Origin of the sequence: Pseudomonas sp. FSL R10-1350 (genome assembly GCF_009600525.1) — a bacterium.
GTDB classification, from domain to species: Bacteria; Pseudomonadota; Gammaproteobacteria; order Pseudomonadales; family Pseudomonadaceae; genus Aquipseudomonas; species Aquipseudomonas helleri.
In genome coordinates this window covers 1-89,927 of record NZ_WIVR01000016.1, presented here as the reverse complement: position 1 = coordinate 89,927, position 89,927 = coordinate 1, and the positions used below count along the sequence as shown (strand labels likewise).

General features: G+C 59.4%; 80 protein-coding genes, 1 tRNA gene and 2 pseudogenes. 46 read left to right on the top strand and 37 right to left on the bottom strand.

The window, feature by feature from the left end; all coding sequences use genetic code 11:
• Nucleotides 1–113: pseudogene (locus GHO25_RS26515) on the top strand (heme-binding protein); the annotation flags it as partial.
• A gap of 15 nt (nucleotides 114–128) precedes the next feature.
• Nucleotides 129–539: a hydroxyisourate hydrolase gene (uraH, locus tag GHO25_RS10255; protein ID WP_153390724.1), complete on the top strand. Its 411-nt coding sequence runs from the start codon at nucleotides 129–131 to the stop codon at nucleotides 537–539.
• 123 nt (nucleotides 540–662) lie between these two features.
• On the opposite strand, the gene GHO25_RS10250 is transcribed toward uraH, so the two are convergent.
• Genes GHO25_RS10250 through GHO25_RS10230 form a run of 5 tightly spaced genes read right to left on the bottom strand, consistent with a single transcriptional unit; the run spans nucleotide 663 to nucleotide 4,843 of the window.
• Nucleotides 663–1,877 carry a methyltransferase gene (locus GHO25_RS10250; RefSeq protein WP_153390723.1) on the bottom strand — a complete coding sequence of 405 codons (1,215 nt, stop codon included), beginning with the start codon at nucleotides 1,875–1,877 and terminating at the stop codon, nucleotides 663–665.
• The gene (locus tag GHO25_RS10245; protein WP_048366818.1) at nucleotides 1,858–2,550 is read right to left on the bottom strand and encodes an ABC transporter permease; all 693 of its coding nucleotides are present in this window, start codon (nucleotides 2,548–2,550) and stop codon (nucleotides 1,858–1,860) included. Before GHO25_RS10245 ends, GHO25_RS10250 begins: the two co-directional genes overlap by 20 nt.
• Nucleotides 2,550–3,242: an ABC transporter permease gene (locus GHO25_RS10240; protein WP_048366817.1), complete on the bottom strand. Its 693-nt coding sequence runs from the start codon at nucleotides 3,240–3,242 to the stop codon at nucleotides 2,550–2,552. The genes GHO25_RS10245 and GHO25_RS10240 overlap by 1 nt, the downstream gene beginning before the upstream one ends.
• A 58-nt stretch (nucleotides 3,243–3,300) precedes the next feature.
• A complete protein-coding gene (locus GHO25_RS10235; RefSeq protein WP_153390722.1) occupies nucleotides 3,301–4,056 on the bottom strand; it encodes an ABC transporter substrate-binding protein in 756 nt (251 codons plus the stop codon).
• Nucleotides 4,057–4,069: 13 nt separating this feature from the next.
• Nucleotides 4,070–4,843, bottom strand: coding sequence for an ABC transporter ATP-binding protein (locus tag GHO25_RS10230; RefSeq protein WP_048366815.1), 774 nt, complete (start codon nucleotides 4,841–4,843; stop codon nucleotides 4,070–4,072).
• Between the two features lie 551 nt (nucleotides 4,844–5,394).
• Between GHO25_RS10230 and gabP the strand changes: the two genes are divergently transcribed.
• Nucleotides 5,395–6,786 (top strand): GABA permease, encoded by a 1,392-nt coding sequence (gene gabP / locus GHO25_RS10225; RefSeq protein ID WP_153390721.1) that lies wholly within the window; start codon nucleotides 5,395–5,397, stop codon nucleotides 6,784–6,786.
• A 90-nt stretch (nucleotides 6,787–6,876) separates the two neighbouring features.
• Here gabP and GHO25_RS10220 read toward each other — a convergent pair whose 3' ends face one another.
• Together GHO25_RS10220 and GHO25_RS10215 are read right to left on the bottom strand one after the other, a co-directional pair.
• Complete coding sequence (locus tag GHO25_RS10220; RefSeq protein ID WP_153390720.1) at nucleotides 6,877–9,114, bottom strand: ATP-binding protein; 2,238 nt, start codon at nucleotides 9,112–9,114, stop codon at nucleotides 6,877–6,879.
• Nucleotides 9,111–9,716 carry a biliverdin-producing heme oxygenase gene (locus GHO25_RS10215; protein ID WP_048366812.1) on the bottom strand — a complete coding sequence of 202 codons (606 nt, stop codon included), beginning with the start codon at nucleotides 9,714–9,716 and terminating at the stop codon, nucleotides 9,111–9,113. The genes GHO25_RS10220 and GHO25_RS10215 overlap by 4 nt, the downstream gene beginning before the upstream one ends.
• A gap of 170 nt (nucleotides 9,717–9,886) precedes the next feature.
• Between GHO25_RS10215 and GHO25_RS10210 the strand changes: the two genes are divergently transcribed.
• A complete protein-coding gene (locus GHO25_RS10210) occupies nucleotides 9,887–10,132 on the top strand; it encodes a DUF1272 domain-containing protein (protein WP_153390719.1) in 246 nt (81 codons plus the stop codon).
• Nucleotides 10,133–10,347: 215 nt separating this feature from the next.
• Here the strand turns inward: GHO25_RS10210 and GHO25_RS10205 are convergent.
• The 8 genes and pseudogenes from GHO25_RS10205 to GHO25_RS10170 all read right to left on the bottom strand — a co-directional run.
• Nucleotides 10,348–10,636: pseudogene (locus GHO25_RS10205) on the bottom strand (DUF1016 N-terminal domain-containing protein); the annotation flags it as partial.
• 189 nt (nucleotides 10,637–10,825) lie between these two features.
• The gene (locus GHO25_RS10200; RefSeq protein WP_153330526.1) at nucleotides 10,826–11,077 is read right to left on the bottom strand and encodes a DUF3077 domain-containing protein; all 252 of its coding nucleotides are present in this window, start codon (nucleotides 11,075–11,077) and stop codon (nucleotides 10,826–10,828) included.
• A 416-nt stretch (nucleotides 11,078–11,493) separates the two neighbouring features.
• Entirely contained in the window at nucleotides 11,494–12,363 is an 870-nt protein-coding gene (locus tag GHO25_RS10195) for an alpha/beta fold hydrolase (RefSeq protein WP_178110051.1), read from the bottom strand.
• Nucleotides 12,364–12,422: 59 nt separating this feature from the next.
• Entirely contained in the window at nucleotides 12,423–12,893 is a 471-nt protein-coding gene (locus GHO25_RS10190; RefSeq protein ID WP_153328034.1) for a hypothetical protein, read from the bottom strand.
• Nucleotides 12,894–13,060: 167 nt separating this feature from the next.
• Nucleotides 13,061–13,136, bottom strand: a tRNA-Phe gene (locus GHO25_RS10185).
• A gap of 104 nt (nucleotides 13,137–13,240) precedes the next feature.
• On the bottom strand, nucleotides 13,241–13,513 hold the full coding sequence (locus tag GHO25_RS10180) for an oxidative damage protection protein (RefSeq protein ID WP_048366799.1): 273 nt from the start codon (nucleotides 13,511–13,513) through the stop codon (nucleotides 13,241–13,243).
• Nucleotides 13,510–14,577, bottom strand: coding sequence for an A/G-specific adenine glycosylase (mutY, locus tag GHO25_RS10175; protein ID WP_153390718.1), 1,068 nt, complete (start codon nucleotides 14,575–14,577; stop codon nucleotides 13,510–13,512). The genes GHO25_RS10180 and mutY overlap by 4 nt, the downstream gene beginning before the upstream one ends.
• Nucleotides 14,574–16,787: an AsmA family protein gene (locus GHO25_RS10170; RefSeq protein WP_153390717.1), complete on the bottom strand. Its 2,214-nt coding sequence runs from the start codon at nucleotides 16,785–16,787 to the stop codon at nucleotides 14,574–14,576. The genes mutY and GHO25_RS10170 overlap by 4 nt, the downstream gene beginning before the upstream one ends.
• A gap of 295 nt (nucleotides 16,788–17,082) precedes the next feature.
• Between GHO25_RS10170 and GHO25_RS10165 the strand changes: the two genes are divergently transcribed.
• From GHO25_RS10165 to GHO25_RS10135, 7 genes are all read left to right on the top strand, one after another.
• Complete coding sequence (locus tag GHO25_RS10165; protein WP_153333317.1) at nucleotides 17,083–18,744, top strand: OFA family MFS transporter; 1,662 nt, start codon at nucleotides 17,083–17,085, stop codon at nucleotides 18,742–18,744.
• A 278-nt stretch (nucleotides 18,745–19,022) separates the two neighbouring features.
• Entirely contained in the window at nucleotides 19,023–19,616 is a 594-nt protein-coding gene (hisB, locus tag GHO25_RS10160) for an imidazoleglycerol-phosphate dehydratase HisB (RefSeq protein ID WP_048366795.1), read from the top strand.
• Nucleotides 19,616–20,254 (top strand): imidazole glycerol phosphate synthase subunit HisH, encoded by a 639-nt coding sequence (gene hisH, locus GHO25_RS10155; protein WP_048366794.1) that lies wholly within the window; start codon nucleotides 19,616–19,618, stop codon nucleotides 20,252–20,254. The genes hisB and hisH overlap by 1 nt, the downstream gene beginning before the upstream one ends.
• The gene (locus tag GHO25_RS10150; RefSeq protein WP_048366793.1) at nucleotides 20,254–20,514 is read left to right on the top strand and encodes a DUF2164 domain-containing protein; all 261 of its coding nucleotides are present in this window, start codon (nucleotides 20,254–20,256) and stop codon (nucleotides 20,512–20,514) included. Before hisH ends, GHO25_RS10150 begins: the two co-directional genes overlap by 1 nt.
• 39 nt (nucleotides 20,515–20,553) lie before the next feature.
• Nucleotides 20,554–21,291 carry a 1-(5-phosphoribosyl)-5-[(5-phosphoribosylamino)methylideneamino]imidazole-4-carboxamide isomerase gene (gene hisA, locus GHO25_RS10145; RefSeq protein ID WP_048366792.1) on the top strand — a complete coding sequence of 246 codons (738 nt, stop codon included), beginning with the start codon at nucleotides 20,554–20,556 and terminating at the stop codon, nucleotides 21,289–21,291.
• A gap of 10 nt (nucleotides 21,292–21,301) precedes the next feature.
• Nucleotides 21,302–22,072: an imidazole glycerol phosphate synthase subunit HisF gene (gene hisF / locus GHO25_RS10140; RefSeq protein WP_048388931.1), complete on the top strand. Its 771-nt coding sequence runs from the start codon at nucleotides 21,302–21,304 to the stop codon at nucleotides 22,070–22,072.
• A gap of 136 nt (nucleotides 22,073–22,208) precedes the next feature.
• Nucleotides 22,209–22,964, top strand: a complete 756-nt coding sequence (locus GHO25_RS10135; protein ID WP_153390716.1) for an ABC transporter substrate-binding protein — start codon at nucleotides 22,209–22,211, stop codon at nucleotides 22,962–22,964.
• A gap of 70 nt (nucleotides 22,965–23,034) precedes the next feature.
• Here GHO25_RS10135 and GHO25_RS10130 read toward each other — a convergent pair whose 3' ends face one another.
• The 4 genes from GHO25_RS10130 to gpmI all read right to left on the bottom strand — a co-directional run bounded on the left by GHO25_RS10130 (nucleotide 23,035) and on the right by gpmI (nucleotide 28,202).
• Nucleotides 23,035–23,817 (bottom strand): divergent polysaccharide deacetylase family protein, encoded by a 783-nt coding sequence (locus GHO25_RS10130; RefSeq protein WP_178110050.1) that lies wholly within the window; start codon nucleotides 23,815–23,817, stop codon nucleotides 23,035–23,037.
• Between the two features lie 2 nt (nucleotides 23,818–23,819).
• On the bottom strand, nucleotides 23,820–25,133 hold the full coding sequence (locus GHO25_RS10125) for a S41 family peptidase (protein WP_048366788.1): 1,314 nt from the start codon (nucleotides 25,131–25,133) through the stop codon (nucleotides 23,820–23,822).
• A 36-nt stretch (nucleotides 25,134–25,169) separates the two neighbouring features.
• Nucleotides 25,170–26,456: a murein hydrolase activator EnvC gene (locus GHO25_RS10120; protein WP_048366787.1), complete on the bottom strand. Its 1,287-nt coding sequence runs from the start codon at nucleotides 26,454–26,456 to the stop codon at nucleotides 25,170–25,172.
• A gap of 210 nt (nucleotides 26,457–26,666) precedes the next feature.
• The gene (gene gpmI / locus GHO25_RS10115) at nucleotides 26,667–28,202 is read right to left on the bottom strand and encodes a 2,3-bisphosphoglycerate-independent phosphoglycerate mutase (protein ID WP_153390715.1); all 1,536 of its coding nucleotides are present in this window, start codon (nucleotides 28,200–28,202) and stop codon (nucleotides 26,667–26,669) included.
• A gap of 147 nt (nucleotides 28,203–28,349) precedes the next feature.
• On the opposite strand from gpmI, the gene GHO25_RS10110 reads away from it, so the two are divergent.
• From GHO25_RS10110 to secB, 3 genes are read left to right on the top strand one after another with little or no spacing between them, the layout of a single operon-like run.
• On the top strand, nucleotides 28,350–28,763 hold the full coding sequence (locus tag GHO25_RS10110; RefSeq protein ID WP_048366785.1) for a rhodanese-like domain-containing protein: 414 nt from the start codon (nucleotides 28,350–28,352) through the stop codon (nucleotides 28,761–28,763).
• A gap of 2 nt (nucleotides 28,764–28,765) precedes the next feature.
• On the top strand, nucleotides 28,766–29,020 hold the full coding sequence (grxC, locus tag GHO25_RS10105; protein WP_048386465.1) for a glutaredoxin 3: 255 nt from the start codon (nucleotides 28,766–28,768) through the stop codon (nucleotides 29,018–29,020).
• A gap of 40 nt (nucleotides 29,021–29,060) precedes the next feature.
• Nucleotides 29,061–29,546: a protein-export chaperone SecB gene (secB, locus tag GHO25_RS10100; RefSeq protein WP_048366783.1), complete on the top strand. Its 486-nt coding sequence runs from the start codon at nucleotides 29,061–29,063 to the stop codon at nucleotides 29,544–29,546.
• Nucleotides 29,547–29,613: 67 nt separating this feature from the next.
• Here the strand turns inward: secB and trmL are convergent, their stop codons facing one another.
• Nucleotides 29,614–30,069 carry a tRNA (uridine(34)/cytosine(34)/5-carboxymethylaminomethyluridine(34)-2'-O)-methyltransferase TrmL gene (gene trmL, locus GHO25_RS10095; protein ID WP_048366782.1) on the bottom strand — a complete coding sequence of 152 codons (456 nt, stop codon included), beginning with the start codon at nucleotides 30,067–30,069 and terminating at the stop codon, nucleotides 29,614–29,616.
• Between trmL and GHO25_RS10090 the strand changes: the two genes are divergently transcribed.
• Nucleotides 30,068–30,505, top strand: a complete 438-nt coding sequence (locus GHO25_RS10090) for a hypothetical protein (RefSeq protein WP_153390714.1) — start codon at nucleotides 30,068–30,070, stop codon at nucleotides 30,503–30,505. The two genes, trmL and GHO25_RS10090, sit on opposite strands and share 2 nt — an antisense overlap.
• A gap of 502 nt (nucleotides 30,506–31,007) precedes the next feature.
• Here GHO25_RS10090 and ntrC read toward each other — a convergent pair.
• The 5 genes from ntrC to glnA form a co-directional block, all read right to left on the bottom strand.
• Nucleotides 31,008–32,441: a nitrogen regulation protein NR(I) gene (ntrC, locus tag GHO25_RS10085; RefSeq protein WP_048366780.1), complete on the bottom strand. Its 1,434-nt coding sequence runs from the start codon at nucleotides 32,439–32,441 to the stop codon at nucleotides 31,008–31,010.
• A complete protein-coding gene (gene glnL / locus GHO25_RS10080; RefSeq protein WP_048386461.1) occupies nucleotides 32,438–33,523 on the bottom strand; it encodes a nitrogen regulation protein NR(II) in 1,086 nt (361 codons plus the stop codon). Before glnL ends, ntrC begins: the two co-directional genes overlap by 4 nt.
• A gap of 224 nt (nucleotides 33,524–33,747) precedes the next feature.
• Nucleotides 33,748–34,083 carry a DUF4124 domain-containing protein gene (locus GHO25_RS26880; RefSeq protein WP_153390713.1) on the bottom strand — a complete coding sequence of 112 codons (336 nt, stop codon included), beginning with the start codon at nucleotides 34,081–34,083 and terminating at the stop codon, nucleotides 33,748–33,750.
• Nucleotides 34,049–34,468, bottom strand: a complete 420-nt coding sequence (locus GHO25_RS10070; RefSeq protein WP_153390712.1) for a cupin domain-containing protein — start codon at nucleotides 34,466–34,468, stop codon at nucleotides 34,049–34,051. Before GHO25_RS10070 ends, GHO25_RS26880 begins: the two co-directional genes overlap by 35 nt.
• 173 nt (nucleotides 34,469–34,641) lie before the next feature.
• Nucleotides 34,642–36,048: a type I glutamate--ammonia ligase gene (glnA, locus tag GHO25_RS10065; protein ID WP_048386455.1), complete on the bottom strand. Its 1,407-nt coding sequence runs from the start codon at nucleotides 36,046–36,048 to the stop codon at nucleotides 34,642–34,644.
• Nucleotides 36,049–36,372: 324 nt separating this feature from the next.
• Between glnA and thiI the strand changes: the two genes are divergently transcribed.
• Both thiI and typA read left to right on the top strand, forming a co-directional pair.
• A complete protein-coding gene (gene thiI / locus GHO25_RS10060) occupies nucleotides 36,373–37,827 on the top strand; it encodes a tRNA uracil 4-sulfurtransferase ThiI (RefSeq protein ID WP_048366776.1) in 1,455 nt (484 codons plus the stop codon).
• 139 nt (nucleotides 37,828–37,966) lie between these two features.
• Nucleotides 37,967–39,787, top strand: a complete 1,821-nt coding sequence (gene typA / locus GHO25_RS10055; RefSeq protein WP_048366775.1) for a translational GTPase TypA — start codon at nucleotides 37,967–37,969, stop codon at nucleotides 39,785–39,787.
• 200 nt (nucleotides 39,788–39,987) lie between these two features.
• Here typA and GHO25_RS10050 read toward each other — a convergent pair whose 3' ends face one another.
• Nucleotides 39,988–40,425: a YkgJ family cysteine cluster protein gene (locus GHO25_RS10050; RefSeq protein WP_048366966.1), complete on the bottom strand. Its 438-nt coding sequence runs from the start codon at nucleotides 40,423–40,425 to the stop codon at nucleotides 39,988–39,990.
• Nucleotides 40,426–40,679: 254 nt separating this feature from the next.
• Between GHO25_RS10050 and GHO25_RS10045 the strand changes: the two genes are divergently transcribed.
• From GHO25_RS10045 to GHO25_RS10030, 4 genes are all read left to right on the top strand, one after another.
• Nucleotides 40,680–43,127: a glycogen/starch/alpha-glucan phosphorylase gene (locus tag GHO25_RS10045; protein ID WP_153390711.1), complete on the top strand. Its 2,448-nt coding sequence runs from the start codon at nucleotides 40,680–40,682 to the stop codon at nucleotides 43,125–43,127.
• A gap of 234 nt (nucleotides 43,128–43,361) precedes the next feature.
• Nucleotides 43,362–44,372, top strand: a complete 1,011-nt coding sequence (locus GHO25_RS10040) for a class 1 fructose-bisphosphatase (RefSeq protein ID WP_153328092.1) — start codon at nucleotides 43,362–43,364, stop codon at nucleotides 44,370–44,372.
• A 203-nt stretch (nucleotides 44,373–44,575) separates the two neighbouring features.
• Entirely contained in the window at nucleotides 44,576–44,830 is a 255-nt protein-coding gene (gene bamE / locus GHO25_RS10035) for an outer membrane protein assembly factor BamE (RefSeq protein ID WP_048366772.1), read from the top strand.
• A gap of 19 nt (nucleotides 44,831–44,849) precedes the next feature.
• On the top strand, nucleotides 44,850–45,413 hold the full coding sequence (locus tag GHO25_RS10030; RefSeq protein ID WP_153390710.1) for a lipocalin family protein: 564 nt from the start codon (nucleotides 44,850–44,852) through the stop codon (nucleotides 45,411–45,413).
• An 87-nt stretch (nucleotides 45,414–45,500) separates the two neighbouring features.
• On the opposite strand, the gene GHO25_RS10025 is transcribed toward GHO25_RS10030, so the two are convergent.
• Nucleotides 45,501–46,889 (bottom strand): inorganic triphosphatase, encoded by a 1,389-nt coding sequence (locus GHO25_RS10025; RefSeq protein ID WP_153390709.1) that lies wholly within the window; start codon nucleotides 46,887–46,889, stop codon nucleotides 45,501–45,503.
• A 156-nt stretch (nucleotides 46,890–47,045) separates the two neighbouring features.
• Here GHO25_RS10025 and argE point away from each other — a divergent pair, with 156 nt between their 5' ends.
• A complete protein-coding gene (argE, locus tag GHO25_RS10020) occupies nucleotides 47,046–48,197 on the top strand; it encodes an acetylornithine deacetylase (RefSeq protein ID WP_153390708.1) in 1,152 nt (383 codons plus the stop codon).
• A 135-nt stretch (nucleotides 48,198–48,332) separates the two neighbouring features.
• A complete protein-coding gene (gene argA, locus GHO25_RS10015) occupies nucleotides 48,333–49,631 on the top strand; it encodes an amino-acid N-acetyltransferase (protein ID WP_048366768.1) in 1,299 nt (432 codons plus the stop codon).
• Between the two features lie 141 nt (nucleotides 49,632–49,772).
• Here argA and gshA read toward each other — a convergent pair whose 3' ends face one another.
• From gshA to GHO25_RS10000, 3 genes are all read right to left on the bottom strand, one after another.
• Nucleotides 49,773–51,356, bottom strand: coding sequence for a glutamate--cysteine ligase (gene gshA / locus GHO25_RS10010; RefSeq protein ID WP_153390707.1), 1,584 nt, complete (start codon nucleotides 51,354–51,356; stop codon nucleotides 49,773–49,775).
• Between the two features lie 199 nt (nucleotides 51,357–51,555).
• On the bottom strand, nucleotides 51,556–51,939 hold the full coding sequence (locus tag GHO25_RS10005) for a PaaI family thioesterase (RefSeq protein WP_048366766.1): 384 nt from the start codon (nucleotides 51,937–51,939) through the stop codon (nucleotides 51,556–51,558).
• Nucleotides 51,939–54,260 (bottom strand): Tex family protein, encoded by a 2,322-nt coding sequence (locus GHO25_RS10000; protein ID WP_153390706.1) that lies wholly within the window; start codon nucleotides 54,258–54,260, stop codon nucleotides 51,939–51,941. Before GHO25_RS10000 ends, GHO25_RS10005 begins: the two co-directional genes overlap by 1 nt.
• 358 nt (nucleotides 54,261–54,618) lie before the next feature.
• Between GHO25_RS10000 and ompR the strand changes: the two genes are divergently transcribed.
• Together ompR and GHO25_RS09990 are read left to right on the top strand one after the other, a co-directional pair.
• Nucleotides 54,619–55,359 carry a two-component system response regulator OmpR gene (gene ompR, locus GHO25_RS09995; protein WP_048386441.1) on the top strand — a complete coding sequence of 247 codons (741 nt, stop codon included), beginning with the start codon at nucleotides 54,619–54,621 and terminating at the stop codon, nucleotides 55,357–55,359.
• Nucleotides 55,360–55,470: 111 nt separating this feature from the next.
• Nucleotides 55,471–56,784: an ATP-binding protein gene (locus tag GHO25_RS09990; protein ID WP_153331508.1), complete on the top strand. Its 1,314-nt coding sequence runs from the start codon at nucleotides 55,471–55,473 to the stop codon at nucleotides 56,782–56,784.
• A gap of 91 nt (nucleotides 56,785–56,875) precedes the next feature.
• On the opposite strand, the gene rimK is transcribed toward GHO25_RS09990, so the two are convergent.
• Together rimK and GHO25_RS09980 are read right to left on the bottom strand one after the other, a co-directional pair.
• On the bottom strand, nucleotides 56,876–57,781 hold the full coding sequence (gene rimK, locus GHO25_RS09985) for a 30S ribosomal protein S6--L-glutamate ligase (protein ID WP_048366762.1): 906 nt from the start codon (nucleotides 57,779–57,781) through the stop codon (nucleotides 56,876–56,878).
• Nucleotides 57,778–58,227 carry an ATP-dependent zinc protease gene (locus GHO25_RS09980; RefSeq protein ID WP_173430587.1) on the bottom strand — a complete coding sequence of 150 codons (450 nt, stop codon included), beginning with the start codon at nucleotides 58,225–58,227 and terminating at the stop codon, nucleotides 57,778–57,780. The genes rimK and GHO25_RS09980 overlap by 4 nt, the downstream gene beginning before the upstream one ends.
• 274 nt (nucleotides 58,228–58,501) lie before the next feature.
• Here GHO25_RS09980 and GHO25_RS09975 point away from each other — a divergent pair, with 274 nt between their 5' ends.
• The 3 genes from GHO25_RS09975 (at nucleotide 58,502) to GHO25_RS09965 (ending at nucleotide 61,710) form a co-directional block, all read left to right on the top strand.
• Complete coding sequence (locus tag GHO25_RS09975) at nucleotides 58,502–58,906, top strand: RNA-binding S4 domain-containing protein (RefSeq protein WP_123751040.1); 405 nt, start codon at nucleotides 58,502–58,504, stop codon at nucleotides 58,904–58,906.
• A gap of 165 nt (nucleotides 58,907–59,071) precedes the next feature.
• Nucleotides 59,072–59,986, top strand: coding sequence for an Hsp33 family molecular chaperone HslO (gene hslO, locus GHO25_RS09970; protein WP_153390705.1), 915 nt, complete (start codon nucleotides 59,072–59,074; stop codon nucleotides 59,984–59,986).
• A gap of 179 nt (nucleotides 59,987–60,165) precedes the next feature.
• On the top strand, nucleotides 60,166–61,710 hold the full coding sequence (locus GHO25_RS09965; protein WP_153334324.1) for a phosphoenolpyruvate carboxykinase: 1,545 nt from the start codon (nucleotides 60,166–60,168) through the stop codon (nucleotides 61,708–61,710).
• Nucleotides 61,711–61,815: 105 nt separating this feature from the next.
• Here GHO25_RS09965 and GHO25_RS09960 read toward each other — a convergent pair whose 3' ends face one another.
• Nucleotides 61,816–62,166, bottom strand: a complete 351-nt coding sequence (locus GHO25_RS09960; RefSeq protein ID WP_123751042.1) for a DUF1493 family protein — start codon at nucleotides 62,164–62,166, stop codon at nucleotides 61,816–61,818.
• A 244-nt stretch (nucleotides 62,167–62,410) separates the two neighbouring features.
• Between GHO25_RS09960 and GHO25_RS09955 the strand changes: the two genes are divergently transcribed.
• Nucleotides 62,411–64,354, top strand: a complete 1,944-nt coding sequence (locus tag GHO25_RS09955) for an ATP-dependent DNA helicase RecQ (RefSeq protein ID WP_153390704.1) — start codon at nucleotides 62,411–62,413, stop codon at nucleotides 64,352–64,354.
• Nucleotides 64,355–64,446: 92 nt separating this feature from the next.
• Here the strand turns inward: GHO25_RS09955 and GHO25_RS09950 are convergent, their stop codons facing one another.
• Nucleotides 64,447–65,814, bottom strand: coding sequence for a formimidoylglutamate deiminase (locus GHO25_RS09950; RefSeq protein ID WP_153390703.1), 1,368 nt, complete (start codon nucleotides 65,812–65,814; stop codon nucleotides 64,447–64,449).
• 145 nt (nucleotides 65,815–65,959) lie between these two features.
• Between GHO25_RS09950 and hutC the strand changes: the two genes are divergently transcribed.
• From hutC to GHO25_RS09865, 17 genes are all read left to right on the top strand, one after another.
• Nucleotides 65,960–66,670 (top strand): histidine utilization repressor, encoded by a 711-nt coding sequence (gene hutC, locus GHO25_RS09945; RefSeq protein ID WP_153328128.1) that lies wholly within the window; start codon nucleotides 65,960–65,962, stop codon nucleotides 66,668–66,670.
• On the top strand, nucleotides 66,667–67,239 hold the full coding sequence (locus tag GHO25_RS09940; RefSeq protein WP_153390702.1) for a HutD family protein: 573 nt from the start codon (nucleotides 66,667–66,669) through the stop codon (nucleotides 67,237–67,239). The genes hutC and GHO25_RS09940 overlap by 4 nt, the downstream gene beginning before the upstream one ends.
• Before the next feature lie 347 nt (nucleotides 67,240–67,586).
• The gene (gene hutU, locus GHO25_RS09935; protein WP_048366751.1) at nucleotides 67,587–69,284 is read left to right on the top strand and encodes a urocanate hydratase; all 1,698 of its coding nucleotides are present in this window, start codon (nucleotides 67,587–67,589) and stop codon (nucleotides 69,282–69,284) included.
• Between the two features lie 143 nt (nucleotides 69,285–69,427).
• Nucleotides 69,428–70,960, top strand: a complete 1,533-nt coding sequence (gene hutH, locus GHO25_RS09930; protein WP_178110048.1) for a histidine ammonia-lyase — start codon at nucleotides 69,428–69,430, stop codon at nucleotides 70,958–70,960.
• Between the two features lie 46 nt (nucleotides 70,961–71,006).
• Nucleotides 71,007–71,975, top strand: coding sequence for an ABC transporter substrate-binding protein (locus GHO25_RS09925; RefSeq protein WP_153328113.1), 969 nt, complete (start codon nucleotides 71,007–71,009; stop codon nucleotides 71,973–71,975).
• Between the two features lie 53 nt (nucleotides 71,976–72,028).
• The gene (locus GHO25_RS09920) at nucleotides 72,029–72,880 is read left to right on the top strand and encodes a proline/glycine betaine ABC transporter permease (protein WP_048366749.1); all 852 of its coding nucleotides are present in this window, start codon (nucleotides 72,029–72,031) and stop codon (nucleotides 72,878–72,880) included.
• Entirely contained in the window at nucleotides 72,877–73,707 is an 831-nt protein-coding gene (locus tag GHO25_RS09915) for a glycine betaine/L-proline ABC transporter ATP-binding protein (RefSeq protein WP_371924522.1), read from the top strand. Before GHO25_RS09920 ends, GHO25_RS09915 begins: the two co-directional genes overlap by 4 nt.
• A gap of 17 nt (nucleotides 73,708–73,724) precedes the next feature.
• The gene (gene hutH, locus GHO25_RS09910) at nucleotides 73,725–75,269 is read left to right on the top strand and encodes a histidine ammonia-lyase (RefSeq protein ID WP_153390700.1); all 1,545 of its coding nucleotides are present in this window, start codon (nucleotides 73,725–73,727) and stop codon (nucleotides 75,267–75,269) included.
• 20 nt (nucleotides 75,270–75,289) lie between these two features.
• The gene (hutI, locus tag GHO25_RS09905) at nucleotides 75,290–76,489 is read left to right on the top strand and encodes an imidazolonepropionase (protein WP_153390699.1); all 1,200 of its coding nucleotides are present in this window, start codon (nucleotides 75,290–75,292) and stop codon (nucleotides 76,487–76,489) included.
• A gap of 11 nt (nucleotides 76,490–76,500) precedes the next feature.
• Entirely contained in the window at nucleotides 76,501–77,307 is an 807-nt protein-coding gene (gene hutG, locus GHO25_RS09900; protein WP_178110047.1) for an N-formylglutamate deformylase, read from the top strand.
• A 236-nt stretch (nucleotides 77,308–77,543) separates the two neighbouring features.
• On the top strand, nucleotides 77,544–78,515 hold the full coding sequence (pip, locus tag GHO25_RS09895) for a prolyl aminopeptidase (RefSeq protein WP_048386416.1): 972 nt from the start codon (nucleotides 77,544–77,546) through the stop codon (nucleotides 78,513–78,515).
• Nucleotides 78,512–78,949: a D-aminoacyl-tRNA deacylase gene (gene dtd / locus GHO25_RS09890; protein ID WP_048386415.1), complete on the top strand. Its 438-nt coding sequence runs from the start codon at nucleotides 78,512–78,514 to the stop codon at nucleotides 78,947–78,949. Before pip ends, dtd begins: the two co-directional genes overlap by 4 nt.
• 288 nt (nucleotides 78,950–79,237) lie before the next feature.
• Nucleotides 79,238–80,926 (top strand): glucan biosynthesis protein G, encoded by a 1,689-nt coding sequence (locus GHO25_RS09885; protein WP_153330846.1) that lies wholly within the window; start codon nucleotides 79,238–79,240, stop codon nucleotides 80,924–80,926.
• Complete coding sequence (gene mdoH / locus GHO25_RS09880; RefSeq protein ID WP_048386413.1) at nucleotides 80,919–83,471, top strand: glucans biosynthesis glucosyltransferase MdoH; 2,553 nt, start codon at nucleotides 80,919–80,921, stop codon at nucleotides 83,469–83,471. The genes GHO25_RS09885 and mdoH overlap by 8 nt, the downstream gene beginning before the upstream one ends.
• A gap of 366 nt (nucleotides 83,472–83,837) precedes the next feature.
• Entirely contained in the window at nucleotides 83,838–84,635 is a 798-nt protein-coding gene (locus GHO25_RS09875) for a transporter substrate-binding domain-containing protein (protein WP_048366741.1), read from the top strand.
• Between the two features lie 109 nt (nucleotides 84,636–84,744).
• Nucleotides 84,745–85,704 (top strand): amino acid ABC transporter permease, encoded by a 960-nt coding sequence (locus GHO25_RS09870; RefSeq protein ID WP_371924553.1) that lies wholly within the window; start codon nucleotides 84,745–84,747, stop codon nucleotides 85,702–85,704.
• A complete protein-coding gene (locus GHO25_RS09865; protein ID WP_048366739.1) occupies nucleotides 85,697–86,431 on the top strand; it encodes an amino acid ABC transporter ATP-binding protein in 735 nt (244 codons plus the stop codon). The genes GHO25_RS09870 and GHO25_RS09865 overlap by 8 nt, the downstream gene beginning before the upstream one ends.
• An 82-nt stretch (nucleotides 86,432–86,513) precedes the next feature.
• On the opposite strand, the gene GHO25_RS09860 is transcribed toward GHO25_RS09865, so the two are convergent.
• The 3 genes from GHO25_RS09860 to tatC form a co-directional block, all read right to left on the bottom strand.
• Nucleotides 86,514–88,079, bottom strand: a complete 1,566-nt coding sequence (locus tag GHO25_RS09860; RefSeq protein ID WP_153390698.1) for a methyl-accepting chemotaxis protein — start codon at nucleotides 88,077–88,079, stop codon at nucleotides 86,514–86,516.
• A gap of 234 nt (nucleotides 88,080–88,313) precedes the next feature.
• Nucleotides 88,314–89,024, bottom strand: a complete 711-nt coding sequence (locus GHO25_RS09855; RefSeq protein ID WP_178110046.1) for a 16S rRNA (uracil(1498)-N(3))-methyltransferase — start codon at nucleotides 89,022–89,024, stop codon at nucleotides 88,314–88,316.
• Nucleotides 89,021–89,833, bottom strand: coding sequence for a twin-arginine translocase subunit TatC (gene tatC / locus GHO25_RS09850; RefSeq protein ID WP_048366736.1), 813 nt, complete (start codon nucleotides 89,831–89,833; stop codon nucleotides 89,021–89,023). The genes GHO25_RS09855 and tatC overlap by 4 nt, the downstream gene beginning before the upstream one ends.
• Nucleotides 89,834–89,927 lie beyond the last annotated feature (94 nt).

The following is an 89,927-nucleotide window of genomic DNA, read 5'->3' as shown; positions in this document are numbered from 1 at the left end:
GCACTGAACTGGTCGGCGCCATGGGCGTGGCCGGGGCGGGCGGCGCCGAGCAGGACGAAGCCTGCGCGGTGAGCGCTGCCCAACAGATCGGCTTGACCACACAACGCAATTAACCCGGAGGATCACACATGAAACGGTTGAAAATCACCTTGGCGGCCTTGGGCCTGAGCGCTGTTTCGAGTGTCGCATGGGCGGCGGGTAACCCGCTGAGCGTGCACGTACTGAACTTGGAGAACGGCTTACCGTCACCGGGCGTTAACGTCACCCTCGAACAGCACGTGGGCCAGAACTGGCAGATGCTGAGCCAGGGTGTGACCAACGAACAAGGGCGTATTGGCGAACTGTTCCCGGCCCAGCAGTCGCTTAAAGCGGGCGAATACCGCGTGGTGTTCAAAACCGGCGAGTACTTCAAAAAGGCCGGGCGTGACACCTTCTTCCCGGAGATTCCGGTGATCTTCGAAGTGAAAAACGCCGACCAGCACTACCACATCCCGCTGCTGCTCAGCCCTTACGGCTTCTCGACGTATCGCGGGTCGTAGGCCACACGCAGTTAGTGTGGGAGCGGGCTTGCTCGCGATGGCATCACCGCGGTTGATCTGAAAAACCGCATTGCCTTCATCGCGAGCAAGCCCGCTCCCACAAGAAATGTGCATAACCCCAAGTTATTCACAGCGCTGCGCAATCACCATCACATTGCGCGGCGTCAGGCTGCTGTCGCAAAACTCGCCTACGTGCACGTCATAACCGTGCTCTTGCAGGTACAACGCCCGGTCCAGCACCAGCCACAGTTCCAGCGGGCGACGGAACAGGCCGCGTACCAACTCCAGATTGCGCACGTGCGCCAACCGCTCCCAGCCCGCCGCTTCAAGCGCTGCCCAGTCTTCTGTCCCGGTTGTGGATAAGTTTTTCAACGCCGCGAGGTCTTCGCAGTACTGGGCAAACGGCTTGTTCAACCAGGCGCTGGGCAGCGAGGGTGTGGATAAGTATTCATCGCACTGGCGCAATTGGCGTTGCAGCCCATCAAACCCCAAACGCCGTGCCATCGATTCATCGCGCTGACGCCGCACGCGGCTGCCGGCGGTCACGGTTTCGCTCATCGGCAAGCTCAGGTCTTCCAGCGATAACTGCAAAGCCGAGGCCTTGGCGGCTGTGGATAACGCCGTGTAGTGCGGCGCACTGATGCGGTTGTAGCAGCACGGCGAAAGGGCAAGTTGTGCACAGCCCGCCGCGCTGGCCAGTTGCAGCAGGCGCACGTGCAAGTCGCCGCAGGCATGCAGGGCCACGGGGGTCATGCCGGGTTGCAGTTCAAGCGTCGCCATCACGTCCTGTTGCACATGCCGGGCATTGAGCCGATGCCGCTGACTGAGCGCCAAACCGGCCTCGACCAGCGCCGGGTCGTATTCCAGGCACGTCAGTTGTTGCTCTGCGGTTATCAAGCGGCGGCCCAAATGGCCTTTGCCTGAGCACCAGTCCAGCCAATGCGTGGGGTTTTGCTTAAAGGTCAGGCTTTGTGCGAAGGCTTCAATTTGCTGCCATTTGCGCCCCGGTACATCCACCTGCAAGCGCGGCGCGGCTGGCGCCAGAGCCTGAACGGGTAAACGCTCAAGGCGGCTCAGTGCAAGGGCGGTGGCTGCCAGTGCCGTAAACGGTGCGGGGGCGCCTAGCTGATGAGGCTGGTTATGGCTGGCTTCAGCGTCGTGCAACGAGCGCTGGCGCAACCACTGGGACAGTTCAGGATGGTGGGCTTCCCACGGCATATTCAGCTGCGTGAATGGCCGTGGGCGCCACAGCGACTGGTGCTCACGTAAAAACGCGTCCAGTGCCTCAAAGCGGGCGAGCAGTTGCTCGCCCTCAAGGTTAACGGCCTTGGCAGGCATCGACGCGCAACCAGCGCTCCAGCAGTTTGAACCCCTGGATCAGCACGAACGACATGACCAGGTAGATCACCCCGGCGATCAGGAACATGTCTACCGTCTGGTAGTTGCGGGCGATGATGGTGCGGGTCATGCCGGTCAGTTCCAGCAAGGTCACGGTACTCGCCAGCGAGCTGGCCTTGAGCATCAGGATCACCTCGTTGCTATACGCCGGCAGGCCGATGCGTGCAGCACGCGGCAGCACGATGTGCAGCAGGGTTTTACCGCGTGACATGCCCAAGGCACGGGCCGCTTCGATTTCACCCGGCGGGATGGCCTGGATCGCACCGCGCAGGATCTCGGCGATGTAGGCGGCCGTGTGCAGGGTCATGGTCAGTACCGCACACCAGAACGGGTCGCGCAGGTATGGCCACAACACGCTTTCACGCACCGCTTCAAATTGCCCCAGCCCGTAATACACCAGAAACAGCTGGATCAGCAGCGGTGTGCCGCGAAAGAAAAAGATATAGCCGTAAGGCAGCGAGCGCACGTACCACAGCTTGGAGGAGCGGGCGATGCCCAGCGGAATGGCCACGATCAAACCGGCGATGACCGACAGTGCCGTCAGCTCCAGCGTCAGGGTCGCGCCCTGAATCAGCTTGGGCAGCCACTTGATGAAGAGTTCCCACACCTGCATTACGTTCTCCTCACGAAGCCGCGTGCGGCGCGTTTCTCAAGCACGTGCAGGGTGCCCATGGCCAAGATGGTCAGGCCCAGGTACATCACGGCAGCCACCATGTAGAAGGTGAAGGGGTGTTTGGCGAAGGTCACGGCGTTTTGCGCCTGACGCATGATTTCTTCCAGACCGATGACCGAGACCAGCGCGGTGTCTTTCATCAGGATCATGAACAGGTTGCCCAGGCCGGGCAGGGCGATACGCCACATTTGTGGCAGCACCAGCTTGGTGAAAATGCGCGGCTTGGACAGACCCAATGCCATGCCCGCTTCGCGGTGGCCTTTGGGGATGGCCAAAATGGCGCCACGAAACACTTCGGTCGCATACGCGCCAAAGCACAGACCCAGCGCGATAACACCGGCAGCGAAGGCGCTGAGGGTGAGGTCGGGCATGCCGATCAGTTCGCCGAGGCCGCGTACCGCATTGACGCTGCCGAAGTAAATCAGCAACACCCAGAGCAGTTCCGGCACGCCGCGAACCAGCGTTGAATAAGTGCCACCGAGCCATTTAAGCGGCTTGTACGGCGAAGTTTTGGCCAATGCACCGAGCAGACCGAGCACCAGGCCCAGACACAGCGCAGTGAGTGCCAGTTTGACGGTCATCAGTGCGCCAGCGGCAAGCGCCGGGCCGAATCCGTATAAATCGATAGTCATGGGTTAGGCAGGCTTTGCTAGGGACCGGCGCTGCGTAAGGCAGCGCCGGTCAGGCAGGTCAGTAGATGCTGAACGGGAAGTACTTGTCGTTGATTTTCTTGTAGGTGCCGTCTTCAACGATTTGCTTGAGGGCGAGGTTCAGCTTGGCGCGCAGTTCGTTGTCGCCTTTGCGCAGAGCAATGCCAACCTTGTCGTCTTCATTGACCGGCTCACCCTTGAACTCATAAGCCTGGCCTGCCTCGCTTTTGAGCCAGTCGTAGTTAGCGTATTTGTCAGCCAGCAATGCATCGACACGGCCCGAGATCAGGTCAAGGTAGGCGTTTTCCTGGGTGTCATACAAAGAAATTGTCGCATCTGAACCCACTTTTTCATCGAGCCAGGTTGCGGCCTGGGTAGAACGCTGGGTGCCTAGTGCTTTGCCCTTGAGTGAAGCGATGTCGGTTTTGAAATCAACTTTTTTTGGAGCAATGAACTGCTGTTTGTTGGAGTAGTACGGGTCGGTGAAATCGACCGCTTGCTTGCGCTCGTCAGTGATCGACAGTGACGACACGATGAAATCGAACTTTTTGGCATTCAGCGCCGGGATGATGCCGTCCCAATCGGAGGTGACGATCTCGCACTCGGCTTTCATCTTCGCGCACAGGGCCAGGGCGATATCAGGGTCAAAACCGACCACCTCGCCACTGGCGTTCTTGTTATTGAACGGAGGGTAAGCGCCCTCAATACCGACTTTGTACTTATCAACAGCCAAGGCATTAGCACTGAACACCAACGTGGCGGCAGCAGCCAGGAGAAGTTTTTTATAGTTCTGCATTCGTATTGCTCCGTTAGCGATTGCTGGACATGAATTGTTTGCAGCGCGCTGAGACCGGGTTATCAAACACCTGGTCAGGCGATCCTTGCTCTTCGATCAGGCCTTGGTGCAAAAACACGACTTCGCTGGACACCTGACGGGCAAAGCCCATTTCGTGGGTGACCATGAGCATAGTGCGACCTTCCTCGGCGAGCGCGCGGATCACACTAAGTACTTCCTGGACCATTTCCGGGTCAAGGGCTGATGTGGGCTCATCGAACAGGATCACTTTAGGTTGCATGGCCAGCGTGCGAGCGATAGCGGCACGTTGCTGCTGACCACCGGACAGTTCCGACGGGTAGGCATGGCGTTTATCAGCGATGCCTACCTTGGCCAGCAGCGCTTCGGCCACTTCGATGGCTTCGGCCTTGCTCTGGCCCAGCACGCGGCGTGGCGCCTCGATGATGTTGTCGAGGATGGTCATGTGCGGCCACAGGTTAAAGTTTTGAAACACAAAACCCAGTTCACTGCGCATGCGGTTGATTTGTTTGCCATCGGCAGCAACCAGCTCGCCCGATTTGGCTTTTTTGAGTTTGAGCTCTTCACCGGCAACGAGGATCTGGCCCTCGTGCGGGTTTTCCAACAGGTTGATACAGCGCAGCAGAGTGGACTTGCCGGAACCGGAAGAACCCAGGATCGAGATCACGTCGCCGTCGCGTGCGGTCAGCGAGATACCTTTAAGTACCTCAAGCTCTCCGTAGCGTTTATGCAAATTGCGGATTTCAAGCGCGGGCGTGGCCAAAGCCATGTGCGGTCCTCATTGTGTTCGGGTGCGATCCTGCTATTGGGCGGCCTTCCTGGCGAGGGCCAAGCTAGCATAGGGTCGCCAAGGCAACCAGCCGCACCACCAGCCCAAAAGGCACGAGTGTGGTCGTTTGTCGCATCGCGATAGAAGACTGTCGCGCCGACAACAACCAAGCCCCGTATTTTGCCGTTCGGCCAGAGAGGTGTCGCGTAAAAAAGGTCGCGATGTTGCCAGTTTTGGCCCTGTGTTGGAAGCACGAACCTACTAAAGGTCAAAGATGCGCACCGGTTTAGGGCCAGATGGGTAGATTTGCTTTTTTTTGGTGCGCGAGTTTCCCTGTAACTGAGTGTTACGGTAACAAATAGGCAAAAAGCCATTACGCTCAACAGGTTACAAACACATCGCAAATGCCTTACAGGCCGCACAAACCGTGCACCTGTCACATTTTGGCTCATTTATTGCGTAAATAATTCTAAACGCTCCGTTGGTTACTTTTTACGAGAAGGTAATCAAGCGCGGCGCTCGGAATGGCTTTCACTGCAAAGGTAGTCCCAATGAGCAATACACAAACCTCTAACGGCCTGGAGCAAGGGCTCAAGCCACGGCATGTGACCATGCTGTCTATCGCGGGGGTCATCGGTGCCGGCTTGTTCGTCGGCTCCGGACACGCGATTGCCCAGGCGGGCCCTGCCGTGCTGCTGGCCTACGCCGCAGCAGGCACGTTAGTGGTGTTGGTGATGCGCATGCTGGCCGAAATGGCCGTCGCCTCGCCGGACACCGGTTCATTCTCCACCTACGCCGACCGTGCAATCGGGCACTGGGCCGGTTTCACCATCGGCTGGCTGTACTGGTGGTTCTGGGTGTTGGTTATCCCGCTGGAAGCGGTGGCGGCCGGCACTATCCTGCATGCCTGGTTCCCGGGCGTGGAGATCTGGGTGTTTACCCTGGTCATCACCTTGTTGCTGACCATCACCAACCTGTTCAGCGTCAAGAACTACGGCGAGTTCGAGTTCTGGTTTGCGCTGGTCAAAGTGCTGGCGATCGTGGGCTTCATCGGCTTGGGCCTTGCGGCCATCTTCGGCCTGCTGCCCACCAGCGGCGTCAGCGGTGTGTCGCACCTGGTCGACACCATCGGCTTTATGCCTAACGGCATGGGCGCTGTATTGGCCGCCATGCTGACCACCATGTTCTCGTTCATGGGTACCGAAATCGTCACCATCGCGGCGGCGGAATCCAAAGACCCGAGCAAGCAAATCACCAAGGCCACCAACTCGGTGATCTGGCGGATTGGCTTGTTCTACCTGGTGTCGATCTTCATCGTTGTGGCCCTGGTGCCATGGAACGACCCAAGCCTGGCCAGCGTTGGCTCTTATCAGACTGCACTGGTCAGCATGGGCATCCCGAATGCCAAGCTGATCGTTGATATTGTGGTTCTGATCGCGGTCACCAGCTGCCTGAACTCGGCGCTCTACACCGCTTCGCGCATGCTCTTCTCCCTGAGCAAACGCGGTGACGCACCGGCCGCGGCCAAGCGCACCAACGCCAGCGGCACGCCTTACTGGGCCGTCATGATGTCCACCGGCGCAGCCTTCGTGGCCGTGTTCGCCAACTACGTGGCGCCTGCTGCGGTGTTTGAATTCCTGCTCGCCAGCTCTGGCGCCATCGCGCTGCTGGTGTACCTGGTGATCGCGGTATCGCAACTGCGCATGCGTAAAAAGCGCATCGAAAAGGGCGAGAAAATCGAGTTCAAAATGTGGTTGTTCCCGGGCCTGACCTGGGCGGTGATCGTGTTTATCGTGGCCATTCTGACCATCATGCTGTTCCAGCCAGAGCATCAGGCTGAAATCATGGCCACCGGCCTGTTGAGCATTGTGGTGGTGGCGGCGGGCCTGTTGGTCACACGTCGTCGCAGTGCAGAGAAAGCGGGGGCATCGGTACTTAACTGAGGCCAGGACGGCCCTCAACGTTGAGTCCAGCAAAAGGCCGCCATCGTTCGCGATGGCGGCCTTTTTTGTGGGCGTTACAACCGTGGGCGATCAGTTGATTTTAGGCACCGTAAAGCGGAACTCGCTGCCTTCGCCCGGCGTACTCTCGGCCAGCAACTGGCCACCGTGGGCCTTGATGATGCCCTGTGAGATGTACAGCCCAAGGCCTGTGCCCGTGGCGTTGCCTTCTTTGGCCGTCCAGTAACGGTCGAAGATATGCGGCAGTTGTTCGGCGGGGATGCCTTTGCCGGAGTCACGCACGCTGAACACGATGTCATCGCCGTTGGACATGGCCGCCACCACGATTTTGCCGTCGGCCGGGGTGAACTTGATCGCGTTGCTGATCAGGTTGGACAGCACCTGGAACAAGCGCTCAGGGTCGGCGTGAATCTGCAGGTCGGGTTCGGCGTGAAAGGTCAGCTCTACCTGCTTCTCGCTCGCCAGCGGCATTAGCAGCGACAGAGCCTCTTCAAATATCTGCGTCACGTCCAGAGACTGCGCCGAGATCGTGTAGCGGCCCGCCTCGATCTTGGAGGTGTCGAGCAAGTCTTCCAGCAGGATGTTCATGCGGCTGCTGGCCTGCTGCATGGTATCGATGGCCGTGGTGATGCGTCTGGATGCGTGCGAGCCGTCGCTGCTGAAGGTCTTTTGCATCATCCCGCAGAGCATCGAAATGATCGTCATGGGGTTGCGCAAGTCGTGGGATACCACGGCCACCAGCTCGTCCCGTGCCCGCACCGCCTGTTGCTCGCGACGCACCTGGCGGGCCAGGTCGTTTTCCAGCGCTGAGCGCCTCAGGTCATTGGCGGCGAACAGGTCGCCATGGCTCCATTTGGTCGAAATGCCGTCCATTTCGACTTTCCACAGCTCGAACGAAGTCCGCGGGCTCAGGCGCAAACCGGTCTCGCTCGACTCCAGATTGAGCGGCTTTCTCGGGTCGCCGCTCCAGGGAATGCTCTCTTTGACCTCGGTGCGAAACCACAGCACGCCATTGTCCACGGGCTTGGGCAGGCTCATGGCCAACAGGCCGCTGGCAATGTCCTTGTAGTCTGCTGCCGGGGCAAACAGCGTGGACAGGTTATGGGTGGAGAACACGGGCGCATCGTTCTGTTTGAACCATTGGTACAGCTCACGAATCTGCTCGGGCTTGGGGCATTGGCCATAACGGTGCAGCACGTTGTCTTCAAGAATGGCCACGCCGCTGGCCTGGGTCAGGTCCATGAGCAAGGCGTGTTCTTGCGCCAGGCCGTCAAAGACGTTTTCCGGGCCTTGCACCATCGCGCTGTTGAGGCGCACCAAGGCGTCCATTTTGGCTTCACGTTGGCGGCTGATCTCCAGGGTTTGCAAGGCGCTGATTTGCAGCGACAGCACCTGGCCGATGGTCTGGCAGGCCATGCGCAGCTCGTGCGGCACGTGCAGCGGCGTGCGGTGGCCGCAACTGATCAACCCCCACAAGCGGTCACCATCCATGAGCGAGATGCTCATCGACGACAGCACGCCCATGTTCTTCATGTACTGGCAGTGAATCGGCGACACACTGCGCAATGTCGCCCCGCTGAGGTCCAGCGGTTGCTGCGTGTCGGGGCGCAGCCGGGGCACCAGCTCAACCGGTGTGTAGTCGGCATTCGGGATAATGCGCAACCAGTGCGTGCGGTACAGCTCGCGCGCCTGCTCCGGAATGTCCGAGGCCGGGAAGAACATGCCCTTGAACAGCTCCATCGACGGCGACGAGGCCTCGGCGATCACCTGGCCGTGGCCCTCTTCCTGGAAGCGATAAATCAGCACCCGGTCATACCCGGTCAGCGCCTGGATCTCCTTGACGCAAATGTCGTACAGCGCAGGCAGCGTCTTGGCCGCTTGCAGGCTTTGCAGCACGCGGCTCAGGTTGCGGATCTTGGCCATGGTGCCCACCAGCGCAGCCTGATCGGGCTTTAACTCAAGCTCCAGAATCAGCAGGCCATTGTCTCTGTGCAGCAGACCTTCATAGGCAATGCCTTGCAGAGTCAGCTCCAGGGGCGGCACATCGACCTGCCCGGCGAACTGCGCCGCTTGCTCGACGATGGTCGACGCGTGCGGGCCGGTAAGGGTCGCCAGCGGCTGATCCAACAGCGCAGCCGGTGCCAGGCCGAACAAGTTTTCGACGTTGGCGCTGATCTGCTGGATGTGCAGGTCCGGCTCGGACAAGGTCAGCAGCAGGCCGTGGGGCTGAATGGCGCCCGGAAAGCGAATCGGCTCGTCGGCGCAATTGGCCAACAGGGTTTCAAAGGTTTGCGTATCTAGTGGGGTCATAACAACACCTCCTGGCGTTCGAGCCAGCGCTCGAAACAGCTAAAAGTGGAACAGGCAGCCTTGACGGCTTCATCGCATCCTTGGGCGTCCAGCGGAACGTCGCTTAGAAATTCCAGAAAAGACTTCCACTGGCGGCCAGTGGCTTCGCCATACACGTAAAGAAAAGCGCACCCGTTGTGGGCGTCCAGGCCCAGGTGTTCAGCGATTCGTTTACGCAACACATTGCCGCCCAAGGTTGCCCCTTCAAGCACATACAACACCCCAAGCACGCTGCCCTGGCTGTTCATGGCCGGCAGGGTAGGGCACTGTGCCAGGGTGCCGGGGTTGATGTTCAAGGCCTGGAGGTCTTGCTCCAGAGCGGGGGTCTTGAGCCTGGCGTGCAGATCAAAGCCCGGCGGGATCCATGCACTGTGTGAGAGTGCGTCTTCTATCGCCTGATAAAACCCGTAATAGGCTGCCAGTAAACGTGTGTAGAGCCCCGTATCAAGGCTGTCCGAGAAAAACGGCAAGCGCTTCTCCAGGGCGACATGCAGGGTGTGAGTACCAGAACGTAACTCGGTCAAAACCGAAGGCAGTGATGGGGTAAGCGTGTCATGTGGCATGCGGTGTTACGGGGCTCTCTGTGTGCGCTTATGAATAGGCGCTCATGTCTGTTTGAATGCGCCGTGTGTAAAAAGTGCAATTATTTTGCTAGCAGGTTAGCAGTTGGTTTTTTGTAGGAAACGTCTTAACTGCACACAGGAACGTTTTTTTTGTCGACAGAGAGGTACTCATGCTCGAACTACGCCCCAGTTGCGAATGTTGTGATTTGGACCTGCCGCCAGACTCTGCTCAAGCACGGATTTGCTCGTTCGAATGCACGTTTTGTGCGACGTGCGTTGAACAGAAACTGGGAGGCATCTGCCCTAACTGTGAAGGCGAGCTGTTGCCCCGCCCGCGACGCCCCGCGAGCAAACTCGCAAACAACCCGCCGTCGACGGCACGGGTATACAAGCCCGACGGGTGTTTTGCCCGGTGAGGTTTAAGTGCTAGAGGCCTCGATCAGTGCTTGCTCGCGGTCGGTTTCAAAAAGCTCGTTAGCAACACTCTTAAAGTGGGAGCGGGCTTGCTCGCGATGGTCTTCAGAGCGCCTCATTCAGTCGCAAAAGACGCGTCATCGTTAACGATCATCGCGAGCAAGCCCGCTCCCACAGAGGTAGAAATCGCTTAAGTGAACAGTGTTGCGCTAAGTGTGGGCATGCCCAAAAACTCCAGCAGTACCGGGTCGCGCACAAATTCGCGTGGGCTTTTATTCAACGCGTAACAGGGTGCGGTAATGGGTCCAGCTCAATTCGGTACGCACTGCGTTCCAAATTGGAAATCCTTGATAGAAGCCGCGCATGTGACGCAAGTTGCGTTCGTCAAAGCCTTTGCCAAACCCGAGTGTCAGGGCCTTTTGCCGTGCCTGGCGAATCAGTTCACCCAAAGAACCCAGCAAGGGCGCTAAATCGGAGTCGCAAGGGACAGGTAGCGGAGGATTCATTGTTATTGCCGCGCATTGACCTAAAGAGCCAATGAGGATGTCACTGCCAATTCGTATTAGCTGCTGGTTTTTTGTGGGATATCTCTCTGATTTGACGGTGAAAATATTGGATTGGCGACACTCTGTAGGAGCGAGCTTGTCTCGCGATCTTTTGATCTTGGGATTCGCTCGCAGAGGCAAGGCAGGTGTTTACGCGTCAGGGATCAGCGAGTCGACCGTCGCTTTGGCCGCGCGCAGGGCGTGGCACAGCAGGAAGGCTTGATGGGCGTCGATCAGGGCGGTGCCGGTGGCTACGGCGTCCAGTGAGTGAGCGGCGGCAGACAGCAGTTCTGAGGCGCTGTGCAACGCATCGGCAGCGGGGATGTCGGGCGTGACGCTGAATAGCAAATGGTCGGGACCGGTTTCATGGAAAGCGAGGGCGGTGGTGTGGGATTGGGTCATGTATTTCTCCAACTTTTTGAGTAAGAGCTGACACGATCCTTCCTACGGGATTGGGTGGCAGCCATGTGCGGGGTAGGAATTCCGGGAAAGTTGGCACCCGGCCAGACCGAAGTCTGCCCGCACACAGCTGCCATAGAGCGTTATCTCAGGCATAAAAAAACGCCGGAGATACAGTCTTGGGCGCTACGCGCCAACTTTTATCGGGTTCCTACACCCGGCCACGGGATTGACCGCGACGCAGCGGACTCTAACGTTCACACCCGCTATTGGCAATAGGCCCAAAAGCCCCTCACCCCAACCCTCTCCCGGAGGGAGAAGGAGCTTTACCGAGGTGTTTTCAGATTCTGCGCAGTACCGTCAGCGTGCAGAAAGCCTTCAGCATCCCCCAATCAGTTCCTTCTCCCTCCGGGAGAGGGCTAGGGTGAGGGCGCTTTAAAGGAACACACCCGCCCCGGCATCCCCGCCGCCAATTCCCCTTGTCGTAACCACTGCAACGCAATCGGCCACAAGCTGCCTTGAAAACGGCTATGAAAAAACGCGAAATGCCCAATGGCCGCTTCGCCGATTTCTTGGGGGTCTATGCGCAAGTGCGTACGCGGGCTGGCGCTGAAATGGCTCAGCAGGCGCTCAGTGGCTGCCACTGTGCCAAAGGGGTCGTCGCTAAGGCTGATAGCAAGGGTGTTGGCCGTTACCGATGAAAAGGGCAGGGCAGCCCGTTTGCGTGCGCTGGGCAGCTGCTCGTAGCGCGTGCCCAGGCCGCACCAGTCGCTGACCACGCCTGCCGGGGTGTCTTCGAGCCAGCCCAGGCGTTTGCCCGGGAAGTAGCCGCACACCCGCGTCAGCAGCGGCATCACCCCATGCCATTTGGCGAGCATGGACCAGCGCTGATCAGCCGCATAGTCGCGCCAGTGGGCAAACTGCGCGCCCACCGTCACCAGATTGCGGATCACCGCCCCGGACGCCCCCAGGCCCGCTGCACAGCCGCCAAAGCTGTGACCGACCACATCGACAGGTTGGCCGGGGTATTCGCGCTGTGCGCGCTGGAGCAAGGCTTCAAAGTCGAGCGCGCCCCAATCCGACCATGAGGCTTTAAACCCGCGCAGCGACCCGGCACGTGAAACCCCGATGCCCCGGTAATCAAACAGCATCACGTCCAGCCCATGGCTAAACAGGTATTCGGCAAAGCGCGAGTAATACGTGCAGCGCACCGACGTCGCGGCGTTGATGATCACCACTGCCCGCGTCGGGTCGCCAGCGCCATGGCGCCACTCAATACCGCCCAGCACATAACCGTCAGCGGCGGGCTCGGTAAACGCCCGGCTGACAGGTGGGGTCAGCGCTGCGGTCAGTGCGCGCTCCGGGTGTTGCGCTCTTGCAGCACGCGCGAGGCCTCGACATAGGCTTTCTGGAAGGCCGGTGTTTCGATCCAGGCCACGGCGCTGTCTTCGTCATCGCCGTGAATGGCAATGCGGTACTCGATCAACAAGCCCATCAGGAAGTCCGTGGCGCTGTCTTCTTCCTCTTCGGAAATCACCAGCTCCAGCACCGGGTACTGCAGGAACACCGTGCACATCGCTTGCAGGTTAATGGCCTCGGCGGCCTTCATGACCTGGAACAGGTCTTCGTAATCGGCCGGGTCAAAACCGTTGTCGAGGATGTCCTGGAAGTTAAACGTGCTCAGATCGATTTTGACGTCATCGAACGGATGATCCATCAAGCTGCTGGCCGACGTTTTGGCCGGCTTGCCGATGCGGTTCTGCTTGGCCTTGGATTTGGCCCGCTGCGCATTCTTTTGCTGTTTTTTAGGCGATGACATTAAAAGGGTGTGTCCTTGCAGGCTGAAGAGAGGATTGAACCTCATCTCTTTGCAATCGCCAAGAGAGGTGGCGCTTACGGATAAAAATCGCGCGCAACAAAAAACCCGCACTAGGCGGGTTTTTTGTGTGCTTTGGCGTGGCGTGAACACCACATCAAAGCTGAATGTGGTGCCCAGAGACGGAATCGAACCGCCGACACGGGGATTTTCAATCCCCTGCTCTACCGACTGAGCTATCTGGGCAACGGGGCGCATTAGAAGCTTTTTCCGAGGATCCGTCAAACACTTTTTTCAAAAAAATTTAATTATTACCGTCGCTTACGGACCAAACCCTTTAAAACCGGGGTTTACTCGCTCGGCGGAACGTAGCCTTCTGCTTTGGCATATTCTTCACCGCTGAAGAACTTATCCATCTCGCCCTGCAAATATTTTCGATCTTCGGCGTTCATCATGTTCAAACGCTTCTCGTTGATCAGCAAGGTTTGGTGTTTTTGCCAGTCAGCCCAGGCTTTGGCCGAGACGTGGTCGAAAATGTCCTGACCTTTGGCGCCCGGGAATGGGGCGCGCTCGAGGGCGGGCAGTTCTTCTTTGTATTTGCGGCACATGAGGGTGCGGGTCATGAGGTCTCTCCTGCGTGGATTAGGTCGGCTGCACGTTTGAGCAGCTTCTTCACCGGGGCAGCAAGGCCCAGGCGCGGCGGGGTGGCGAGGTTATACCAGAGCCAGTCAGCCTCGGCCACGTGATGGCCTGCCTCCTGGACCTGGATCAACCAAGGCTCAATGGCCAGTTGGAAGTGGCTGAAGGTGTGGGTCAGGCCGGGCAGTTCGTGATGTTCGCCCAGGGACAGCGCGTGTTGCTGGGCCAGTGACTCGATGTCATTGAAGTCGTCCAGCTCGGGCAGGCTCCACAGGCCGCCCCACAAACCGGTCGACGGGCGGCGGTAAAGCAGGATCTCGCCGTCGGCGTTGGCCAGCATCGGCATCAGCGTGCGCTTTTGCGGGATGGTTTTGCGCGGCTTGGGGATCGGGTAGCGCGTTTCGAGGCCGAGCATGTGCGCTTCGCAGTGGGTTTCCAGCGGGCACAGCAGGCAACTGGGCTTGCTGCGGGTGCAGAGCGTGGCGCCCATGTCCATCATCGCCTGGGTGTAGGCGTTGACCCGGTCATAGGGCGTGAAGCGCTCGGCGGTGGCCCACAGCTGTTTGGCGACCTTGGGCTCGCCCGGGTAGCCTTCTTGCGCGGTAAAGCGGGCCAGCACCCGTTTGACGTTGCCGTCGAGGATCGGCGCGCGCAGGCCCATGCTCAGGCTGGCAATCGCCCCTGCGGTAGACAGGCCAATGCCGGGCAGTTCGACCAGCTTTTCAACGTCACGCGGGAATTCGCCGCCGTACTGCTCGACGACGATTTTCGCGGTTTTCTGCAAATTGCGGGCGCGGGTGTAGTAACCAAGGCCGGTCCACAGGTGCAGCACTTCGTCTTCGGGGGCTGCGGCCAAGGCTTCGACCGTTGGCAATGACGCCATAAAGCGGTCGAAGTAGTTGAGCACGGTGCTGACTTGAGTCTGCTGCAACATGATTTCCGAGACCCACACCCGGTAAGGGGTGATGCCCTGTTGCCAGGGCAAGTCGTGGCGGCCGTGGCGGTCATACCAATCGAGCACGGCACTTGCGAACTGCTCATCCCTCATCGTTTAAACAGCCCTTTGAGCGCGTCTTTGAGTTCGGGGCTGACTTTGTCACCGAGTTTTTCTTCAAGTTTCTCGCTCAGTTTGTTGCCGGCGGCTTTAACGGCGACTTTGCCCAAGCCTTCTTTGTCCAGGCGGCAGGCCTTGGCGCCCAGTTCCAGCGGGCCACGGCAGCGCAAAGGCAGCTCGATGCCGACGAAGTTTTTGCCCACCTGGCACGCCGGGTCGGGCATGGGGCGGGTGTCGCCTTCGATGATGATGCCAATGCGGTAGTCCATGCCCAATACGCGCAGGTCGATGTCGCCATCGCCTTTGACGCTCAGGCCGGGAATGCGCACCACCAGGTCCTGGTTGCTGGCCACGCCGTTACGGAATACCAGGCTGCCCTTGAGTTCGTTGAAGGGCGTGTCTTTGCCCAGCGGGGCGCCGCTCAGGGTTTTGCGGTTTAGCGTGGAGATGGCTTTGCACAGTTGCTGTTCAATGTTGGCATTGAGCAGCACGCCGTTGTTGAGGGCGAAGCTGGCGGTGCCGTTGAGGCTCTGGATCAGCGCGCTCTGGCTGTTGCCGCTGCCGGTCACGTTGCTGTTGAGGGTCAACAAACCGGTGACGGGTGATGTTTGCCCCTGGCTCTGGAGGATCTTCTCGACCGGCACACTGGTGATGCGGGTTTGCAGTTTGACCACCGGCAATACCGGCTGCACATTCAGGCTGCCGTTGGCGGCAAACGTGCCTTTGTAGAGGCTGCCGCTGAGGTTTTCGAGGGTCAGCACACCGTCTTTGCTGTTGGCTTTGAGCGCCGCATTCTGAATGGGCAATTTGCTCAGGGTCAGTTGGCCAAAGCTGATGTCGGCGTTCAGGTCCAGGGTTTTCAGACGCTCAACAGGGATGATCTTGGTGGTGCTCCAGCCGCTCTTGGTCGGTGCATCCGGCAGCGGGCTGTCACCCGAGGCGGTCAGTGCGCTGGCTTCGCTGCCTTGCACTTCGGCCTGACGCGCAGCCTTGGCGCCATTGGCTTCGGCTGATTTAGGCGGCAGGTAGCGATCAGCGTCGAACGTGTCGGCTTTGAGCTGAATACGCAGGGCTTGCTTGGCGAAGTCTTCGACGGCAATGCGGCCATTGAAGGTGCTGTCATCGAGGTTCAGCTTGAGGTCATCGAAGCTCACGCTAGTCGGCGTAGCGGAGAGCTGGGTGACCAGTTCGAACTTGCTCAGGCTGCCCGGCGCCATGGCAGGCAGGGTTTGGCCGATGCTGTCGAGGAACTTGGCCAGGTCGAGCTGGGCAATCGACAGGCCGCCGCTGATTTGCGGGGTTTTATCGAGGCTGTTGGCCTTGAGTTCACCGAGGGCGCGCAGCTGGTTGGCAGAAATCTTCAGGCTGCTCCATTCGGCGACGTTCGCTGCCATATCAACCAAAAGCTGGCCTGAAGCGGAGAAGTTCATGGTTTTGCCTTGCAGCGGCTCGCCCGAGGCTTCGCCCACGATCTTCATGTCTTCAAGCTGATAGCGCTTGAGCACGCGGTCAAAGCGCAGCTTGCCATCGAGCTCGGTCTTGACCCGCATCACCGGCTGGTTGGTGCCCAAAAAGGCGGTCAACTTGACCGGGATGCTGGTGGCCTCGTGAACCGGGCCGGTGCTCAGCTGGATGCTCTCGGCGCTGAACTGCTTGCCGGTCAGCTCGTCGCTGTATTCAACGCGGGCGTTGTTCACGGTCAGGCTGTCGATGTCGAGCTTGATCGGCTGGCTGGCGGTGTCTGCGGCAGCAGGCTTGGTGCTGTCGGTGGCGGCTGTTTCAGTGCCGGGCGCAGCGGGTGCAGGCTTGCCAATGTCTTCCCAGTTGCCGCGACCTTCTTTGTCGCGGGTCAGGTGCAGGTTCAGGCCTTCGACCCGAACGTCGCTCATTTGCACTTCTTTGCGCAGCAGCGGCAGCACGCGCACTGACAGGCCGAGCATTTGCAGGTCGGCAAAAGGCTGGTCGGGGGCTGTCAGGGTCGCCACGCTGGCGTCGTGCAGTTCCAGGCCAAGCCACGGGAAGAGGCTCCAACCGATGTCGCCATTGAGGGTTAGCTCAATGTGGGCTTTGTCACGGGCTATCTGGCGGATCTCGTCTTTGTAATCGTTGGGATCGAACAGGTGGCTGAGGGCAAAGCCCAGCGCCACGATGATCAGCAACAACCCGAGAAGCACCAGACCCAGGATTTTGCCGAACGCTTTCATGGGCGAGTCCTTGTAAGTCTGTTGTTAGGTGAGTTTCAAATTTAGCCGCTGAGTATAGCGCCACGCGATGACGGACTGGGGCGCGGATAGTGTCAGAACAGTTTGCGTATTAAAGACCGCATCAGCGAAGGCTTTGGCCTACGCTGAAGTGGTAATCTCCGTCCGTTTTCCAGGCCTTCCAGGGCGTAGTGTCTCGCCTTGATCTCAATCCTACAAAACGGCTGTGCGCTATACAGGCGCCAAAGTCGGGGGTTGAGCGTACTTGGGGAACATTCCATCCATGGGGGAGATAAAAATGACAACCAGTACTGTCGCGGGCAGCCCTGCCTCGCCACCTGCGTTTTTGTCCAAAGAACGCATCATCGCAAAACCCGGCTTCAACCGCTGGCTGGTACCGCCCGCCGCGTTGGCCATTCACTTGTGCATCGGCATGGCCTACGGTTTTTCCGTGTTTTGGCTGCCATTGTCCAAAGCGGTCGGCATCACCCAAGCGGTTGCTTGCGCGCCGGACATGAGTTTTATCGCGCAGGTGTTCTCATCGCAATGCGACTGGCCGATCTCGATGCTCGGCTGGATCTACACCTTGTTCTTCATCTTTCTGGGCTGCTCGGCAGCGGTGTGGGGCGGTTGGCTGGAACATGCCGGGCCACGCAAGGCGGGTGTTGTATCGGCATTGTGCTGGTGCGGCGGCTTGCTGATTTCGGCGCTGGGCATTTATACCCACCAGATCTGGCTGATGTGGCTGGGTTCGGGGGTGATCGGCGGTATCGGCCTGGGCCTGGGTTACATCTCGCCCGTGTCGACGCTGATCAAGTGGTTCCCGGACAAACGCGGCATGGCCACCGGCATGGCGATCATGGGCTTCGGCGGCGGGGCCATGGTAGGCGCGCCGTTGGCGACAGCGCTGATGGGGCATTTTGCCGGTCCGGATGGCGTGGGCGTTTGGCAGAGCTTTGTGGCGATGGCGGCGATTTACTTCGTGTTCATGATCGGTGGTGCCTTGTCGTACCGCGTGCCGCCGACCGGCTGGAAGCCCGCAGGCTGGACGCCTTCGCCTAACAAGGTGGCCAACTCGATGATCACCAAGCGCCATGTGCACGTGAGTGTGGCCTGGAAAACACCGCAGTTTGCTTTGGTGTGGCTGGTGTTGTGCCTGAACGTGTCGGCCGGTATCGGCATTCTGGGCATGGCCTCGCCGTTGTTGCAGGAGGTGTTCGCCGGCAAGTTGCTGGGCAATGATCTGTCGTTCAGCCAGCTGGACGCTGCGCAACTGGGCCAGATCGCGGCCATCGCGGCCGGGTTCACCGGCTTGTTGAGCTTGTTCAACATTGGCGGGCGATTCTTTTGGGCATCGTTCTCGGACTACCTGGGGCGTAAAAACACCTATTTTGTGTTCTTCGCGCTGGGCTTTGCGCTGTACGCGATGGTTCCCAACCTGGGGCATCTGGGCAACGTGTCGCTGTTTGTAGCGGCGTTCTGCATCATCTTGTCGATGTACGGCGGTGGTTTTGCCACGGTGCCGGCTTACTTGGCGGACTTGTTCGGCACGCAAATGGTCGGGGCTATTCACGGTCGCTTGCTGACCGCCTGGGCAGCGGCGGGCGTGCTGGGGCCGGTGTTGGTCAACTACCTGCGCGAGTACCAGCTGAGCATCGGGGTGCCGCGCGCGGCGGCCTATGACATCACCTTGTACATCCTTGCGGGCCTGCTGGTGCTGGGCTTTATCTGCAACCTGCTGGTGCGCCCGGTGGCTGACAAGTACTTCATGACCGACGCGCAACTGGCGGCTGAACAAGCGCTGGGGCATGACAAAGGCGCCGATACGACGACCTCGCTAGAATGGAAAGCCGCGCCGGGCAGCCGTCCCTTGACCATTGCCGCGTGGTTGGCGGTGGGCATTCCCCTGTTGTGGGGCGTGTGGGTCACGGTGCAGAAAACAGCGGTTCTGTTTCATTAAGTTGTAAAGCCTTTGCGTAGCAGCTGCCGAGCTCCGCGAGGCTGCGTCCGGCGGCAAAGCCGTCGTAAAACCAGGCAGTGCGGTGTTTCATATTGACCGTGGTCTCAGGTTTTACGATCGCTTCGCAATCGGACGCAGCCTCGCGGAGCTCGTCAGCTGCTACGCAGTTGTGTGTCTTGGGCGCATTACGTCAGTCTTATCACCCACCATGTTTCTGTTTGCCTGACCCGTGCCTATAATGGCCACCTTTTTCGCCCAATGATTTTGCGGAGCTGGTGATGGCCGAACGTAAGGCGTCAGTCGAGCGCGATACTCTGGAAACCCAGATCAAAGCCTCGATCAACTTGGATGGTACCGGTAAGGCCCGATTCGATATCGGTGTGCCTTTTCTTGAGCACATGCTCGACCAGATCGCCCGGCATGGGCTGATCGACCTGGACATCGAGTGCAAAGGCGACCTGCATATCGACGATCACCATACCGTCGAGGACGTTGGCATTACCCTGGGTAAAGCCTTCAACCAAGCGGTCGGCGACAAAAAAGGCATGACCCGCTACGGTCACGCTTATGTCCCGCTGGATGAAGCGCTGTCGCGCGTGGTCATCGACTTTTCGGGCCGTCCTGGCCTGCAAATGCATGTTCCGTACACCCGTGCCACCGTCGGCGGTTTCGACGTTGACCTGTTTCAAGAGTTCTTCCAGGGCTTTGTGAACCACGCCAACGTGACACTGCACATCGACAACCTGCGCGGCACCAACACCCACCACCAGATCGAAACCGTGTTCAAGGCTTTTGGCCGCGCACTGCGCATGGCGATCACGCTCGATGAGCGTATGGCCGGGCAAATGCCCTCGACCAAGGGCGTACTCTGATGCAGACAGTGGCGGTTATCGATTACGGCATGGGTAACTTGCACTCGGTGGCCAAGGCGCTGGAGCACGTGGGCGCCGGCCGGGTGTTGATCACCAGCGATGCCAACGTGATTCGCGAAGCCGACCGCGTGGTGTTTCCGGGGGTAGGCGCGATTCGCGACTGCATGGCTGAGATCCGCCGTTTGGGTTTCGACTCGCTGGTGCGTGAAGTCAGCCAGGACCGTCCTTTTCTGGGTATTTGCGTGGGCATGCAAGCCCTGCTCGACAGCAGCGAAGAGAACGGCGGCGTCGACTGCATCGGCCTGTTCCCGGGCCAGGTGAAGTTTTTCGGCAAAGACCTGCACGAAGAGGGCGAGCACCTCAAGGTGCCGCACATGGGCTGGAACGAAGTGCAGCAGAAGGTCGATCACCCGCTGTGGCATAACATTCCAGACCTGGCGCGCTTCTACTTTGTGCACAGCTACTACATCGCGGCGGGCAACCCTCGCCAGGTGGTGGGTGGCGGGCATTACGGCGTCGACTTCGCGGCTGCGCTGGCCGAAGGCTCGCGTTTCGCGGTGCAGTTCCATCCCGAGAAGAGCCACACCCACGGCTTGCAGTTGCTGCAAAACTTTGCGGCCTGGGACGGCCGCTGGTAATGGCGCCGCGCAAGCCGAAGCTGCCGATTCTCACGCTCACCCCAGAGCAAGAGAGCGAAGCCACCAGCAAAATTAAACGCTTTATGGAAGACCGCTTCGAACTGGACCTGGGTTCGTTTGAAGCGGCCGAAATCCTTGAGCTGTTCACTCGCGAAATCGCGCCGCATTACTACAATCGCGCGATTTTCGATGTGCAGACGCACCTCAAAGAGAGGTTCGAGAGCATCGAAAGCGACCTGTGGGCACTTGAAAAGAATTGATTTTCGAGTCACTGACTCCCGAATTTGAAGGTTTGCCAGATGCTGATTATCCCCGCTATCGATCTTAAAGACGGTGCCTGTGTACGTCTGCGCCAAGGCCGTATGGAAGATTCCACGGTGTTCTCCGATGACCCGGTGAGCATGGCCGCCAAATGGGTAGAGGGCGGTTGCCGTCGTCTGCATCTGGTTGACCTGAACGGCGCCTTTGAAGGCCAGCCGGTCAACGGTGAGGTGGTGACTGCCATCGCCAAGCGTTACCCGCACCTGCCGATCCAGATTGGCGGCGGCATTCGCTCGCTGGAGACCATCGAGCACTACGTTAAGGCGGGCGTGAGCTACGTGATTCTGGGCACCAAAGCAGTCAAGAACCCGGAGTTCGTGGCTGAAGCCTGCCGTGCCTTCCCCGGCAAAATCATTGTCGGCATGGATGCACAAGATGGCTTCGTGGCCACTGATGGCTGGGCTGAAGTCAGCACCGTGCAGGTCATCGACCTGGCCAAGCGCTTTGAAGCCGACGGCGTGTCGGCCATCGTTTATACCGACATCGCCAAAGACGGCATGATGCAGGGCTGCAACGTGGAATTCACCGCAGCCTTGGCCGCAGCCACGAGCATCCCGGTGATCGCGTCGGGCGGTATCCACAACCTGGGCGATATCAAAGCCCTGCTGGACGCCAAGGCGCCGGGCATCGTGGGCGCCATCACTGGCCGCGCCATCTATGAAGGCACCCTGGATGTCGCCGAAGCGCAAGCCTTCTGCGACAGCTACAAGGGCTGAGGAGAACCGCATGGCGCTGGCCAAACGCATCATCCCTTGCCTGGACGTGGATAACGGCCGGGTTGTGAAGGGCGTTAAATTTGAGAACATCCGCGATGCGGGTGACCCGGTCGAGATCGCCCGCCGCTATGACGAGCAAGGGGCTGACGAGATTACCTTTCTCGACATCACCGCCAGCGTCGATGGTCGCGACACCACGCTGCATACCGTCGAGCGCATGGCCAGCCAGGTGTTCATCCCGCTGACCGTGGGCGGCGGCGTGCGCTGCATTCAAGACATTCGCAACCTGCTCAATGCCGGTGCCGACAAGGTGTCGATCAACACGGCGGCGGTGTTCAACCCGGAGTTTGTGGGCGAAGCCGCGCAGCATTTCGGCTCGCAGTGCATCGTGGTCGCTATTGATGCGAAAAAGGTTTCACAGCCGGGTGAAACCCCGCGTTGGGAAATCTTCACCCACGGCGGGCGCAAGCCGACCGGGCTCGACGCGGTCGAGTGGGCGATGAAGATGGAAGGCTTGGGCGCCGGTGAGATCCTGCTGACCAGCATGGATCAGGACGGCATGAAAAGCGGCTTTGACCTGGGCGTGACCCGTGCCATCAGCGACGCGCTGGGCATTCCGGTCATCGCCTCCGGAGGCGTCGGCAACCTGCAGCATTTGGCCGATGGCATCCTGGAAGGCCACGCCAGTGCCGTGCTGGCCGCGAGTATTTTCCACTTCGGCGAATACACCGTGCCAGAAGCCAAGGCCTATATGGCCGAGCGCGGGATTGTGGTGCGCTAATAGCCTGGCCCTTCAGCGCCCGCAATGGGCGCTGATGTTTCATCGTTTGACCCAATCCGGCCACACGTCCAAAGGCTACTGGACAGCATGGTAAGCCCACGGCACTCTTTGCACACCATGGATTTGGGTAAACGTTATGTTTAAGCGTCTTTGTCTCTTGCTTGCCAGTTGCACGATGTTGCTGGTGAGTAGCGTGTTTGCGGCCCCGGCCGAGCGTCCAACGCTGGTGCTGCTGACTGAAAATTTCCCGCCTTACAACATGGCCAAAAACGGCAAGAACTTTGCGCAGAACCAGAATCTTGAAGGCATTGCCGTCGATATTCTGCGTGAAACGTTCGAGCGTGCAGGCGTCGACTACAGCATGACCTTGCGCTTCCCTTGGCAGCGTATCTACAACCTGGCGATGGATAACCCCAATTACGGGGTGTTTGTGACGGCGCGGGTGCCTGAGCGTGAACACCTGTTCAAGTGGGTCGGCCCGCTTGGCCCGGACGACTGGGTGCTGCTGGCGCGGGCCAATAGCCCCATCGAGCTGACCACGCTTGAGCAAGCGCGGGCCTATCGAATAGGCGCTTATAAGGACGATGTGATCGCCATGTTCCTGGAGAAGCAGGGCTACGCGCCGGTGATTGTGTTACGCGACCAGGACAACGCCAGAAAGCTGCAGGCCGGTCACATCGACCTGTGGGCCACGGGTGATCCGGCGGGGCAGTTTTTGGCCCGGCAAGTGGGTATTTCAGGGTTCAAGACGGTGCTGCGGTTTAATCAGGCTGAGCTGTTTCTGGCGTTGAACAAACAAGTGCCCGACGCCGTGGTCAGCAAACTGCAGGCCGCGCTGGATGAGCTCAAGGCCGAAGGCGAACTGGACAAAATCCGCGCCCGCTACCTCTGACCCAACCCCGGCTTCGCGATCTTTTGATCTTTAAAAAGATCGCGAGGCAAGCTCGCTCCTACAGAGTGTTTTAGCGATAAACCCCATTTTTGCCATGCGCGTCCATCGCCTGGTTGCTGCGCACGCCGATCATTTGTTTGATGTCGATCCAGTCGATGCCCTGGGCTTTGAGCGTGGGCAGTTCGCGTTCGAGCACGGCGAGGGTTTGCGGGTAGGGGTGGCCGATCATGACCACGGAGCCGTGGCTGCGTGCGTGTTTGATCGCGGTATTGAGCTGCTGGGTGATGGCGTCTTCGGTGCGTACGTTGTCCAGGAACACGTCCCGCGACACGCTGGCCAGGCCGATTTTTTGCGCCTCGGCCGCCGCAACCGTTTTGGCGCTGGTGCGGCTGTCGACGAAGAATTTGTGCCGCTGTTGCAACTCGCCCATCAACCAGGCCATCGCCTGCGGCTGAGCGGTCATGCGGCTGCCTTCATGGTTGTTGATGCCGCTGGTGTAGGGCACGGCCTTGAATGCCGCATCGAGGCGTTTGGCGAGTTCATCCAGAGGCAGGTCAGGGTGCCAGGCAAACGGTCCCGTTGCCGGGTCCATTGGCATGTGCAGAATGACGATTTTGCCGGCCTTGTGCGCCTCGCGGGCAAATTCAGCGGCGTGCGGGGTGTCGGGCATGATCGCCGTGGTCACCGGCCCCGGAAAGGCCAGAACACGCCGATCACGGGGCAGGTTTTGCCCCAGGTCGTCGATGATCAGGGTCAGGTAAGCCTTGCGCGGTGCCTCGGGGGCGATGGCAGGCGCCGCGTGGGCGGCGCCGCTCAGGCAGCAGAGCAGGGCGATGACAGACCAGAAACGCACCGTTAATTGCCGCGCGTGATGCTCAAGCCTTTGAGCAGGCTCAAGGCCTGGCTCAACTGGTAGTCATCGTCTTGCGGCATGGGTTTGGCTTTGGTGCCGGAGCCGGTCGGTTTGTCTGCACCGCCGTTGCCGTTGCCGAGGTGACCTTGCAGGTCGGCCTCTTTGTAGTACTCGTTGTCTTGCTCGCGGGTGATCTTGGCGCGGTTGACTTCGATGTCCGGCACGATGCCCTGGGCCTGAATCGAGCGCCCGTTCGGGGTGTAGTACAGCGCGGTAGTAATTTTCAGTGCGCGGTCGTTGTTCAGTGGCAAGACGGTCTGCACCGAGCCTTTGCCGAAGCTTGGCGTGCCCATGACCACGCCACGCTTTTGATCCTGCAGGGCACCGGCGACGATTTCGGATGCCGAGGCGCTGCCGCCGTTGATCAGCACCACCAGCGGCACGGCTTCGCTCAAGTCTTTGCCGGTGGCCGAGAAGCGCAGTTCGGAGTTTGGCAGGCGGCCTTTGGTGTACACGATCAGGCCTTTTTTGATGAAGTGGTCGACCACTTCAACGGCCGATTGCAGCACGCCGCCCGGGTTGTTACGCAGGTCAAGGATGATGCCCTTGAGCTTCTTGTTGCCGTTTTCTTTGCGCAGTTTGGCCAGCGCCGCGGCGACTTCTTCGCCGGTCTTGACCTGGAACTGGGTAATGCGGATGTAGCCGTAGCCGTCTTCGAGCAATTGCGCTTTGACGCTCTTGACCTGGATATTGGCGCGGGTCAGCGTCACGTCGAACGGCGCACCGCCACCGCGAACCAGGGTCAGGGTGATTTTCTGGCCGACTTTGCCGCGCATTTTGTCCACGGCTTCGGTCATGGTCAGGCCGTTGGTAGGCTGGCCATTGATCTTGACGATAAAGTCGCCCGCCTGGATGCCGGCCTTGCTGGCAGGGGTGTCATCGATCGGCGAGACGATTTTGATATTGCCGTCTTCCGAACCGACTTCGATGCCCAGGCCGCCGAACTCGCCGCTGGTGCTTTCTTGCAGCTCGGCGAAGTCTTCGGGGCCCAGATACGCAGAGTGCGGGTCAAGGTTGCTGAGCATGCCCTTGATGGCGTTCTCTAGCAGGGTCTTGTCGTCTACCGGTTCAACATACGCGGCCTTGATGCGGTCCATGACCTCGGCAAATGTACGCAGCTCTTCCAGCGGCAGTGGTGCCTTGGCGCTGGCAGCGGCCGCAGGCTGAGCGACTGGCTGGGCAGCAAACACCAGGGGTGATCCAATCACCAGAGCGATCGTCAGGGCCAGCGAGTTGAGGCGGGACAAGTGCGGCATGTTGAACGAACTCCTACGTATTAAAGGTGATGGCACTCATCCTTGAGTGCGGCACCATTGTGCAGGGTCGCTGGGGCGGCCCTGCTGACGAATAGCAAAGTACAGCGCTGGTGTGGCTTGCCCACCGCTGTTGCCCACGGTGGAGATCACATCGCCAGCTTTTACAATGTCTCCAGCAGACTTAAGCAGGGTCTGATTGTGGCCATACAAGCTTAAGTAACCGTTACCGTGGTCCAGAATGACCAGTTGCCCGGCGCCGCGCAGCCAGTCGGCAAACACCACCCGACCGCCGTGCACCGCGTGCACCTGGGTGCCCGCATTGGCGCTGATCATCACCCCGTCCCACTTGGCACGGGCGTCATCGCCACGGCTTTCACCGAAGCGGGCAAGCAATCGACCATCAACCGGCCAAGGAAGTTTGCCCCGTGCCTGAGAAAAAGGTCCGCCATAAGAGACGCCCGCACTTGAAACCAAGGCACCTGGGGTGGACTTGACCACTTTGCGCGGGGCGTCGGTAGCCACCGATTCAGCCTCACGCTGGCGTTTCTTTTCGGCTTCTTGCTGCGCGATCAGGGCTTTTTGCCGCGCCTCTTCGGCTTCGCGGGCCTGACGGGCGAGGGTTTCTTCAATGGTCTTGAGGACTTTAGCCAGATCTGCCTGATCCTGCTCGCGAGCTTGTAACTTTTGATCGCGGTTTTTGACGTCGGCGTTGATCTTGGCCAGCACTTGCTGGCGGTCAGCGCGGACTTTGTCGAGTTCGGCGCGCTGGCTGTCCAGGCTGCTTTTTTGTGTCAGCAGTTGTGCCTGTTGGGTGTTGATGTCGGATTCGACATTGGCCAACTGGCGCAGGGTTTCGTTAAACCCTTTGAGCTGGGCCAGACGGGCCTGGCTCAGGTAATCGTAATAGGTGAGGGTTCGGGCGAACTTCTCGGGGTTCTGCTGGTTGAGCAGCAGTTTGAGGTATTCCTGACGGCCACCTTGATACGCGGCCCGGGCTTGAATGGCGATCAGACGTTGCTGTTCAACTTTTGCGCTGTTGAGTTTTTTCTTCTCACTATCAAGGCGCAGCAACTCGCCTTCACTCTTTTTTAGTTCTTGTTGCAGGGCCTCCACCTGCTTTTCCAGCTTGCCGATTTCAGTTTCGGTGCTGCGCAGGTCTTTTTGCGCTCCGGATTTTTCTTCCTGGAGCTTGCCGAGGAGCTTTTTCAGCTCGCCGATGTCCTGACGCGTGGCTTCCAGCTGCTGTTGAGTTTGCGCGCGCTCGTCGGCAAACGCCGGTTGGAGCAAGCATGTGAGGGTCAGAGCTATAAGGGCGCGAAGCATGGGGCGGGCGACACCTGGAGGAACGGGACGGCCTAGTATGCCCGCCAACGTTGTCTATAAGGAATGGATGAAGGTGAAATTGTGGCCTGAATCCGGTGTGCTCAGAACGTTGTAGTCGCTGCCGCAGGCTGCGATAAGGGCCGAAGGCCCTTCAATAAAGCAGGGCCGCTGTGCGCCCCATCGCAGCCTGCGGCAGCGACTACAAGGCGTTTACGCGTCGACCAGGATGCTGGTGCCGGTCATTTCTTTGGGCTGTGGCAGGCCCAGCAGCTTGAGCATGGTCGGTGCGACGTCAGCCAATACACCGCCTTCGCGGACCTTGAGCGCACGCTTGCCGACATAGATGAACGGTACGGGTTCGCAGGTGTGGGCGGTGTGCGCCTGACCGGTGGACTCGTCTTCCATCTGTTCAACGTTGCCGTGGTCGGCGGTGATCAGCGCTTCGCCGCCCACTTTGTCCAGCGCTTCAACGATGCGGCCCACGCAGGCGTCCAGGCATTCAACGGCTTTGACGGCGGCATCGAACACACCGCTGTGGCCGACCATGTCGCCGTTGGCGTAGTTGACCACGATCACGTCGTAGCGCTGGTGCTCGATGGCATCGACGATTTTGTCGGTGACTTCAGGCGCGCTCATTTCTGGTTGCAGGTCGTAGGTCGCGACTTTCGGCGACGGCACCAAAATGCGCTCTTCACCCGGGAACGGCTCTTCGCGGCCACCCGAGAAGAAGAACGTCACGTGGGCGTATTTTTCGGTTTCGGCAATGCGCAGCTGGGTTTTGCCGTTTTTTGCCAGGTAATCGCCAAGCACGTTTTCCAGGCTGCCCGGTGCGAAAGCGCTCGGGGCCGGGATGCTGGCCGCGTATTGGGTCAGCATGACGAAGCCGGCCAGTTTCGGCTGGCGTGCACGTTCGAATTCCTTGAAGCCGTCTTCCACAAACACGCGGGTCAGCTCACGGGCGCGGTCGGCACGGAAGTTCATGAAGACCACGGCGTCGCCGTCTTCAACGGTCACTGGCTCACCAATGGTGGTGGCTTTGACGAACTCATCGCTTTCGTCGCGGGCGTACGCGGCTTCAAGGCCTTGTTGCGCGGTGGCAGCGTTGAACTCGCCTTTGCCGTCGACGATCAGGTTGTAGGCTTGCGCCACACGGTCCCAACGGTTGTCGCGGTCCATGGCGAAGTAACGGCCAATCAGGCTGGCGATACGGCCTTTGCCGAGGGTTTTGAAGGCCTCGTCCAGCAGCTCAATCGACGATGCAGCGCTTTTAGGCGGCGTGTCGCGGCCATCCAGGAAGGCGTGCAGGTAGATTTTTTCAGCGCCGCGTTTAACGGCCAGCTCGGCCATCGCGACCAGGTGGTCCTGGTGGCTGTGAACACCGCCATCCGACAGCAGGCCCATGATGTGCACGGCTTTGCCCGCGCCAACGGCTTTGTCCACGGCTGCGCAAATGGTCGGGTTCTCGAAGAACTCGCCGTCGCGGATCGACTTGGTGACGCGGGTGAAATCCTGATAAACCACGCGCCCGGCGCCGAGGTTCATGTGGCCGACCTCGGAGTTACCCATTTGGCCGTCCGGCAGCCCCACATCCATGCCCGAACCTGAGATCAGGCCGTTTGGCATGCTGGCGGTGAGGCGATCAAGCACAGGTTTTTTGGCTGAATAGACGGCGTTGTAATCGTGACTTTCACTGTGACCGAAGCCATCCAGGATGATCAGGATCAGAGGTTTAGGCGTGGTAGTCATAGATCCCACTCGTGGCGTGGTTAATAGAAGTATCAAGAAGATGCGCAGTTTAAAGCGAAGTTCATGTGGCGTCACCGCCGGGCGGGGTTTGGCGGGCCATGGTGCCTGTGTATACTGGCCCACATTTTCACGCCCTGGAACCTTCTGATGGTTGATCACCTGATTGCATTTGCCACTTCTCACTACCTGCTTGTAGGCGCGTTTGTCATCTTGTTGGCGTTGTTGATCGCCCATGAGGTGAGCCGCGGCGGCCGCAGCGTCAGCACCGGCGAACTGACCGGCCTGGTCAATCGCGACGAAGGCGTGGTGATTGATATTCGCCCTGCCAAAGACTTTGCTGCCGGCCACATTGTTGGTGCGCTGAACATTCCGCAAGACAAACTGATGGCGCGCATTGCCGAACTGGACAAGCACAAGGGCAAGACCCTGATCCTGGTGGATGCGGCTGGTCAACACTCCGGCACGCACGCACGCGAACTGCTCAAGGCCGGCTACAACGCCGCCAAGCTGTCCGGTGGTATTGCGACCTGGCGTGCAGATAACCTCCCAGTGGTGAAGTAACTATGTCCAAGGTCATCGTATATTCCAGCGACTATTGCCCTTACTGCATGCGAGCCAAGGCTTTGCTGGAGAAAAAGGGTGTTGCCTTCGAAGAAATCAAAGTCGACGGCAAACCTCAAGTTCGTGCAGAAATGACCCAAAAGGCAGGTCGTACTTCCGTTCCGCAAATCTGGATCGGCGACCGGCATGTGGGTGGATGCGATGACCTGTTTGCGCTCGAACGCGCAGGTAAATTGGATGCGCTGCTGAACGTCTGACTCTCATTCTCTAAAGCCCCAAGATGATCAAGGATCTGTGATGACTGACCAACAGAACACCGCTGCTGTTAGCGACGAAGACACTGCTCCACAATTCTCCCTGCAGCGTATTTACGTACGTGACCTGTCGTTTGAAGCGCCGAAAAGCCCGGCCATCTTCCGTCAGCAGTGGGAGCCGAGCGTTGCTTTGGACCTCAACACCCGCCAAAAGCCACTGGAAGGCGACTTCTTTGAAGTGGTTCTGACCTTGTCGGTCACCGTGAAAAACGCTGAAGAAGTGGCGTTTATTGCTGAAGTTCAGCAGGCTGGCATCTTCCTGATCAAAAACCTTGATCAAGCTTCGATGAGCCACACCCTGGGCGCGTTCTGCCCGAACCTGCTGTTCCCGTATGCCCGCGAAACTCTGGACAGCCTGGTGGTTCGTGGTTCGTTCCCGGCGTTGATGCTGGCTCCGGTGAACTTCGATGCTCTGTACGCTCAAGAGCTGCAGCGCATGCAAGAAGAAGGTAGCGCGACTGTTCAGTAAACAGCGCCCCGCCCATAAAAAAAGCGCCTGAATGGCGCTTTTTTTATGGGCAACGTTGTATCCGCGGCTACTTAAACCCCAACTGGCGCCAGGCTTCGTAAACGGCCACGGCCACGGTGTTGGACAGGTTCAGGCTGCGGCAGCCTTCGCGCATGGGCAGGCGCAGGCGGTGGTCGCTGTCTTGTGCGTCGAGCACCTCAGGCGGCAGGCCACGGCTTTCAGGGCCGAAGATAAAGGCGTCGCCTTCAGCAAACTGCACATCGTGGAACGGCCGCGAGCCTTTGGTGGTAAAAGCGAACAGGCGCGGATGGCCCAGGCTTTCCAGGCAACTGGCCAGGTCGGCATGGCGCTTGAGCGGCGCGTACTCGTGGTAATCCAGACCTGCCCGGCGCAAGCGCTTGTCGTCCAGCTCAAAACCGATAGGCTCGATCAAGTGCAGGTGGCAGCCGCTGTTGGCGCAGAGCCTGATAATGTTGCCGGTATTCGGCGGAATTTCTGGTTGAAAAAGGATGACGTGAAACATGCACGGCTCCGAATATAAAGATGGGCAGCATTCTACGCCTGATGAGGACCCAAGGCCGAAACTATGGCCAAGGGTTTTAGGTTCTTTAGCGATAGTCGGTGTGATGGTCGGGATGATGATCGGCCGTTTGACGATGCCTGAGCCGACTGAGCTGCAGCAGATAGAGGTCCAGCCGCAGGGTTTAGTGGTGTGGTTTAACCACGAGCCCAAGCTGCACGGCGAATGGGTAGACGGCACCCTCGGGCTGTTATTCGCGGCCAAGGGCCAGCCGCAAAACGGCCAGCTTAAGGTGAACGGTAGGGATGTGAATTGGCGGGTGAGTCGCACCGATGCGGGTGTGATGCTGACCCTGGTGGCGGCCCGCGCCTTGAAGGGCGACTGGGCCGGTGCGCCGCAGGATGGGCGCTGGCGGCTGCAGGTGAACCTGCAAGAGTAATAAAAGAGGGAGTCCCGGCCTGCCTGTACCAGGCTCCCCAAAAGCGTTGAACGCGTTGATGCGGGTGGCATCAAGGCTGCGGTGTAAAAGAAGGGAGTCCCGGCCTGCCTGTACCGGGTTCCCTAAAAGCGTTGTGCGCGTTGATGCAGATGGCATCAAGGCTGCGGTGTAAAAGTGGGGAGTCCTGGCCTGCCTGTACCAAGGTCCCCTAAACCGGTGTTGCTTAGGTAACAGGGTTATTGCAGGGCGCGTGCCAGTTTTGTTTTTTGGCTGTTATTTTCTTTGCATAGACGCAAAAGCCCCGTAATCCGGGGCTTTTGTGTGTAAGGCGGGTGTGTTGAGTGCCGCAGGTTAGAGGCTTTGGGGTATGCAGTGCACAGAAGTGGGGCGAGATGCATACGAGTGGTGCGGTGTTCATAAACATGTAGGAGCGAGCTTGTCTCGCGATCTTTTAAAAGATCAAAAGATCGCGAGGCAAGCTCGCTCCTACAGTTAACGGCGTTTAAGCGTCGTCGCCGTCATCCTCGTCGCCGTCGATTTTCATGCCCAGCTCTTTGATCTTGCGGGTCAGGGTGTTGCGGCCCCAGCCCAGCAACACGGCGGCATCGCGGCGGCGGCCAGCGGTGTGTTTGAGGGCCGTCTCGATCATGATGCGTTCAAAGGTCGGCACCGCGCTGTCGAGCAGGCTCGACTGGCCACGGCCCAGCGCCTGATCGGCCCATTGACGCAACGCTTGCTCCCAGTTGGTCACCGGCGACGCGTCTTGATGCAGGTTCAGCAACTCGGGGGGCAAGTCGCTGATGTGCACTTCGCGGCCCGAAGCCATTACCGTGATCCAGCGGCAGGTGTTTTCGAGCTGGCGCACGTTGCCTGGCCACGGCAGGTTTCGCAGGTATTGCTCGGTTTCGGCTTTCAGCAGTTTTGGCTCGACCGACAGCTCTTGCGCCGCGCTGCTGAGAAAGTGCCGCGCCAGCGTCGGGATGTCTTCGCGACGATCTGACAAACGCGGAATATGGATGCGGATGACGTTCAGGCGGTGGAACAAGTCTTCACGGAACTTGCCGGCCTGCACCAGGGTTTCGAGGTTTTGGTGGGTCGCGGCAATGATGCGCACGTCGACCTTGACCGGAATATGCCCGCCCACCCGGTAGAACTCGCCATCGGCCAGCACGCGCAGAAGGCGCGTCTGGGTGTCGGCTGGCATGTCGCCGATTTCGTCGAGGAACAATGTACCGCCGTCGGCTTGTTCAAAGCGCCCGCGTCGCAGGTTGGCCGCACCAGTAAAGGCGCCTTTTTCGTGGCCGAACAGCTCGGACTCCATCAGGTCCTTGGGGATCGCCGCCATGTTCAACGCAATAAAGGGCGAAGCCGCCCGCGGGCTGTGGCGATGCAGGGCGTGGGCCACCAGCTCTTTACCGGTGCCGGACTCGCCGTTGATCAGCACGGTGATGTTGGAGTGGCTGAGGCGACCAATGGCGCGAAACACCTCCTGCATCGCCGGCGCTTCGCCAATGATCTCGGGGGTGGGGGCCGCTGCAGGCGCCACGGCCAGGCCTTGTTGCTCCTGGGCATGCTGGTTGGCACGCTTGACCAGCGACACGGCCTCGTCAACGTCAAACGGCTTGGGCAGGTATTCAAACGCGCCGCCCTGATATGAGGCGACAGCGCTGTCCAGGTCGGAATGAGCGGTCATGATGATCACGGGCAGGCGCGGGTGCTGTGCGCGGATCTTGGCCAGCAGGTCGAGGCCGCTGGCGCCCGGCATGCGGATGTCAGAAATGATCACGTCCGGCTGCTGGCGAGCCAGGCGGCTCATTACCCCATCGGCGCTGTCGAAGCTCTGCGTGGTCATGCCTTCCTGTTGCAAGGCTTTTTCCAGGACCCAACGGATTGAACGGTCGTCGTCGACGATCCACACGGTTTCACTTCGGCTCATGTCGATGCGGCTCCTTGTTCCAGTGGTAGAAAGATCGAGAAGAGTGTGTGGCCGGGCTGGCTTTCACACTCGATCAATCCCTGGTGCTGACTAATGATGTTCTGGGTGATGGCAAGACCCAGCCCGGTGCCATCCGGGCGTCCGCTGACCATCGGAAAGAAGAGGGTGTCTTGCAGCTCAGGCGGGATGCCCGGGCCGTTGTCGATGATTTCAATTTTGGTCACCAGCCGGTGGCGCACATGGCCGATGGTGAACTGACGCATGGCCCGGGTACGCAAGGTGATGCGGCCCAAACGCAGCTCGTTTTGGGCGCTGATGGCCTGCATCGCGTTGCGCACAATATTGAGCACGGCCTGGATCATTTGTTCACGGTCGATCAACAGGTCAGGCAGGCTCGGGTCGTAATCGCGCACCAGGGTGATGTCGCCCTGGGTCTCGGCTTCGACCAGATTGCACACGCGTTCGAGCACTTCGTGCACGTTGGTCATGGCCAGCGACGGCAGCTTGTTGGAGCCCAGCATGCGGTCCACCAGGTTACGCAGGCGGTCGGCTTCTTCGATGATGACGTTGGTGTAGTCGCGCAGGTTTTCATCGGGCAACTGGCGCGCCAACAGTTGCGCCGCGCCGCGAATACCGCCCAGCGGGTTTTTGATTTCGTGAGCCAGGCCGCGCACCAGCATCTTGCTGGTTTCTTGCTTGGACAACTGCGCTTCCTCTTTGGTGATGCGCAGCAGCCGGTCCCTTGGGTGCACTTCGAGCAACAGCATGGTGCCTGCGGTGCTCAAGATTGGCGTGACCGCGTAATCGACGGTCAGGGTCTGGCCTGTGGCAGAGGTCAGCAACGCTTCGCGCTTGGTAAACGGGTGCGCTTGCTCAACAGCCAGACGTAGCGATTGCAGGGCCTCGGTGGTCTCGGTGAACAGTTCGCTGATGAATTGCCCATGGCTGCGCTGCCCGCTGATGGCCAGCAGCATTTCCGCCGCCGGGTTCATGTACTCAAGACGCAGAGCGTCATTGAGCAACAACGTGGCGGTGGTCAGGTTGTCGAGTAACAGTCGGTGCAGGGCATCACTGATGGTCATGGGCCGATCCCGGATTGCGTGCGCGGGTGAGGCGCTGGTGCAAGGAAAATGCAAAAAACAAACCAAGGCTCCGAAAAGAAGCGCTAATTGCCTGAAATAAGGACTTGGAGGCCGTCTGGATCGCGTACCGGCTCGGTCAATGAGGCTTTTTGAACCAAAGTGGGCTGGTAACGGCGTCATCGTGCAGCTCTTGCACCAATATAGTGCAACTTGGCTGAATAGATTCAGTTTCTCTCAAAAGCGCCGATGTTCGGGTTTGCGGGGGGAGGAGGCGGGGGTGTGGCAGTTGGAAAACGATGGGCGGGTTCTTGCTCGGGCAGCAGGTGTTGTGGGTTGTCGACGGGGATAATTGCCACGGCAGGTTGGCGGTTAAGGGGTGCCAGTGTCATCGGTGTGTTGTTGGACGGCTCATGAGGTGTGTTGCTGTAGTGAGTCGTGCCGTGATCGTCGAGGTGTTTGTACACCTGCGCGCTCGCAGGCTGCGCGAGCACGCAGAGGCTTATAAAAAAGTAGCGCACCAGCCGATTACTGCGACAGTGGCATGCCCTTACCGCCCGCATAGAACACGATCAGCTCAACGGGCTGGTTACCGCTGGTTCCACGATGTTCTGTTTGCACCACTTCGGGCAACACCTGGCCGGGCTTGAGCAACAGTTTGTGTTTGCCGTCCCGGGTTTCTACAAATAGTTCGCCCGACAGCACGTAAGCCACGTTGGGCATGGGGTGCGTGTGCCAACCGAGTGCAGTGTTGGCCGGGATGATGATTTTAAGAACGGTGATTTCAGGCGAGCCAAGAGGATAGGGGGCGTAAGGTGTACCATCCCAGGAATCGCTGGTTTTGATCAATTGCTCGACTGTGACGCCTGGCGTTTTGCTGGTGCATCCCAATAACGTCAGGCAGGCCAGTGATAGCAGCAGGGCTTTTATTTTAAGAGTGAGCGTCATGTCGGCGTCCGTAGGGTGAGTTGCCTCAAACTACAGATCGCGCTCTAAAGTGGCTGTCAGGCGCAGGAGATATGTTCTGCGAGTTTGCGCGTATTGCCGTAAGACGTTTCGCATAAAAAAGGCCTCCCGAAGGAGGCCTTTCACATCACGCCGCTAGCGCGGGTGAGTCTGGATTAGCAGCTGTAGTACAGCTCGTATTCCAGTGGGTGTACGAAGGTACGTACTTTGATTTCTTCTTCGCTTTTCAGGGCGATGTAAGCGTCGATGAAGTCGTCGCTGAAAACGCCGCCTTTGGTCAGGAACGCACGACCTTTGTCCAGCTCTTCCAGGGCTTCTTTCAGGCTGCCGCACACTTGTGGGATCTGCTTGGCTTCTTCTGGCGGCAGGTCATACAGGTTTTTGTCAGCAGCATCGCCAGGGTGGATCTTGTTCTGGATGCCGTCCAGGCCAGCCATCAACAGTGCGGCGAAGCACAGGTACGGGTTGGCAGCCGGGTCCGGGAAACGTGCTTCGATACGGCGAGCTTTAGGGCTGGACACGTAAGGAATACGGATCGAAGCGGAGCGGTTACGCGCCGAGTAAGCCAGCATTACTGGGGCTTCGAAGCCTGGCACCAGACGCTTGTAAGAGTTGGTTGCCGGGTTGGTGAAGCCGTTCAGGGCCTTACCGTGCTTGATGATGCCGCCGATGAAGTACAGAGCGGTGTCGGACAGGCCGGCATAGCCTTCGCCTGCGAAGGTGTTCTTGCCATCTTTCCAGATGGACATGTGAACGTGCATGCCCGAGCCGTTATCGCCATACAGAGGCTTAGGCATGAAGGTCGCGGTGCGGCCGTATGCATCGGCAACGTTGTGCACGACGTACTTCAGGGTCTGGGTTTCGTCGGCTTTCTTCACCAGGGTGTTGAACTTGACGCCGATTTCGTTCTGGCCGGCAGTCGCCACTTCGTGGTGGTGAACTTCAACGGTCAGGCCCATTTCTTCCAGTGCGCTGCACATGGAGGTACGGATTTCGTGGTCGTGGTCGAACGGTGGCACCGGGAAGTAGCCGCCTTTAACGCCTGGACGGTGACCTTTGTTGCCGCCTTCGACGTCCTGGTCGGACATCCACGAACCTTGCTCGGAGTAGATTTTGAACATCGAGCCGGAGATGTCCGACTTGAATTTAACCGAGTCAAAGATGAAGAACTCTGGCTCCGGGCCAGCGAATACGGTGTCGCCGATGCCGGTCGCTTTCAGGTGCTCTTCAGCGCGCTTGGCGATTGCACGTGGGTCACGGTCGTAACCCTGCATGCTCGAAGGTTCGATGATGTCGCACACCAGGATCAGCGTAGGCTGCTCGGTGAACGGGTCCAGAACAGCCGTGCTGTCGTCTGGCAGCAGGATCATGTCGGACGCTTCGATGCCTTTCCAGCCAGCAATGGAGGAACCGTCGAACATTTTGCCGTCGGTGAAGAAGTCTTCGTCCAACGCATCACGGGCCGGCATGGTCACGTGATGTTGTGTGCCCTTGGTGTCAGTGAAGCGCAGATCAATCCATTTAACGTCATGATCTTTGATGAGTTGAACCGACTTCGACATAGTGTCCTCCGGGGTGGCTTAGGGCTGGTAGTGGAGTAGCCCTTTAAATGTGGTTGATGCCGGCGCGAATACTCGGCCAAGGCAACCTGCCTCACAAGGGAGCAAATTGCATGCCAGTGCCCCGACTTGCCCCAATCTCAAGCAGGGCAGCCCACAAGACTACGGATTCACGGCCCTAATCGCACTCAAATGAAGCGAAATAAGTGCTTTATGAACCATTTTGGTGCGATGAAAACCGTTTGTACGATAACTGGTTAAACCTTGAGCAATTTCCGCTATAATCCGCGCCCCCCTTTTTTGGCAGGCTGCTCGCGCGCTGTTTTCATGAAACTAATTGTTAAAGTCTTCCCCGAGATCACTATCAAGAGCCGCCCGGTTCGGATGCGTTTCGTCCGTCAATTGGCTAAAAATATCCGTGCTGTGCTCCGCGATCTGGACCCGGCCGTGGTAGTGACAGGCGTGTGGGACAACATTGAGTTGCAAACCCGTGTGAGCGACCCCAAAGCCTTGAAGGAGATGACCGAGCGCCTGAGCTGCATGCCGGGCATCGCGCACTTCCTGCAAGTCGACGAGTACCCGCTGGGCGACTTCGATGACATCGTTGAAAAGTGCAAACTGCACTACGGCGATGTACTGGCCGGCAAAATCTTTTCAGTGCGTTGCAAGCGCGGCGGCAAGCACCCATTTACCTCGATGGAAGTCGAGAAATACGTCGGCAGCAAGCTGCGACGTGAATGCGGCGCGGCCGGTATTGACCTGAAAAATCCGGAAATCGAAGTCCGTTTCGAAATTCGCGACCAACGGTTGTTTGTGATTCACAGCCAGCACGACAGCATTGGCGGCTTCCCGCTGGGATCGCTGGAGCAGACCCTGGTGTTGATGTCCGGTGGTTTCGACTCCACCGTGGCGGCTTACCAGATCATGCGTCGCGGCCTGATGAGCCACTTCTGCTTTTTCAACCTCGGCGGGCGTGCTCACGAATTGGGCGTGATGGAAGTCGCGCACTATATCTGGAAGAAGTACGGCAGCTCGCAGCGCGTGCTGTTTGTGAGCGTTCCGTTTGAAGAAGTGCTGGGTGAAATTCTCGGCAAAGTCGACAACAGTCATATGGGCGTCATTTTGAAGCGTATGATGTTGCGCGCTGCGTCCCGTATTGCGGACCGCCTCGAAATTGATGCACTGGTCACCGGTGAAGCGATTTCCCAGGTGTCCAGCCAGACCTTGCCTAACCTGTCGGTGATCGACTGCGTGACCGACAAGCTGGTTTTGCGTCCGCTGATCGCCAGCCACAAGCAAGACATCATTGATCAGGCGAACGAGATCGGCACTGCCGATTTTGCCAAGCACATGCCTGAATATTGCGGGGTGATTTCGGTCAACCCCAAGACCCACGCCAAGCGTCCGCGTGTGGAGTACGAAGAACAACAGTTTGATATGGCCGTGCTTGAGCGTGCGCTTGAGCGGGCCAAACTGGTGCCGATCGATCGAGTGATCGACGAATTGGGCCAGGACTTGCAAGTCGAAGAGGTCAGCGAAGTGCTGGCGGGCCAGATCGTCATCGACATCCGTCACCCGGATGCCCAAGAGGATCAACCGCTGGAACTGGCTGGCATCGAAGTACAAGCGTTGCCGTTCTATGCATTGAACAGCCGCTTCAAGGAACTGGATGAAACACGTCAGTACCTGTTGTATTGCGACAAAGGCGTGATGAGTCGCCTGCATGCTCACCATTTGCTCAGTGAGGGACATGCCAATGTGCGCGTTTATCGACCGAGCTAAGAGCCCGGGGCTGTTTGCCTGTGGCCTGCGTCACCGGCCCCCCGACGCCACCGTCAAGTTGTAACGGCAAGGCCTGACTCTACTGTTAATCGCTGCCACGACCTGTCAGCACACCGAATCCTCTGATCGAGATACACAAGTGATCGAAAATCTACGTAACATCGCCATCATCGCCCACGTTGACCATGGTAAAACCACCCTGGTAGACAAACTCTTGCGCCAATCCGGCACTCTGGAGCGCGGCGAGCTCAACGACGAGCGCGTGATGGACTCCAACGACCAGGAGAAAGAGCGCGGTATTACCATTCTGGCGAAAAACACCGCCATCAACTGGAACGGCTACCACATCAACATCGTGGACACCCCGGGCCACGCCGACTTCGGCGGTGAAGTAGAACGCGTAATGTCGATGGTTGACTCCGTTCTGCTGCTGGTTGACGCTCAAGACGGCCCTATGCCGCAAACCCGTTTCGTGACCAAAAAGGCCTTCGAAGCCGGCCTGCGTCCAATCGTGGTTATCAACAAGGTTGACCGTCCGGGCGCGCGTCCTGATTGGGTTCTGGACCAGATCTTCGATCTGTTCGACAACCTGGGTGCTACCGAAGAACAGCTGGACTTCAAAGTGGTTTACGCCTCTGCCCTGAACGGTATTGCTGGTCTTGACCACACCGACATGGCTGAAGACATGACCCCGCTGTACCAGTCGATCGTCGACAACGTACCTGCGCCAGCTGTAGACCGTGACGGTCCGTTCCAGATGCAAATCTCGGCACTGGACTACAACAGCTTCCTGGGCATTATCGGTGTTGGCCGTATCGCTCGTGGTCGCGTCAAGCCGAACACTCCGGTTGTAGCGATCGACGCTGACGGCAAGCGCCGCAACGGTCGTATCCTGAAGCTGATGGGTCACCACGGTCTGCACCGTGTAGACGTTGAAGAAGCTGCAGCAGGCGACATCGTTTGCATCAGCGGTATGGACTCGCTGTTCATCTCCGACACCCTGTGCGACCCGCTGAACGTTGAAGCGATGAAGCCGTTGACCGTTGACGAGCCAACCGTTTCCATGACCTTCCAGGTAAACGACTCGCCATTCTGCGGTAAAGAAGGCAAGTTCGTGACTTCCCGTAACATCAAGGAACGTCTGGACAAAGAGCTGCTGTACAACGTTGCTCTGCGCGTTGAAGAAGGCGACTCGGCTGACAAGTTCAAGGTTTCTGGCCGTGGTGAGCTGCACCTGTCGGTACTGATCGAAACCATGCGTCGTGAAGGCTTCGAAATGGGCGTTGGCCGTCCAGAAGTGATCATCCGTCTGGTTGACGGCGTGAAGCACGAACCGTTCGAAAACGTCACCATCGACCTGCCAGAAGAATCTCAGGGCAAGGTGATGGAAGAGATGGGTCTGCGTAAAGGCGACCTGACCAACATGGTGCCGGATGGTAAAGGCCGTGTTCGTCTGGAATACAACATCCCTGCTCGTGGTCTGATCGGTTTCCGTAACCAGTTCCTGACCCTGACCAACGGTGCTGGTATCCTGACCTCGATCTTCGACCGTTACGACGTGATGAAGTCGGGCCAAATGTCTGGCCGTCAGAACGGTGTTCTGGTTTCGGTTGAAACTGGCAAGGCACTGACTTACTCCCTGGAAACTCTGCAAGCACGCGGCAAGCTGTTTGTTGAGCACGGTCAAGAGATCTACAACGGTCAAATCGTTGGTCTGAACAGCCGTGACACCGACATGGGCGTTAACCCTACCAAGGGCAAGAAGCTCGACAACATGCGTGCTTCGGGTAAAGACGAAACCATCGCTCTGGTTCCGCCTGTTCGCTTCACTCTGGAACAAGCACTGGAATTCATCCAGGACGACGAGCTGTGTGAAGTGACTCCTAAGTCCATCCGTCTTCGTAAGAAGATCCTGGACGAAGGCGAGCGTACCCGCGCTGCTAAAAAGGCCAAAAACTAAGTTAATTAGTTAGCGGTTACAAAAACGCCCCCGACCTTGCGGTCGGGGGCGTTTTTTTATATCCGGGGTTTGTGTAACGGCTGACATCTAGTGTGGGAGCGGGCTTGCTCGCGATGGCATCACCGCGTTGATTGAGCAAAGTCTGCGTTGCCTGCATCGCGAGCAAGCCCGCTCCCACAAAATGGCTTGAGTAAGGTGCTTTAAAAATTCATCAGCCGTTCGCTGCTGTTTTTACGCTCGACAGCTTTGGGCACGTACGCGCAATAGCCTGGGCGCGGGCCTACACGCGGGTGGTTGCGGCAGGTGTCGGGGCGTTTGTCGTAGATGGTGCACATGCGCGACTTGCGATCCAGGTACAGGCAGTCGTTATTGCTCATGCGCTGCAGGGTGAAAATCCCTGACTTCTGGTTGAAACGCTCAACGATCCCTTCTTTTTGCAGGCGCTTGGCGATGTTCTTCGGCGGGTCGCCCAGCTCGAATTCGTCCACCAGGCCAATGCGGATCAAGTCTTTGACCTTGACCTCAACCGGCAGGGTGCAGCAGCTGGAAATGCAGGAGCCGCACATGGGTGCGGAGTATTTGGCCCAGGTATCGAGACGGTCGATTTCCGCGGCAGCAATCAGGTTGGACTTCATCAAGGGTGTATTCCAGCGTGCATCAGGGCGCGCGATCATACCGGGGTTGATCGCAGAGTGAATCACCATTTGCCGGTTTTTTGTACAAAGTGTGCGTTGAAGCGTTTAGCAGGCGGGGTGCATCGTTTTGGGGCGCTGTTCATTTCGTCTGTTTTTAATAAAAAAAAGCCCGAATCAACGCGCGTTGTTCCTGTCGAACGGTCTAGGCTGACACCACTCGTCCTTCTAATCGCTCCATCCCGCCAGAGGTTGTATCGATGCCCCAGGAACCGCTTGTTCGTGACGCGCAGGTAACGGCTTTTCGTGACGCTGTACTGGCCAAACTGACTTACGCGGTGGGTAAAGACCCGGATCACGCGTTTGACCATGACTGGTTTGAAGCCATTGCACTGGCCGCCCGCGACCATATGGTCGAGCACTGGATGGACCATACCCGGCAGATTTACCGCAAAGACCAGAAGCGGGTGTACTACCTGTCTCTGGAGTTTTTGATCGGCCGTTTGCTCTACGACAGCCTGAGCAATCTGGGCCTGCTCGACGTCGCACGTGAGGCGTTGACCGAGCTGGGTGTGGACCTGGAGCGCATCCGCCTGCTGGAGCCCGATGCGGCCCTGGGCAACGGCGGCCTGGGCCGACTGGCCGCGTGCTTTATGGAAAGCATGTCGACCTTGGGCGTCGCCGCTCACGGTTATGGCATTCGCTACGAGCACGGGTTGTTCCGCCAGAGCATCGTCGACGGCTGGCAGCAAGAGCAAACCGAAAACTGGCTCGACTTCGGCAACCCCTGGGAGTTTGAACGCGCCGAGGTGTTGTACTCAGTAGGCTTTGGCGGGTCGGTTGAAACCAAACAGGACGAGCAAGGCCTGTCACGGCAAATCTGGTGGCCCAGCGAAACCGTGCGCGCCATCGCCTACGACACGCCGGTGGTCGGCTGGCGCGGGGCCAGCGTCAATACCTTGCGCCTGTGGCGGGCAAGGGCGCTGCATGACTTGAACCTGGGGCGCTTTAACGCCGGTGACCACTTGGGCGCGGTGGCCGAAGTGGTGCGGGCCGAGAGCATCTCGCGCGTGCTGTACCCGGCTGACAGCAACGAGGCTGGCCAAGAGCTGCGCTTGCGTCAGGAGTTCTTCTTTGTTTCGGCCTCGCTGCAAGACCTGCTGCGCCGCCACCTGAACGTCCACGACACCTTGCTCAACCTGGCCGAACATGTCTCGATCCAGCTCAACGACACACACCCTTCGATTGCTGTCGCCGAGCTGATGCGCATTCTGGTCGATGAGCACGGCATCGAGTGGCACACCGCCTGGCAGGTCACCGTCGACACGCTGTCGTACACCAACCACACCTTGCTGCCCGAGGCGCTGGAGACCTGGCCGGTGGGCCTGATGGAGCGCCTGCTGCCGCGCCATATGCAGATCATCTACCTGATCAACGGCTACCACATCGACCAATTGCGCGAGAAAGGCATTCACGACTTTGGCGTGCTGCGGGCCGTGTCGCTGATCGAAGAAGACAACGGCCGCCGGGTGCGCATGGGCAACCTGGCGTTTCTTGGCTCACACAGCGTTAACGGCGTGTCGGGCTTGCACACCCAACTGATGCGCAGCACGGTGTTTGCCGATCTGCACAAGCTGTACCCCGACCGTATCAACAACAAAACCAACGGCGTGACCTTCCGCCGCTGGCTGTTCCAGGCCAACCCGCCGCTGACCGCGATGCTCAAAAACGCGCTGGGCGAAGATGTGCTGGATGAAACTGAACATAAATTGATCAAGCTCGAACCGTTTGCCGAGCGCGCTGACTTCCGCAAACAGTTTGCCGAGCAACGCCTGCAGAGCAAATGCACCCTGGCGGCGCTGATCTACGAGCGGCTGGGGGTTGTGGTCAGCCCTGAAGCGATGTTCGACGTGCAGATCAAACGGATCCATGAGTACAAGCGCCAGTTGCTTAACCTGCTGCACACCGTGGCGCTGTATCAGGCTATTCGGGCCGAGCCGAGCAATAACTGGGTGCCACGGGTGAAGATCTTCGCGGGCAAGGCGGCGGCCAGTTATACACAGGCCAAACTGATTATTAAGCTGGCCAACGACATCGCCCGCACCGTCAACAGCGACCCCACTGTGCGCGGCCTGCTCAAAGTGGTGTTTATCCCCAACTACAACGTCAGCCTGGCCGAGAACATCATTCCGGCGGCGGACCTGTCCGAGCAAATCTCCACCGCCGGCTACGAGGCGTCGGGCACCAGCAACATGAAGTTCGCCCTCAATGGCGCGCTGACCATCGGCACCATGGACGGTGCCAACGTGGAGATGAGTGAACGCATCGGCGCTGAAAACATGTTTATTTTCGGCCTGACCTCCGAGCAGGTCGAAGCCCGCAAGCTCAATGGCGAGTTCCACGCCTCGGCGGACGTTGCGGCGTCGCATCGGCTCAATGATGTGCTGCAAGCCATACGCGGCGGGGTGTTTTCCCACGACGACCCGGCACGTTACACCGGTTTTGTCGATTCTCTGATCGAGTACGACCGCTTTTTGGTGTGTGCCGACTTTGATGCCTACTGGGATGCGCAGATGCGCGTTGAACACCTGTGGCACAACCCGGACGAATGGTGGCGCCAAGCCGTGTTGAACACCGCACGCGCGGGCTGGTTCTCATCGGACCGGACCATTCGTGAATACGCGACCGACATCTGGAAGGCGTTGTAATACCCCTGTAGTCGCTGCCGAAGGCTGCGATCGAGTCCGCAGGGCTCGCGTTTTTAACAACGAAGCCCCTTCGGGCCTTATCGCAGCCTGCGGCAGCGGCTACTGTTTTAAGTTGATTTAAGGGTTCAGCACCGGCCTCTCCGTCGGTTGTGAGTCTGTTTAGAAGATTTGCACGGCAACACGCGTTAAACTGCGCGGGTTTTTTCGCCCCCTCCCCATTGTTCGGAGCCTTACATGTCCCGCGTTACCCTGAGTCGCTATTTGATCGAGCAGACCCGTAGCAACAACACCCCTGCTGATTTGCGTTTCCTCATCGAAGTGGTGGCGCGTGCTTGCAAAGAGATCAGCCACGCCGTGTCCAAAGGCGCCCTGGGCGGTGTTCTGGGCAGCATGGGCACTGAAAACGTGCAAGGTGAAGTGCAGAAGAAACTCGACGTGATTTCTAACGAAATCCTGCTCGAAGCCAACGAATGGGGCGGTCACCTGGCCGGCATGGCGTCCGAAGAAATGGACAATGCCTACCAGATCCCGGGCAAATACCCGAAAGGCGCCTACCTGCTGGTATTCGACCCGCTGGACGGTTCGTCGAACATCGACATCAACGCTCCGGTCGGCACGATCTTCTCGGTACTGCGTTGCCCGAACGAATACCTGAGCCAGAACGAGCCGTTGAATGAAAAGGCCTTCTTGCAGCCAGGCACCCAACAGGTTGCTGCCGGTTATGCCATCTACGGCCCACAGACCATGCTGGTTCTGACCTTGGGCGACGGCGTAAAAGGCTTCACCCTGGACCGCGAAATGGGCAGCTTCGTGCTGACCCACGAAAACATCAGCATTCCGGAAACTACCCAGGAATTCGCCATCAACATGTCCAACCAGCGTCACTGGGAAGCCCCGGTACAGCGCTACGTTGACGAATTGCTGGCTGGCGAAGACGGCCCGCTGAACAAGAACTACAACATGCGTTGGGTGGCCGCGATGGTCGCTGACGTGCACCGCATCCTGACCCGCGGTGGCTTGTTCATGTACCCGCGCGACAGCCGCGAGCCGTCCAAGCCGGGCAAACTGCGCCTGATGTATGAAGCCAACCCGATGTCGTTCCTGGTTGAGCAGGCGGGCGGCGCGTCGACTGACGGCCATCAGCGCATCCTCGACATCCAGCCAGAAGGCCTGCACCAGCGCGTAGCGGTGTTCCTGGGCTCGAAAGAAGAAGTGGCGCGCGTGACCTCGTACCACAAAGCGTAAAACCCTGGCTGCACCCGACAATCCCTGTGGGAGCGGGCTTGCTCGCGATGACATCGACACGGTCTATTCGTTAGACCGAGTTGTATGCATCGCGAGCAAGCCCGCTCCCACAGTCGTTTTTACTCACGGGAACCACCCCGCGCTTTTCTCTTCTAAGCTTGCAGCAGGCAGCGATGCCGATTCTTTTATTCAGGAGCTTTTCCATGAAGTTGCGTTCATTGGCGTTGTTGTCGTTCTGTGTGTTGCTGGCGGCTTGCAGCAAGGTCAATCAAGAAAACTACTCCAAACTGTCGGCGGGCATGACCAAGGCCGAGGTGGAACAACTGCTGGGTGGCCCTACCGATTGCTCGGGTGCGTTGGGTATGTCGAGCTGCACCTGGGGCGATAAGAACAGCTTTATCAGCGTGCAATACGCCGGTGACAAAGTGCTGATGTTCTCGGGGCAGGGCCTTAAATAAAGCGCAGGGAGCGTTTGCGATGAAACGTCTTTTAGTTTGCCTCGGGGCTGCCTGGTTACTGGCCGGGTGCTCAACATCCAACAACGACGCGCTGGCACCGAACACGGTGGGCAGCGTCGATTTACAGCGCTATCAGGGCACGTGGTATGAGCAGGCGCGATTGCCGATGTTCTTCCAGCGTAACTGCGCGCAATCCGAGGCTCAGTACACGCTCAAACCTGACGGCAATGTCGCGGTGTTGAACCGTTGCCGAACGGCAGAAGGTAAGTGGGAAGAGGCCAAGGGCACCGCCAGCCCGCAAGTGCCGGGCAAAACCGACAAACTGTGGGTCGAGTTCGATAACTGGGTGTCCAAGCTATTGCCGGGTGCGACCAAGGGCGATTACTGGGTGTTGTACTTGGGGGATGGCTACAGCACTGCGCTGGTCGGCAACCCGGACCGGCGCTACCTGTGGCTGCTGTCACGCAAGCCGCAGATCGATCAGCAAACCCGCGACGAACTGCTCAGCAAGGCTCAGCAGCAGGGTTATGACACCACCCGCCTGATCTGGCGAGCACCCGACGCGGACATGCCAAAAGAGTAAATCCGTGTGTAGGAGCGAGCTCGTCTCGCGATCTTTTGATCTTCTAAAAGATCGCGAGGCAAGCTCGCTCCTACAGGGTTCTAGGGCTTAGGCGCGCAGCAGGGTTTTCCAGGCGCGGTTCTGGTACACGGCAATGGCTTGTTGCTTGCGCGCGTTGAGCAGCAGGTCATTGCTCTCGGCGTCGTCAGTGATTGGCAAGTTCGCCAATTCTTGCAACTTGTTCATCTCACCGTACAAGCGATCCACTTCCGGGATCTCCAGCACGCCACGCGCCAGGCGCAACCAGGCCTGAATACGCTCAATGCGTGGCAGTTGCTCGGCCAAGTCTTCTGGCTGCTGCTGGTAGCGGTTCAGACGCAGCGCAATGGCCTCGTCCGACAGCAGGCGTGGCAGCCAGCTGGCCAATTGTGCAGCGCCCTGGCGGTTGCCACGGGTGGTGCCACGGTCGATGGTCCAACTGCGGGCCAGCAGCCAGCGTGAGGTGTTCAGCGAGAACTGGCCCCAGCGCGGGTCTTCCAGTTCTTCGAGGAACTGCTCAGGGGCAGCTTTACGCACGTCTTCATCGTCCTGGCCGATTTGTACAATCGGGCGCCAGTCTTCAAGCAGGGCATCCAGCTCGGCCCGCAGGGTGTGGGTCGATTGGCGCGGGGCGGCCTGGCCGAGGCTGCTGACCAGTGCACGCAGGTCAATCAACTGGTGCAGCCAGTCTTGCAGCAAGCGCCAGTGGCCATTAAAGCGATATTGCTCAGCCAAGCGCTGGCTGTTGCCCAACAGGTGCCAGGCCAACGCGGCAAAGGCGTCGTCCAGCGGCGTTTCTGGGGTCAACTCAGGGGCTGGCAGGGTGACGGTGTAGCTGTTGGCGTCGAACAGGCGATAGCCGCGCTCAGCCTTGCTGATGTCGCAAGGCATCAGCGGCAGTTTTTCAGCCAGCTCGGCGGCCAGCTCCAGCAGGGCGGCAGGCTCGCCTTCGCGCAGTTCGAGTTCCAGCTCGCAGATTTCTTCTTTCTGCTTGCCGGCAATCACGTGGCCCAGGTCCAGCGCGGCTTCGATCACTACTTTGGCTTTGCCACGGCCCCACGAGATTTCAGCGCGCTCGCGAACGAAATCGGTGGTGAAGATCGGCTTCAGGGTTTTTTTGTCCAGCTCGGCCAGTTCGTCAGGCCAGCATTCGCCTTCGAGCTTTTTGATGTCGAGCTTGGCCTTGGGCAAGTGCCAGTCGTATTCGTTGCGCTCAGACAGCCCGGCAATGCTTTGGCCGCGGGTCTTGAGGGTTTGAATCACCTCTTCACCATCGCGGCGCAGGCGCAGGGCAACCTTGGCCTTGGCCAGATCGCGCTCAGGCGTGTCGAAGTACTGGTTTAACAACTCACGGCTTTCCCAGCCACTTTTGTTGCGTTTTTTCAGCAAAGGGTGCTCGCGCAAGGCGGCGAGGGTTTCTCGGCTGACGCGGAGCTTGATTTCGGTTTCTTTTTGCATGGCCGGAAAATCCAGGAACGGTGCGCAGCCGGGGAAAGTGTGGCTGCCAAGGCCGTGCAGTGTACAGGACTCACCGCCCCGGCGCGTCGCGCGGGTTTATTCTGTGGCGCAGATGGCTCTATGATGGGCCTCGCCCAGCCAACAGGAAGCCAGCGCATGCCCTTACCGTCCCTCAAAGAGCAATTCGCTGCGTTGATCGGCACGCCGTCGGTCAGTTGTACTCAGCCCCATCTGGATCAGTCCAACCGCCCCGTGATCGATTTGCTGGCCACGTGGCTGGGTGAGTTGGGCTTCAGTTGCGATATCCAGCAGGTCAGCCCCGGCAAGTTCAACTTGCTCGCCAGTTTCGGCAGCGGCCCCGGCGGTCTGGTACTGGCCGGCCACAGCGACACGGTGCCGTATGACGAAGCCCTGTGGCAGACCGATCCGCTCAAGTTGACCGAAGTGGACAATCGCTGGGTAGGCCTGGGCAGTTGCGACATGAAGGGCTTTTTCGCCTTGATCATCGAAGCCGTGCGCCCGCTGCTGGACCAACCATTCAAGCAGCCGCTGCTGATTCTGGCCACCTGCGACGAAGAAACCTCCATGGCCGGTGCGCGTGCGCTGGTCGAGGCCGGGCGGCCGCTGGGGCGTGCCGCGGTGATTGGTGAACCGACCGGGCTCAAACCCATCCGCATGCACAAAGGCGTGATGATGGAGCGCATCGATATTTTGGGGCGCAGCGGCCACTCATCGGACCCAAGCCTGGGCCACAGCGCGCTGGACGCCATGCACGACGCGATCACCGAGCTTAAAGGGCTGCGCCAGCAATGGCTGAACGAGTACCGCAACCCGCAGTTCAGTGTGCCGCAACCGACCCTCAACTTTGGCTGCATCCATGGTGGCGACAACCCGAACCGGATTTGTGGCCAATGCTCGCTGGAATTCGACCTGCGGCCTTTGCCAGGCATGGACCCGGCGCTGTTGCGTTCAATCATTCGCAGCAAACTCGATCCGTTGGCCGAGCGCCATCAGGTCAAAATCGACTTTGCCCCGATTGCGGCGGGTGTGGCGCCGTTCGAGCAGGCGGCTGACAGCGAACTGGTGCGCGTGGCCGAGCGGCTCACCGGGCATCGCGCCGAAGCAGTAGCGTTTGGCACCGAAGCACCTTATCTTCAGCAGCTTGGCTGCGAGACCATCGTGTTGGGCCCGGGTGACATCACCTGCGCGCATCAGCCCGGTGAACACCTCGAAATGTCACGTTTGCAGCCGACAGTGCGTCTACTAAGCCAACTGATCGAACATTATTGCCTGACCCCGGCCCAGTAAATGGCCGCAGGCCCGACCCGTATACACAAGGAGAGCACGCGTGTTGCCAAGTTTGTTTCGACGATAACTACCAGCCTGCTGTGCGTTTGCTGTTTTTGCCCTTTTTAGGCGGCTCATTTTTTACAGGCTTTGGTTATGCACGATTACGTTAACTGGCTGCGTCATGCTTCCCCTTACATCAATGCTCACCGCGACTGCACCTTTGTCGTCATGCTCCCCGGCGACGGTGTAGCGCACCCCAACTTTGGCAACATCGTCCACGACCTGGTGCTGCTGCACAGCTTGGGCGTGCGGCTGGTGCTGGTTCATGGCTCGCGCCCGCAAATCGAAAGCCGCCTTGAAGCCCGTGGCCTGCAACCGCATTACCACAAAGGCATGCGCATCACCGATGCTGCGACGCTGGAGTGCGTGATGGACGCCGTGGGCCAATTGCGCATCGCAATTGAAGCGCGCTTGTCCATGGACATGGCCTCATCGCCCATGCAGGGCTCGCGTTTGCGCGTGGCCAGCGGCAACCTGGTGACCGCACGGCCGATTGGCGTGCTCGATGGCGTGGACTACCACCACACCGGCGAAGTGCGCCGGGTCGACCGCAAGGGCATTAATCGCCTGCTGGACGAGCGCTCCATCGTGCTGCTGTCGCCCTTGGGTTACTCGCCCACCGGCGAAACCTTCAACCTGGCCTGCGAAGACGTCGCCACCCGCGCCGCCATCGACCTGGGCGCTGACAAACTGCTGCTGTTTGGCGCTGAGTCCGGGTTACTGGATGAACAAGGGCGGCTGGTGCGTGAGTTGCGGCCACAGCAAATCCCGGCGCACATGAAGCGTCTGGGCAGCGATTACCAGGCGGAATTGCTTGAAGCGGCTGCCGAGGCATGCAGCGGTGGCGTGGCCCGCAGCCACATCGTCAGCTACGCCGAAGACGGTGCGCTGCTGACCGAACTGTTTACCCGCCACGGCGGCGGCACCCTGGTTGCCCAGGAACAATTCGAAGTCACCCGCGAAGCGGCGATTGAAGACGTGGGCGGTTTGCTGGACCTGATCAGCCCGCTGGAAGAGCAGGGCATCTTGGTGCGTCGTTCACGGGAAGTGCTGGAGCGCGAGATCGAGCAATTCAGCGTGGTTGAGCGCGAAGGCATGATCATCGCCTGCGCGGCGCTGTATCAGATTGCGGATTCGGATGCCGGTGAACTGGCGTGCCTGGCGGTCAACCCGGAGTACCGTCATGGTCGTCGGGGTGATGAATTGTTGGAGCGCATCGAAAGCCGTGCACGGGCGCAGGGGCTGAAAACCTTATTCGTCCTCACGACACGCACGGCTCACTGGTTCCGTGAACGCGGCTTTGAGCCAAGCAGCGTCGAACGCCTGCCAGCAGCACGAGCGTCGCTGTACAACTTCCAGCGCAACTCCAAGATCTTTGAAAAGGCGCTGTAAAACATACAAGGCCTGTAGCCGCTGACGAGGCACGAAGGCTGCGATGGGTTGCGAAGCGACCCTGGACGGCGGTCCTGCGGCCCGCATCGCAGCCTTCGTGCCTCGACAGCGACTACAGAGTCGCTGTGTCGCTGTGTCGCCTTAGTTACTGATCGCCAAAATACTCGCCTGGTACGAGGCCACGAACAGGTCGAAATCACCTTCTTCGATTTTCTCGGTCTCGGCTTGTTCGAGCAGTGATTGCTTGGCTTTGGCTTCGAACGCGGCCTGGTCTTCCGGGCTCAGCGGGGTGTCGCGGAAGTACTCCGCGTGGGCCTGGCTCTGGCGCATCGAAAACTGGGCGAAGCTTTCTTTGTGTTCAGTCATGCTGGCCAACACTTTGGCCGACGGGGTCAGGGACACGTCCTTAACCTTGGCAAACTGATCGTCCAGCGCCTTGCTGTGGGCGTCGCCGCCATGCACTTGGTCCAGCAATGCCGCTACCGGGGCGATTTTTTCCAGCAGTTCTGCCGCCCACTCTTTCAGTTCGACCGCTTGGCCCTGACGCTGCAATTGTAGACCCGGGCGGCGACCTTCTTTGACCACGCTCAAGAAGTTGGACGTGCAGTTGCCGCATTCGCTGCTCTCGAACTGCGGGCTCTCTTGCAGTGCGCAATACAGCAGGAAGGCGTCCAGGAAGCGTGCTTGCGGCAGGTCGATGCCCACCGGCAGGAACGGGTTGATGTCCAGCAGGCGCACTTCAACGTACTGCACGCCACGGGCCACCAGGGCCTGGATCGGGCGTTCGCCGGTGTAGGTCACGCGCTTGGGGCGAATGTTGGAGTAGTACTCGTTTTCGATTTGCAGAATGTTGGTGTTCAGTTGCACCCATTCGCCATCTTTGTGCGTACCGATCTCGACATACGGCGGGTACGGCGTCGCCACGGCCTTGCGCAGGCTGTCGGTGTAGCTGTCGAGGTTGTTGTAGCAAGGCGTGAGGCCCGCCTGGGCGTTGCTCTGGTAACCCAGGTCGCTCATGCGCAGGCTGGTGGCGAACGGCAGGTACAGCGTGTCGGCATCCAGTTGCTCCAACTGGTGCGAACGGCCGCGCAAGAAGCCGGCATCCAGCGCAGGTGAGGCGCCAAACAAGTACATCAGCAACCAGCTGTAACGGCGGAAGTTACGAATCAGCGCGATGTAGGCGTCCGACTGGTAATCACGGTCGGTACCGACAAAGCCCTCTGCTTGCTTGAGCACCGGCCACAGGGCTTCAGGCAGGCTGAAGTTGTAGTGGATCCCGGCGATGCACTGCATGGTCTTGCCGTAACGCAGAGCCAGGCCCTTGCGGTACACGTACTTGAGCTGACCGATGTTGGACGTGCCGTAGTAGGCAATCGGAATGTCTTCTTCGGCCGGCAACGGGCACGGCATCGAAGGGCTCCACAGGAACTCGTTACCAAGTTTGCTGTAGGCAAAACGGTGAATCTTGTCGAGGCTGGCCAGCGTGTCCGTAGGGTCGGGCAGGGCCGGGGTAATAAACTCCAGCAGCGACTCGGAATAGTCTGTGGTGATTTGGTCGTTGGTCAGCGCCGACCCCAGTTCCTCAGGATGCGGGGTCTGCGCCAGTCGTGCATCGGCCGTTACGCGCAGGCATTCGCGCTCGATACCATGCAGGCACTGCTCGAGCAAAGAGAGGTGTGTGCGCTCGCCAAGTAAGTTCAGGCGGCGGTTGAGAAGTTCGCTCAAGTTAGATTCCTTCACGCGTCAGTCGCCCCAATATGGGGGTGGTCAGGACGGTCTACAAGGGTGAAGTTATACCGGCGTGGTCGCCTGGCTTTGTAGGGGTGATGCTCAGCCCCGTCCCTGTTTCGGTATTACGGCGCTCCGAGCGCATTTCGGCACTGCTTTCACAGTGCCGAAATTAACTCAAATGACCTGATGACCGCTACAGGACAGCGAACGTGCCTTGTGCTTTAGCGACCAGTTTGTCGCCTTGCATGACGTCCGCTTCGACGACAAACGTCCGTCGGCCGGGGTGGATGACCTTGGCGATGCACAGCACATCGCCATCGGAAACGGAGCGCAAGTAGTTGATCTTGCACTCGATCGTCACGCTTTGGCGGTCAAAACCATGGGCGCCGGAACAGGCCAGCCCCATGGTGATGTCGACCAGGCTGAAAATCACCCCGCCGTGCATTTTGCCGCCACGGTTGCGCAGCTGCGGCTCAAGGCTTAGCGCGACGTGCGCAATGCCGTCTTCTACCGACTCGACGCGACAACCGATCAACTCGCTGAACGCGCTTTGGGTCAAACCCTCAGGCAACGTCATTAGCGTTTCTTCAGCTGTTTGGCATTGGCGAACAGCGAAGCCATTGCGTTGTTGGCCGGGGCAGCGGCGACTGTCTCTTTGCGTGGGGCCGAGTTTTGCTGACGAGGCGCCGAACCTGGGCGGGCACCGCGCGCGCCGTCGATTTTCTCGCCGGGGGTATCGCTCATGCGCATCGACAGGCCAACGCGTTTACGCGGGATGTCGACTTCCATGACCTTGACCTTGACCACGTCACCGGCTTTAACGGCTTCACGCGGGTCTTTGATGAACTTCTCGGACAAGGCCGAGATGTGCACCAAACCGTCCTGATGCACGCCGATATCGACGAACGCACCGAAGTTGGTCACGTTGGTGACCACGCCTTCGAGGATCATCCCCAGCTCCAGGTCTTTAAGGTCTTCAACCCCTTCCTGGAACTCTGCCGTCTTGAACTCGGGACGCGGGTCGCGGCCGGGTTTTTCCAGCTCTTGCAGGATGTCGGTGACGGTCGGCAGGCCGAAAGATTCGTCGGTGAATTTTTTCGGGTCCAGACGCTTGAGGAAGCCGGCGTCGCCGATCAGCGAGCGAATGTCACGCTCGGTGTCCGAGGCGATGCGCTTCACCAGCGGGTAGGCTTCCGGGTGAACGGCCGAGGCGTCGAGCGGGTTGTCACCGTTCATGACGCGCAAGAAACCGGCGGCCTGTTCGAAGGTTTTTTCGCCCAGACGGCTGACTTTTTTCAGCGCCGCACGGGTTTTGAAGGCGCCGTTTTCATCGCGGTGGGCCACGATGTTTTGCGCCAGGGTGGCGTTAAGGCCGGAAATACGTGCCAGCAGCGCGACCGAAGCGGTGTTCACGTCCACGCCCACGGCGTTTACGCAGTCCTCGACCACGGCGTCCAGGCCGCGTGCCAGTTTGAGCTGGGACACGTCGTGCTGGTATTGGCCGACACCAATGGATTTCGGGTCGATTTTCACCAGCTCGGCCAGCGGATCTTGCAGGCGGCGGGCGATCGACACGGCGCCACGGATCGACACGTCGAGGTCCGGGAATTCCTTGGCGGCCAGTTCAGAGGCCGAGTACACCGATGCACCGGCTTCGGACACCATCACTTTGGTGACTTTCAGGGCCGGGTATTTTTTGATCAGCTCAAGGGCCAATTTGTCGCTTTCGCGGCTGGCGGTACCGTTGCCGATGGCGATCAGCTCAACCGAATGCTTGGCGCACAGGGCGGCCATGATCGCGATGGTCTGATCCCACTTGTTGTGCGGCACGTGCGGGTACACCGTGGCGTGCTCAAGCAGTTTGCCGGTGGCATCGACCACGGCGATCTTGCAGCCGGTGCGCAGGCCCGGGTCCAGACCCAGCGTTGCGCGCGGGCCAGCAGGGGCGGCCAACAACAGGTCGTGCAGGTTGTGGGCAAACACGTTGATCGCTTCGGTTTCTGCGGCGTCGCGCAGTTCACCCAGCAGGTCGGTTTCAAGGTGAGTGTAAAGCTTGACCTTCCAGGTCCAGCGCACCACTTCGCTCAGCCATTTGTCTGCCGGGCGGTTTTGGCTTTCCAGGCCGAAGCGCTGGGCAATCATCATTTCGCCAGGGTGCATGGTGCCGGGGAGTTCTTCACCGACCTTGAGCGACGAGCTGAGGATGCCTTCGTTGCGGCCCCGGAAAATCGCCAGCGCGCGGTGCGACGGCATGCTTTTGAGCGGTTCGTCGTGTTCGAAGTAATCGCGGAACTTGGCACCTTCTTCCTCTTTGCCAGCGATAACGCGGGCGCTGAGGGTGGCTTCCTGCTTCAAGAAGCTGCGCAGTTTATCCAGCAGGCTGGCGTCTTCGGCGAAGCGCTCCATGAGGATGTACTTGGCGCCATCGAGGGCGGCCTTGACGTCTGCCACGCCTTTTTCAGCGTCAACAAAACGTGCGGCTTCGGTGTCCGGGTTGAGGTTGGGGTCGTTGAACAGGCCGTCAGCCAGTTCGCCGAGGCCGGCTTCCAGGGCGATCTGGCCCTTGGTGCGGCGCTTTTGCTTGTAAGGCAGATACAAGTCTTCGAGGCGGGTCTTGGTGTCGGCCAGCTTGATGTCGCGGGCCAGCTCAGGCGTCAATTTGCCTTGTTCTTCGATGCTGGCGAGGATGCTGATGCGCCGTTCGTCGAGTTCACGCAGGTAGCGCAAGCGTTCTTCCAGATGACGTAATTGGGTGTCATCCAGGCTGCCTGTCACTTCCTTACGGTAGCGAGAGATGAAGGGTACGGTGGAGCCTTCATCCAGAAGAGCGACGGCCGCTTCGACCTGCTGCGGGCGCACGCCAAGTTCTTCGGCGATGCGGCTGTTGATGCTGTCCATAAAACCACCTGACAAATTGTGATGCAGGCTCGCAGGCCCGGGCTGTAAGGCTTGCGAGACTGGTTGAGCGGCCCGAAGGGCGCCGCTACCTGGGCCAAAAGGGCAGCCTGTTGACCCGTGAAATCAGCACATTACGGCAGGTATTGAAAAAATAAATCCTGGCGCAATGTTTGAAAAACCGAGATTGCCTGACACAAAAGGCGGCGCATTATAACCAGCGTTCCCGGATTCAGGGGATTGCGCGCTTCACCCGCTATACTCGACGCACTGGCCGTGAAGGAAAAATCTGCTAACAATGCACACGATGCGTATAACAGCAGCTAAGCCATAATGCGCGCCGAGATCACAGGAGCATCTAATGAGCAGCATTGCACAACCGGCTGAAGGCGAAAAAATTCTTATCGTTGATGACGATCCAGGGCTGAGCAGCCTGCTGGAGCGTTTCTTCGTCAGCAAGGGCTACCGTGCCCGCGCTGTGCCGAACGTCGAGCAAATGGACCGTTTGCTGGCTCGTGAGGTATTTAACCTGGTGGTACTGGACCTGATGCTGCCTGGCGAAGACGGGCTGTCTGCCTGCCGCCGCCTGCGTGCCGCGGGTAATCGGGTGCCGATCATCATGCTCACCGCCAAGGGCGACGAGCTGAGCCGCATCAAGGGCCTGGAACTGGGCGCTGATGACTACCTGGCCAAACCTTTCAACCCTGATGAACTGATGGCGCGTGTGCGTGCCGTGTTGCGTCGTCAGTCTGCGCCTGTGCCGGGTGCACCGGGCAGCGAAGACGAAAGCGTCACCTTTGGTGATTACGAGTTGTCCCTGGCCACGCGCGAACTCAAGCGTGGCGATGAAGTACACATGCTCACCACCGGTGAGTTTGCCGTACTCAAGGCGTTGGTCATGCATGCGCGCGAGCCGTTGACCCGCGACAAGCTGATGAACCTGGCCCGTGGCCGTGAGTGGGATGCACTGGAGCGTTCAATCGACGTTCAAATCTCCCGCCTGCGCCGCATGATCGAGCCGGACCCTTCCAAACCGCGCTACATCCAGACGGTCTGGGGTGTCGGTTATGTGTTCGTGCCGGATGGCAACGCAACCAAATGATGTCGCCTGTGCAGGCGCGAGTCACCCAGTGGCCTTAGGGCGCCGGGTGGCTCGCACTTCATTCTATTGCGGGTCTTGGTACTCGTCCCTGCAACGTGTAAAGCGCCATCTATGAAAACCCCTCTGTGGTTCCCCCAAAGTTTTTTCTCTCGCACCCTCTGGCTGGTGCTCATCGTCGTCCTGTTCTCCAAGGCATTGACCTTGGTTTATCTGTTGATGAACGAAGATATGTTGGTCGACCGCCAATACAGCCACGGCGTGGGCCTGGTGCTGCGCGCCTATTGGGCGGCCGATGAAGAGAACCGCGCCAAGATCGCCGATGCTGCAACGCTGACGCGTGTGGTGGGCGGCGGGGTGCCAGAAGGCGAGCAACACTGGCCTTACAGCGAGATCTACGAGCGTCAGATGCAGGCCGAACTGGGCGCCGACACCGAAGTGCGTTTACGCATGCACTCGCCCCCGGCTCTGTGGGTACGTGCCCCGAGTCTGGGCGATGGCTGGCTGAAGGTACCGTTGTACCCGCACCCGCTGCGTGGGCAAAAAATCTGGAGCGTACTGGGCTGGTTCCTGGCCATCGGGTTGTTATCCACCGCCTCGGCGTGGATTTTCGTCAGTCAGCTCAATCAGCCACTTAAACGGCTGGTTTATGCGGCCAGACAGTTGGGGCAGGGGCGCAGTGTGCGCCTGCCGATCAGTGATACACCGAGCGAAATGACCGAGGTGTACAGCGCCTTCAACCAGATGGCTGAAGATGTGGAGCAGGCAGGCCGCGAGCGCGAACTGATGCTGGCGGGTGTGTCCCATGACTTGCGCACGCCGTTGACGCGCTTGCGTTTGTCGCTGGAGTTGATGGGCAGCCACAACGACCTGACCGACGACATGGTGCGCGACATTGAAGACATGGATGCCATTCTGGATCAGTTTTTGGCGTTTATCCGCGACGGTCGCGATGAGCCGGTTGAAGAAGTTGACCTGTGCGAACTGATCCGCGAAGTCGTTGCGCCGTATAACCAGAATGACGAACAGGTGCGCTTGCGTTTGCAGCCCATTCAGCCGTTTGCGTTGCGTCGGGTATCGATGAAGCGCCTGCTCAACAACTTGATCGGCAACGCCTTGCACCACGCGGGGGATGACGTTGAAGTCGCCGCCTATGTGTCTGGCGATACCAGCGCGCCTTACGTGGTGCTGAGTGTGATGGACCGCGGTGCAGGCATTGACCCGTCGGAGCTTGAAGACATCTTCAACCCGTTTATTCGCGGTGATCGTGCCCGAGGCGGCAAAGGCACTGGCTTGGGCCTGGCGATTGTTAAACGTATCGCCTCCATGCACGGCGGCAACGTTGAGTTGCGTAACCGTGCTGGCGGTGGCCTGGAAGCCAGAGTCCGGCTGCCGCTGGGTTTGATGTTGCCGCGCGGCGCCGTTTAAACACACACCCTGTAGGAGCGAGCTCGTCTCGCGATCTTTTGATCTGTTAAAAGATCGCGAGGCAAGCTCGCTCCTACACGTTTTGGGTGCGTTAACCCTTGCCTTTAGTCCGCGTCATGTTCGGGCCGCTGTTTTTTTCCAGATGCTCAATGATGATCCCCGCCACATTTTTGCCCGTGGTGGTTTCGATCCCTTCAAGCCCCGGCGATGAGTTGACCTCCAGCACCAGCGGGCCGTGGTTGGAGCGCAGAATATCGACCCCGGCCACGCTCAACCCCATGACCTTGGCTGCACGAATAGCCGTCATGCGTTCTTCGGGGGTGATTTTGATCAGGCTGGCGCTGCCGCCACGGTGCAGGTTGGAGCGGAACTCGCCCGGCTTGGCCTGGCGCTTCATGGCGGCAATCACCTTGTCGCCCACCACGAAGCAACGGATATCGGCACCGCCCGCTTCCTTGATGTATTCCTGCACCATGATGTTCTGCTTGAGGCCCATAAAGGCTTCGATCACCGACTCGGCCGCCGTCGCGGTTTCACACAGCACCACGCCAATGCCTTGCGTGCCTTCCAATACCTTGATCACCAGCGGTGCGCCGTTAACCATTTCGATCAAGTCCGGGATGTCATCCGGCGAGTGGGCAAAACCTGTCACCGGCAAGCCCAGGCCACGACGCGAGAGCAATTGCAGCGAGCGCAATTTGTCACGTGAACGGGCAATGGCCACCGACTCATTGAGCGGAAACACGCCCATCATTTCGAACTGGCGCAACACCGCACAGCCGTAAAACGTCACGGATGCACCAATGCGCGGGATTACTGCATCAAAGCCTTCCAGCGGCTTGCCACGGTAATGGATCTGCGGCTTATGACTGGCAATGTTCATATAGGCGCGCAAGGTATCGATCACCACCATCTGATGGCCTCGTTCGGTCCCGGCCTCAACCAGGCGACGAGTGGAATACAGACGCGGGTTGCGCGACAGCACAGCGATCTTCATGCAGCACCTTTGGAGGAGGTAGTAGTCACCGGAAACACCGGCTTGTCTTGAACGTATTTTTGCCCCGGGTTAACGACCAACTGGCCGTCGACCAGCGCTTTTGAACCCAGCAACAGGCGGTAGCGCATCGATTTGCGGCAAGCGAGGGTGAATTCGACTTGCCACACATGATCACCCAGGGCCAGGTCAGTGCGTATGACATAGCGCACCTGTGTGTGACCGTTTGAGCTTTTAATGGTTTTAATCGCCACTAACGGCGCTTCGCAGCGACGGTGGCGCAGTTGTACCAACGTGCCTAAATGGGCATTGAAACGTACCCATTCGACACCGTCGCGCTCAAAAGGCTCGATCTCGGTGGCGTGCAAGCTGGAGGTACTGGCGCCGGTGTCGATTTTCGCGCGCAAGCCGGCGACGCCCAAATCGGGCAGCGCCACCCACTCGCGCAGACCGACAACGGTCAAATGATCAAATGTCTTCAATATAAGTAACCAGCGATTAACGTATTCAGGTTGCAGGAAGGGCCCTGCAGGTCACACATGAAAGCCAACAGGCGGTATTCACGCAGAATAGCTGGCAAATGGCGACAGTTTTCCTACGGGGGGATGCAATGCAGTGATTGAGCTGCAGTGTTGGCCGATGAGCATTCTATCGGGCGTATTCCTTCCTTGGTTCATCAAAAGTAGTAGTACAGTTCTGTGAATTTAAATGAAGGGGCTTCCAATGGCGCAGAAACAGGAAGAGGACGACAAAGTCCGGTTGGACAAATGGCTGTGGGCCGCACGCTTCTATAAAACCCGGGCGTTGGCCAAGGCGGCCATTGAAAGTGGCAAGGTTCACTGCCGTGGCGAGCGTTGCAAGCCCAGCAAAGAGCCGCGTGTGGGCGACGAACTGCAGATTCGGGTAGGGCTTGAAGAGCGCACCGTTGAAGTCAAAGCCTTGTCGGTGGTACGTCGTGGCGCCCCGGAGGCGCAAACGCTGTATGCCGAAACCGAACAAAGCATCGCCAAGCGCGAAAACGCGGCTGCGCTGCGCAAGGCCGGAGCGATGGGGATCAGTACCGACGGCAAGCCGACCAAAAAACAACGTCGGCAACTGCATCAGTTGCATGACGTGAGCGATTTGTAACAACAGCAACGGCGGGTACGCTCTGGGCTGCCATTGCTTTGCCGTGCGTCGTGTCTGTGCAGACATGACTTGTAACTGCGCAGGTGAAACGCCATATAGGGTTATTAGCCAGCGGCCTGTTAAAGCCCCACCTACATTAAGTAACCCATTCAGAACTCTATTCTTATGTCCGATCTACTTAAAAACGACCTTCAAAAAGACGCCACCCAACGCTTTATGTTTGACACCTGCGATGCCCGTGGCGAGCTGGTTTCGCTGGAGCACAGCTACGCAGAAGTGTTGGCCAAACATAACTACCCAGCACCGGTCCAGCAATTGCTGGGCGAGTTGATGGCGGCAGCGGCGTTGCTGGTGGGCAACCAGAAAAACGACGGTTTGCTGAGCCTGCAAGCACGTTCCGAAGGCCCGGTGCCACTGTTGACCATCGAGTGCACCAGCGAGCGCGAAATCCGTGGCCTGGCCCGTTTTGATCCTGAGCAGATTGCCCCGGATGCCACCTTGGCCGACCTGCTGCCAGACGGCCTGCTGGCCATTACCGTTGTGCCAAAAGTGGGCGAACGCTCCCAGGGTTTTGTGGACCTGGATGGCGAAACGCTGGCGGATTGCTTCACCAATTACTTCGTCATGTCTCAGCAAGTGCCTACGCGCTTCTGGCTGAAAGCGGACGGTCTGCGTGCACGTGGCATGTTCTTGCAGCAACTGCCGGTCGACGTGATCGATGACGAAGAGGAGCGTGCCGATAAGTGGAAAGAACTGCTGATGCTGGGCGATACGCTCAAGGCTGAAGAGCTGATGGGGCTGGACAACGAAACCATCCTGCACCGTCTGTACCACGAAGAAACCGTGCGCGTGTTCGACTCAGAAGCACTTGAGTTCAAATGCAGCTGCTCGCGTGAGCGTTCAGGCAATGCATTGACCAGCCTGGGCCATGAAGATGCGCTCAATCTGGTGGCCGAACACGGTGGTCATATCGAGATCGATTGCCAGTTTTGTAACGCTCAATACCTGTTCGATGCGGCCGATGTGGATCAATTATTCTCCGGCGCGGGTGTTCAGTCGCCTTCCAATACTCATCACTAAAACGTTTCAGCGCAGGTGAAACACCTGTCAATTACCGTTCTTGCGCGGTTCTGACAGGTGGGCCCTACTCTTTTTGGCCATTTCTGGCATAATCCGGCCCACTTTTTTCGCGGTAGTAGTGCAACTATTTCTACTACAAAACGTTTGGCGCACTCGGCCAATGGCCGACGGGGAACCTCATGACGCAAGCTAATAACGCCGTGCACATCGATCTGAGCATCGACGATCTGGTAAAAGAAGCCCTGAACCGTGGTGAAGGCGAGCTTGCCGACAGCGGTGCACTGGTTGTTCGTACCGGCCATCGCACGGGTCGTTCACCTGCTGACCGCTTCATTGTTGAAGAACCGACCACTCAGGACGCAATCGCCTGGGGCCCGATCAACCGCAAGTTCCCGGCCGACAAGTTCGACGCGCTGTGGGACCGTGTTTCGGCTTACGTGGCTGAGCGTGAGCGTTTCGTTTCTCACGTTCATGTAGGCTCTGATCCGGCGCACTACCTGCCCGTCAAAATGACCACCGAAACCGCGTGGCACAACCTGTTTGGCCGTTGCCTGTTCATCAACCCGGAACAGTACAACCCGGCGGGCAAAGACGAGTGGCAAATCATCAACGCACCGAACTTCGTGTGCGAGCCAGAGCGTGATGGCACCAACTCCGACGGTTGCGTGATCATCAACTTTGCAGCCAAAAAAGTGCTGATCGCAGGCATGCGTTACGCCGGCGAAATGAAAAAAGCCCTGTTCTCGGTTCAAAACTTCCTGCTGCCAGCAGTCGACGTTCTGCCGATGCACTGTGCGGCCAACATGGGCGAAGAGGGCGACGTGACCCTGTTCTTCGGCCTGTCGGGCACCGGTAAAACCACCCTGTCGGCTGACGAAAGCCGTTACCTGATCGGTGACGACGAACACGGCTGGGGCGTGGGCGTGGTGTTCAACATCGAAGGCGGTTGCTATGCCAAGTGCATCGACCTGTCCGAGAAAAACGAGCCGGTAATCTGGAAAGCCATCCAGCACGGCGCGGTACTGGAAAACGTTGTTATTGATCCAGTTACCAAAAAAGCGGACTACGCAGACGACAGCTTGACGCAAAACAGCCGTGCTGCTTACCCGCGTGAACTGATCGAAAAACGTGCACCGAAAAACCTCGGTGGCGAGCCAAACGCTGTGATCTTCCTGACCTGCGACCTGACCGGCGTTCTGCCACCGGTGTCGATCCTCAGCGAAGAACAAGCGGCTTACCACTTCCTGTCGGGTTACACCGCACTGGTAGGTTCCACTGAAATGGGTTCGGGCAGCGGCATCAAGTCGACCTTCTCTACCTGCTTCGGCGCGCCATTCTTCCCACGTCCTGCGGGCGAATACGCAGAGCTGCTGATCAAGCGCATCCGCGGTTTCGGCTCCAAGGTTTACCTGGTTAACACCGGTTGGACTGGCGGCGGCTACGGCGTTGGCAAGCGCTTCAACATCCCGACCACCCGTGGCGTGATTGCAGCGATCCAGAGCGGTGCTCTGATCGGCGCAGAAACCGAGCACCTGGACACCATCAACCTCGACGTGCCATTGGCCGTACCGGGTGTTGACACTGCCCTGCTGAACCCACGTAACACCTGGGCTGACAAAGCGGCCTACGACGAAGCGGCCAAAGCCCTGGCTGGTCTGTTCGTTGAGAACTTTAAAAAGTTCGACGTCAGCGACGCGATCAAAGCTGCTGGCCCGAAGCTGTAAGCATCGGTTAGCGCATTGATCTACAAAAAAACCGCCTGAAAGGGCGGTTTTTTTGTGCCTGAAGATTTAAGGATCGCGAGACAAGCTCGCTCCTACAGGTCCAGTTCAGGCTTCCAGGGCTTGTGTGTCCCAATGCCCGAGTGTGATGGCTTCATACAGCATGCCAATGGTCAGCGGCACCTTATTGCCCCGGCCTTTGGCGTTACGCTTGAAATGCGGGTCGTTGCCCGCCGGGTGGAAATAGCGATACGCATCGTAATCGGCCAGTTCCAGCCCGAAGCGCTCCTCCAAGCTTTCCATCAAATGCTGGGCATCGCTGCCATTGCAACCCAGGTCGAGGTTGATAGAGGTCTTGAGGCTGATGGTCTTGTGCTCGGGCAGGCCGATTTCTTCATGCAGCAACTGCATCAGCTCGCGCAGGGCTGGTGTGTCGGGGAGGGTGCTGGCGAGTTTCATGATCAGAGATCCATGTGGTCATCAAAGACAGGTCTTCAGGCGAATCGTCAGCACCATAAACCAAATTAAAAATCGATGCTCCGTGCTTCAGGTGGGTTCGTGAGGTTGCCATTCAAGGCTCTGGACAGCGACGAGCGCTTGACCCTGTATCATCCCCTCTCAATTTGCCCCCGACCTTTTCTCGATTCGCCGCAAACCCTGCGCTACGGTTCAGGACTCTGCGGCGGTCAATGGAGTGACAGCGATGTACAACACCCTGGAACAGGTTTTCGGTTATCCACAGTTTCGCGCAGGCCAAGAGGCGGCGATCAGTACGGTGCTGGCCGGGCGTTCGGCGGCGGCGATTTTTCCGACGGGGTCGGGCAAGTCGTTGTGTTACCAGTTGCCGGCGTTGTTGCTGCCGCATCTGACGCTGGTGGTGTCGCCGCTGCTGGCGCTGATGCAGGATCAACTGGCGTTTTTGCAGCGTCATGGCATTGCGGCTGCCAGTATCGACTCGGTGCAAAGCCGCGATGACGCCAGCGCTGTCATGGCGCGGGCCAAGGCGGGGGAGTTGAAGATTCTGATGGTGTCGGTCGAGCGCCTGAAGAACGAGCGCTTTCGCCACTTTTTGCAGCAGGTGCCTATTTCATTACTGGTGGTGGATGAGGCGCACTGTATTTCTGAATGGGGGCATAACTTTCGCCCTGATTACTTGAAGCTGCCGGACTACCAGCAGCAGTTCAATATCCCGCAAGCCTTATTGCTGACGGCCACGGCCACGCCCGCGGTGATCGCTGACATGCAGCGCAAATTTGCGATTGCCGAGTCGGATGTTGTCACCACCGGTTTTTATCGCGCCAACCTGGATTTGTGGGTCGAGCCCGTCACCGGCGCGGCCAAGCGTCAGCGTCTGGTGCAGTGGATGGGCGAGCGTCTTGGCCAACCGAGCATTGTGTATGTCACGTTGCAAAAAACTGCCGAACAGATCGCCCAACACCTGAGCCAACACGGGATCAACGCCAACGCTTACCACGCAGGCTTGCCCCACGAGCAACGGGAAAGCATCCAGCGCCAGTTCATGGCGGGCCAGCTCAATTGCATCGTTGCGACCATCGCCTTCGGCATGGGCATCGACAAAAGCGACATCCGCAACGTGGTGCATTTTGACCTGCCCAAGTCGATTGAAAACTACAGCCAGGAAATCGGCCGCGCCGGTCGCGATGGCGCAACGTCCGAGTGTCTGGTCCTGGCCAATCGCGACAGCCTCAATGTCCTGGAAAACTTTGTGTATGGCGACACGCCAGAGCTGCAAGGCATCCGCTGTGTGCTGGAAGAACTGAGTGCAGCGATTGCCGAAGGGCAGTGGGAGTTCATGCTGACGCCACTGTCGGACCAGAGCAACATCCGCCAGTTACCCCTCAAAACCCTGTTGGTGCAGTTGGAGTTGCGCGGCCTGATCGCCCCGCGTTACGCCTATTTTGCCGAGTACCGCTTCAAGTTCTTGATCGAGCCCGACACCTTGCTGGCCAAGTTTGAAGGCGAGCGCCAACAGTTTGTAGCGGCGATTATCCAGACCTCCAGCCGTGCCCGGACCTGGGCCACGGTGAACTTTGACACCCTGTACGAGCAGCATCAGGCGGACCGCAATCGAGTGGTCAAGGCGCTGGACTACTTTCAGGAGAAGGGTTGGATCGAGCTTGAAAGCAAGCAGATGACCGAGGTCTATAACGTGCTGGTGACTGAGGTAGATGCACAGGCGCTGAGCCTTGAGTTGCATCAGTACTTCACCGCCCATGAGCGCAGCGAAATTGCGCGTATTCACGCAATGCTGGCGCTGTTCTCCAGTGATACCTGCCTGAGTTATCGGCTGGCGCAGTACTTTGGCGATGAGCAGGCGCCGCAGCAGTGCGGGCATTGCTCTGTGTGTGCGGGGCAGATTGCGCGCTTGCCCGACCCGCCCGCGCTGGCGCCGCTTGTGGATAAAAACTTTGACGCGCTGTGCGGTGCTTTTATCCACAGGCATCAGGAGTACACAGGCAGTTATCCACCGGCGGAACGCGTGACCCGTTTTTTGTGCGGCATTAGCGTGCCGTTATTCACCAAGATCAAAGCGCGTTCGATTGCAGGTTTTGCCGCCCTGGAAAACTACCCCTACGCCGACGTACGCCACTGGGCCGAACACCACCTGGCAGATGAGTGGATTTGAACCGGTGGGAGCGGGCTTGCTCGCGATAGCATCGACGCGGTGTACCTGATACATCGAGTCGTCTGAATCGCGAGCAAGCCCGCTCCCACACTTTATTCCCCCAGAAGTTCTTTCAACACGCGAGTGAAGTCCCGGTTGCTCACGTCTTCATCTGCATGGCGCCTGTCACGCACCACCCATTGGCCGTTCACCATCACGTCACGGACCTGACGATCGCCGCCGGCAAACAACCAGCGGTTGAGAATCCCGTCTTCCTGCGCCGTCGCCAGATACGGGTCGTTGCCGTCGAGTACCAGCCAGTCGGCCCGCTGGCCCACGGCCAATCCGGCTACCGGCTGGCCCATTGCTTGTGCACCGCCCGCCACGGCGGCGTCGTACAGGGTACGCCCGACCATCGGCTGGTCACTGCGGTACAGGCGGTTGCGCCGTTGGTCGCGTAAACGCTGGCCGTATTCCAGCCAGCGCAACTCTTCAACCACGCTCAACGACACGTGGCTGTCTGAGCCAATGCCCATGCGGCCGTTTTGCGCGAGGTAGTCCACCGCCGGGAAAATTCCGTCGCCCAGGTTGGCTTCTGTGGTCAGGCACAGCCCGGCCACGGCCTGGCTGTGCGCCATAAGGCGCACTTCGTCGGGTGTCGCGTGGGTGGCATGCACCAGGCACCAGCGCGCGTCGACTTCAACGTTGTCATACAGCCACTGGATCGGGCGTTTGCCGCTCCAGCCCAGGCAGTCATCGACTTCCTTTTGCTGCTCGGCAATGTGGATATGCACCGGGCACGCCGTGTCGCTGGCGCGCAGCACGTCGTGTAGTTGTTCGGGGGTGACCGCTCGCAGCGAGTGGAAACACAGGCCCAGTTGTTGCGCCGGTTGTTGCGCCAGCAGGGGTTTTAACTGCTGCTGCAAGGTCAGGTATTGCTCGGTGCTGTTGATAAAACGGCGCTGGCCATCGTTAGGCGCCTGGCCGCCAAAACCGGAATGGCTGTACAGAACCGGCAGCAACGTCAGGCCTATGCCGGTGGAGCGCGCCGCTTCACTGATGCGCAGCGCCAGCTCGGCCGGGTTGGCGTAAGGCTGGCCCGACAGGTCGTGGTGCACGTAATGGAATTCCGCCACCGAGGTGTACCCGGCCTTGAGCATTTCGATGTACAACTGGCGGGCGATGACGCCCAATTGCTCAGGGCTGATTTTGCCGACCAGCCGGTACATCAGGTCGCGCCAGGTCCAGAAGCTGTCGTTGGGGTTGCCCGCCACTTCGGCCAAACCGGCCATGGCCCGCTGAAACGCATGGGAGTGCAGATTCGGCATGCCCGGTAACACCGGGCCGTTCAAGCGTTGTGCGCCTTGGTCGTCGGCATTGGCTTGAATACGGGTCAGAAAGCCGTCGGCCCCGACCTCAATGCGGACATTAGTAGCCCAGCCTGTGGGTAACAGCGCACGTTCGGCGAAGAAGACGGACATCGGTTGAGCACCCCATCGTGGAAATTTGTATATACATATACAGACGTTTGCCTGCCCGGTAAACTCCGGCAAGCTACGCCCCTTAACTCATGAACAAGGATTGCCTGTGTCGACTCCGCCTGTCGTGCCCCCGCTGGCCGCCCACATGGGCGACAGTCCAGCCCCGCTTTACGCTCGCGTAAAACAGATGATCACTCAGCAAATCGAGAGCGGTAACTGGCCGCCGCATTACCGCGTGCCGTCTGAAAGCGAGCTGGTCAGCCAACTGGGCTTCAGCCGCATGACCATCAACCGGGCGCTGCGCGAAATGACCGCAGACGGCCTGCTGGTGCGCATGCAGGGTGTTGGCACCTTCGTGGCCGAGCCAAAAACGCAATCCGCGCTGTTTGAAGTCAACAACATTGCCGACGAAATCGCCGCCCGTGGCCATAAGCACACCTGCAAAGTGATCAGCCTGGCCGAAGAACTGGCCGGTTCCGAGCGCGCCGCCGTCCTCGACATGCGTGAAGGGCAGAAAGTGTTTCATTCGTTGATCGTGCATTACGAAAACGGTATTCCCGTGCAAATTGAGGACCGTTTCGTCAACGCGCTCGTCGCTCCGGACTACCTCAAGCAAGACTTCACTCGGCAAACGCCTTACGCCTATCTGTCGCAGGTCGCACCGCTGACCGAAGGTGAGCACGTGGTCGAAGCGATTTTGGCTGACCCCAAAGAGTGCAAGCTGCTGCAAATTGAAGCCAGCGAGCCGTGCCTGTTGATCCGCCGTCGCACGTGGTCTGGCCGTCAGCCAGTGACTGCCGCTCGTCTGATCCACCCCGGTTCCCGTCATCGCCTGGAAGGACGTTTCAGCAAATGAGTGAACTCAGCGTTTTACGCGCCGCCGATTACCCGCGCATGCCGTGGAAAAACGGCGGCGGCAGTACTGAAGAAATCACCCGCGATGTCGGTGAAGGCATTGATGGCTTCGGCTGGCGCTTGTCGATTGCCGACATTGGCGAGTCGGGCGGCTTTTCGCGTTTCGACGGCTACCAGCGAGTCATCACCGTGCTGCAAGGCGCGGGCATGCACCTGCAGGTGGACGGCGAGCAGAGCCGGGCGTTGTTACCGTTCGATGCCTTTGCTTTTAAAGGTGACAGCGAGGTCAGTTGCCGCTTGATCGACGGGCCGATCCGCGACTTCAACCTGATCTACGCCCTGCAGCGTTACAGCGCCCGCCTGCAATGGCTGCAAGGCGGTAGCCGCTTGTTCACCCCGGCGCAGACCGTGCTGGTGTTTGCTGCTGATGAGCACGTTGACGTACGCGTGGGTGACACGCGTCACGAACAACTTGGCCGCTACGATTGCCTGCAACTGAACGGTAATCGCGAGCTGCTTGAGATCGCCATCACCGGCCGTAGCTGCGTGATTGAGTTGAATAGGGTCTGAAAATGTGGGAGCGGGCTTGCTCGCGATAGCATCACTGCGATGTGCCTGATACACGGCGTTGTTTGCATCGCGAGCAAGCCCGCTCCCACAAGTCGAGTTAAGCCACGCCCCATCTTGTTACCTAACGCCCCAAAAAGACGCAAAACGCCCTTCAAGTAACATCCCCTTACTCTCCCTCCTGCATGTTTAAGCAAACCTTGTGCGTGCCTCAACGCCCTTGTTTTCGGGCCTTTCAACCCATGTCGCGATGTTTTAATTGACAGCAAAGTCACGTTGGCCGCTTACTTGCATATGCTTGTATGTACAAGTACATAAGTGTTCACCTGCCCAGCACTGAGGAGTTACCCGTGACTTCAACTACCCCTAAATCGCCTGTCGCGTTCAACCGTCACCGCGAAGGTGAGATCCGCGCCGCCCGTGGCACTCAGCTCACGGCTAAAAGCTGGATGACTGAAGCACCCCTGCGGATGCTGATGAACAACCTTGATCCACAGGTGGCAGAAAACCCGACCGAGCTGGTGGTGTATGGCGGTATTGGTCGTGCGGCGCGTAACTGGGAGTGCTACGACAAAATCGTCGAAAGCCTGACCAACCTCAACGACGACGAAACCCTGCTGGTGCAATCGGGCAAGCCGGTCGGCGTGTTCAAAACCCACAGCAACGCACCACGGGTACTGATCGCCAACTCCAACCTGGTGCCGCATTGGGCAACGTGGGAACACTTCAACGAACTCGACGCCAAAGGCCTGGCCATGTACGGCCAGATGACCGCCGGCAGCTGGATCTACATCGGCAGCCAGGGCATCGTCCAGGGCACTTACGAAACCTTCGTTGAGGCTGGTCGCCAGCATTACAACGGCAGCCTGGTCGGCAAATGGGTACTCACCGCAGGTTTGGGCGGCATGGGCGGCGCACAACCGCTGGCTGCGACCCTGGCGGGCGCGTGCTCACTGAACATCGAATGCCAGCAAAGCCGCATCGACTTCCGCTTGGCCACGCGCTACGTCGACGAACAAGCCGCTGACCTGGATGACGCCCTGGCCCGCATCGCCAAATACACCGCCGAAGGCAAGGCGATCTCCATCGCGCTGTGCGGTAACGCCGCTGAACTGCTGCCAGAAATGGTGCGCCGTGGCATTCGCCCGGACATGGTCACCGACCAGACCAGCGCCCACGACCCGCTCAATGGCTACCTGCCAAAAGGCTGGACCTGGGAGCAGTACCGCGACCGCGCCGTGACCGATCCGGCGGGCGTGGTCAAAGCCGCCAAAGCCTCGATGGGTGAACACGTAGAAGCCATGCTGGCGTTCCAGAAAGCCGGCATTCCGACCTTCGACTACGGCAACAACATCCGCCAGATGGCCAAAGAAGTGGGCGTTGAAGCTGCGTTCGACTTCCCGGGTTTTGTTCCGGCGTACATCCGCCCACTGTTCTGCCGTGGCATTGGCCCGTTCCGTTGGGTTGCACTGTCGGGCGATGCAGAAGACATCTACAAAACCGACGCCAAGGTCAAAGAGCTGATCCCTGACGACGACCACCTGCACAACTGGCTGGACATGGCCCGCGAGCGCATCAGCTTCCAGGGTTTGCCAGCACGTATTTGCTGGGTTGGCCTGGGTCAGCGCGCCAAATTGGGCCTGGCGTTCAACGAAATGGTGCGCAGCGGTGAGCTGAAAGCGCCGATCGTGATTGGTCGTGACCACCTGGACTCAGGTTCGGTGTCCAGCCCGAACCGTGAAACCGAATCGATGCAGGACGGTTCGGATGCCGTCTCTGACTGGCCACTGCTCAACGCTTTGCTCAACACCGCGAGCGGCGCGACCTGGGTATCGCTGCACCACGGTGGGGGCGTTGGCATGGGCTTCTCGCAGCATTCGGGCATGGTGATTGTGTGTGACGGCACCGACGAAGCGGCCGAGCGCATCGCCCGTGTGCTGCACAACGACCCGGCGACCGGTGTGATGCGCCATGCGGATGCGGGTTACCAGATCGCCATCGACTGCGCCAACGAACAGGGCCTGAACCTGCCGATGGTCAACGGCTAAGCCCAGAGGGTGCATATCCCTTGTGGGAGCGGGCTTGCTCGCGATGCAGATTGTGATGCATTCGCGAGCAAGCCCGCTCCCACGGAGTGCATACACTCAACGCAGCGATTAACGGCCCGGACCCTTATTCAAGGAGCATCAATGTGAACCGTTTAAACCTGATCCCCGGCCAACTGAGCCTTGCCCAACTGCGTGACATTTATCAGCAGCCGGTAAGCCTCAGCCTGGACGACAGCGCTAGCGCGCAGATTGATGCCAGCGTGGCGTGTGTGGAGCAGATCCTTGCCGAGCACCGCACCATTTACGGCATCAACACCGGTTTTGGTTTGCTGGCGTCGACAAAAATTGCCAGTGAAGACCTGGAAAACCTCCAGCGTTCCCTGGTGCTGTCCCATGCTGCGGGTGTCGGTGAGCCGCTCAGCGATGACCTGGTGCGCCTGATCATGGTGCTCAAGGTCAACAGCCTGAGCCGTGGCTTTTCGGGGATCCGCCGGGTGGTGATCGATGCCCTGATCGCGCTGATCAATGCCCAGGTGTATCCGCATATTCCGCTCAAGGGCTCGGTCGGCGCTTCGGGCGATTTGGCGCCGTTGGCGCACATGTCGCTGGTGCTGTTGGGGGAGGGCAAGGCGCGTTACAACGGTGAATGGCTGGAGGCTGGTGCCGCGCTGAAGCAGGCGGGTCTCACACCGCTGACCCTGGCGGCCAAAGAAGGTCTGGCCTTGCTCAATGGCACGCAGGTGTCGACCGCCTTTGCCCTGCGCGGGCTGTTTGAAGGCGAAGACCTGTTTGCCGCCGCCATCGCCTGCGGCAGCCTCACGGTTGAAGCGGTGCTGGGCTCGCGCTCACCTTTTGATGCGCGCATCCATGCCGCGCGTGGTCAACGTGGGCAAATCGATGCCGCCGCGCTGTACCGCGACCTGCTGGGGGCGAGCAGCGAAGTGTCCGAATCGCACAAAAATTGCGACAAGGTTCAAGACCCGTATTCCCTGCGTTGCCAGCCACAAGTGATGGGCGCCTGCCTGACGCAGTTGCGTCAGGCAGCCGAGGTGCTGGGCATTGAGGCCAACGCTGTGTCGGATAACCCGCTGGTGTTTGCCGAACAGGGCGATGTGATCTCTGGCGGCAACTTCCACGCCGAGCCGGTCGCCATGGCCGCCGACAACATGGCCTTGGCCATTGCTGAAATCGGTGCCCTGAGCGAGCGGCGCATCTCGTTGATGATGGACAAACACATGTCGCAGTTGCCACCGTTTCTGGTGGCCAACGGCGGCGTCAATTCGGGCTTCATGATTGCCCAAGTGACCGCGGCCGCGTTGGCCAGCGAGAACAAGGCGCTGGCGCACCCGCACAGCGTCGACAGCATTCCCACCTCGGCCAACCAGGAAGACCACGTGTCGATGGCTCCGGCGGCCGGCAAGCGCTTGTGGGACATGGCCGAAAACGTTCGCGGCGTGCTCGCCGTGGAATGGCTGGCCGCGTGCCAGGGCCTGGACCTGCGCACTGGCCTCAAAACCTCCCCCAAACTCGAAATCGCCCGCACCACCCTGCGCAGCAAAGTGGCGTTTTATGAAAAAGACCGCTTCTTCGCGCCCGACATCGACGCCGCCCAGCAATTACTGGCGTCGCGGTGCCTCAATGAACTGATCGTGCGCCAGACCCTGCCCAGCTTGTAGGCGTCGATTACCCCCATTGGCCATTAATGATTAGGAGTGTCACACAATGAAAATCTACAAGACTCTGCTGACTCCATTACTTTCCCTCAGCGTGTTGGTTGCTGCAGGCACCGCCCAGGCGGCCACCTGGTGTGAATCCGGCAAACCGGTGAAATTTGCCGGGCTCAACTGGGAGAGCGGCATGCTCTTCACCGACCTGATGCAGTTCGTGCTGGAAAAAGGCTACGGCTGTAAAACCGACAGCTTGCCGGGCAACTCCATCGCCATGGAAAACGCCCTGAGCAGCAACGACATTCAAGTGTTTGCCGAAGAGTGGGTGGGCCGCAGCAACGTCTGGGTCAAGGCCGAGAAGGCCGGCAAGGTGGTGGGCGTCGGCGCTCCGGTGGTGGGCGCCGTTGAAGGCTGGTACGTGCCGCGCTACGTGATCGAAGGCGATGAGAGCCGCAAGATCAAAGCCAGCGCGCCGAACTTGAAGTCGATCGCTGATTTGGCGCAGTACGCCTCGGTGTTCAAAGACCAGGAAGAACCGGCCAAGGGCCGCTTCTACAACTGCCCGGCGGGCTGGACCTGTGAGCTGGACAACAGCGCCATGCTCAAGGATTACGGCCTGGAAAACAGCTACACCAACTTCCGTCCGGGCACCGGCCCGGCCCTCGATGCGGCCGTGCTGTCGAGCTACCGCCGTGGCGAGCCGATCCTGTTTTACTACTGGTCACCAACCCCGCTGTTGGGCAGCGTTGACCTGGTCAAGCTGGACGAGAAACCCGGTGTCGACAAGCACGTAGACATCAAGGTGGGCGTTTCCAAAACCTTCAGCGAGCAAGCGCCTGAGCTGATCGCGGTGCTGGAAAAGGTCAACCTGCCGATTGATCTGCTCAACCAGAACCTGGCCCGCATGAGCAAAGAACGCATCGACTCGGCAAAACTGGCCAAGCTGTTCCTCAAGGAACACCCGGAAGTCTGGCATGCCTGGGTCGATGAAGACGCTGCCAAAAAAATCGAAGCGGCGCTATGAGAGCGGACGCTGTAGCTGTGGATAACGTCCCTTTCATTTGATCGAGAGTCTTTATGTTTCCCGAACGTTTTACATTCTCTGTAGCGGACTGGGTCAACGGCTGGGTTGACGCGCTGGTGGCCAACTATGGCGATGTGTTCCGGCATATTTCCGACACCTTGCTGTGGGCCATCGTCAACCTCGAAACCGTGCTGCGCATGGCGCCGTGGTGGCTGGTGCTGGCCGTCGTTGCGGGCATTACCTGGCACGCAACACGCAAGGCAACCACCACGGCGGTGATTGTCGGGTTGCTGTTTTTGGTGGGTGCCGTGGGCTTGTGGGACAAGCTGATGCAAACCCTGGCATTGATGCTGGTGGCCACCTTGATTTCGGTATTGATCGGCATCCCGCTGGGCATTCTGGCGGCGCGCAGCAATCGCTTGCGCGCAGTGCTGATGCCGGTGCTCGACATCATGCAGACCATGCCGAGCTTCGTGTATTTGATCCCGGTGCTGATGCTGTTTGGCCTGGGCAAGGTGCCGGCGATTTTCGCCACCGTGATCTACGCCGCGCCGCCGCTGATTCGCCTGACCGACCTGGGTATTCGCCAGGTCGACGGTGAAGTCATGGAAGCCATCAACGCCTTTGGCGCCAACCGCTGGCAGCAACTGTTCGGCGTGCAACTGCCGCTGGCCATGCCGAGCATCATGGCGGGTATCAACCAGACCACGATGATGGCGCTGTCGATGGTGGTGATCGCTTCGATGATTGGCGCCCGTGGTTTGGGCGAGGACGTGCTGGTGGGCATTCAAACGCTCAACGTCGGCAAAGGGCTGGAGGCCGGGCTGGCAATCGTGATTCTGGCGGTGGTGATCGACCGCATTACCCAGGCGTATGGCCGCCCACGGCATGAGATGAGCAAATGAACATGACCACGCCTTCCAAAATTGAAGTCAAAAACGTGTTCAAGATTTTTGGCAACCGCTCCAAAGAAGCGCTGGCCTTGATCCAGCAGCACAAAACCAAAGACCAGGTGCTGGCCCAGACCGGCTGCGTGGTGGGGGTCAATGACCTGTCGCTGAGCATCGGCACCGGCGAGATCTTCGTCATCATGGGCCTGTCGGGCTCGGGCAAATCGACCTTGGTGCGTCACTTCAACCGCCTGATCGACCCCACCAGCGGGGCAATCCTGGTGGACGGCCAGGACATCCTGCAATACGACATGGAAGCCCTGCGCCAATTTCGCCGCCACAAAATCAGCATGGTGTTCCAGAGCTTCGGTTTGTTGCCGCACAAGAGCGTGCTCGACAACGTGGCCTACGGCCTCAAAGTGCGCGGCGAAAGCAAAGCCCTGTGCGCCGAGCGCGCCTTGCACTGGATCAACACCGTGGGCCTCAAGGGCTACGAAAGTAAATACCCGCACCAATTGTCGGGCGGCATGCGCCAGCGTGTGGGGCTGGCCCGGGCCTTGGCCGCCGACACCGACATCATCTTGATGGACGAGGCGTTCAGTGCCCTCGACCCATTGATCCGCGCCGAAATGCAGGACCAGTTGCTGGAGCTGCAAAAGACCCTGCATAAAACCATCGTGTTCATCACCCATGACCTCGATGAAGCGGTGCGTATTGGCAACCGGATTGCGATTCTCAAGGACGGGCGGCTGATTCAGGTGGGCACACCCAAGGACATTCTTCATTCCCCGGCCGATGATTATGTGGACCGTTTTGTTCAACGCCGTGCCGTGGCCGTTTAGCGTTAGAAAGGTGAGCGATGAGTAACGTACAGAATGAAGCAACAGTGATCGCTGCGGTGATCATCGACAATGCCCGCCTGCGCTGGCAAGACGTGGTCGCGGTTGCCCGGCATGGCGCGCGGCTGGAGCTGTCGGCGCAGGCCTGGGCGCGCATCGACAACGCGCAGGCCATCGTGCAGCGCATTGTCCAGAGCGGCGAACGTGCCTATGGCATCAACACCGGCCTGGGCGGTTTGAGCAACGTTTCGTTGCAGCACGAGCAACTCAGCGCCCTGTCGCGCAACACCTTGCTCAGCCATGCCTGCGGCGTCGGCCCGGCGCTGAGCAATGAACAAACCCGCGCGATCATTTGCGCGGCGGTCATTCAATACAGCCAGGGCAAGTCCGGCCTGCACCGCCAGGTGGTCGAAGCGCTGCTGGCGCTGCTCAACCACCAGATCACCCCGCAAGTGCCGTCCCAGGGTTCGGTGGGCTATTTGACCCACATGGCGCACATCGGCGTCGGCCTGCTGGGCGTGGGCGATGTTAGCTACCGTGGGCAGATCGTGCCCGCGCAGCAAGCGTTGGCCGCCGAAGGCTTGAGCCCGGTGCAACTGGGCGCCAAAGACGGCCTGTGCCTGGTCAATGGCACGCCGTGCATGACCGGCCTGAGCTGCCTGGCGCTGGCCGATGCGGCGCAGGTGTTGCAGTGGGCCGATGTGACCGGCGCCATGAGTTTTGAAGCGCTGCGCGGGCAGATCGACGCCTTCGACCCTGAGATCCTCGCGCTCAAGCCCCACGCGGGCATGCAGCAGGTTGGCCGCCACTTGCGCCGCTTGCTGGCCGACAGTGAAGTCATCGCCAGCAGCAAAGGCGTGCGCACCCAGGACGCCCTGAGTTTACGCTCCATCCCGCAGGTGCATGGCGCCGCACGGGACCAGTTCAATCACTCGGTGGTGCAGATCGAGACCGAGCTCAATTCGGTCAATGACAACCCGATGGTGCTGGGCACGCCCGACGCCTACCGGGTGGTCAGCCAGGCCAACCCGCACGGGCAGTCCGTTGCGCTGGCCGCCGACGCGCTGGCCATCGCCATGGCCGAGATCGGTTCAATTGCCGAGCGCCGGCTTGACCGTCTGATCAACCCGCATGTCAGCGACCTGCCGGCGTTTTTGGTCAGCCAGCCGGGCGTTAACTCGGGAATGATGATCACCCAGTACGTCGCCGCCTCGCTGTGTGCGCAAAACCGCCAGTTGGCGCAACCCGCTGTGCTCGACAATTACGTGACCTCGGCCCTGCAGGAAGACCACTTGAGCCTGGGCACCAACGCCGCGCTCAAGCTGTTGCAAGTGCTGGAGAACGCCACCCAGGTGCTGGCCATCGAGTACTTGCTGGCTGCGCAGGCGTTTGAGTTCCATCAGCCCAAGCACTTCGGTGCCGGTACCCAAGTGGCCTGGCGGTTACTGCGTGAACACGTTGCGCCTTACGATCAAGACCGCTGGCTGGCCCCTGACATTGCCAAGAGCGCGGCGATCCTCAAAGACCCGCTAGCGTTGCAGTCACTGGCCGCTTACCTGGCGTGAGTCATCAAGGGAGTGATGCAATGAAAACGCTTTGGCAACACTGCAATGCCGCAACCATGGCCAATGGCACGTATTCGATCATCGAAGACGCTGCCATCGTGACCCGCGAGGGCTTCATTGAGTGGATCGGCCCGCGCCAGCAGGTCCCCGCCGGTGAATACGGCCACACCATCGGCCTGGACGGCGCGTGGGTCACGCCGGGGCTCATCGACTGCCACACCCACACGGTGTTTGGCGGCAACCGCAGTGGCGAGTTTGAGCAGCGCCTGCAAGGCGTGAGCTATGCCGAAATCGCCGCTGCCGGCGGCGGCATCGCCAGCACCGTGCGTGCGACCCGTGCCGCCAGCGAAGACGAGTTATTCGCCAGCGCGCGTCAGCGTTTGCTGAACTTGCTGCGCGACGGCGTGACCACGGTCGAGATCAAGTCCGGTTATGGCCTGAGCCTGGAGAGCGAGCGCAAGATCCTGCGGGTGATTCGCCGTTTGGGCCAAGAGCTGTCAGTGACGGTGCGCAGCACCTGTTTGGCAGCGCACGCCTTGCCGCCCGAGTACAAAGACCGGGCAGACGATTACATCGAGCACATTTGCACGCACATGCTCCCCGCACTGGCCGCCGAAGGGCTGGTGGACGCGGTAGATGCGTTCTGCGAGTACCTGGCGTTCTCGCCAGAGCAAGTCGAGCGGGTGTTCAAGGTGGCGCAGCAACTGGGCTTGCCGGTCAAGCTGCATGCCGAGCAACTGTCGTCGCTGCATGGGTCAAGCCTGGCGGCGCGGTATCAGGCGTTGTCGGCAGACCATCTGGAGTTCATGACCGAAGAAGACGCTGTTGCCATGGCTCAATCCGGGACCGTGGCCGTGCTGTTGCCGGGAGCGTTCTACTTTTTGCGCGAAACCCAGTTGCCACCCATGGAGGCCCTGCGCAAACACGGGGTAAAAATCGCCATCGCCAGCGACCTCAACCCCGGCACGTCGCCGGGTTTGTCGTTGCGCTTGATGCTGAACATGGCCTGCACCCTGTTTCGCATGACCCCCGAAGAGGCGCTGGCAGGCGTGACTCAGCACGCCGCCACGGCCTTGGGCCTGGGCGAGAGCCACGGCTCGCTGGAGCCCGGCAAAGTGGCCGACTTTGTCGCCTGGAACATTGATCGCCCGGCAGACCTTGCGTACTGGTTGGGTGGGGATCTGGACAAACGCGTCGTGCGCAACGGCGTCGAGCTTTAGGAGAACAGGCTGTGGATAAGGTTCTGACATTCAAACAAGGCCGCGTGCCGTTGCTGATCAGCATGCCCCACGCGGGCATAAAACTGACCCCGGCGGTGCAGGCGGGCTTGATCCCCGAAGCGCAAAGCCTGCCGGACACGGACTGGCACATCCCCAAGTTGTACGAATTTGCCGCAGAACTGGGGGCCAGCACCTTGGCGGCCGAGTATTCGCGGTTTGTGATCGACCTCAACCGCCCCGAAGACGACGCGCCGATGTACGTGGGCGCGACCACCGGGTTGTTCCCGGCCACGCTGTTTGATGGCGTGCCGCTGTTTCGCGAAGGGCAAGCGCCATCAAAGCAAGAGCGCGCGACTTACCTGGAACGCATCTGGCAGCCGTATCACCAGACCTTGCAGCAAGAGCTCAAACGCCTTAAAGACCAGTTTGGCTATGCGTTGCTGTTTGACGCGCACTCTATTCGCTCACACATCCCGCATTTGTTTGAGGGGCGCTTGCCGGATTTCAACCTGGGCACGTTCAATGGCGCCAGCTGTGCACCGCAACTTGCGGGTGATCTTGAAGCGATCTGCGCCGAACACCCGGCTTATCGCCATGTGCTCAACGGGCGCTTCAAGGGTGGCCACATCACCCGGCATTACGGCAGCCCGGCGGACAACATCCATGCCGTGCAACTGGAATTGGCCCAAAGCACCTACATGGAAGAGTTCGAACCCTTCAACTACCGCGAAGACCTGGCGGCGCCGACGCAGGGGGTGCTCAAGCAATTGCTGACGCGGATGATCGAGTGGGGCCAGGAGCGCTACGTGAAGGACTGATGGTCTGAAACCTGTGAGGTGGGAGCGGGCTTGCTCGCGATCCAGGCAACGCGGTCCGGCAGGCAGGCCGCGTTGATCCTTTCGCGAGCAAGCCCGCTCCCACAGGATTCTGTGGGGTCTTCAACAGGATTTTTATAACCCCATGCTCATTCCGCCAATCGGGTTTATGATGCCAAACGGCACTATTTCTTGATGTCCCCACCAGGGATGACCTCAACCCTCCCGCGGAGTGTGTAATGCAGACCTTGTTCCCGCAGATCAAACCCTACGCCCGGCACGATCTTGCTGTTGATGGGCCACATGTCTTGTATGTCGACGAAAGCGGTACGCCCGACGGCCTGCCGGTGGTCTTTGTGCACGGCGGGCCGGGGTCGGGGTGTGACGCCAACAGCCGCTGTTATTTCGATCCGGGCGTGTACCGCATCATTACCTTCGATCAGCGCGGCTGCGGCCGCTCGACTCCACATGCCAGCCTGGACAACAACACCACGTGGGATCTGGTCGCTGACATGGAGCGGATTCGTCTGTTTCTGGGCATCGACAAGTGGGTGCTGTTTGGCGGCTCCTGGGGCTCGACCCTGTCACTGGCCTACGCGCAAAGCCACCCGGATCGTGTGCATGGCCTGATCCTGCGCGGTATCTTTTTGGCCCGCCCGCAAGAAATTGAATGGTTCTACCAGGCCGGTGCCAGCCGTCTGTTCCCGGATTACTGGCAGGACTACATCGCGCCGATCCCGCCGGAGGAGCGCGACGACTTGCTCGGTGCCTTCCACAAGCGCCTGACAGGCAATGACCAGATCGCGCAAATGCACGCAGCCAAGGCCTGGTCGACCTGGGAGGGCCGCACCGCGACGCTGCGTCCCAACCCGCAAGTGGTTGAGCGCTTCTGCGACCCGCACCGGGCGCTGTCGATTGCCCGCATCGAATGCCACTACTTCACCAACAGCGCGTTCCTTGAGCCGGATCAACTGATCCGCGACATGCACAAAATCGCCCATCTGCCGGGCGTGATCGTGCATGGCCGCTACGACGTGATTTGCCCGCTGGACAACGCCTGGGAGCTTCACCAGAACTGGCCGGGCAGCGAACTGCAAGTGATCCGCGAAGCCGGCCACGCAGCCTCTGAGCCCGGCATTACCGATGCCTTGGTGCGGGCTGCCGAGCAAATGGCTCGCAGCCTGCTCAACTTGCAGCCGGACGAAGCATGAAGGGTCTGCTGCAACGCGTAAAAGGCGCGCGGGTAGAGGTGGGCGGGGAGATTGTCGGTTCGATTGATCAGGGTTTGCTGGTGCTGTTGGCCGTCGAACCTGACGACACCCAGGCCCATGCGGCCAAAATGCTGCACAAGCTGCTCAATTACCGGGTGTTCAGCGATGCCGAGGGCAAAATGAACCTGTCGCTGAAGGATATCGGCGGCGGTTTGCTGCTGGTGTCGCAATTTACCCTGGCCGCCGACACCAAAAGCGGCTTGCGCCCCAGCTTCTCTACTGCGGCCCCACCCGCCATGGCCGAGGCGATGTTTGAGCACGTCCTGGCCGAAGCCAAACGCCTGCATCCGATGGTCGAATCAGGCCGTTTTGGCGCCGATATGCAGGTGCATTTGGTCAATGATGGCCCTGTGACATTTCTGTTACAGATCTAAAACCTTGAAAATCTGTGTTTTCGTCAGAAAACATTAAGTTTTAGTTAGAAATACTTGGCGACAATAGATGCGTTGTAACGCGGGCTACTAGATAATCCCCGACTACCATAGAGACTAATCCGATACGTCAGGGGAATCATTCTTCCCTTTGACGGTCGGAACAGTGCTCGCCAACCCGGCATTTAGATCGCTGGCCGTTGGTTTCATCATCTGTTTTCGGCGAGGTTGCTCGTGATTGTTAGTCCATTAAATGCACCAAAAAGGTCTGCCAAGCGGTTACGCAACGCACTGGTGACGGGCTCTGCGCTCTTTTGCTTGCTCGGTGCGGGTCAACTGTGGGCCTTCAGTCTGGATGACGTAGCGGTTCAGGCTAAAGCCCTGGCCGAACAGAAATACCAAGCGCCGCGCAGCAATCTGCCAAACGAATTCCGTGACATGAAATTCGCGGACTATCAAAAGATTCAGTTCAAGCGCGAGAAATCCCAGTGGGCGGGCGACAAGACCCCGTTCAAGCTGTCCTTCTATCACCAGGGCATGCATTTCGACACGCCGGTGAAAATCAACGAAGTGACCGCCGACAAGGTTGAAGAGATCAAGTACGACCCGAGTCGTTTTGATTTCGGCGACGTCAAATTCGACCCTAAAGCCACCGAGAACCTCGGCTGGGCCGGTTTCCGCGTGTTGTACCCGATTAACAAGGCCGACAAACAAGACGAAATCATGACCATGCTGGGCGCGAGCTACTTCCGCGTGATCGGCAAAGGTCAGACTTACGGCTTGTCGGCACGTGGCATGGCGATTGATACCGCGCTGCCATCGGGCGAAGAGTTCCCGCGCTTCACCGAGTTCTGGGTTGAACGCCCAAAACCCAACGACAAACACCTGGTGATCTTCGCCTTGCTGGATTCGCCACGGGCGACCGGTGCCTACCGCTTCATCCTGCGCCCTGGCGTAGACACAGTGGTAGACGTGAAGGCGCAAATGTACCTGCGTGACAAAGTGGGCAAGCTGGGCATCGCTCCGCTGACCAGCATGTACCTGTTCGGTGCGAACCAGCCGTCCAAAGTCCTCAACTACCGCCACGAGCTGCACGACTCGTCGGGCCTGGCGATCCATGCCGGCAACGGTGAGTGGATCTGGCGTCCGCTGAACAACCCGAAACACCTGTCGGTGAGCAACTTCGCCGTTGAGAACCCGCGTGGTTTTGGTTTGCTGCAACGTGGCCGTGACTTCAGCCAGTTTGAAGACCTCGACGACCGCTACGACAAGCGTCCAAGCGCCTGGATCGAGCCACAAGGTGACTGGGGCAAGGGCTCCGTTGACCTGGTAGAAATCCCGACGGCTGACGAAACCAACGACAACATCGTTGCGTTCTGGAGCCCGGGCACTCTGCCAGAGCCAGGCAAGCCGTTTGATTACGCTTACCGCCTGCACTGGACCCTGGACGAAGCAGCACTGCACCCGGCTGACAGCGCCTGGGTTAAACAAACCATGCGTTCGACCGGTGACGTCAAGCAATCCAACCTGATCCGTCAGCCTGACGGCAGCGTGGCTTACCTGGTGGACTTCGAAGGCCCGGCGCTGGCCAAACTGCCTGCCGATGCGCCTGTGCGCAGCCAGGTGAGTGTGGGTGACAATGCCGATCTGGTTGAAAACAACCTGCGTTACAACCCGGAAACCAAAGGCTGGCGCTTGACCTTGCGCTTGAAAGTCAAAGACCCGAGCAAGTCCACGGAACTGCGTGCGGCACTGGTCCAGGACGTTGAGCAAGCCCCGGCAACCGTGGCCAAGGCTGAGAAAGTGGCAGCCAAGGTGCACGAGAAGAAAGAGCCAAAAGAAGCAAAAGCCAAGGACGCCAAGGATGCCAAGGGCACCCCGGCGCCTGCCGCCGAAGCTGCCCCTGCCACCCCAGAGCCGGTGAAGACTGAAAAAGTACTGACCGAGACCTGGAGCTATCAGTTGCCAGCCGATGAGTAATGCTCACTCTCAGCCAGTCTCGCTTGGCGAGTATCTGGCCCATCTGCCACTGAACGATGAGCAGCGCGCCGACCTGGCGAGCTGCACCTCGTTCGCCGAGTTGCATGAACGCCTGTCGGCGCGCCCGGACATCGACACCGCCGAGGCCGCCCAGGCTTCGGTGGCTTCGCGTCTGAACCTGAGCACGGCCCAAGAGCTTGAGGACGCAGAAATGCTCGCCCTCGATGCCAGTGGCCGGGTGATGCTCAAGGCCACGCCGCCGATTCGCCGTACCAAGGTGGTCCCCGAGCCATGGCGCACCAATATTCTGGTGCGTGGCTGGCGCCGCATGACCGGGCGCAGCAACCCTGCGTTGCCGAAAAAAGACGAAAATGTGCTGCCCAAGGCCCGCTGGCGTACGGTGGGTTCGATCCGCCGTTACATCCTGCTGGTGCTGATGCTGGGTCAAACCATCGTCGCGGGCTGGTACATGAAAGGCATCATGCCGTACCAGGGCTGGTCGTTTGTTGACCTGGAAGAAGTACTCCACCAGCCGTTGCTGCAAACCGCGCAACAAGTGCTGCCGTACGCCTTGCAGACCAGCATCCTGATCCTCTTCGGGATTTTGTTTTGCTGGGTGTCTGCGGGCTTCTGGACCGCCCTGATGGGCTTCCTTGAACTGCTGACCGGGCATGACAAGTACCGTATTTCCGGCGCCAGCGCTGGCGATGAGCCGATCCCTGAGCAAGCGCGTACAGCGTTGGTCATGCCGATTTGTAACGAAGACGTCACCCGTGTGTTTGCGGGCTTGCGGGCAACGTTTGAATCGGTGGCTGCCACAGGTGATCTGGACCGCTTTGACTTCTTTGTCCTGAGCGACAGTAACGACCCCGATATTTGTGTCGCAGAACAACAGGCCTGGCTGGATGTGTGCCGCGAGACAGAAGGCTTCGGGCGGATTTTCTATCGCCGTCGTCGCCGTCGTGTGAAGCGTAAAAGCGGCAACCTCGACGACTTCTGCCGTCGTTGGGGTGGCGATTACAAGTACATGGTGGTGCTCGACGCCGATAGCGTGATGAGCGGCGAATGCCTGACCAGCCTGGTGCGCTTGATGGAAGCCACACCCGACGCGGGCATTATCCAGACCGCGCCACGTGCGTCGGGCATGGACACTCTGTATGCACGCATGCAGCAGTTTGCGACGCGCGTATACGGCCCGCTGTTCACCGCCGGTTTGCACTTCTGGCAGTTGGGTGAATCCCACTACTGGGGCCACAACGCGATCATCCGCATGAAGCCGTTTATCGAGCACTGCGCCCTGGCGCCGTTGCCGGGCAAGGGCGCGTTTGCGGGGGCGATTCTGTCCCACGACTTCGTTGAAGCCGCGCTGATGCGTCGTGCCGGTTGGGGCGTGTGGATCGCTTACGACTTGCCGGGCAGCTACGAAGAACTGCCGCCTAACTTGCTGGACGAACTCAAGCGTGACCGCCGCTGGTGCCACGGTAACTTGATGAACTTCCGCCTGTTCCTGGTCAAAGGCATGCACCCGGTGCACCGTGCGGTGTTCCTGACCGGTGTGATGTCCTACTTGTCGGCCCCGTTGTGGTTTTTCTTCCTGCTGCTGTCGACGGCCTTGCTGGCGGTCAACACGCTGATGGAACCGCAGTACTTCATGGAGCCGCGTCAGCTGTATCCGTTGTGGCCACAATGGCACCCGGAAAAGGCAGTCGCGCTGTTTTCGACCACCATCGTGCTGCTGTTCCTGCCCAAACTACTGAGCATCATCCTGATCTGGGCCAAGGGCGCCAAAGAGTTCGGCGGCAAGTTCAAGGTCACCGTGTCGATGCTGCTCGAAATGCTCTTTTCGATGCTGCTGGCGCCGGTGCGCATGATCTTCCACACCCGTTTCGTTCTGGCTGCCTTCCTGGGCTGGGCCGCGACCTGGAACTCGCCACAACGTGACGACGATTCCACGCCGTGGAGCGAAGCGGTACGCCGTCATGGTCCGCAAACCTTGTTGGGTGCTGCGTGGGCCTGCCTGGTGCTGTGGTTGAACCCGAGCTTCCTGTGGTGGCTGGTGCCGATTGTGGGTTCGCTGATGCTGTCGATTCCGGTGTCGGTGCTTTCCAGCCGGGTGAAGCCGGGCCTCAAGTCGCGTGACGAAAAGCTGTTCCTGATCCCTGAGGAATACGCACCGCCCCGTGAGTTGTCGGCGACCGAGGAGTACACCCACGAGAACCGCTACCACGCGCTTCACGATGGCTTTGTACGTGCCGTGGTGGACCCGCAGCAAAATGCCCTGGCGTGCGCCTTGGCGACCTCGCGTCACCGTGAAGCCGAGCCGATCGAATGGCTGCGCGCCGAGCGCGTGCGTCATGCGATCAAGGTCGGCCCGAGCGGTCTGAACAACAACGAGCGTATGGCGTTGTTGAGCGACCCGGTGGCGTTGGCCCGTCTGCACGCGTTGGTGTGGACCGACGGTCACGAGGACTGGCTCAAAGCCTGGCGTGATTCGGTGGCCGCCGATAACCACGCACCGTTGCTGGCGTTGCAGCCAGCGGCGTGATCCAAATCTCGCTCGCACCTCTACAGGGGGCGAGCGAGAAACGGTTTTTCGTAGCAGTTGCCGAAGGCTACGTCCGGCGGCAAAGCCGTCGTAAAACCCTACACTGCGCAGAACCTGACAAACCCCGCACTTAGCTTTTACGATCGCTTCGCAATCGAACGCAGCCTCGCAAAGCTCGGCAGCTGCTACGAATTGAGCCTCAGCATTCCCCCGCCTGTCGTGCTTTTAACGCGCAAAACTCGTCTCAAAACCTTCTGTGAGTTAGCATCCGTCCCCGAATGGGTGAGTGCCCGGCTTTGTTGGCTTTATCAAGCAAACCCGCCGCAGGCCAACACCTTTATTGAGTCGGTTGAGGGGAGGTTGATGATGAAGAAGTTTCTGACGAAACTGCTGTGCGGCGCCACTGCATTACTGGCAGTCAGCGCAGCCCATGCAGGCGCCATTGACGACGCGGTCAAACGCGGCACGTTGAAAGTCGGTATGGATCCAACGTACATGCCGTTTGAAATGACCAACAAGCGCGGTCAGATCATTGGTTTTGAAGTTGACCTGCTCAAAGCCATGGCCAAGTCCATGGGCGTCAAGCTGGAACTGGTGTCCACGGCCTACGACGGTATCATCCCGGCCCTCATGACCAACAAGTTCGACATGATCGGCAGCGGCATGACCCTGACCCAAGAGCGCAACCTGCGCCTGAACTTCAGCGAACCCTTCATTGTTGTGGGCCAAACCCTGCTGATCCGCAAGGAACTGGCAGACAAGGTCAAGTCCTACAAAGACCTCAACGATCCACAGTACCGCCTGACCTCCAAAATCGGCACCACGGGTGAAATCGTCGCGCGCAAGCTGATGTCCAAAGCCCAGTACCACGGCTACGACAACGAGCCAGAAGCGGTGCTGGATGTGGTTAACGGCAAGGCAGACGCGTTTATCTATGACGCGCCTTACAACGTTGTAGCGGTCAACAAGTTCGGCAACGGCAAGCTGGAGTTCCTCGACAAGCCGTTCACCTACGAGCCGTTGGCGTTTGGTTTGAAGAAAGGCGACTACGACAGCATCAACTACATCAATAACTTCCTGCACCAGATCCACGAAGACGGCACCTACGATCGCATCCATGACAAGTGGTTCAAAGACACCGCCTGGCTCAAAGACATGGAATAAGGCTGTTAAACCATTCGTGAACTTGCTCGCGCCTGCACACCACCTGTAGGAGCGGGCTTGCTCGCGATGGCGGCCTCCCTAGCGACACAAAACGTGGAACCTGAAAGTGATCAAACAAAAGAAAGCCCAGTGGCCCTGGCACGTCTTGACCGTGCTAATCCTCATCGGTCTGGCGGGGGCGCTGTATTACGCCACCTCGCTGATGTCCTACGAGTGGCGCTGGAACCGAGTCCCGCAGTACTTCGCCTATCAGGCCGAAGAAGCTCAGCGGGCCGCTGAAACCTCCACCGTGATCGAAGTGATACACAACGGCGGCAAAGCCGAAGTCGTGCTGCGCGGCGACGATGGCGCTGAACAGCGTCTGACCGTTGCTGACAACAGCCTGCAACTGGCTGAAGGCGACGATGTCGCTGAAGGCGATGTGATCGGTGTGAACCGACATTGGGCTGCCGGGCCGCTGCTGCTGGGCCTGTGGACCACCGTTTGGCTGTCGCTGGTGTCTGGCGTGCTGGGTTTGCTGATCGGGCTGGCCACGGGCCTGTGCCGGCTGTCAAACAACCCGACCCTGCGTGACTTGTCGACGTTGTACGTCGAGCTGGTGCGCGGTACGCCGTTGCTGGTGCAGATTTTTATCTTCTACTTCTTTATTGGCACCGTACTGAACCTGTCCCGCGAATTTGCCGGCATTGCCGCGCTGTCGCTGTTCACAGGCGCGTACGTGGCCGAAATCATCCGCGCGGGCGTCCAGTCCATCGCCCGTGGGCAAAACGAAGCGGCACGCTCGCTGGGCCTCAACGCCAGCCAGTCGATGCGCTACGTGGTCCTGCCGCAAGCGTTCAAACGGGTGCTGCCACCGCTGGCCGGGCAATTTATCAGCCTGGTCAAAGACACCTCGCTGGTGTCGGTGATTGCGATTACCGAGCTGCTCAAAAGTGGTCGTGAAGTCATTACCACCTCGTTCTCGCCGTTCGAAATCCTGTTCTGCGTGGCGGGCCTGTACTTGTTGATCAACCTGCCGCTGTCGCACTTCGCCAGCCGGCTTGAGCGGAGGCTCGCGCAAAGTGATTGAAGTTCGCGAACTGGTAAAAGTCTTCGACACCCGCGGGCACATCGTACGCGCGGTCGACAACGTCACTACCAAGGTCGACAAGGGCGAAGTGCTGGTGGTGATCGGCCCGTCCGGCTCCGGCAAATCGACCTTTCTGCGCTGCCTCAATGGCCTGGAAGAGTTCGACTCGGGCTCCGTCAGCATTGATGGCGTTGATTTGGCCGACCCGAAAACCGACGTCAACGCCTACCGGCGTGAAGTCGGCATGGTGTTCCAGCATTTCAACCTGTTCCCGCACATGACCGTGCTCGAAAACCTCTGCCTGGCGCAGAAAGTCGTGCGCAAGCGCGGCAAGGCCGAGCGTGAAGCCAAGGCCCGTGCGCTGCTGGAGAAAGTCGGGATCGGGCAGAAGGCCAACGAGTTCCCGTCGCGCCTGTCAGGCGGCCAGCAACAGCGTGTGGCCATTGCCCGTGCGCTGGCGATGGAACCCAAGGTCATGTTGTTTGACGAGCCCACCTCGGCACTCGATCCGGAGATGGTCGGCGAAGTGCTCGACGTGATGAAGACCCTGGCCCTGGAAGGCATGACCATGGTCTGCGTGACCCACGAAATGGGCTTTGCCCGTGAAGTGGCGAACCGCGTGCTGTTCTTCGATCACGGCAAACTGCTGGAAGACTCCGCCCCGGAAGACTTCTTCAACTCGCCAAAAGACCTGCGCGCCCAAGCGTTTTTGCGCCAAGTTCTGTAACACCCAAAACCCGTAGGAGCGAGCTTGCCTCGCGATCTTTTAACCCATCAAAAGATCGCGAGACAAGCTCGCTCCTACCGGTTCAGACCTTAAATCGCCCCACCAACGTCTGCAGATGCGTGCCCAAACGCGCCAGCTCAATGCTCGACGCGGCGGTTTCTTCGCTGGCGGCGGCCGTTTGATCCGACACATCACGCACATTCAGCACGCTGCGGTTGATCTCTTCCGCCACGGTACTCTGCTGCTCGGCGGCAGCCGCAATTTGCTGGTTCATGCCCTGAATGGCCGACACGGTACGGGTGATGTTGCCCAGCGACTGGCCTGCACTGCGGGTCAGTTCGACGCTGCTGTCGGTGAGGGTGCGGCTGCTGTCCAGGCGACTTGAGACCTGCTGTGTGCTGCTTTGCAGGCCGGCAATCAGTTCTTCGATTTCCTCGGTTGATTGCTGCGTGCGTTGCGCCAGGCTGCGCACCTCGTCGGCCACCACCGCAAAACCGCGCCCGGCTTCACCGGCCCGTGCCGCCTCAATGGCCGCGTTCAGGGCCAGCAGGTTGGTTTGCTGGGCCACCGACTTGATCACGTCCAGCACGCTGCCGATCTTGTCGCTTTCGCGCTTGAGGTGATCCATGGCCTCGGTGGAGTGCGCAACCTCTACGGCGAGCTTCTCGATCTGCGCGATGGCTTGTGCAACCACCGTGTCGCCTTCGTGGGCCTGCTGGTCGGCAGCACCGGCGGCTTCGCTGGCTTCTTCGGCATTACGGGCCACTTCTTGCACCGTCGCGGCCATTTCGTTCATGGCGGTGGCCACCTGATCGGTCTCGACTTTCTGGCTGTTAACCCCGGCGCTGGTTTGCTCGGTGACGGCAGACAGCTCTTCCGCGGCGCTGGCAATCTGGGTGACGCCATCGCGAATCCCGCCAATCAGCTCACGCAGGCCTTCGGTCATGTTCTGAATAGACTTCTGCAACTGCCCCAGCTCATCGCGGCGCTCAGTTTTAGAGTCATGGGACAGGTCACCGGCGGCGATGTACTCAACGGACTTGAGCGTGCGTTGTAGTGGCACCACGATCTGACGGGTGATGATCCAGGCCGCAATGATCCCGATCACCAGCGCCAGCGCGGCACAACTGACCAGCAGCGTTCTGGCCTGCTGGCTGTCTCTGTCACGCTTGGCGGTTTGCAGTGCCGAGAGCTTTTGGCTCAGGTCGATCAGGTTATTGCCTTGCAGGTGCATGCGCTCCAGCGCCTGATCGGTATTTTTACCTTGCGCCAGGTCATCGAAGGCCCGTTTGTACTCGGCGGCGGCACTGATCTGCTGATCGACCAGCGCCAGGTCTTCAGGCATGGTCAGCTGTTTACGCGACGAAACCAGAATAGTGTCCAGCTCGCGCAAGCGCTCATCCACCTGGTGCTGGGCATCGGCCTGGTGAGTGAGTTGATAATCGAGCCGCGCAATGCGCAGGTCTTTGGTCAGTCCGATGATCCTGGAGATGCTGGCCAGTTTGTCGCCCCGTTCAATCACCGACGCCAGGCCATTCCAGCCGGCGGCGGCGATCAACACGGTCAGAACCAGCACCAGGCCGAAACCCAGGCTGAGTTTACGATTGACGCTCATATTGCCGAGTAGGTGGGCTAATCGACGGTACATGGTGCTGCTCCTTTAAGGACCTGGATCGAGAGACGCAAAGTTGTCCGTTGCTTTGCGGTGCTCGTGACTTCACAGCGCATCGGCGTCCCGGCAGATAACTGTAGAACGGCTGTCGAATATGTGATCCAGGTCGCAAGAAGTGGCTTATTGCCATATAGGGAGCGAGGCCGCTCGCTAGCCTCGTAGTCGCTGACGAGGAACGAGGCTGCGAAACGGCCGTAGAGATTAGTGGGCTTAGAACAACCGGGCGAGGAGGGCGGTGACGGCGGTTTCGACCCGCAGGATGCGGGCGCCGAGTTGTACCGGTTGCAGTCCGGCGTTGACCAGCAGGTCGATCTCGTAAGGGATCCAGCCACCTTCCGGTCCGATGGCCAGGGTGACGGCTTCGTTCAGGCCGCGTGGGCAGTCGGGGTAGTTGCCGGGGTGGCCGATCAGGCCCAAGGTGCCGTCGGCCATGGCCGGCAGGCGGTCTTCGACAAACGGTTTGAAGCGTTTTTCGATGATGACTTCAGGCAGCACGCTGTCGCGGGACTGCTCAAGGCCCAGGATCAATTGCTCGCGTATGGCCTCGGGCTCCAGAAACGGGGTTTGCCAGAAGCTCTTTTCAACCCGGTAACTGTTGACCAGCACGACCTTGGGCACGCCCATGGACGCCACCGTCTGGAGTACCCGGCGCAACATTTTCGGCCGGGGCAGGGCCAGCAGCAGGGTCAGCGGGAGCTTTGGCGGCGGGGGCTGGTCGAGACTGAGGATCACCAGCTCTGCCTCTTTGGCTTCAAGGCGCACCAGTTCGGCGCTGCCCATCAAACCGCCAATACGGCCCACGCGCAGGGTGTCGCCCACCGCTGCACGGTGCACGTCCTGCATGTGGGTCAGGCGCCGGTCGCGCAGGATCACGCGGTCGGCGGCAATGAAGTCAGCCTCTTCGAGGAGCAGCAGGTTCACGGCTGCGGTGCTGGCGGTTGGGCGTTGCTGTCGCTGTCAGCCGGTTCTTCTTCGTCGCCGCGCTTGTTTTTGCTGATCAGGCTGCCAAACAGAATGCCGATCTCAAACAGCATCCACATCGGCACGGCCAGCAGCGTCTGCGAAAAGATGTCCGGCGGGGTCAGGATCATGCCGACCACGAAGCAGCCGATGATCACGTACGGGCGGATCTTGCGCAGGTATTTGACGTCGACGATGCCGATCCAGACCAGCAGCACCACGGCCACCGGAATTTCAAAGGCCACGCCAAAGGCAAAAAACAGGGTCATGACGAAATCAAGGTAGCTGCTGATGTCGGTCATCATGGCGACGCCTTCCGGGGTCGCGGCGGCGAAGAACTTGAACACCAGCGGGAAGACCAGGAAGTAGGCAAACGCCATACCGGCATAGAACAAAAAGATACTGGAGATCAGCAGCGGCACGGCAATGCGTTTTTCATGCTTGTACAGGCCCGGCGCAATGAAGCCCCAGATCTGGTGCAGGATCACCGGAATGGCAATAAACAGCGAGACCATCATGGTCAGCTTGAGCGGCGTGAGGAACGGCGAGGCCACGTCGGTGGCGATCATCGTGGCGCCCACCGGCAGGTATTCACGCAGCGGCGTAGAGACCAGGGTGTAGATCTGCTGCGTAAAGGCAAACAAGGCGATAAAGATCAGAAAGACCGCCGCAATACAGCGCAACAAACGGGTACGCAGCTCGGTCAGGTGCGAGACCAGCGGCATTGGCTGGTCGTGTTCGGGCTGCTCGTTTTTGGAGGAGTCGCTCATGCGCTTAGGGGGCTCGCGGTGGCAGGGTTGGGTCGTGTGGCGCAGGCGCGTGAGGCGCTGGCCCGGCCTCGGTCTCGCTCAGGCTGGTCGGTGC

What these genes read in the sequence shown, in the direction of transcription:
- uraH (WP_153390724.1), top strand. Translation starts at nt 129, where the DNA reads ATGAAACGGTTGAAAATCACCTTGGCGGCCTTGGGCCTGAGCGCTGTT.
- GHO25_RS10250 (WP_153390723.1), bottom strand. Translation starts at nt 1,877, where the DNA reads ATGCCTGCCAAGGCCGTTAACCTTGAGGGCGAGCAACTGCTCGCCCGC.
- GHO25_RS10245 (WP_048366818.1), bottom strand. Translation starts at nt 2,550, where the DNA reads ATGCAGGTGTGGGAACTCTTCATCAAGTGGCTGCCCAAGCTGATTCAG.
- GHO25_RS10240 (WP_048366817.1), bottom strand. Translation starts at nt 3,242, where the DNA reads ATGACTATCGATTTATACGGATTCGGCCCGGCGCTTGCCGCTGGCGCA.
- GHO25_RS10235 (WP_153390722.1), bottom strand. Translation starts at nt 4,056, where the DNA reads ATGCAGAACTATAAAAAACTTCTCCTGGCTGCTGCCGCCACGTTGGTG.
- GHO25_RS10230 (WP_048366815.1), bottom strand. Translation starts at nt 4,843, where the DNA reads ATGGCTTTGGCCACGCCCGCGCTTGAAATCCGCAATTTGCATAAACGC.
- gabP (WP_153390721.1), top strand. Translation starts at nt 5,395, where the DNA reads ATGAGCAATACACAAACCTCTAACGGCCTGGAGCAAGGGCTCAAGCCA.
- GHO25_RS10220 (WP_153390720.1), bottom strand. Translation starts at nt 9,114, where the DNA reads ATGACCCCACTAGATACGCAAACCTTTGAAACCCTGTTGGCCAATTGC.
- GHO25_RS10215 (WP_048366812.1), bottom strand. Translation starts at nt 9,716, where the DNA reads ATGCCACATGACACGCTTACCCCATCACTGCCTTCGGTTTTGACCGAG.
- GHO25_RS10210 (WP_153390719.1), top strand. Translation starts at nt 9,887, where the DNA reads ATGCTCGAACTACGCCCCAGTTGCGAATGTTGTGATTTGGACCTGCCG.
- GHO25_RS10200 (WP_153330526.1), bottom strand. Translation starts at nt 11,077, where the DNA reads ATGACCCAATCCCACACCACCGCCCTCGCTTTCCATGAAACCGGTCCC.
- GHO25_RS10190 (WP_153328034.1), bottom strand. Translation starts at nt 12,893, where the DNA reads ATGTCATCGCCTAAAAAACAGCAAAAGAATGCGCAGCGGGCCAAATCC.
- GHO25_RS10180 (WP_048366799.1), bottom strand. Translation starts at nt 13,513, where the DNA reads ATGACCCGCACCCTCATGTGCCGCAAATACAAAGAAGAACTGCCCGCC.
- mutY (WP_153390718.1), bottom strand. Translation starts at nt 14,577, where the DNA reads ATGAGGGATGAGCAGTTCGCAAGTGCCGTGCTCGATTGGTATGACCGC.
- GHO25_RS10170 (WP_153390717.1), bottom strand. Translation starts at nt 16,787, where the DNA reads ATGAAAGCGTTCGGCAAAATCCTGGGTCTGGTGCTTCTCGGGTTGTTG.
- GHO25_RS10165 (WP_153333317.1), top strand. Translation starts at nt 17,083, where the DNA reads ATGACAACCAGTACTGTCGCGGGCAGCCCTGCCTCGCCACCTGCGTTT.
- hisB (WP_048366795.1), top strand. Translation starts at nt 19,023, where the DNA reads ATGGCCGAACGTAAGGCGTCAGTCGAGCGCGATACTCTGGAAACCCAG.
- hisH (WP_048366794.1), top strand. Translation starts at nt 19,616, where the DNA reads ATGCAGACAGTGGCGGTTATCGATTACGGCATGGGTAACTTGCACTCG.
- GHO25_RS10150 (WP_048366793.1), top strand. Translation starts at nt 20,254, where the DNA reads ATGGCGCCGCGCAAGCCGAAGCTGCCGATTCTCACGCTCACCCCAGAG.
- hisA (WP_048366792.1), top strand. Translation starts at nt 20,554, where the DNA reads ATGCTGATTATCCCCGCTATCGATCTTAAAGACGGTGCCTGTGTACGT.
- hisF (WP_048388931.1), top strand. Translation starts at nt 21,302, where the DNA reads ATGGCGCTGGCCAAACGCATCATCCCTTGCCTGGACGTGGATAACGGC.
- GHO25_RS10135 (WP_153390716.1), top strand. Translation starts at nt 22,209, where the DNA reads ATGTTTAAGCGTCTTTGTCTCTTGCTTGCCAGTTGCACGATGTTGCTG.
- GHO25_RS10125 (WP_048366788.1), bottom strand. Translation starts at nt 25,133, where the DNA reads ATGCCGCACTTGTCCCGCCTCAACTCGCTGGCCCTGACGATCGCTCTG.
- GHO25_RS10120 (WP_048366787.1), bottom strand. Translation starts at nt 26,456, where the DNA reads ATGCTTCGCGCCCTTATAGCTCTGACCCTCACATGCTTGCTCCAACCG.
- gpmI (WP_153390715.1), bottom strand. Translation starts at nt 28,202, where the DNA reads ATGACTACCACGCCTAAACCTCTGATCCTGATCATCCTGGATGGCTTC.
- GHO25_RS10110 (WP_048366785.1), top strand. Translation starts at nt 28,350, where the DNA reads ATGGTTGATCACCTGATTGCATTTGCCACTTCTCACTACCTGCTTGTA.
- grxC (WP_048386465.1), top strand. Translation starts at nt 28,766, where the DNA reads ATGTCCAAGGTCATCGTATATTCCAGCGACTATTGCCCTTACTGCATG.
- secB (WP_048366783.1), top strand. Translation starts at nt 29,061, where the DNA reads ATGACTGACCAACAGAACACCGCTGCTGTTAGCGACGAAGACACTGCT.
- GHO25_RS10090 (WP_153390714.1), top strand. Translation starts at nt 30,068, where the DNA reads ATGCACGGCTCCGAATATAAAGATGGGCAGCATTCTACGCCTGATGAG.
- trmL (WP_048366782.1), bottom strand. Translation starts at nt 30,069, where the DNA reads ATGTTTCACGTCATCCTTTTTCAACCAGAAATTCCGCCGAATACCGGC.
- ntrC (WP_048366780.1), bottom strand. Translation starts at nt 32,441, where the DNA reads ATGAGCCGAAGTGAAACCGTGTGGATCGTCGACGACGACCGTTCAATC.
- glnL (WP_048386461.1), bottom strand. Translation starts at nt 33,523, where the DNA reads ATGACCATCAGTGATGCCCTGCACCGACTGTTACTCGACAACCTGACC.
- GHO25_RS26880 (WP_153390713.1), bottom strand. Translation starts at nt 34,083, where the DNA reads ATGCGGGCGGTAAGGGCATGCCACTGTCGCAGTAATCGGCTGGTGCGC.
- GHO25_RS10070 (WP_153390712.1), bottom strand. Translation starts at nt 34,468, where the DNA reads ATGACGCTCACTCTTAAAATAAAAGCCCTGCTGCTATCACTGGCCTGC.
- glnA (WP_048386455.1), bottom strand. Translation starts at nt 36,048, where the DNA reads ATGTCGAAGTCGGTTCAACTCATCAAAGATCATGACGTTAAATGGATT.
- thiI (WP_048366776.1), top strand. Translation starts at nt 36,373, where the DNA reads ATGAAACTAATTGTTAAAGTCTTCCCCGAGATCACTATCAAGAGCCGC.
- GHO25_RS10045 (WP_153390711.1), top strand. Translation starts at nt 40,680, where the DNA reads ATGCCCCAGGAACCGCTTGTTCGTGACGCGCAGGTAACGGCTTTTCGT.
- GHO25_RS10040 (WP_153328092.1), top strand. Translation starts at nt 43,362, where the DNA reads ATGTCCCGCGTTACCCTGAGTCGCTATTTGATCGAGCAGACCCGTAGC.
- bamE (WP_048366772.1), top strand. Translation starts at nt 44,576, where the DNA reads ATGAAGTTGCGTTCATTGGCGTTGTTGTCGTTCTGTGTGTTGCTGGCG.
- GHO25_RS10030 (WP_153390710.1), top strand. Translation starts at nt 44,850, where the DNA reads ATGAAACGTCTTTTAGTTTGCCTCGGGGCTGCCTGGTTACTGGCCGGG.
- GHO25_RS10025 (WP_153390709.1), bottom strand. Translation starts at nt 46,889, where the DNA reads ATGCAAAAAGAAACCGAAATCAAGCTCCGCGTCAGCCGAGAAACCCTC.
- argE (WP_153390708.1), top strand. Translation starts at nt 47,046, where the DNA reads ATGCCCTTACCGTCCCTCAAAGAGCAATTCGCTGCGTTGATCGGCACG.
- argA (WP_048366768.1), top strand. Translation starts at nt 48,333, where the DNA reads ATGCACGATTACGTTAACTGGCTGCGTCATGCTTCCCCTTACATCAAT.
- GHO25_RS10005 (WP_048366766.1), bottom strand. Translation starts at nt 51,939, where the DNA reads ATGACGTTGCCTGAGGGTTTGACCCAAAGCGCGTTCAGCGAGTTGATC.
- GHO25_RS10000 (WP_153390706.1), bottom strand. Translation starts at nt 54,260, where the DNA reads ATGGACAGCATCAACAGCCGCATCGCCGAAGAACTTGGCGTGCGCCCG.
- ompR (WP_048386441.1), top strand. Translation starts at nt 54,619, where the DNA reads ATGAGCAGCATTGCACAACCGGCTGAAGGCGAAAAAATTCTTATCGTT.
- GHO25_RS09990 (WP_153331508.1), top strand. Translation starts at nt 55,471, where the DNA reads ATGAAAACCCCTCTGTGGTTCCCCCAAAGTTTTTTCTCTCGCACCCTC.
- rimK (WP_048366762.1), bottom strand. Translation starts at nt 57,781, where the DNA reads ATGAAGATCGCTGTGCTGTCGCGCAACCCGCGTCTGTATTCCACTCGT.
- GHO25_RS09975 (WP_123751040.1), top strand. Translation starts at nt 58,502, where the DNA reads ATGGCGCAGAAACAGGAAGAGGACGACAAAGTCCGGTTGGACAAATGG.
- hslO (WP_153390705.1), top strand. Translation starts at nt 59,072, where the DNA reads ATGTCCGATCTACTTAAAAACGACCTTCAAAAAGACGCCACCCAACGC.
- GHO25_RS09965 (WP_153334324.1), top strand. Translation starts at nt 60,166, where the DNA reads ATGACGCAAGCTAATAACGCCGTGCACATCGATCTGAGCATCGACGAT.
- GHO25_RS09960 (WP_123751042.1), bottom strand. Translation starts at nt 62,166, where the DNA reads ATGAAACTCGCCAGCACCCTCCCCGACACACCAGCCCTGCGCGAGCTG.
- GHO25_RS09955 (WP_153390704.1), top strand. Translation starts at nt 62,411, where the DNA reads ATGTACAACACCCTGGAACAGGTTTTCGGTTATCCACAGTTTCGCGCA.
- GHO25_RS09950 (WP_153390703.1), bottom strand. Translation starts at nt 65,814, where the DNA reads ATGTCCGTCTTCTTCGCCGAACGTGCGCTGTTACCCACAGGCTGGGCT.
- hutC (WP_153328128.1), top strand. Translation starts at nt 65,960, where the DNA reads ATGGGCGACAGTCCAGCCCCGCTTTACGCTCGCGTAAAACAGATGATC.
- GHO25_RS09940 (WP_153390702.1), top strand. Translation starts at nt 66,667, where the DNA reads ATGAGTGAACTCAGCGTTTTACGCGCCGCCGATTACCCGCGCATGCCG.
- GHO25_RS09925 (WP_153328113.1), top strand. Translation starts at nt 71,007, where the DNA reads ATGAAAATCTACAAGACTCTGCTGACTCCATTACTTTCCCTCAGCGTG.
- GHO25_RS09920 (WP_048366749.1), top strand. Translation starts at nt 72,029, where the DNA reads ATGTTTCCCGAACGTTTTACATTCTCTGTAGCGGACTGGGTCAACGGC.
- GHO25_RS09915 (WP_371924522.1), top strand. Translation starts at nt 72,877, where the DNA reads ATGAACATGACCACGCCTTCCAAAATTGAAGTCAAAAACGTGTTCAAG.
- hutH (WP_153390700.1), top strand. Translation starts at nt 73,725, where the DNA reads ATGAGTAACGTACAGAATGAAGCAACAGTGATCGCTGCGGTGATCATC.
- hutI (WP_153390699.1), top strand. Translation starts at nt 75,290, where the DNA reads ATGAAAACGCTTTGGCAACACTGCAATGCCGCAACCATGGCCAATGGC.
- pip (WP_048386416.1), top strand. Translation starts at nt 77,544, where the DNA reads ATGCAGACCTTGTTCCCGCAGATCAAACCCTACGCCCGGCACGATCTT.
- dtd (WP_048386415.1), top strand. Translation starts at nt 78,512, where the DNA reads ATGAAGGGTCTGCTGCAACGCGTAAAAGGCGCGCGGGTAGAGGTGGGC.
- mdoH (WP_048386413.1), top strand. Translation starts at nt 80,919, where the DNA reads ATGAGTAATGCTCACTCTCAGCCAGTCTCGCTTGGCGAGTATCTGGCC.
- GHO25_RS09875 (WP_048366741.1), top strand. Translation starts at nt 83,838, where the DNA reads ATGAAGAAGTTTCTGACGAAACTGCTGTGCGGCGCCACTGCATTACTG.
- GHO25_RS09860 (WP_153390698.1), bottom strand. Translation starts at nt 88,079, where the DNA reads ATGTACCGTCGATTAGCCCACCTACTCGGCAATATGAGCGTCAATCGT.
- tatC (WP_048366736.1), bottom strand. Translation starts at nt 89,833, where the DNA reads ATGAGCGACTCCTCCAAAAACGAGCAGCCCGAACACGACCAGCCAATG.